The sequence below is a fragment of the Mesorhizobium sp. 1M-11 genome, from assembly GCF_001303895.1.
In the GTDB taxonomy this organism is placed as follows: domain Bacteria; phylum Pseudomonadota; class Alphaproteobacteria; order Rhizobiales; family Rhizobiaceae; genus Mesorhizobium.
The window spans coordinates 1-115,343 of the sequence record NZ_LJSD01000058.1 but is presented as its reverse complement, the minus strand read 5'-3'; the positions used below and the strand labels follow the sequence as shown (position 1 = coordinate 115,343).

The 115,343-nt window shown below is 61.8% G+C and carries 99 protein-coding genes and 1 tRNA gene (1 of these 100 running past the window's edge); 48 read left to right on the top strand and 52 right to left on the bottom strand.

Features of this window, described 5'->3' with window-relative positions:
• Together AO692_RS26220 and AO692_RS26215 are read left to right on the top strand one after the other, a co-directional pair.
• On the top strand, positions 1 to 400 hold the 3' portion of the coding sequence (locus AO692_RS26220; RefSeq protein WP_054313011.1) for a 3-oxoacyl-ACP reductase family protein. 347 nt of this gene lie to the left of the window's left edge; 400 of the gene's 747 nt are visible here — the last part of the coding sequence; its start codon lies off the left edge, out of view; it ends in the stop codon at positions 398 to 400.
• 221 nt (positions 401 to 621) lie between these two features.
• A complete protein-coding gene (locus AO692_RS26215; protein WP_054313010.1) occupies positions 622 to 2,517 on the top strand; it encodes a murein L,D-transpeptidase in 1,896 nt (631 codons plus the stop codon).
• A gap of 29 nt (positions 2,518 to 2,546) precedes the next feature.
• Here the strand turns inward: AO692_RS26215 and AO692_RS26210 are convergent, their stop codons facing one another.
• The 14 genes from AO692_RS26210 to AO692_RS26145 form a co-directional block, all read right to left on the bottom strand.
• Positions 2,547 to 3,239, bottom strand: coding sequence for an MOSC domain-containing protein (locus AO692_RS26210; protein ID WP_054313009.1), 693 nt, complete (start codon positions 3,237 to 3,239; stop codon positions 2,547 to 2,549).
• 179 nt (positions 3,240 to 3,418) lie between these two features.
• Positions 3,419 to 3,493: transfer RNA gene (locus AO692_RS26205), tRNA-Val, on the bottom strand.
• A 112-nt stretch (positions 3,494 to 3,605) separates the two neighbouring features.
• Positions 3,606 to 4,286, bottom strand: a complete 681-nt coding sequence (locus tag AO692_RS26200; RefSeq protein WP_054313008.1) for a phosphoglycolate phosphatase — start codon at positions 4,284 to 4,286, stop codon at positions 3,606 to 3,608.
• A 78-nt stretch (positions 4,287 to 4,364) separates the two neighbouring features.
• Positions 4,365 to 6,173: an ABC transporter ATP-binding protein gene (locus tag AO692_RS26195; protein ID WP_082407564.1), complete on the bottom strand. Its 1,809-nt coding sequence runs from the start codon at positions 6,171 to 6,173 to the stop codon at positions 4,365 to 4,367.
• Positions 6,170 to 7,114: an acetamidase/formamidase family protein gene (locus AO692_RS26190; RefSeq protein ID WP_054313007.1), complete on the bottom strand. Its 945-nt coding sequence runs from the start codon at positions 7,112 to 7,114 to the stop codon at positions 6,170 to 6,172. The genes AO692_RS26195 and AO692_RS26190 overlap by 4 nt, the downstream gene beginning before the upstream one ends.
• Positions 7,104 to 8,747, bottom strand: coding sequence for an ABC transporter substrate-binding protein (locus tag AO692_RS26185; protein ID WP_054313006.1), 1,644 nt, complete (start codon positions 8,745 to 8,747; stop codon positions 7,104 to 7,106). Before AO692_RS26185 ends, AO692_RS26190 begins: the two co-directional genes overlap by 11 nt.
• Positions 8,748 to 8,789: 42 nt before the next feature.
• The gene (locus AO692_RS26180) at positions 8,790 to 9,710 is read right to left on the bottom strand and encodes an ABC transporter permease (protein ID WP_054313005.1); all 921 of its coding nucleotides are present in this window, start codon (positions 9,708 to 9,710) and stop codon (positions 8,790 to 8,792) included.
• Entirely contained in the window at positions 9,707 to 10,573 is an 867-nt protein-coding gene (locus tag AO692_RS26175) for an ABC transporter permease (protein ID WP_200911788.1), read from the bottom strand. Before AO692_RS26175 ends, AO692_RS26180 begins: the two co-directional genes overlap by 4 nt.
• A 19-nt stretch (positions 10,574 to 10,592) precedes the next feature.
• On the bottom strand, positions 10,593 to 11,198 hold the full coding sequence (locus AO692_RS26170; RefSeq protein WP_054313003.1) for an ANTAR domain-containing protein: 606 nt from the start codon (positions 11,196 to 11,198) through the stop codon (positions 10,593 to 10,595).
• Positions 11,195 to 12,328 (bottom strand): transporter substrate-binding protein, encoded by a 1,134-nt coding sequence (locus AO692_RS26165; RefSeq protein WP_054313002.1) that lies wholly within the window; start codon positions 12,326 to 12,328, stop codon positions 11,195 to 11,197. The genes AO692_RS26170 and AO692_RS26165 overlap by 4 nt, the downstream gene beginning before the upstream one ends.
• A 179-nt stretch (positions 12,329 to 12,507) precedes the next feature.
• A complete protein-coding gene (gene gor / locus AO692_RS26160) occupies positions 12,508 to 13,899 on the bottom strand; it encodes a glutathione-disulfide reductase (RefSeq protein WP_054313001.1) in 1,392 nt (463 codons plus the stop codon).
• Between the two features lie 111 nt (positions 13,900 to 14,010).
• Positions 14,011 to 14,628: a DUF2059 domain-containing protein gene (locus AO692_RS26155; protein ID WP_054313000.1), complete on the bottom strand. Its 618-nt coding sequence runs from the start codon at positions 14,626 to 14,628 to the stop codon at positions 14,011 to 14,013.
• 20 nt (positions 14,629 to 14,648) lie between these two features.
• Positions 14,649 to 15,347: a ribose-5-phosphate isomerase RpiA gene (rpiA, locus tag AO692_RS26150; protein WP_054312999.1), complete on the bottom strand. Its 699-nt coding sequence runs from the start codon at positions 15,345 to 15,347 to the stop codon at positions 14,649 to 14,651.
• Between the two features lie 96 nt (positions 15,348 to 15,443).
• Complete coding sequence (locus AO692_RS26145; RefSeq protein ID WP_244483495.1) at positions 15,444 to 16,373, bottom strand: alpha/beta fold hydrolase; 930 nt, start codon at positions 16,371 to 16,373, stop codon at positions 15,444 to 15,446.
• A gap of 14 nt (positions 16,374 to 16,387) precedes the next feature.
• Here AO692_RS26145 and AO692_RS26140 point away from each other — a divergent pair, with 14 nt between their 5' ends.
• Positions 16,388 to 16,573 (top strand): hypothetical protein, encoded by a 186-nt coding sequence (locus AO692_RS26140; protein ID WP_054312998.1) that lies wholly within the window; start codon positions 16,388 to 16,390, stop codon positions 16,571 to 16,573.
• Here AO692_RS26140 and AO692_RS26135 read toward each other — a convergent pair.
• The gene (locus AO692_RS26135) at positions 16,560 to 18,470 is read right to left on the bottom strand and encodes an ABC transporter ATP-binding protein/permease (RefSeq protein WP_054313041.1); all 1,911 of its coding nucleotides are present in this window, start codon (positions 18,468 to 18,470) and stop codon (positions 16,560 to 16,562) included. The genes AO692_RS26140 and AO692_RS26135 overlap by 14 nt on opposite strands.
• 433 nt (positions 18,471 to 18,903) lie before the next feature.
• Between AO692_RS26135 and AO692_RS26130 the strand changes: the two genes are divergently transcribed.
• Positions 18,904 to 20,277: a 3-deoxy-7-phosphoheptulonate synthase class II gene (locus AO692_RS26130; RefSeq protein WP_054313040.1), complete on the top strand. Its 1,374-nt coding sequence runs from the start codon at positions 18,904 to 18,906 to the stop codon at positions 20,275 to 20,277.
• A gap of 57 nt (positions 20,278 to 20,334) precedes the next feature.
• Here AO692_RS26130 and AO692_RS32940 read toward each other — a convergent pair whose 3' ends face one another.
• Entirely contained in the window at positions 20,335 to 20,514 is a 180-nt protein-coding gene (locus tag AO692_RS32940) for a hypothetical protein (RefSeq protein ID WP_152979974.1), read from the bottom strand.
• Here AO692_RS32940 and AO692_RS26120 point away from each other — a divergent pair.
• Positions 20,479 to 21,639, top strand: a complete 1,161-nt coding sequence (locus tag AO692_RS26120; RefSeq protein ID WP_152979973.1) for a LysR substrate-binding domain-containing protein — start codon at positions 20,479 to 20,481, stop codon at positions 21,637 to 21,639. The two genes, AO692_RS32940 and AO692_RS26120, sit on opposite strands and share 36 nt — an antisense overlap.
• Here AO692_RS26120 and AO692_RS26115 read toward each other — a convergent pair.
• The 3 genes from AO692_RS26115 to AO692_RS26105 form a co-directional block, all read right to left on the bottom strand.
• The gene (locus AO692_RS26115; RefSeq protein ID WP_054312995.1) at positions 21,613 to 22,386 is read right to left on the bottom strand and encodes an RES family NAD+ phosphorylase; all 774 of its coding nucleotides are present in this window, start codon (positions 22,384 to 22,386) and stop codon (positions 21,613 to 21,615) included. The genes AO692_RS26120 and AO692_RS26115 overlap by 27 nt on opposite strands.
• The gene (locus tag AO692_RS26110; RefSeq protein WP_054312994.1) at positions 22,346 to 22,726 is read right to left on the bottom strand and encodes an MbcA/ParS/Xre antitoxin family protein; all 381 of its coding nucleotides are present in this window, start codon (positions 22,724 to 22,726) and stop codon (positions 22,346 to 22,348) included. Before AO692_RS26110 ends, AO692_RS26115 begins: the two co-directional genes overlap by 41 nt.
• 142 nt (positions 22,727 to 22,868) lie before the next feature.
• The gene (locus AO692_RS26105; RefSeq protein WP_054312993.1) at positions 22,869 to 23,939 is read right to left on the bottom strand and encodes a GGDEF domain-containing protein; all 1,071 of its coding nucleotides are present in this window, start codon (positions 23,937 to 23,939) and stop codon (positions 22,869 to 22,871) included.
• Between the two features lie 366 nt (positions 23,940 to 24,305).
• Here AO692_RS26105 and AO692_RS26100 point away from each other — a divergent pair, with 366 nt between their 5' ends.
• On the top strand, positions 24,306 to 24,665 hold the full coding sequence (locus tag AO692_RS26100) for a diacylglycerol kinase (RefSeq protein WP_054312992.1): 360 nt from the start codon (positions 24,306 to 24,308) through the stop codon (positions 24,663 to 24,665).
• Here the strand turns inward: AO692_RS26100 and AO692_RS26095 are convergent.
• Positions 24,647 to 25,267: a DedA family protein gene (locus tag AO692_RS26095; protein ID WP_054312991.1), complete on the bottom strand. Its 621-nt coding sequence runs from the start codon at positions 25,265 to 25,267 to the stop codon at positions 24,647 to 24,649. The genes AO692_RS26100 and AO692_RS26095 overlap by 19 nt on opposite strands.
• Positions 25,264 to 25,842, bottom strand: coding sequence for a DUF1003 domain-containing protein (locus AO692_RS26090; protein ID WP_054312990.1), 579 nt, complete (start codon positions 25,840 to 25,842; stop codon positions 25,264 to 25,266). Before AO692_RS26090 ends, AO692_RS26095 begins: the two co-directional genes overlap by 4 nt.
• Positions 25,843 to 25,941: 99 nt before the next feature.
• Here AO692_RS26090 and AO692_RS26085 point away from each other — a divergent pair, with 99 nt between their 5' ends.
• The 5 genes from AO692_RS26085 (at position 25,942) to gltX (ending at position 32,541) form a co-directional block, all read left to right on the top strand.
• Positions 25,942 to 26,655: a DNA-3-methyladenine glycosylase I gene (locus AO692_RS26085; protein WP_054312989.1), complete on the top strand. Its 714-nt coding sequence runs from the start codon at positions 25,942 to 25,944 to the stop codon at positions 26,653 to 26,655.
• 107 nt (positions 26,656 to 26,762) lie between these two features.
• Entirely contained in the window at positions 26,763 to 28,442 is a 1,680-nt protein-coding gene (locus AO692_RS26080) for an NAD+ synthase (RefSeq protein ID WP_054312988.1), read from the top strand.
• A 2-nt stretch (positions 28,443 to 28,444) separates the two neighbouring features.
• Complete coding sequence (locus tag AO692_RS26075) at positions 28,445 to 28,852, top strand: GNAT family N-acetyltransferase (RefSeq protein ID WP_054312987.1); 408 nt, start codon at positions 28,445 to 28,447, stop codon at positions 28,850 to 28,852.
• 367 nt (positions 28,853 to 29,219) lie between these two features.
• Positions 29,220 to 31,022, top strand: a complete 1,803-nt coding sequence (locus AO692_RS26070) for an ABC transporter ATP-binding protein (RefSeq protein ID WP_082407563.1) — start codon at positions 29,220 to 29,222, stop codon at positions 31,020 to 31,022.
• A 145-nt stretch (positions 31,023 to 31,167) separates the two neighbouring features.
• Positions 31,168 to 32,541, top strand: coding sequence for a glutamate--tRNA ligase (gene gltX, locus AO692_RS26065; protein ID WP_054313039.1), 1,374 nt, complete (start codon positions 31,168 to 31,170; stop codon positions 32,539 to 32,541).
• On the opposite strand, the gene AO692_RS33775 is transcribed toward gltX, so the two are convergent.
• A complete protein-coding gene (locus AO692_RS33775; protein ID WP_280138672.1) occupies positions 32,459 to 33,028 on the bottom strand; it encodes a DUF2865 domain-containing protein in 570 nt (189 codons plus the stop codon). The two genes, gltX and AO692_RS33775, sit on opposite strands and share 83 nt — an antisense overlap.
• A gap of 81 nt (positions 33,029 to 33,109) precedes the next feature.
• Here AO692_RS33775 and AO692_RS33770 point away from each other — a divergent pair, with 81 nt between their 5' ends.
• Positions 33,110 to 33,478: a hypothetical protein gene (locus AO692_RS33770; protein ID WP_244483498.1), complete on the top strand. Its 369-nt coding sequence runs from the start codon at positions 33,110 to 33,112 to the stop codon at positions 33,476 to 33,478.
• 160 nt (positions 33,479 to 33,638) lie between these two features.
• Here AO692_RS33770 and AO692_RS26055 read toward each other — a convergent pair whose 3' ends face one another.
• Complete coding sequence (locus AO692_RS26055; protein ID WP_054312984.1) at positions 33,639 to 35,969, bottom strand: NADP-dependent malic enzyme; 2,331 nt, start codon at positions 35,967 to 35,969, stop codon at positions 33,639 to 33,641.
• A gap of 158 nt (positions 35,970 to 36,127) precedes the next feature.
• Positions 36,128 to 36,907 (bottom strand): SDR family oxidoreductase, encoded by a 780-nt coding sequence (locus tag AO692_RS26050; protein WP_054312983.1) that lies wholly within the window; start codon positions 36,905 to 36,907, stop codon positions 36,128 to 36,130.
• A 205-nt stretch (positions 36,908 to 37,112) separates the two neighbouring features.
• Between AO692_RS26050 and AO692_RS26045 the strand changes: the two genes are divergently transcribed.
• Both AO692_RS26045 and AO692_RS26040 read left to right on the top strand, forming a co-directional pair.
• Positions 37,113 to 37,949, top strand: coding sequence for a UDP-2,3-diacylglucosamine diphosphatase (locus AO692_RS26045; RefSeq protein ID WP_152979972.1), 837 nt, complete (start codon positions 37,113 to 37,115; stop codon positions 37,947 to 37,949).
• A gap of 144 nt (positions 37,950 to 38,093) precedes the next feature.
• The gene (locus tag AO692_RS26040; protein WP_054312982.1) at positions 38,094 to 39,308 is read left to right on the top strand and encodes an MFS transporter; all 1,215 of its coding nucleotides are present in this window, start codon (positions 38,094 to 38,096) and stop codon (positions 39,306 to 39,308) included.
• Here the strand turns inward: AO692_RS26040 and dgcA are convergent.
• Complete coding sequence (dgcA, locus tag AO692_RS26035; protein ID WP_054312981.1) at positions 39,279 to 40,259, bottom strand: N-acetyl-D-Glu racemase DgcA; 981 nt, start codon at positions 40,257 to 40,259, stop codon at positions 39,279 to 39,281. The genes AO692_RS26040 and dgcA overlap by 30 nt on opposite strands.
• A 78-nt stretch (positions 40,260 to 40,337) precedes the next feature.
• Between dgcA and AO692_RS26030 the strand changes: the two genes are divergently transcribed.
• The 4 genes from AO692_RS26030 (at position 40,338) to AO692_RS26015 (ending at position 44,400) form a co-directional block, all read left to right on the top strand.
• Positions 40,338 to 41,522, top strand: coding sequence for an ABC transporter permease (locus tag AO692_RS26030; protein ID WP_054312980.1), 1,185 nt, complete (start codon positions 40,338 to 40,340; stop codon positions 41,520 to 41,522).
• A gap of 1 nt (position 41,523) precedes the next feature.
• Entirely contained in the window at positions 41,524 to 42,342 is an 819-nt protein-coding gene (locus AO692_RS26025; protein WP_054312979.1) for an ABC transporter ATP-binding protein, read from the top strand.
• Positions 42,343 to 42,350: 8 nt separating this feature from the next.
• Positions 42,351 to 43,724 carry an MlaD family protein gene (locus AO692_RS26020; RefSeq protein ID WP_054312978.1) on the top strand — a complete coding sequence of 458 codons (1,374 nt, stop codon included), beginning with the start codon at positions 42,351 to 42,353 and terminating at the stop codon, positions 43,722 to 43,724.
• 73 nt (positions 43,725 to 43,797) lie between these two features.
• Positions 43,798 to 44,400: an ABC-type transport auxiliary lipoprotein family protein gene (locus tag AO692_RS26015; protein WP_082407562.1), complete on the top strand. Its 603-nt coding sequence runs from the start codon at positions 43,798 to 43,800 to the stop codon at positions 44,398 to 44,400.
• A 13-nt stretch (positions 44,401 to 44,413) separates the two neighbouring features.
• Here AO692_RS26015 and AO692_RS26010 read toward each other — a convergent pair whose 3' ends face one another.
• Positions 44,414 to 44,803, bottom strand: coding sequence for a DUF4440 domain-containing protein (locus AO692_RS26010; RefSeq protein ID WP_054312976.1), 390 nt, complete (start codon positions 44,801 to 44,803; stop codon positions 44,414 to 44,416).
• Positions 44,804 to 44,878: 75 nt separating this feature from the next.
• The gene (locus AO692_RS26005) at positions 44,879 to 52,282 is read right to left on the bottom strand and encodes a hypothetical protein (RefSeq protein ID WP_054312975.1); all 7,404 of its coding nucleotides are present in this window, start codon (positions 52,280 to 52,282) and stop codon (positions 44,879 to 44,881) included.
• Between the two features lie 280 nt (positions 52,283 to 52,562).
• On the opposite strand from AO692_RS26005, the gene AO692_RS26000 reads away from it, so the two are divergent.
• Together AO692_RS26000 and AO692_RS25995 are read left to right on the top strand one after the other, a co-directional pair.
• Positions 52,563 to 52,928: an Hpt domain-containing protein gene (locus AO692_RS26000; RefSeq protein WP_054313037.1), complete on the top strand. Its 366-nt coding sequence runs from the start codon at positions 52,563 to 52,565 to the stop codon at positions 52,926 to 52,928.
• A gap of 143 nt (positions 52,929 to 53,071) precedes the next feature.
• The gene (locus AO692_RS25995) at positions 53,072 to 53,392 is read left to right on the top strand and encodes a 2Fe-2S iron-sulfur cluster-binding protein (RefSeq protein ID WP_054312974.1); all 321 of its coding nucleotides are present in this window, start codon (positions 53,072 to 53,074) and stop codon (positions 53,390 to 53,392) included.
• Positions 53,393 to 53,432: 40 nt separating this feature from the next.
• Here the strand turns inward: AO692_RS25995 and AO692_RS25990 are convergent, their stop codons facing one another.
• The gene (locus AO692_RS25990; RefSeq protein WP_054313036.1) at positions 53,433 to 54,911 is read right to left on the bottom strand and encodes an MDR family MFS transporter; all 1,479 of its coding nucleotides are present in this window, start codon (positions 54,909 to 54,911) and stop codon (positions 53,433 to 53,435) included.
• Between the two features lie 282 nt (positions 54,912 to 55,193).
• Positions 55,194 to 55,808 (bottom strand): DUF922 domain-containing protein, encoded by a 615-nt coding sequence (locus AO692_RS25985; RefSeq protein WP_054312973.1) that lies wholly within the window; start codon positions 55,806 to 55,808, stop codon positions 55,194 to 55,196.
• Positions 55,809 to 55,892: 84 nt separating this feature from the next.
• Between AO692_RS25985 and folP the strand changes: the two genes are divergently transcribed.
• Genes folP through folK form a run of 3 tightly spaced genes read left to right on the top strand, consistent with a single transcriptional unit; the run spans position 55,893 to position 57,599 of the window.
• Positions 55,893 to 56,744: a dihydropteroate synthase gene (gene folP, locus AO692_RS25980; RefSeq protein WP_054312972.1), complete on the top strand. Its 852-nt coding sequence runs from the start codon at positions 55,893 to 55,895 to the stop codon at positions 56,742 to 56,744.
• Positions 56,744 to 57,103, top strand: coding sequence for a dihydroneopterin aldolase (gene folB / locus AO692_RS25975; protein ID WP_054312971.1), 360 nt, complete (start codon positions 56,744 to 56,746; stop codon positions 57,101 to 57,103). The genes folP and folB overlap by 1 nt, the downstream gene beginning before the upstream one ends.
• On the top strand, positions 57,087 to 57,599 hold the full coding sequence (gene folK / locus AO692_RS25970; protein WP_054312970.1) for a 2-amino-4-hydroxy-6-hydroxymethyldihydropteridine diphosphokinase: 513 nt from the start codon (positions 57,087 to 57,089) through the stop codon (positions 57,597 to 57,599). Before folB ends, folK begins: the two co-directional genes overlap by 17 nt.
• Before the next feature lie 129 nt (positions 57,600 to 57,728).
• Here the strand turns inward: folK and AO692_RS25965 are convergent, their stop codons facing one another.
• Both AO692_RS25965 and AO692_RS25960 read right to left on the bottom strand, forming a co-directional pair.
• Complete coding sequence (locus AO692_RS25965; RefSeq protein ID WP_054312969.1) at positions 57,729 to 58,268, bottom strand: DUF924 family protein; 540 nt, start codon at positions 58,266 to 58,268, stop codon at positions 57,729 to 57,731.
• A gap of 54 nt (positions 58,269 to 58,322) precedes the next feature.
• Positions 58,323 to 60,167 (bottom strand): monovalent cation:proton antiporter-2 (CPA2) family protein, encoded by a 1,845-nt coding sequence (locus AO692_RS25960; protein ID WP_054312968.1) that lies wholly within the window; start codon positions 60,165 to 60,167, stop codon positions 58,323 to 58,325.
• A gap of 357 nt (positions 60,168 to 60,524) precedes the next feature.
• Here AO692_RS25960 and AO692_RS25955 point away from each other — a divergent pair, with 357 nt between their 5' ends.
• Complete coding sequence (locus tag AO692_RS25955; RefSeq protein WP_054312967.1) at positions 60,525 to 60,794, top strand: hypothetical protein; 270 nt, start codon at positions 60,525 to 60,527, stop codon at positions 60,792 to 60,794.
• Positions 60,795 to 60,867: 73 nt separating this feature from the next.
• Here the strand turns inward: AO692_RS25955 and AO692_RS25950 are convergent, their stop codons facing one another.
• The 4 genes from AO692_RS25950 to AO692_RS25935 all read right to left on the bottom strand — a co-directional run bounded on the left by AO692_RS25950 (position 60,868) and on the right by AO692_RS25935 (position 64,669).
• Positions 60,868 to 61,425, bottom strand: a complete 558-nt coding sequence (locus AO692_RS25950) for a hypothetical protein (RefSeq protein WP_054312966.1) — start codon at positions 61,423 to 61,425, stop codon at positions 60,868 to 60,870.
• A 101-nt stretch (positions 61,426 to 61,526) separates the two neighbouring features.
• Complete coding sequence (locus AO692_RS25945) at positions 61,527 to 62,597, bottom strand: TIGR01620 family protein (RefSeq protein WP_054312965.1); 1,071 nt, start codon at positions 62,595 to 62,597, stop codon at positions 61,527 to 61,529.
• Positions 62,594 to 64,069, bottom strand: a complete 1,476-nt coding sequence (locus AO692_RS25940; protein WP_054312964.1) for a YcjX family protein — start codon at positions 64,067 to 64,069, stop codon at positions 62,594 to 62,596. Before AO692_RS25940 ends, AO692_RS25945 begins: the two co-directional genes overlap by 4 nt.
• A gap of 96 nt (positions 64,070 to 64,165) precedes the next feature.
• Positions 64,166 to 64,669: a histidine phosphatase family protein gene (locus AO692_RS25935; protein ID WP_054312963.1), complete on the bottom strand. Its 504-nt coding sequence runs from the start codon at positions 64,667 to 64,669 to the stop codon at positions 64,166 to 64,168.
• Positions 64,670 to 64,919: 250 nt separating this feature from the next.
• Between AO692_RS25935 and dksA the strand changes: the two genes are divergently transcribed.
• A complete protein-coding gene (gene dksA, locus AO692_RS25930) occupies positions 64,920 to 65,336 on the top strand; it encodes an RNA polymerase-binding protein DksA (RefSeq protein ID WP_054312962.1) in 417 nt (138 codons plus the stop codon).
• 82 nt (positions 65,337 to 65,418) lie between these two features.
• Here the strand turns inward: dksA and AO692_RS25925 are convergent, their stop codons facing one another.
• Positions 65,419 to 66,144: a flagellar biosynthetic protein FliO gene (locus AO692_RS25925; protein WP_054312961.1), complete on the bottom strand. Its 726-nt coding sequence runs from the start codon at positions 66,142 to 66,144 to the stop codon at positions 65,419 to 65,421.
• Between the two features lie 238 nt (positions 66,145 to 66,382).
• On the opposite strand from AO692_RS25925, the gene AO692_RS25920 reads away from it, so the two are divergent.
• On the top strand, positions 66,383 to 69,010 hold the full coding sequence (locus AO692_RS25920; protein WP_054312960.1) for an ATP-binding protein: 2,628 nt from the start codon (positions 66,383 to 66,385) through the stop codon (positions 69,008 to 69,010).
• A 145-nt stretch (positions 69,011 to 69,155) separates the two neighbouring features.
• Here AO692_RS25920 and AO692_RS25915 read toward each other — a convergent pair whose 3' ends face one another.
• Positions 69,156 to 69,461, bottom strand: coding sequence for a ribbon-helix-helix domain-containing protein (locus AO692_RS25915; protein ID WP_054312959.1), 306 nt, complete (start codon positions 69,459 to 69,461; stop codon positions 69,156 to 69,158).
• Between the two features lie 234 nt (positions 69,462 to 69,695).
• On the opposite strand from AO692_RS25915, the gene AO692_RS25910 reads away from it, so the two are divergent.
• From AO692_RS25910 to AO692_RS25900, 3 genes are all read left to right on the top strand, one after another.
• Positions 69,696 to 70,091 carry a VOC family protein gene (locus tag AO692_RS25910; RefSeq protein ID WP_054312958.1) on the top strand — a complete coding sequence of 132 codons (396 nt, stop codon included), beginning with the start codon at positions 69,696 to 69,698 and terminating at the stop codon, positions 70,089 to 70,091.
• Positions 70,092 to 70,174: 83 nt separating this feature from the next.
• A complete protein-coding gene (locus AO692_RS25905) occupies positions 70,175 to 70,705 on the top strand; it encodes a twin-arginine translocation signal domain-containing protein (RefSeq protein WP_054312957.1) in 531 nt (176 codons plus the stop codon).
• 41 nt (positions 70,706 to 70,746) lie between these two features.
• Positions 70,747 to 72,318, top strand: a complete 1,572-nt coding sequence (locus AO692_RS25900; RefSeq protein ID WP_054312956.1) for a GMC family oxidoreductase — start codon at positions 70,747 to 70,749, stop codon at positions 72,316 to 72,318.
• A gap of 83 nt (positions 72,319 to 72,401) precedes the next feature.
• Here AO692_RS25900 and AO692_RS25895 read toward each other — a convergent pair whose 3' ends face one another.
• On the bottom strand, positions 72,402 to 72,797 hold the full coding sequence (locus AO692_RS25895; RefSeq protein ID WP_054312955.1) for a hypothetical protein: 396 nt from the start codon (positions 72,795 to 72,797) through the stop codon (positions 72,402 to 72,404).
• 317 nt (positions 72,798 to 73,114) lie between these two features.
• On the opposite strand from AO692_RS25895, the gene AO692_RS33420 reads away from it, so the two are divergent.
• The 3 genes from AO692_RS33420 to AO692_RS25885 all read left to right on the top strand — a co-directional run bounded on the left by AO692_RS33420 (position 73,115) and on the right by AO692_RS25885 (position 75,407).
• Complete coding sequence (locus tag AO692_RS33420) at positions 73,115 to 73,291, top strand: hypothetical protein (RefSeq protein WP_162839673.1); 177 nt, start codon at positions 73,115 to 73,117, stop codon at positions 73,289 to 73,291.
• A gap of 101 nt (positions 73,292 to 73,392) precedes the next feature.
• Positions 73,393 to 74,403: a hypothetical protein gene (locus AO692_RS25890; protein WP_152979971.1), complete on the top strand. Its 1,011-nt coding sequence runs from the start codon at positions 73,393 to 73,395 to the stop codon at positions 74,401 to 74,403.
• Between the two features lie 5 nt (positions 74,404 to 74,408).
• Complete coding sequence (locus AO692_RS25885) at positions 74,409 to 75,407, top strand: hypothetical protein (protein WP_152979970.1); 999 nt, start codon at positions 74,409 to 74,411, stop codon at positions 75,405 to 75,407.
• A 60-nt stretch (positions 75,408 to 75,467) separates the two neighbouring features.
• On the opposite strand, the gene AO692_RS25880 is transcribed toward AO692_RS25885, so the two are convergent.
• Both AO692_RS25880 and AO692_RS33320 read right to left on the bottom strand, forming a co-directional pair.
• Positions 75,468 to 77,000, bottom strand: a complete 1,533-nt coding sequence (locus AO692_RS25880; RefSeq protein ID WP_054312952.1) for an acyl-CoA carboxylase subunit beta — start codon at positions 76,998 to 77,000, stop codon at positions 75,468 to 75,470.
• Positions 77,001 to 77,013: 13 nt separating this feature from the next.
• Positions 77,014 to 77,304: a hypothetical protein gene (locus AO692_RS33320; protein ID WP_054312951.1), complete on the bottom strand. Its 291-nt coding sequence runs from the start codon at positions 77,302 to 77,304 to the stop codon at positions 77,014 to 77,016.
• Between the two features lie 246 nt (positions 77,305 to 77,550).
• Here AO692_RS33320 and AO692_RS25870 point away from each other — a divergent pair, with 246 nt between their 5' ends.
• Positions 77,551 to 79,092, top strand: a complete 1,542-nt coding sequence (locus AO692_RS25870; protein ID WP_054312950.1) for a DEAD/DEAH box helicase — start codon at positions 77,551 to 77,553, stop codon at positions 79,090 to 79,092.
• 122 nt (positions 79,093 to 79,214) lie between these two features.
• Positions 79,215 to 79,637 carry a GNAT family N-acetyltransferase gene (locus AO692_RS25865; RefSeq protein WP_244483494.1) on the top strand — a complete coding sequence of 141 codons (423 nt, stop codon included), beginning with the start codon at positions 79,215 to 79,217 and terminating at the stop codon, positions 79,635 to 79,637.
• A 3-nt stretch (positions 79,638 to 79,640) separates the two neighbouring features.
• Here the strand turns inward: AO692_RS25865 and hutC are convergent, their stop codons facing one another.
• Positions 79,641 to 80,366 carry a histidine utilization repressor gene (hutC, locus tag AO692_RS25860; RefSeq protein ID WP_054312948.1) on the bottom strand — a complete coding sequence of 242 codons (726 nt, stop codon included), beginning with the start codon at positions 80,364 to 80,366 and terminating at the stop codon, positions 79,641 to 79,643.
• Between the two features lie 38 nt (positions 80,367 to 80,404).
• Positions 80,405 to 81,760 carry a formimidoylglutamate deiminase gene (locus AO692_RS25855; protein WP_054312947.1) on the bottom strand — a complete coding sequence of 452 codons (1,356 nt, stop codon included), beginning with the start codon at positions 81,758 to 81,760 and terminating at the stop codon, positions 80,405 to 80,407.
• Between the two features lie 101 nt (positions 81,761 to 81,861).
• On the opposite strand from AO692_RS25855, the gene hutI reads away from it, so the two are divergent.
• The 11 genes from hutI (at position 81,862) to AO692_RS25800 (ending at position 102,712) form a co-directional block, all read left to right on the top strand.
• The gene (gene hutI, locus AO692_RS25850) at positions 81,862 to 83,094 is read left to right on the top strand and encodes an imidazolonepropionase (RefSeq protein ID WP_054312946.1); all 1,233 of its coding nucleotides are present in this window, start codon (positions 81,862 to 81,864) and stop codon (positions 83,092 to 83,094) included.
• Entirely contained in the window at positions 83,091 to 84,635 is a 1,545-nt protein-coding gene (hutH, locus tag AO692_RS25845; protein ID WP_054312945.1) for a histidine ammonia-lyase, read from the top strand. The genes hutI and hutH overlap by 4 nt, the downstream gene beginning before the upstream one ends.
• Positions 84,632 to 85,450: an N-formylglutamate deformylase gene (gene hutG / locus AO692_RS25840; RefSeq protein ID WP_054312944.1), complete on the top strand. Its 819-nt coding sequence runs from the start codon at positions 84,632 to 84,634 to the stop codon at positions 85,448 to 85,450. Before hutH ends, hutG begins: the two co-directional genes overlap by 4 nt.
• Positions 85,451 to 85,469: 19 nt before the next feature.
• Entirely contained in the window at positions 85,470 to 87,146 is a 1,677-nt protein-coding gene (gene hutU, locus AO692_RS25835) for a urocanate hydratase (RefSeq protein ID WP_054312943.1), read from the top strand.
• Between the two features lie 4 nt (positions 87,147 to 87,150).
• The gene (locus AO692_RS25830; protein ID WP_054312942.1) at positions 87,151 to 87,726 is read left to right on the top strand and encodes a HutD family protein; all 576 of its coding nucleotides are present in this window, start codon (positions 87,151 to 87,153) and stop codon (positions 87,724 to 87,726) included.
• A gap of 280 nt (positions 87,727 to 88,006) precedes the next feature.
• The gene (locus AO692_RS25825; protein WP_054312941.1) at positions 88,007 to 96,571 is read left to right on the top strand and encodes a glucoamylase family protein; all 8,565 of its coding nucleotides are present in this window, start codon (positions 88,007 to 88,009) and stop codon (positions 96,569 to 96,571) included.
• Between the two features lie 277 nt (positions 96,572 to 96,848).
• Positions 96,849 to 98,624, top strand: a complete 1,776-nt coding sequence (locus AO692_RS25820) for a glucan ABC transporter ATP-binding protein/ permease (RefSeq protein WP_054312940.1) — start codon at positions 96,849 to 96,851, stop codon at positions 98,622 to 98,624.
• Positions 98,625 to 98,839: 215 nt separating this feature from the next.
• Positions 98,840 to 99,595 carry a heme ABC transporter permease gene (locus tag AO692_RS25815; RefSeq protein WP_054312939.1) on the top strand — a complete coding sequence of 252 codons (756 nt, stop codon included), beginning with the start codon at positions 98,840 to 98,842 and terminating at the stop codon, positions 99,593 to 99,595.
• Positions 99,596 to 99,729: 134 nt separating this feature from the next.
• Positions 99,730 to 100,416: a D-lyxose/D-mannose family sugar isomerase gene (locus AO692_RS25810; protein ID WP_054312938.1), complete on the top strand. Its 687-nt coding sequence runs from the start codon at positions 99,730 to 99,732 to the stop codon at positions 100,414 to 100,416.
• Positions 100,417 to 100,709: 293 nt separating this feature from the next.
• Complete coding sequence (locus AO692_RS25805) at positions 100,710 to 101,708, top strand: YeiH family protein (RefSeq protein ID WP_244483496.1); 999 nt, start codon at positions 100,710 to 100,712, stop codon at positions 101,706 to 101,708.
• A gap of 107 nt (positions 101,709 to 101,815) precedes the next feature.
• The gene (locus tag AO692_RS25800) at positions 101,816 to 102,712 is read left to right on the top strand and encodes a LysR family transcriptional regulator (RefSeq protein WP_054312936.1); all 897 of its coding nucleotides are present in this window, start codon (positions 101,816 to 101,818) and stop codon (positions 102,710 to 102,712) included.
• 17 nt (positions 102,713 to 102,729) lie between these two features.
• Here AO692_RS25800 and AO692_RS25795 read toward each other — a convergent pair whose 3' ends face one another.
• The 3 genes from AO692_RS25795 to AO692_RS25785 all read right to left on the bottom strand — a co-directional run bounded on the left by AO692_RS25795 (position 102,730) and on the right by AO692_RS25785 (position 107,426).
• Entirely contained in the window at positions 102,730 to 104,151 is a 1,422-nt protein-coding gene (locus tag AO692_RS25795; protein WP_054312935.1) for a coniferyl aldehyde dehydrogenase, read from the bottom strand.
• Positions 104,152 to 104,329: 178 nt separating this feature from the next.
• Positions 104,330 to 105,919: a GMC family oxidoreductase N-terminal domain-containing protein gene (locus tag AO692_RS25790; RefSeq protein ID WP_054312934.1), complete on the bottom strand. Its 1,590-nt coding sequence runs from the start codon at positions 105,917 to 105,919 to the stop codon at positions 104,330 to 104,332.
• A 4-nt stretch (positions 105,920 to 105,923) separates the two neighbouring features.
• Complete coding sequence (locus tag AO692_RS25785; RefSeq protein WP_054312933.1) at positions 105,924 to 107,426, bottom strand: aldehyde dehydrogenase family protein; 1,503 nt, start codon at positions 107,424 to 107,426, stop codon at positions 105,924 to 105,926.
• Positions 107,427 to 107,622: 196 nt separating this feature from the next.
• Between AO692_RS25785 and AO692_RS25780 the strand changes: the two genes are divergently transcribed.
• Genes AO692_RS25780 through AO692_RS25770 form a run of 3 tightly spaced genes read left to right on the top strand, consistent with a single transcriptional unit; the run spans position 107,623 to position 109,625 of the window.
• Positions 107,623 to 108,411, top strand: coding sequence for an SDR family oxidoreductase (locus AO692_RS25780; RefSeq protein ID WP_054312932.1), 789 nt, complete (start codon positions 107,623 to 107,625; stop codon positions 108,409 to 108,411).
• A gap of 18 nt (positions 108,412 to 108,429) precedes the next feature.
• On the top strand, positions 108,430 to 109,224 hold the full coding sequence (locus AO692_RS25775; protein ID WP_054312931.1) for a MoaF C-terminal domain-containing protein: 795 nt from the start codon (positions 108,430 to 108,432) through the stop codon (positions 109,222 to 109,224).
• Between the two features lie 14 nt (positions 109,225 to 109,238).
• On the top strand, positions 109,239 to 109,625 hold the full coding sequence (locus tag AO692_RS25770) for a nuclear transport factor 2 family protein (RefSeq protein WP_054312930.1): 387 nt from the start codon (positions 109,239 to 109,241) through the stop codon (positions 109,623 to 109,625).
• Positions 109,626 to 109,712: 87 nt separating this feature from the next.
• Here AO692_RS25770 and AO692_RS25765 read toward each other — a convergent pair whose 3' ends face one another.
• The 7 genes from AO692_RS25765 to AO692_RS25735 all read right to left on the bottom strand — a co-directional run.
• Complete coding sequence (locus tag AO692_RS25765) at positions 109,713 to 110,513, bottom strand: DNA adenine methylase (RefSeq protein WP_054312929.1); 801 nt, start codon at positions 110,511 to 110,513, stop codon at positions 109,713 to 109,715.
• A gap of 139 nt (positions 110,514 to 110,652) precedes the next feature.
• Complete coding sequence (locus AO692_RS25760) at positions 110,653 to 111,219, bottom strand: DUF4376 domain-containing protein (protein ID WP_054312928.1); 567 nt, start codon at positions 111,217 to 111,219, stop codon at positions 110,653 to 110,655.
• A complete protein-coding gene (locus tag AO692_RS25755; protein ID WP_054312927.1) occupies positions 111,212 to 112,573 on the bottom strand; it encodes a DUF2793 domain-containing protein in 1,362 nt (453 codons plus the stop codon). Before AO692_RS25755 ends, AO692_RS25760 begins: the two co-directional genes overlap by 8 nt.
• Before the next feature lie 9 nt (positions 112,574 to 112,582).
• Positions 112,583 to 112,888 carry a hypothetical protein gene (locus AO692_RS25750; RefSeq protein ID WP_054312926.1) on the bottom strand — a complete coding sequence of 102 codons (306 nt, stop codon included), beginning with the start codon at positions 112,886 to 112,888 and terminating at the stop codon, positions 112,583 to 112,585.
• Positions 112,885 to 114,042 carry a hypothetical protein gene (locus AO692_RS25745; RefSeq protein WP_054312925.1) on the bottom strand — a complete coding sequence of 386 codons (1,158 nt, stop codon included), beginning with the start codon at positions 114,040 to 114,042 and terminating at the stop codon, positions 112,885 to 112,887. Before AO692_RS25745 ends, AO692_RS25750 begins: the two co-directional genes overlap by 4 nt.
• On the bottom strand, positions 114,039 to 114,806 hold the full coding sequence (locus AO692_RS25740) for a putative phage tail protein (protein WP_082407561.1): 768 nt from the start codon (positions 114,804 to 114,806) through the stop codon (positions 114,039 to 114,041). Before AO692_RS25740 ends, AO692_RS25745 begins: the two co-directional genes overlap by 4 nt.
• Positions 114,803 to 115,343: baseplate J/gp47 family protein (locus tag AO692_RS25735; protein WP_200911785.1), on the bottom strand; the 541-nt coding region annotated here is incomplete at its 5' end. The genes AO692_RS25740 and AO692_RS25735, both read right to left, overlap by 4 nt.

The following is a 115,343-nucleotide window of genomic DNA, read 5'->3' as shown; positions in this document are numbered from 1 at the left end:
CAACCTGCGTGCACCCTTCGTGGCGTCGAAGGCTGCCGCTGCCCTGATGGGCGAGGGCGGTTCGATCATCTCGATCTCCAGCAACCTGGCTGACCGGATTACCGACCCGGGACTAGCAGCTTATTCCGCCAGCAAAGCCGGTTTGGTGGGTCTTACCAAGGCGTTGGCGCGCGACCTCGGCCCTCGTGGCATTACCGCCAATGTCGTCAATCCGGGCTCTACCGACACCGACATGAACCCGGCGGACGGTCCGCATGCCGAACATCAGCGCCAGAAGATGGCGACACCGCGCTTCGGCGATGTGGCGGAAATCGCGGGTCTCGTTGCCTGGCTCGCCGGCCCTGAAAGCCGATTTGTCACCGGTTCTGCGTTCACGATCGACGGCGGCGCCAACACCTGACGCAACCGCTTTCCATCGATTTTCGTTATTGTGGCGGTGCGGAACGTTTCCGTGCCGCCACACTGTCTTTGTGGAAGTGATCGGCTGATCTCGACTTGTTTAACGAAGGCTTAAACAAATGCGCGTGAAACGCTATCATCCTGTCACAGAACCGCTATGCGAATGATCACGACATTCGCGGCGGTATTCGGAGCCCGAGGGCGGGTCGGAGAGGGTGGTCCATGAAGTCGTTCGCGAAGAGATCCGCGTTGCTGCCGTTTGCTGCCTTGGCTGCGACGTTGCTGGGATCTCCGCAGGCAAATGCCGAGGGCCTGTTTGATATGCTCTTCGGCGGTGGCGTGCGCCACCAGTCGCCGTCGATGCGCGACGGCGACTATAGCGCTCCCAACAGGCGTCCTGCGCAGAGACGCAGCGAGTTCCCGCCCCCGCCCAAGACCCGCAAGGCCGTGGCCATAGCCAAGATCACCGGGCCGACCTACAACACTTACAAGGCCGATCCACTGGTGAAGGTCGATTTCTCGCCGTTGTCGGCAGTGCCGCAGAATGCAGCCTTCGAACCAGCGCAGGCAGCCGATGCCTTCCACGAGGCGCTGGCCGGATTGGCCGACTATGACTTGCGTGCCGAGGCGGCGAACGCGAAGGCCCTGACCGCCTACTACGCCGCCAATCCCGATTTCATCTGGGTGACCGACGGCGAGCCGAACGAACGGGCCAGGCAGGCGATGCGCGTGCTGGGCGATGCCGCAACCTATGGGTTGGCGCCGGAGGATTATCTCGTCGATGTGCCGGCATTCAGTTCCGTCGACACGGCGACACGCGCGAAGGAGATGATTCGGTTCGAGATGGCGCTCTCGGCGCGCGTGTTGCGTTATGTCGACGACGCGCAGGACGGCCGCATCGATCCGAACCGCATCTCCGGCTATTACGATTTTCCGGCCAAACCGCTCGATCGTGAAGGCGTGCTCAAGACGCTCGAACGCACGCAGGAGGTGGGCACCTATCTGGAATCGCGTCATCCACAGAACGCCGAATACCAGGCACTCCGCGTCGAGCTCGAGGCGCTCAAGGCGAGCGAGGAAAACGAGGTCGTCGTCGATTCCAAGCTCAAGCTGAAGCCGGGCGAAACCAGCCCGGAACTGCCCAAATTGTTGTCGCTGATCGCGCATGACCTCGATGACGACATGGGCGGCGATTACGGTGAGGTGCTGGCCATGCTCGTTACCAGCGAGGTCTATGTTCCCGAACTGGTGCCGGTCATCAAGGCGGCGCAGAAGAAGGCCGGGGAGAAAGACGACGGCGTCATCGGCCCACGCACGGTCGCAGCGCTTGCCGGCACTTCGAAAGCCGACCGCATAGCCAAGGTGCAATATGCACTTGAGGAACTGCGCTGGCATCCGTCCGAGCTTGGAGATCCGCGTGTCTTCATCAACCAGCCATCCTTCAGCGCGAGCTACATCGAAGGTGGCGAAGAGAAGCTGAGGACGCGCACCGTTATCGGCAAGGTCGCCAATCAGACCAGTTTCTTCTACGACGAGATCGAACAGGTAGACTACAATCCCTATTGGGGCGTGCCGCAGTCGATCCTGGTCAATGAGATGCTGCCGCGGCTGCGCCGCGATCCTGGTTATCTCGACCGTGCCGGTTACGAAGTGACGGATTCGCGCGGCAAGCGCATCCCGTCTTCCGCGGTCAACTGGGGCGCCTATGGCGCAAAAATCCCCTACAATGTGCGCCAGCAGCCAAGCGAGGCCAATTCATTGGGCGAGCTGAAGATCCTGTTCCCCAACAAGCATGCCATCTACATGCACGACACGCCGCAGAAGGCGTTCTTCCAGCGCGACAATCGAGCGTTGAGCCATGGCTGCGTGCGCTTGCAGGATCCACGCGGCATGGCTGCCGCCGTGCTTGGCACGTCGGTCGACTATGTCGCCGGCAAGTTGGCCAAGGGGCATTCGTCCGAGAAGGTGAGCCGCAAGATCCCGGTCTACGTCGCCTATTTCACCGCCTGGCCCGACATGTCCGGTAAGGTCGAGTACTACGACGACGTCTATGGCCGCGATGACCGCCTGCAGCAGGCATTGGAAGCGGTTGCAGCGGTGCGTGGTCCCATGGGCTAGTCGGTCAAACCGGCAATCTGGACCGGCGTTCATTCCGTCGGCGTTTCGATGCGGCGCGACCAGTCCTCGGTCTGACCGGATGCCAGGCGGGCGGCAGCCAGCCGTTTCCAGCTGTCCGTCAAGCCGGGCAGGGCAGCCAGTTCGACAAGCGCCGGCCGGTTCATGCGGTCGTGGTAGAGAAGATGGGAGACACGGGCGATCGACCAGTCCGAATGCGGTCGTTCAATCAACATGCCTTGATCGCCCGCAGTGATCGCGCCGGCCTCCAGCACTCTGAAATACCAGCCGCTGCGTCCGGTATCCTGCACGCGGCGCGCCATGTCCGGCAGGTCGAAACGCAGGTTGAGCTTCCAGCAGGGCTGCCTGCCTTGGCTGACTTCGAGCAAGGCCTCGCCCAACCGCCAGCGGTCGCCGAGGCAGAAATCGGCCTCCGTGACGTCGTCGATGACCAGATTCTCTCCAAACGCACCCGCCTGGAAATGGTCCGCGCGATGCGGCAATTCCGCGGCCCATCGGGGCAGATGTGAGCGGGCGTAGGCGTGGAGCGCCTTGTTCGGTCCGCCATGCAGCGTGCGGTCACCTTGTTCGTCACCGTCAAGGCCGAGCGGTCCCGCATGGATTGATCCTCGAACAAGCTGTTTGTCGATCGCGCTGAACTTTCCGGCAGGACCGTACGGAACTGCTTTCCCAACACGTATCTCGGCCACTTTGAAGGTGTTCACAGCGAGATTCCGATCGATGTTCTGCTACCTGATGTAGTTTGCGGATTGGAGGCATGTCTCCTCAAGCCGCCACCCCGCGCAAAGAGATAGCCCATGCTGATGTGTGACCGACGCACGACATCAATGCGTACGGCATGAGAAAGATGTGATGGGAGGTGGCAGATCCAGGTAAAGCGGAATGGTGGGCGATGTAGGGATTGAACCTACGACCCCACCCGTGTGAAGGGTGTGCTCTCCCGCTGAGCTAATCGCCCGCTCCATGCCCGAAGGCCAAGCGCGCCGCGATATAAGGTGGGTGATGGTCGGAAGTCAACCGTCCCATCCGCGCTTCCAGGCCACGAAAGCGCGGATACGGCAAAAGATTTTTCAGCGCGCCGCCACGATCAGTTTTTCGACGAGGGCAGGGGTCAATTCGTCGAAGTGCGAGATGACGACGGATGGCTCGAATTCGCTGACATGGCGGTCGGTGTAGCCGAAATCGACAGCCACCACTGGGATGCCAGCTGCCTTGGCGGTATCGATATCGGTCTGCGAATCGCCGACCATGACAGCGCGTTCCGGGTCACCGCCGGCCAAGGCGATGGTTTCGAGCAGATGGCGCGGATCCGGCTTGCGGAAGGCGAAAGTGTCCTGGCCGGCGATCGCGGCGAAGTGGTCGTTCAACCCGAGCGCTTCGATCAAAGCCTTTGAGTTCGCTTCGTATTTGTTTGTACAGACTGCGAGAACATAGCCTGCTTCCTCCAGCCGGCCGATCGCGTCTACGACACCTGGATAGGGCAGGGACTTGCCGGGAATATTCTGGGTGTAGTGGGTCATGAACAGCCCGAGCAGGCGGTCGAGCTCTTCCACCGCCAATGCCCTGCGCTGCGCCGCATAGGCGCGTTCGATCATGACGCGACCTCCCTGGCCGACAAAGCGTTTGAAGCCGATATAGTCCACGCTCTCCAGCGCGCCATCGACCAGGCTGTGGTTCAGGCTGTCGAGCAGGTCGGGAGCGGTGTCGACAAGCGTTCCGTCGAGGTCGAAAACGATGATGGGGCGCTTCATGATCCAGTCCGTAGTTGCAGTCGCAGCAGGCGATAGCCGTTCGCTCGCCTCGATACAAGCAGTGTGACCGGCTGCAGCCTAGTGGGCTGCGACCAAATGGCCGTCGCCGACATCCTGCAGCAGCAGTTTCGCGGGTGGGTCGCCGACCCGACGAACCGGACTTGCGATCTCGCTGTCCAGTCGGGCGAACCGTGTCCGCCGACGAGCGGGATCGGGCACCGGAACCGCTTCGATCAGCCGTTTCGTGTAGGGATGGCGCGGATTGGCGAAAACCTGCTCGCTCCTGCCCATCTCCACGATCTGGCCGAGATACATCACCGCCACCTTGTCGGAAATGTTCTCGACCACAGCCATGTCGTGCGAAATGAAAAGATAGGCGACGCCGAACTCGCTTTGCAGTTCCTTGAGGAGTTTCAGCACGCGCGCCTGAACCGAAACATCGAGTGCCGAAACGCTTTCATCGGCGATGATCAGTTTAGGCCGCAGCGCCAATGCGCGCGCGATGCAGATGCGCTGGCGCTGGCCGCCCGAGAACTCATGCGGATAACGCTCCATCTGGTCGACGGTGAGGCCGACACGCTCGAACAGTGCCGCAACGCGGTCCGTCCGTTCTTTTGGAGTGCCGATCCCATGGATCAGCAAAGGCTCCGCGACCAGATCGCCGACAGGCATGCGCGGATCGAGCGAGGCGTACGGGTCCTGGAAGATCATTTGGATGTCCCGGCGCACCGCCTTGCGCTCGTCTCGACCCAATCCTGCAAGATTACGCCCGCCTATGGCAATGTCGCCGCTATAGGGCAGGAGCCCGGCAAGTGCCTTTGCGGTTGTGGATTTGCCGCAGCCGGATTCGCCCACCAGCGACAGGGTTTCATTCGGCGCGATCGAGAAGCTGACGCCTTCCACGGCGTGAACGCGGCGCGTGACGCGGCCGAAGAAACCGCCATGCAGGTCGAAACGCACATGGAGTTCGCGGACTTCGGCAACAGCGGCAGGTTTTGCCGGTTCCGCCGACTTGCCCGATGCCACGGCGCGCCCTGAGCCCATCCTGGGTACGGCGCCAAGCAGTTCGCGCGTGTAGTCGACCTGCGGCCGCTCGAAGATGTCGGTGATGGTGCCTTGCTCGATCATGCGGCCATTGCGCATGATGATCACCCGATCCGCCATTTCAGCGACGACGCCCATGTCGTGGGTGATCAGGATCACCGCGGTGCCTTGCTCGCGCTGAAGATCGCGCAGCAATTCCAGAACCTCGCCCTGCACCGTGACATCGAGTGCCGTGGTCGGCTCGTCGGCGATCAGCACGTCTGGCTTCAAGGCCAGCGCCATGGCGATCATGACGCGCTGGCGCATGCCGCCGGAAAGCTCGTGTGGGAACTGTTTCAGCCGGCTCTCGGCTTCGGGAATGCGGACTGCCTTCAGCGCTTCGATGGCGCGGGCACGTGCATCGCCTCCGCTTAAGTTGGTATGGACCTCGATTGCTTCGATCAACTGGCGCCCGATCGACAGAACCGGGTTCAGCGAGGTCATCGGTTCCTGGAAGATCATCGCGACGCGGTTGCCGCGAACCGCCTGCATGCGCTTTTCGCTGAGTGCCGTGAGGTCGAGATCGCCGAGCCGGATCGAGCCGGCCGAAACGCGTGCTTGCGGTTGCGGCAACAGCCCCATGATCGCCAGCGAGGTCATTGATTTGCCGGAACCGGACTCGCCTGCGATGCACAGCGTTTCGCCGCGAGCCAGCGTAAAGGAGAGATCGGAGACCACCGCCCGTTCGCCCTCTTCCCCGCGTACGGAAACAGTAAGGCCAGAGACGGTTAGCACCGGCCTCCTCTCTGGATCTTCAGGCGCGGCAGTTGCCGCGCCTGCCTTTATACCCGCGGCTGCGATCATTCGAACACGCAACGCGGGAAATAGAACGACACCACCCAGTTCGGCATGTCGACAATCTCGCTGATCCTAAGGTCGCCACAGACCGAAACCAGCATATAGGCATCGACCGGATCCATCTGGTAGTGGGCCGCGAGCAGGTCGACCATTTGGGCAACCGCTTCCTTGGCGCCCGTCATCAGGTCGGGCCCGATGCCGGTCGTGACCTCGTAACCCTTGGCGTCGAGGTGGCGCGTCACCGGACCCGGCGTGGTGAAGCGCGGCATCTTCAGCCGGGCATCCTTGACCAGATCAAGGGTGAGCACGACATCCATCGGGCTTTCGATCGCGGTGCCACAGACTTCACCGTCGCCCTGGGCGGCATGCGTGTCGCCCACCGAGAACAGCGCGCCGGCCACTTCTACCGGAAGATAGAGCGTGGTGCCCGCGGCAAGGTCGCGGATGTCGAGATTGCCGCCGACGCGACGCGGCGGCACCACGGAATGCAGGCCCTTTTGCGCCGGCGCATTGCCGATGGTGCCGGCGAAGGGCTTGAGCGGCACACGACCATTCTTGCCGAACAGCGCCGGTTCCAGCGAATTGACGTCATACTTCCAAACTGCCAGAGCCGGCTCCTTGAAGTCGTCGGCAAGCAAGCCAAAACCCGGAATGTTCGCCGTCCAGCCGAAGCCGGACGGTTTGAACTGCTCGATGGTGATTTTCAGCGCGTCGCCAGGTTCCGCCCCTTCGACATGGATCGGCCCGGTTACAGGGTTGATCTTGCCGAAGTCGAGCCGGGCGATGTCCGCGACCGTGCTGTCGGGCTGCAACTGGCCGCCGGAGGAATCCAGGCAGTTGAACTCGATGGTGGAGCCGGGTTCCACCCGTTCGGCCGGGACGAAGGAATTGTCCCAGCCGAAATGATGATGACGCCCGTGGATCGTATAGTTGCAGTTATTGCACATCGTTCACATACACATAGTCGTAGTTGATCGGGATATGGACCGGGTCGACGTAGAGCTTGTCGTCGCCCGCCATGCGTGGCGAGCGCATGGTGAAACGCTGTTCGTTGAACACCGGCGCCCACGGCGCGTCTTCCATGACCTTGGCGTAAATCTCGCCCCACAGCTTGTAGCGTTCGTCGGCCTTGGCTGGGTCGACGATGGAGTCGGCCTTGGCCGCCTTGTCATCAAGATCCTTGTTGCAGTACCAGGCCCAGTTCCAACCACCCTGAACGGCGCCGCCACAGCCCAGGATTGGGCCGTAGAAGTTGGATGGATCGGGGAAGTCGGCGATCCATGCCATGCCGCCCGACCAGATCATCGGAGCGCCGGCCTTGTCGCCGCCGGCCGCGATCACATTCGCCTGCGCCAGAGACTGGATCGACGCCTTGATGCCGATGGCTGCGAGATCCTGCTGGATCGCCTGGGCGATGCGCGGATTGGGATCGGTGTTCATGACGAAAAGTTGTGTCTCGAAGCCATCCGCATGACCGGCCTCGCCAAGCAGCGCCTTGGCCTTCTCGACATCGTATTTGTAGCCGGCGAAGTTCTTGTCGTAGCCAGGCATCGACGGCGGAAGCGGCTGGTTGGCCGGTACCGCACGGTTGTTGATGATCTTGACGATGCGTTCCTTGTTGATGGCCATGTTGACGGCCTGGCGCACCTTCACATTGTCGAACGGTGCCATGGTGGTGTTCATGGTGGCGTAGCCGGTCTGCAACTGGCCGCCTTCGACCACACGCGCCTTTTGCGCGGGATCGGCCATCACTTCCTGGAACTTGGCTGGCGGGATGCCGTCGCCCGGCACGTCGACTTCGCCCTTCTGCAGGCGCAGCAGCGCCACGATTGGCTCCTGGCCGATCTCGAAGGTGATCTTGTCGAGATAGGGCAGGCCCTTGTGCCAGTAGTCGGCATTGCGCTCGAACACGAGGCGCTGGCCGAGCGTCCATTCGCCAAGCTTGTAGGCACCGGTGCCGACCGGATGCTTGCCGAAGTCGGCGCCGTATTTCTCGACCTCTTCCTTCGGCACGACATGGCTGAAATTGATCGCCATCACGTGCAGGAAGGTGGCGTCCGGCCGCGACAGTTCGATCTTGACGGTCGCGGGGTCGACCACAGTGACGCCGGCCAGGCTTTCGGCCTTGCCGCCTGCTACGTCCTCGTAACCCTTGATCGAGGCGAAGAAACCGGCGCCGGGGCTCTGCGTCTTCGGATTGGTGACGCGGTCGAGCGAATATTTGACGTCGTCGGCCGTCATCTCGCGGCCATTATGGAATTTCACGCCTTTGCGCAGCTTGAAGGTGAAGGTCGTACCATCCGGCGAGATCTCGTAGCTTTCGGCAAGTTCAGGCCGCAGATTGGTTGTGCCGGGTTCATAGTCCATCAGGCCGTCGAACAAGCTCTTGATCATCGACCAGTTCTGCCAGTCATAGCCGATCGCCGGGTCGAGTGTTGCGACATCGTCCTTGTAGGTGATGGTGATGGCGCCGCCCTGCTTGGCGTTCGGGTCGAGCTTCTCATCGGCGGATGCGGGCGCGAGGCCAAGCACCAGCGCCAGCGCCGAGGCGGCTACGGTTGAGGCCAGATATTTCTTCATGTTCTGTTCCCTTCTTGTCTTGTTTGTCGTTGGTTGCTGTTGTCAGCGCAGCTTGATGCGCGGATCGATGAACGGGGCGACGATGTCGGCAAGCAGGTTGCCCAGCACGATGGCGCAGGCTGAAACCAGCGTCACACCCATGATGATTGGAATGTCGACACGCTGGATCGCCTGCCAGGCGAGTTGGCCGATGCCCGGCCAGCCGAAGACGCTTTCCACGACCACGATGCCGCTCATGAACAGGCCGATGTCGATGCCGATCATGGCGACGACCGGCAGGATGGCGTTGGGCAGCGCGTGGCGGAAAAGGATGGCGTGGCGCGCGAGCCCTTTGGCGCGAGCGGTGCGGATATAGTCCTGACGCAGCACGTCGATCATCGACGAGCGCATCATGCGCGAGTACCAGCCGGCCCCGAGGATGCCGAGCGTCAGCGAGGGCAGCACCGCGTGCTGCCAGGTGCCGTAACCGCCGATCGGGAACCAGCCGAGCTGGACGGCAAAGACGTAGAGCAGCAGCAGGCCGACCACGAATTGCGGCGCCGAGACACCGATGAAGGAACCGACCATCAATGTCTGGTCGGTGGCACTGCCGCGTTTCGCGGCTGCGATCAGACCCATAGTCAGGCCGATCGCCAGTTCGCACAGGATCGCACCCACCATCAGAATGAGGCTTGCCGGCAGGCGCGAGACAATCAGTTCGGTGACTTCGGAGCGCTGGATGTAGGAGCGGCCGAGATCGCCCGAGAGCAGATTGGTGAGATAGCGCCAGTACTGCACGACAAACGGTTGGTCGAGACCGAGTTGCTGGCGAATGCTTTCCACTGTCTGCGGCGTGGCGCTGCGGCCGGCGATCTGGCGCACCGGATCGGCCGGCAGCAGATAAAGCAGGGCGAAGGTGATGATCGAGACGCCGAGAAGAATGAGTGCGGCCTGGATCAGGCGGCGGGTAAGATAAGCGATCATGCCCGTCCCCTCTGCGTCGGATCGAGAATGTCGCGCAGCGCATCACCAACCAGGTTGAAGGCGAGCGCCAGGGCAAGGATGGCCGCACCCGGGAAGAAGACCAGCCAGGGGGCAGCCTGGAAGTAGGTCTGGTTCTCAAAGATGATGTTGCCCCAGGACGCGGTGGGCGGCTGTACGCCGATGCCGAGGTAGGACAGCGTTGCTTCCAGCAGCACCGTGGTCGAAATGCCGAGCGTACCCCACACGATGATGGTGGGCAGAAGGTGCGGCAGGATGTGGCGGAACAGGATGCGCGGTGTGCTGGCGCCGATGGTGCGCTCGGCATCGATGAATTCGCGCTCGGCCAGGGAACTGGTTTCCGTGAACACGACGCGAGCAGTCTGTACCCAGTTCACCAGGGCAATGACCATGGCGACGATCCACAGGCTCGGCTGGAAGACGGCGGCGAGGCAGATGGCGAGCAGCAGTGCCGGAAAGGCCATCATCAGGTCGGTGAACCGCATCAGCGTGCCGCCGATCCAGCCACGGAAGTAGCCGGCGGTGACCCCGACCAGCGTTCCTATGAACAGGGCAGCCCCATTGGCGACGATGCCGATGATGAGCGAGGTTCGTGCGCCGTACAGGATGCGGGTCAGAAGATCCCTTCCAAGCAGATCGGTACCCAGCCAGAACGCGGCATTGGGCGGCAGCGGTGCGCCTTCGAGCGTCAACCCGTCAAACAGCTGTTCGTTGGGATCGTAGGCCGTCAGCCATGGCGCGAAGATCGCGCCGAGAACAGTGACGGCGATGATGATAAGTCCGATGACGGCGAGGGGCCGTTTCAGCAGCCGACCGAGCACACCCACCCGACGTTTCGCCGGCATGGGTGCCGTGATCGGCGCGTCAGGCGCGATAGGGGTGGTCAATGCCGCCCTCCTGTTCGGTCATGGCGACAACCCGGCGCGCAGCGTCTTCGAGGTTCACCTGCCAACTCATGGCGAGCGAACGCAGTTGCGCATAAGCGCGCTCGTCGTCGATGCCCTGGCTGGACAAGGCTGCTACGGCGCGCACAATGGTCTGGCGCTCGGCCACGCGCGCCTGCAGCGTGGCAATCTCGTCGGCCAGCTGCCGACGCGCGGCAAAACTCTGACGGGCGATCAACAGCGCCGAATAGACACCGGAATTGCCGACCGGTTTCAAAAGCTGGGCATCGGCATTGTGCGACAGTGCCCATTCGATGCGCCCCGGTGCTTCGGAGCCGATCAGCGCGATGATCGGCATCGGCGCTTCGCCTGGTACCCAGGGAAACTGCTCGTCGAAGCCGAGGTCGACATCGAAGAAGACGAAATCCGCACCGAGCGCCTCCGACGGCAGTTCCGGCCAGCAATCGGTGGCGGAAAGCCCGATAGCGGAAAGCTGGCGTAGGATGGCGTTGAGGTTGGCATGCGGCCGATGCAGCACGAAAGCTTTCGCACCACCAAGAATGGGAATGCGGGCGGCGCGCTTCATGACACCACCTTCAGCTTGCGACGGCCGAATACCTTGGCGCGGTCATAACGCGACAGGTAAGGGTCTGGCTCGACTGTCTTGGCAATGCTGACTTTTTCGAAGCCGCCATTGGCGATACGGCCAATTTCGACGGGCAGCGTCGCATGCTGCGTTTGTGGATCGATGCTGATCGCGCCGAATGGCGTGTTGAAGCTGTTCTGTGCAAAGGCGGCGGACAGATCGCTCGGGCTGGCGTCGCCGTTTGAAGCGAGGGTCGATGCCAGAACCTTCACGCAAGCATAGGCAGAGGCCTGGAAGGAGGAGGGCCGCGAACCGTCATGTTCGGGTTGGCCAACCAGCCAGACTTCCTTGACGGAAGCGTCATGGAAATAGGGGCCGGCGGAAAGATGACCGTCGCCGGCGGCACCAATAGCCGGCAGCTCGCATTCGGTCAGGTTGCAGGAGACGATCGGACAGCGCTGAGGCGTGAAATGATCGTCCTGCCGCGACATTTCCGCATAGGCCTGGAAGAAGGCATAGGAGGAGGGGCCGATGAGATTGTTGAGGATGAAGTCCGGTCGCGTTGCACGAATTTCTTCGATCAGCCGCGATACGTCTGTTTCTCCGAGCGGCAGGTAGCGTTCGCCAAGCACCCGTCCGCCGGCATCGGCAATCAGATCGCGGGCCACGCGATTGGTTTCCCAGCCCCAGATGTAATTGGAGCCGGTCAGGAAGCCGTTGGCGCCGTAAAGAGGTATGATGTGTCCGAGCAGCGGCACGAGATGCTGATTGGGGCATGCATGCATGTAGACGACATGCTCATTGGCCTCGAAGCCTTCGTAAGGGCACGCATACCAGAGCGTGCCGCCCGCTTTTTCGAGAACCGGAATGATTTCCTTGCGGCTCCAGGAAGTCACGCCGCCGATGATGTGGCGGGCGCTTGAATTGCGCAGAATGTCTTCCGTGAGCGTCGCATAGCGGTCTGCGTTGCCTTGCGGGTCGCGTTCGATAGGAACGAACTCTATGGGGGAAAAAGGGTCGGCGTTGATCGCGGCGACGGCCTGCATGGCGCCGCGATGACAGGCTTCCGAGACGAGCTGGTAATTCCCGGAACGGGAATACAGAATGCCGATCTCGACGCGGCGTTTCACCAGCGATACCCCCCAAAAACGAAAAATGCCCCGCAGCCATCGCCGTCGGGCGAGGCATACGAGGCACGCTTGCCGTCCGGCTAACAAGGCCGGTATTTTGTCCTTAAACTATCCCGTGCTTCTCTACAGTCAAGAGTGGGCGGACTGATTTCCGCCGGCAACGAACGGGTAGCGAGGCGCTAATCGACCCGTTCGCCGTTTTTGACGCGGTAGGTGGGTTTGTACATGGTGACGAGCTCTTCGGCTGCAGTCGGGTGCACAGCCATGGTGCGGTCGAAATCGTCCTTGGTCAGGCGCGCCTTGATCGGAATGCCGAGAAGTTGCGCCATCTCGCCGGCATCGGGGCCGAGGATATGCGCGCCGAGCACCTTGCGGCTCAGTGCATCCACCACCAGCTTCATCAGCATCTTTTCGTCTCGCCCGGCCAGCGTGTGGCGCATCGGCCGGAAGACGGCGCGGTAGACTTCCAGTTCGTCGAAACGCTTGGCGGCGTCGTCTTCGGAAAGGCCTACGGTGCCGATCTCCGGCTGCGAGAACACCGCGGTGGCGATGGTGTCGTGATCCGGTGAGATCGGATTGTTCTTGAAGGCCGTCTCGACAAAACACATCGCTTCGTGAATGGCGACAGGGGTAAGTTGGACGCGATTGGTGACGTCCCCCACCGCCCAGATGTTGTCGACATTGGTGCGGGAATACTGGTCGACGATGACCGCGCCAATCGGCGACAGCTCAACGCCAGCAACCTCGAGGCCCAGCTTTTCGGTATTCGGTTGCCGACCGATGGCGAGCATCATCTGATCGACGGTGAGCACGTCACCTCCCGTCACCCGCACGTCGAGCCGACCATCGGGGCGGCGCTTCACCTCTTCGGAAACAGTGCGGCAGAGGATGCGGATGCCCTTCTTTTCCATGGTTTCGTGCAAGGTGCGGCGCAGATCCATGTCGAAGCGGCTGAGGATTTCCGTGCCGCGGTAGATCAGGGTCGTTTCCACCCCAAGCCCATGGAAAATGTTGGCGAATTCGACTGCTATGTAACCGCCGCCTTCGATGGCGATCGCCTTCGGCAGTTCGGCCAGGTGAAACGCCTCGTTGGAGGTGATGCAGTGCTCATGGCCAGGCAGTGCCGGATGTGCGGCCGGGCGCCCGCCGGTGGCGATCAGGATCTGGTCGGCAGTGATGGTGCGGTTTTCTGCCTCGAGCCTGATGGTGTGGCGGTCGATGAGGGTGGCGCGGGTCTGGAAGGTTTCACCGCCGGCGCCCTGGACGCCTTTGGCGTAAAGTCCTTCCAGCCTTGCGATCTCACGGTCCTTGTTGGCGATCAATGTCTGCCAGTCGAAACTCGCCTGCGGCACGGTCCAGCCGTAACCGGCGGCATCCTCGAAATGCTCCGGAAACTGGGAGGCATAGACGAAGAGTTTCTTCGGCACGCAGCCACGGATCACACAGGTGCCGCCGAAACGGTATTCCTCGGCGACGCCGACCTTCTTGCCAAGCGCCGCCGACACCCGTGCCGCTCGCACGCCGCCCGAGCCGCCGCCGATAACGAAAAGGTCGTAGTCGTAAGCGCTCATGGCGAAATCCTGGTTCCTTGTGCGACGCAGGTCACAGGTAGGCGTCGAATCGCCAAAAGAAAAGCCCGGTCGTGGCCGGGCTTTTGATCCAGTCGCACTGACAGGCCGCGATCAGTTGGCGCTGCCATCCGCCGGTGCGGCACCTTCGGCCGGAGCTACTCCACCGGCTGGCGCGGCACCCTCTGCCGGAGCGGTTCCGTCGGTCGGGGTCGGGGTGGGAGCCTTGGCGCCTGCCGCAGCCTGCAGCGCTTCGCCAACCTGCTGGGCGAGGTCGCGGGCGACGCCGTTCTGCCAGATTTCAGCAGCTTTCACGAGCTCGCGCGTCACGATCGGGCCGCTGTCGAGCAACTTCTTGCCGGTCTCGGACTGATAGAAGGTAGCGATGTTGTTGAGGTCCTGCTCGGAGAACACCTTGGCATAGGCTGTCGCCGCTTCCTTCTCCAGATCGGCGCGGCGCGAGGCCAGCGCGAGGGCTTTGGCATTGATCGTCTGACTGATCAGTTCCTGCAGGTCGGGGTTCTTCTGGATCAACTGTGCCTCGAGGGCGGCAGCCGCCTGCGGAAGGATGCTGTCGAACGGGTCGGTCGCACGAATGGCGCCTACGGCGGCGCGTGCCGCCTTGAGGTGCGATTCGGAGATTTCCTGGGCGAAGGAAGGAGCTGCAAAGGCAACGACAGCAGCGGTCGCCAGCATCATGGAAAGACGACGAACCCGGTTATTCAACATCATGATCGGAAAGACTCCCTTGTTTATCGGGGTGCGTGGACAGTTTCGATGCCATTGGCACCTGCAACGACCGCCGCGGACGCCAGCCCGATGAAAAGACCGTGCTCTACCACGCCAGGAATGGCATGCAGGGCATTCGATAGCGCTCTTGTATTCGGAATGCGGCCAAAAGATGCATCGAGGATGAAATGACCGCCGTCTGTAACAAATGGCTGGCCCGCCGTCATCCTCAATGTGATCGGCCCTGAAAGGCCGAGTTCGCGTGCCGCCGCGGCAACCGCGATCTCCGTGGCGCGCAGGCCGAAGCGGTTGACCTCGATGGGCAGCGGAAAGCGGCCGAGCGTATCGACAAGCTTCGAACGGTCGGCGATCACGATCATACGCTGTGAGGCTGCGGCTACGATCTTTTCACGCAGCAAGGCGCCACCGCCGCCTTTGATGAGGGTGAGTTCAGGATCGATTTCATCGGCGCCATCGACGGTGAGGTCGAGTTCGGGCATCTCCTCGAGCGTCGCCAGCGGTACGCCGAGTTCGGTACATAGCGCGGCCGTCCGTTCGGAGGTCGGCACGCCGATGACGGAAAGGCCCGTCGCGACCTTTTCGGCCAGCAGACGGACGAATTCCTCCGCCGTCGAGCCGGTGCCGATGCCCAGCCGCATGCCATCCGTGACATGGGCAAGGGCTGCCCTCGCGGATTCGATCTTCAACTGCCTGGCATCCATGGTCGGAATTCGTTGCTCCGCGCCTTCGTTGCCGGGCTCCTAGCATTTTTGTCTGCACGGTCAAAGGGTATGAGGGCAGGCGGTGCGCTTCTAGGCCTATTGTGTCGGTGGACTGCCTGCGGTGAATTCCGTGCCATCGAGCAACCAGGCCAGAAATGGCGGCCACAGCGTCTCGGCGAAGCGCGACCGGAAGAAACCGAGATGGCCGATGGGACTGCCTGCGTCCTTCGGCGAAATCCAGCGCCTTAAGATTGGCGCATGGTCGTAGTGCTTCATCAGCGAAACCACGGCACGTTCCGTTCCCCATGGATCGTCTGTCATGCGCAGAGACAGGATGGGCGTGTGCACCTTGGTAAAACGTGCGGTTTCCTCGAGATCGGGATCGTCGAAGAAATAGTCCGGCATCGAACACCACCGTGCCCAGTCGCGGAAAACCGTCGCAGGGATCGGTTCACCGAGACGCATCCATTTCGGCATGTCGCGAAACAGGAGGGAAAGCGGCACGCCAAGCAGGAACATGCGCGGCCCCGCCCATCTGTCGTCAAGGCCTCGGTGATAGCCCGACATGACCGCAACCATCCCATAGCGGGCGAATCGGTCGGAAATGCCGCTCAAACCCAGTGCCTGGCCGCCATAGGATTGCCCAACGCCGACCATGGGATGCCCGGGGGCAATCGCGTCGAGCGTCTTGGCTGCCGCCGGCATGTCGTGCAGTGCCCAATCGGCCATGCCGATGCGCTTCGACCAGCTCCTGGGGCGGATGGAGTCGCCTGTGCCGCGATAGTCATAGATGAGAACGCCGCGCGCATCGGCCTTTACAGCCGCCGTGGCAAAGGCGGCATAGAAGCCGCGTGGTACTGCGGTGGCAGATGAGATCAGGATGAGTGGCTTCTGCCCGTCGCCTTCGAACAACGTGCCGGCGAGAGGAAAGCCGTCGTCAGCCTCAAAGCGGATATCGCGTTTGCGCACTTCCAGAGCGTTCTGGTGCGCGTCGGCTTGGGCGGATTGCGCGAGGGAAGGTGTCATCGATCCTGCCTCCCATGATCGAAGCCAACGCTACCATTGACGTGAACGTCAAAGTCAAGATGATGACGAACGATGAATTCACTGCCCTCGGGCACCCCTACTGGTTTGAGGACCAGCAGAGCAGCCACCAGCTTGCCAGCGGAAGAAGTCAAGCCAAAGCGATTGAAATGACTTGCAGTCGAGCTGTTATTTCTGCCTGAGCCGCATGCGGGTAATGCGGGCCCAGCCATCCTCCAGCATAGGCGTCCTGGCGATTGGCCGAGCAGGTGGATTGGCAAGGATCGTGGTGATTTCCCGTGGCAGGGTCGGGACGAGCGGCTTCTTGGTGGCGACACCATCGGCGATGCTAAGCACGCTGTTGTAGAATTCCTCGCCGGTCGCCGAGCGCGGCGGGATCGCCTCGTGCATCACGCTGATGACGATAACGTCCGGGCAATTGTCCTTGATCGCCTGGTGGAAGGCGACCTTGCCGTCCGGGTCCAGTGCAGCTGTCGCTTCGTCCAGGAACAGCAGGCCCGGCTGCTGCAAAAGGATACGGGCAACGATCAACTTCTGCTTCTGGCCGCCAGAAAGGATCTGGTCCCAGCTGTGATTGTCGCGCGTGCCTTCGGACAGATATTCGATGAATTCGCCCAGCCCGGCACGGTGCAGGGCGGCGGCGGCCTTGGTGTCGGAATGGTCGTCCGGAGAATCAGGCAGGCAGACCAGTTCCTTCAGCGAGACCGGCGGCAGCTTCACCTCCTGCGCCGCATAGAAGGTTTTCACACCTTCCGGGAAGACGACTGTGCCGCGTCCGTAAGGCCACAGGCCGTTGATCGCTTTGATAAGCGAGGTTTTGCCGCTGCCGGATTCGCCTTTGAGGAAGGTCCATTCGCCGCGCCGGAAGCGCAGCCTTTCCGTCGTCACGAAGGGGGCGGCATCGACGCCTCTCTGCATCAGTTCGAGATGCTGGATGGTCAGGCCAAACACCGGGTTCTGGTGCGTGTAGCGGAAGTCAGAGTGACCGCTCTGGCGGTAGAAATCGGCTGGCTGCTGTACGTTTTCGATGGCTTCGGCCAGTTCGATGACGCGGCGGCTGTTGGCCCTGAGCGCTGCGATCGCCGGCATCACATGGATAAACCATGAACACTGGCTGATCAGCGAATTGACCAGTTCGGCGCCGGTTATATAGCCCTTGAGGTCGACCTTGTTGTGAATGAACGGGATGAGGCCCGGTCCATAGGCAACGATGCGGGCGCCGATGAAATTGTAGACCAGCTCAAAAGACGAATAGCCGGCGTTTACGCGATTCAGGCGTCCCCATGTCTGATCGATATCTTGATAGAGGCGGCCATGCATGGCCTTTTGCACCTCCTCGCCTCGCGCGGCGGCGACGTGGAAGGAGCGGCGCAACAGCGTCGTCAATTCGCCGCGATAGCTGCCTTCGGCCTGCTGCATCCTGACAGACAGCCGCTCAAGCATGCCGCCTAGCTTCATGGCGATCCATGTATTGAACGGGACATAGACCGCAACCGCAGCCAGCGCGAGTACGGCGCTGCCATAATCGCCCAGGAATTCCAGGCCTGCGACTTCAGTAGAGTCCGCGATCAGCTTCTGGCCGACAAAGAACAGCGAAGTAGCCACCGCCAGCACGCCCATGGCGAGCCCGATGGCACCGCCGGTCATGTCCTTGACCGATTCCTGTACACGCTGGTCGATGTTGTCGGGCCCGCTGCCTTCGGCTCCGTTCTGGGCATGGAAATGCGTGTGGTTGGCATCGAGCAGGGCATCATTGAAGCGGCCGTTCAGCCAGCCACGCCATTTGCGATGCAGCGTCGCCGAAACCAGCGTGCGGGTGCCGGTGATGCCAACGTCCTTGATGACAACGAGCAGAACCAGCCAGCCCGCATTGCTCAGCAGCGAGGTGAGGGGCGTGGTGTTGGCCGCATCGTGGAAGAAGGCGATGGAGTTGACCAGTTCGCCTGATGCTATCGCAAACCATACGCCTGTTTTGCTGGAGAGCGCCGTCAACAGAGCGATGATGGCGGCTAGCGCCCATGCTTCTTGCCACCGGTCCGAGAACCAGTAGGCCCGCATAAGGCCCCAGAAACCGCGCATCGATGAAACCGGCGTCTGGGTTGACGGTGCTGCCGGATCGTGGCGCCGCCGTCTCAGCATTGAATGTTTCGGTCGGTCGACCCGAATCACTTCCCGCCCAAACCTCTCTAGTTTTGTTACACAGAGTAACACCAATTGATCATTTTCCGTTAACATTCTCGGCAAATGCCGTGCAAGGGTCTGTGATTGGCTTCACCTGCGTGGCCTATCGGCCACAGTGACGCTCCGGTGAGATCTTATCCAGACAGCTGATTTGAGGCCCCTAGCGCAAATGGCGTAGGCCTCAAGAGGAGCACATAAGCCGTTCGCGTCCCTGCCAAATCCGGGGTAGAATAGGAAACCGGCTTCCTGTATGGAGCCGCATCTCCTTTATGGGGAGCGAAGGGCTTGGGCGATGGTGCCGAAGCGTGAAAAGCGCGTTGGGTGCGACAAAATGACAAAGTGGTCCCCGAATTCCTGGAGAGCGAAGCCGATCCAGCAGGTTCCCGCCTATCCGGATCTTGCCGCGCTGAAGGAGACCGAGGCACGCCTTGCCAGCTTTCCACCGCTGGTTTTCGCCGGGGAGGCCCGCAAGCTGAAGAAGCAGCTTGCGGCCGTGGCCAATGGTGAGGCTTTCCTGCTTCAGGGCGGCGATTGCGCGGAAAGCTTTGCGGAACATGGCGCGGACAACATCCGGGACTTCTTCCGCGTGTTTCTGCAGATGGCGGTCGTGCTCACCTTCGCGGGATCGCAGCCGGTGGTGAAGATCGGCCGCGTTGCCGGTCAGTTCGCCAAGCCGCGCTCATCCGACAATGAGACCAAGGGCGAACTCACCTTGCCCAGCTATCGTGGCGACATCATCAACGGCATCGAATTCGACGAGAAATCACGCGTGCCGGACCCCGCCCGCCAGGAAATGGCCTATCGTCAATCGGCGGCGACGCTCAATCTTCTGCGTGCCTTCGCCCAGGGCGGTTACGCCAGCCTGGAAAACGTGCATCGCTGGATGCTTGGCTTCGTTGCCGATAGCCCGCAGGCCGAGAAATACGAGGCGCTCGCCAACCGCATCACCGAAACCATGGATTTCATGCGGGCGGTTGGCATCACCTCGGAAACCAACTTCGCGCTGCGCGAAACGGATTTCTACACCAGCCACGAAGCGCTGCTGCTGGGTTACGAAGAGGCGCTGACCCGCGTCGACTCCACCTCCGGCGATTGGTATGCCACGTCCGGCCATATGATCTGGATCGGCGACCGCACTCGCCAGCCAGATCACGCGCATATTGAATATTGCCGCGGCATCAAGAACCCGCTTGGCCTGAAATGCGGCCCGTCGCTGACGCCGGACGGCTTGCTGGAACTGATCGACCTGCTCAATCCGGAAAACGAGCCGGGCCGACTCACGCTCATCGCGCGCTTCGGTGCCGATAAGGCTGTCGACCATCTGCCGAAGCTGGTGCGCGCGGTGAAGAATGCCGGCCGCAGCGTGGTGTGGTCGTGTGACCCGATGCACGGAAACACCATCACCGCCGCCGGCTACAAGACACGGCCGTTCGAGCGCATCCTGAAAGAGGTGCAGACCTTCTTCGAAGTACATCAGGCGGAAGGTACGCATGCCGGTGGCATCCATATCGAGATGACGGGCAAGAACGTCACCGAGTGCACCGGTGGCGCCCGCGCCATCATGGCGGAGGATCTGCAGAATCGCTATCACACCCACTGCGATCCGCGCCTCAATGCCGACCAGTCGATCGAACTGGCGTTCCTGGTGTCGGAATTGCTCAAGAAGAGCCATGTCCGCCAGCCGCATACCCAGGCGGCTGAATAAGACCATTGGACGGCATGGAGGGAAAAGGCGTCGAAACCGGCGCCTTTTTTTATGTGATCAACCGACCTGCGTGTCGTTGTTGACGCCCAGGCGTGGCTTCATGGGGCCGGAGCGGGTGTTGCCGTTCTCGCCGACCGGCGTTCCGCCTGTGCCGGGAAACAGGACCTCGAGAGCAGGTGGTTCGCGCAGCCGCAGATAGGTTTGCTCATCGCCTCGCCACAGGCCAATGTCGCGCAACTGCGCGTCATTCATCCAGTTGAAGGAACCGGCGCTGTCGAAGCGGCGCACGCCGGCAATACCGCGGCGAGAAAAGGCCAACCCGGCGATAAGTCTTCCCAACAGCGCTTTCATCTTGGCCTCTGGATTCGGCAAATCGTGCAAAAGCAAAGATGGTGGGTATCGCCTGGTCTGACAAAGCGAATTATCGCAATCTGCCATAAAGAATGCTTATGTATCGGCATGAAGCTGCCGCCTATTGCCGCCATCCGGGCCTTCGAGGCCGCCGCCAGATATCAAAGCTTTACGCGCGCGGCCGAAGAGCTCGGCATGACGCAGGCGGCGGTCAGCTATCAGATAAAGCTGCTGGAGGAGCGCATCGGCGTTCCGCTGTTCGTGCGCGAGCCGAGGCAGGTCACGCTGACAGCTGCCGGCCGCAAACTGTCGCCAAAGGTCACCGAAGCTCTGGATCTGCTTGGATCAGCCTTTGTCGAGGTAGCCAGAAAGCCTGATCTCCACCTGATCATATCGACCCTGCCGACTGTCGCTTCCACCTGGCTCGTGCCTCGCCTGCCGTCTTTTCAGGCTGCCAACCCGGAGATCCGGATCAAGCTGCATACATCGAATGACAGTTTCGATTTTGCCGGGAAAGACATCGACGTGATGATCCGGGGCAGCGATAGCGTGCTGCCCGAGCACGAGGTCTTTTCGCTGTTTCCAATGGAATATGCACCGGTCTGTACAGCCGAATATCGTGAACGGCATGCCATCGTGCATCCCGCCGACCTTTTGAAAGTCCGTCGCTTCGGTGCCCAGAGCTGGTGGGCGCGCTGGCTCCTGGGCGCCGGCGTGGAGAAAGGCGGCGATGACAACCGCATGGATCTGGTGATTGGTGTTCAGACGATCGATGTCGGCCTGACTCTTCAGGGGCAGGGCGTTGCGATGGTGATGCCGATATTCTTCGCCGAGGAACTGAAAAGCGGCCACCTGATACGTCCCTTCGATCATCTCGGACGCGACGACCGCAGCTATAGCCTCGTTTACCCGAAGTCGCGCAGACAGTCGCGAAAGATCGGGCTTTTCCGCGACTGGGTCATCGCCGAAGCGGAAGCGACGCGATCAGCCTTTGCCGCGATCCCATTTTAACGCGACAAGCCGTGGATCGCCGGCAAAGGCGGTGCGATCGAAGCCTATGCGACGCGATGGGAATTCACATAGCGCCTGCATGCCGGAAGCGCTGAGGCGTACGCGCCAGGTCTGCCACTCCGTCGGTTCCGGCTTGCCGAAGATCGTGCAGGTGAGCAGCGCGAGATTCTTGCCCTCCGGGTCCCGTACGGATTGATAGCGGATAGCTTTGAAGCTCACCTCTCGTGCGCTATCCGCCAGGGTTTGACAGGCCGCATAGTCGGTTGGATGCGTCCATGCGACCGCGTCGCGCAGCAGCGGCGGTTTGGTGAGATCCAGCGCCTTGTCGGTGCTGAACGTGGCTGAAAAGGCAGTGTATTCGGCGGCGTCGCGCGGCCAGGGTGTTTCGGGGGATTCCGCGAAGAACAGCAGCCGGTAGAACGACATCTCCGCCACTGCTGTCGCGATGGTCTCTGCGGCGTAGTAGACGCCAAGCGTTCGACCGGCACGGCGGAAACGCGAGCCGTAAGGATAGACCGAACCGTAACGGAACGGCGTGGCGAGCAGATAGTGCAGGTGCCGGCATTCGAAAGGGATATGCGGCTTGGTGTCCTCGATCAGCTCTTCGAGAAGTGTCTGCTCATCCAGTGTGTCGACAAGCTTCAGCGTGGAGACATGGTGCTGCGCCTCGACCATGCGCCAGCATTGTCCGCCGAGGCCGATTGCCTCAGACGAGAGCGCGGCGGGCGTCCAGATAGGCGATGACATCGACAAGTCCGGTAACGGTCAGGATTTTCTCCAGCGGCTTGCCGCCCAGCGCTGTGTTGGCGTTGCGCAACCATGCACGAGCCACTGTCTCGTCGCCACCGGTGATGGCGTCGAGCGACCGGAACAGGCGTATGAACAAGACCGCCAGTTCGAACGGCTTGGAACCCTTGTCGAGCAGGAACTCGCTCTTGCGCATGCGCGAGACGGTAGCCTCCGACACACCGATGACCATCGACAAGACCCGCGCCGTCACGTCCAGTCGTTCGGCGGCCCGCAGTGTCGCCTTGGTGATAACTGCGCTCTGTTCGGTGCGAGGAACTGCTGCAATCCGGGTCGACATGATTCTTCCTTTCTGCTGCAAATATAAGGAAGAGAAATTCATAATGAAAGGTTGTTCATTTAATTTAAGAACAAAGCAAGAACAAACAAGCCGACGGCAATGCCATGGTTGTTCAACATCGCCCGCGTGATAGTTGGCGGGCTCAGTCTTTCTTGTAGATCAGCCAGTTCTTACTGGCACGACCGCCCATAACCGAATGGCGGGTGACGCGGTTGCGACCCTCCACCTTGGAGCGGTAGAGGGCGCGATCGGCCTTGGAATAGAGATCCTCCGGTCCGATTGCCTCCGAAGCCATGCAGATGCCCATTGAAATCGTTACCGTGCCGTAGCTGGTACCGCTCTGGCTGCTGACGAAAGGGGTCTGCTCGATCAGGATGCGGATACGCTCGGCGATATCGAAGGTGGCTTCCTCGCTGGCTCCTTCGAGGATGAGGGCGAATTCCTCGCCGCCGGTGCGAGCGACAAACATGCCGCTGGAAACGCTGGTCTGGAAGATGTCGGCGATGTCCTTGAGGATCTTGTCGCCTACCGGATGGCCGTAACGGTCGTTGATCTCCTTGAAACGATCGATATCGGCCAAGATCAGTGCGCTGAACAGGATGCCCTTGTTGCTGTTGTAGATGCGGGCGATCTCGGCGTCGAAAGCGCGGCGGTTCCAAACCTGGGTCAGGGGATCGGTGTCGGCAAGCAGCTTATATTCCTCGAGCTTCGACTTGACGCTTTCGAGCTCGGCAGTCTTGTCGCCCAACGTGCTCGCCACCTGCTTGCCGTGGTCGATGGTCGAAGTGGTCGCCGTGGAGACCGCGCCAACGATCTTTTCCAAGAGTTCTTTGGAAATCGCGCTGCGATTGGCAAGTCCGTCGGATGTCTCGTCGAGGATCTTGCCGTATTTTTCGATATGGCTGCGTTCGTTGCGCAGCAGCGAGGCGATATCTTCCAGTTCGCGCGCGAGCACGTCGCGCACGTGATCGACGATGCCGTGTCTGTGGTTTTGCGCGAAGAATTTACGCCCGATGCGGTCGAGATCATCCTGCGTTGGCCGCTTGCTGAGGTCGAGCACGGCAAGGCTGAGCTCCGGATTTGTTCCGGCCAGCGCCTCGTAAAAAATCTCGTAGTTGCGCGGCATCGCGATGACGCCGAGTTGCCGCATCGTGGCCACGACAGTGGTCGCAATATCGGAACTCCGCTCAGGCGTGACGGCTGCCGGCTGCATTTGGACCCAATTCCCCCACCAGAACCGACACGAGAACAAAAATCTCTAAGCTGTCGGTTGCAGAACCATTTCGAAGCCGAATCCACACGAAAGACGTTCCGCCAACGACTTTCGCTTGCAAGACCTTAGATGTACTAGCGCTAAAGTTTTCTTAACCTGCCGGTTATTCCGGCGCATTTTTCTACTTGAGGCTGTACTGGCTGCGCAAGTGCAGGGCGCGATATTTTTGTCGGCTTTCAACTTGAATGCGGAAGAATGGAATCGGCAATCTTGGTTGCGGATGACCGAAGGATATCGGATAAGCGCGCCATTCCATCGAAAAGGCGAAATCGAACGAAGCCGATCGTCGGAAAAGGACAGGACTCCATGAAGCGGCTGATCGACGCCTTCCACAACTCCGTTCGCGCGTTCCGCCGGCTCGCGCAAAGCGAAGCCGCCTTCCAGCAGGAATTGATGCTGCTTGTGCTGGCCATTCCGCTTGGCTGGTTCGTCGCGACGAGCTGGAGTGGCTACGCGCTGCTGATTGGCGTGGTTCTTGTGCTCATCATGGTCGAAGTCTTGAACACGGGTATCGAGGCGACCTGTGATGCCATCAGCCGTGAGTTCAACATCGACATCCAGCTCGCCAAGGATTGCGGCTCGCTCGCCGTGCTGATCTCCATCGTCCTTGCCGCTGGGGTGTGGCTGTTCGCTATCGTTGAACGCGTCTACGGCACGTCGATCTGATTTGCGCCGGCGGTTCGGCTTTCTCTTGCCTTTTCTCGGTGAAGCAGGGTCCGGCCAACGGCGACCGCGATCGTCATCACGATGACGCCGATTGCAAACGCGACCAGCAAACGTTCGTGATGAAGCAGGGCACGCCCGACGATCTGTTCCGCGCCGAGGCCGAACAGATAGCCCAAGCTGCAGAAGACTGTCGCCCACACGGCAGCAGAAATAGCATTCAGAACGAGAAACCGGGCAGCCGCAATGCCGGAGAGGCCGGCGACGATACCGCCCAGAATACGCATGCCGTAGATGTAGCGGTTTGACAGCACGTAGATGTTCGGGTGGTCGGTAACGAGCTGGTAGGCGGGATCGAAGCCGGGCTTGCGGCTGACGCTTTGCACGAATCCGGCTTGCGCGAAGCTTCGTCCAAGCACGAAGAAGGCGCTATCGCCGAGAAACGCGCCGGCAAAGACGGCCAGCAGCGTCTGCCAGGTGGCGAAGACGTGCTGGTGGGCAAAGAAGCCACCGAGCATCGCAACGGTTTCGCCCTCTACCAGACAGCCGAGGAAGACGGCCAGCAGCCCATAGTGTTCAATGAAACGATGGAGCGTTTCCGTCATTTGCGGGAACGGCTGCTGGCCGGTTTCTGGATCAGCTTGTTTTCGATCAGCTGCATCTTTTCAGCAAGGCTGGCAATGTCATCGCGCATCGCCACGATCTGGCTGTGCCGCAGCTCGTCCAGCTTCTCGTGCAACGCCATGATCTCGATTTCGGCTTTGAGATTGACTTCATAGTCGTGCGCGGCAGCGGCGCGATCGCGTTCGGCCTGCCGGTTCTGTGACATCATGATCACGGGCGCCTGGATCGCAGCCAGCATCGACAGCACCAGATTGAGGAATATGTAGGGGTAGGGATCGAACGCCCCACCGACCAAAAGAACGCTGTTGAGCAGCGCCCAGGCGACCAGGAACACCAGGAAGGAGATGATGAAGCTCCACGAGCCGCCGATTCTGGCCACCGCATCGGCAATGCGCGCGCCGGCCGTGGTGCTCTGCTGCTCGGTATCCCCGGCATAGAAAGACACCGTCTTGCGATCGATCGCACTCTGCAGCACGCGACGTTCGCTGTCGGTCAGCGCATCGGCATTGCGTGACAGCCAGCGGCCGGCCAGTTCCGCCATGGTCCTGCGTTGCATGGGCTCCTCCCTTGCCGGTGCTTGCGCGTCCCGGCGAACTATAGAAGATAGCGCGAACATTTCACCGCGGCCCGCGCCGCAGCTCGGGGAGGGCGAGGCATGCTCGATTTTCAGCAGATTCGCACCCGCGCCGCAAAGCGCAAGGGTGGTGATGCAGTCCTCGCATCGCTGCTGGGTGCTGTGCCCGACAATGCGACACTTGCGAAGGTGCCTGACGATCGTGTGCTGTCGACCATGGCAGAGCGCGTTTTTGCCGCCGGTTTCGTCTGGAGCGTCATCGAGCAGAAATGGCCTGGATTCGAGGAAGCCTTTCTCGGTTTCGAGCCCAGGCGGCTGCTTTTCCAGCCCGACGATTTCTGGCACGACCTTGCCGCCGACAGACGCATCGTGCGCAACCCGCAGAAGATCCGCTCTGTGCGCGACAACGCGGCTTTCGTCGAGCGGGTGTCGAAGGAACATGGCTCCTTCGGCAAGTTCCTGGCGGCATGGCCGGCGGACGATCAGATCGGGCTGACCGCCTATCTCGCCAAGCATGGCAGCAGGCTCGGCGGCAACACCGGCCAATATCTGTTGCGCTGGCTGGAATGGGACACCTTCATCATTTCGAAGGACATGTCAGCGGCATTGCGGGACGCCGGGCTGGATATTGCCGAAAGCCCGACCTCGAAGCGTGACCTCGACAAGGTCCAGGCGCAGATCAACATCTGGGCGAAGGAGACTGGCCTGCCGCGCAAGCACATCTCCCGTATTCTTTCGATGTCGATCGGCGAAAATCACGCGCCGGAAACCATTCGTGAATACACCGGTGAATGATATCGAAGCCAAGAGCACGGGGGTATTATGCTCATATTGAGCATTGGCATAAGCAGTCTCCGGTCTTGTCCGTTGCAGGCGCAAGGTTGCCACGCTAAACCCTTGTCATGACCAAGACCGCTCCCGACACGCTTCGCATTGCCATCGCCCAGTTGAACCCGACTGTCGGCGACATCGCCGGCAATCTCGCCAAGGCGCGCGAGGCGAGGGCCGATGCTGCCCGTCAGGGCGCCGACCTCGTCTTATTCACGGAACTCTTCATCTCCGGATATCCTCCGGAGGATCTGGTGCTGAAGCCGGCCTTTCTGGAAGCCTGCGAACGCGCGGCCAACGAATTGGTCAGGGATACGACGGACGGCGGTCCGGCTGTCATCATCGGCACGCCGCTGAAGCGCAAGAGCGGCACCCACAACTCCATCCTCTTCGCGGATGGCGGCAAGGTCCTGGGCGAACGCTACAAGATCGATTTGCCGAATTATGGGGAGTTTGACGAGAAGCGTGTCTTCCAGGCTGGGCCTGAGATCGCCGGACCGGTGAATTTCAGGGGCGTCAGGGTCGGCGTTCCGATCTGCGAGGACATCTGGGGCGAACTCGGCGTATGCGAAACACTGGCCGAAAGTGGCGCCGAAATCCTGTTGGTGCCCAACGGCTCACCCTATTACCGGGCCAAGATGGATGTACGCCACCAGGTGGTGATCAAGCAGGTCATCGAAACCGGACTGCCGATGATCTACGCCAATCAACTCGGCGGGCAGGACGAACTGGTGTTCGACGGTGCCTCTTTTGCCATCAATGCCGACAAGTCGCTGGCTTTCCAGATGAGCCAGTTTGAAGAGACGCTCGCCGTCACCGAGTGGAAGCGCAATGCCGACGGCTGGCTGTGCACCGAAGGGCCGATGTCGAAAATCCCCGAGCGGGAGGAGGCTGACTACCGCGCCTGCATGTTGGGCCTGCGCGACTATGTCAACAAGAACGGCTTCAAGAACGTCGTTCTTGGCCTTTCCGGCGGTATCGATTCCGCGATCTGCGCGGCACTTGCCGTTGATGCGTTGGGCGAGGAACGGCTGCGCGCGGTCATGATGCCTTACCGCTACACTTCCAAGGATTCCCTCAAGGATGCAGAAGACTGCGCCCGCGCTCTTGGCTGTCGCTACGACATCGTGCCGATCTTCGAACCGGTCGATGGCTTTTCGCATGCGCTGACGCAACTCTTCGAGGGCACCAAGGAAGGTATCACCGAAGAGAACCTGCAGAGCCGCGCTCGCGGCACGATCCTGATGGCAATCTCCAACAAGTTTGGCTCTATGGTCGTCACCACCGGCAACAAGTCGGAAATGTCGGTCGGCTACGCCACGCTCTATGGCGATATGAATGGTGGCTTCAATCCGATCAAGGATCTCTACAAGATGCAGGTCTACGCGCTCTCGCGCTGGCGCAACGCGCATGTGCCTCCGAGTGCGCTAGGACCTTCGGGTGAGGTCATCCCGAGGAACATCATCGACAAGGCACCCTCTGCGGAATTGCGTCCAAACCAGACCGACCAGGATTCGCTCCCGCCTTATCCGGTTCTCGACGACATTCTGGAGTGTCTCGTCGAAAACGAGATGGGCGTCGACGACATCGCCAAGCGTGGCCATGATCGCGCTATCGTCGAGCGCATCGAACATCTTCTCTACATCGCCGAATACAAGCGCCGGCAGGCCGCGCCAGGCGTGAAGATCACCAAGAAGAATTTCGGCCGCGATCGCCGGTACCCCATTACCAATCGCTTTCGTGATCGGGCCTGAACGTGGCCGACGTCGAGATTTCCTTCGACCCTGGTCGCATCGATTTCGTCGCGACATCCGAGGTCATCAAGGCGAGTTACTGGGGTGCGCAACGCAGCGATGACATCCACCGCCGGGCCTTTGGCAATTCGCTCTGTGTCGCGGCTTTCATGGATGGCGAGCAGGTGGGATTTGCCCGCGTGGTCACCGACTATGCCTGTTTTGCTTATCTGTGCGATGTCATCGTCTGGCCGGATCGTCGCGGCGCCGGTATTGGCAAGAAACTGATCCGCGCGCTGCTCGATCATCCAGATCTCGCCACGGTGGGAGGCTGGAGCCTGCGCACCGCCGATGCGCATTCGCTCTACGCCGGTTTCGGCTTTGAGGTTTCCGAAGACGGCAAGGCGATGCTCCTCAGACGCGGCAGATGAACACTGTCGCCCGCGCCCCGAGTGTTGCAGCATAGCCTCACCGGTTATGCCAAGGCACTTTTGTGACAGAGGCGGGGTTGGCGCGGCAAAATGCCTCTCCTATAAGGTCTGCATCCGCGATTCCCTGACCGGGAGGATACGAATGATGGCATTTGAAAACTCTATACGAGGTAACGAAGCTTAGGTCTTCGATGCTGTTCCCGCTGGAACATGTCATCGCAGAATAGGCCTCGGAATACCTCGACCACCGCCTGTACAGGCCGGTCAGATCCATTTTCGCATCCGCATCCAGGGCGGCTTTAGCTCTCCACCGCGGTGTTTTCTTTACGCTTTTTCGGGATCAGGCACGATTGTGCCTGCAAACATCATGACTCGTTTGAAGATCGATTTGCGCGCTGGCGCATTCGGCAGCGTTCTTGGCTTCACTCTGATCCACTGGCGGCGCCAGCCACTCAGGGTGCTGTTCATCATGTTGATGATTTTGCTTTCGACGCTGGCCGACGTTCTGACGCCGCTCTATTCCGGCCGTCTCGTCGATGCCGTTGCTTCGGGTGCTGCATCGAGTGATGAGGCGTGGAACGCCGCCATTGCCGCATTCGTGGCACTGGTTGGATTGGCATTGTCGTCGGTCCTTTTCCGTAACTTTGGCTTCTACGCCATCGTGGAACTGACGCTGAAGATGATGTCGGATATCTGTGCCGATGCATTCCATCGCGTCCAGCGCTTCTCGACCGACTGGCATGCCAATTCTTTTGCCGGCTCGACCGTGCGCAAGGTCACGCGCGGCATGTGGGCGCTCGACCTTTTGAACGACACGATCCTTATCGCGCTGTTCCCGTCAGTGGTCATGCTGGTGGGCTCAACCGTGCTGCTCGGCTGGTATTGGCCGATGATGGGCCTCGTCGTGGCGATCGGCTCGTTCGTTTTCATTGCCGTCACGGCGATCCTGTCGCTCGCCTATGTTGCGCCGGCTGCGAGGCTTGCCAACTCCTGGGACACGCGGCTTGGCGGTGCTCTTGCGGATGCCGTGAGCTGCAATGCCGTGGTGAAGGGTTTCGGCGCGGAGGCGCGGGAAGAGCAGCGACTGAGCGAGGTCGTCACCAAATGGCATCACCGCACGGGTCGCACCTGGAACCGCGGCACGGTCAACGGCACCACGCAGGGCGTGATGCTGCTGATCTTGCGCACAGCGGTTATCGGTGTCGTGCTGTTGTTGTGGTTGCGCGGCCAAGCCTCGGCAGGTGATGTCGCATTCGTACTGACGTCCTTTTTTGTGCTGCAGGGCTATCTGCGTGATATCGGCATGCACATCCGCAATCTCCAGCGCTCGATCAACGACATGGAGGAGCTGGTCGATTTTCAGGCGCAACCGCTCGGCATCGAGGATGTGCCGGGAGCCGAACTGTCCCACATCACCGATGGCGGTATCGTGTTCGATCACGTCACCTTCCACTATGGCAACCATCGCGAACCGCTCTACCGTGACTTCTCGGTGGCGATCGAGCCGGGTGAACGGGTTGGCCTCGTCGGTCACTCGGGATCGGGCAAGACGACCTTCGTCAAGTTGATCCAGAGGCTTTACGATATCAGCGGCGGGCGCATCCTCATCGATGGCCAGGATATCTCGCAGGTCACGCAATCGTCGCTGCGCCAGCAGATCGCCATCGTTCAGCAGGAGCCGATCCTGTTTCACCGTTCGCTTGCCGAGAACATCGCCTATGCGAGGCCGGACGCCACCCAGGCCGAGGTCGAGGAAGCTGCGCGCCTTGCCAGTGCGCACGACTTCATCACCAGGCTGCCCAAGGGCTATGGCACGCTGGTAGGCGAGCGTGGCGTCAAGCTTTCGGGCGGCGAACGCCAGCGCGTGGCGATCGCTCGCGCTTTCCTTGCGGATGCGCCGATCCTGATCCTGGACGAGGCGACTTCGAGCCTCGATTCGGAATCGGAGGTGCTGATCCAGCAGGCGATGGAAAGGCTGATGGTCGGCCGCACCACGCTTGTCATCGCTCACCGTCTGTCTACGGTCAGGGCGCTCGACCGCCTGTTGGTCTTCGACCGCGGCAAGATCGTCGAGGAAGGCTCGCACGAAGATCTGATCCGCCTGAGCGGCGGTATCTATCGCCGGCTGTTCGAGCGGCAGGCGCTGGAATTGACCAAGGGTCTCGTCTGAGACCTGCAGGCTTAAGATATGGAACGGATCGCATCGAACGATGCGGTCCGTTATCTTTTATCTGAATTGCGTTGCCCTATTTCCGGCCGATCGAGGTCTTAAGGCGATCCTTGCCAAGGTCCAACGCATCCGCTACGCCCCCTTCATGACAGTTACCGTCCGTTTTGCTCCGTCGCCCACCGGCCGCATTCATATCGGCAACGCGCGCACCGCGCTTTTCAACTGGCTGTTCGCGCAAAAACACAAAGGCCGCTTCATCCAGCGTTTCGACGATACCGATACGCTGCGCTCGAAGCAGGAATATGCCGATTCCATCCTTTATGACCTGCATTGGCTGGGTATCTTCCCGGACGCCACAGACTATCAGTCGCGCCGCGTGCATATCTATGATGCGGCCGTCGAGCGCCTGAAGCAGGCTGGGGTGCTCTATCCCTGCTATGAAACGCCCGAGGAACTGGATCTGCGGCGCAAGATCCGTCGCACGCGTGGCTTGCCGCCCGTCTATGGACGGGAAGCCCTGACATTGACCGCCAAGCAGCTCGCTGACCTCGAGGCTGATGGCCGTCGTCCGCACTGGCGTTTCCTGCTGCCCAACTTCAAGAGTGATCCACAGGAGCCGGAGCGCACCGATATTCATTGGAACGACCTTGTGCGCGGCGAAGAGACCGTCGATCTGGCTTCCGTGTCGGACCCGGTTCTGGTGCGCGAGGATGGCACATACCTCTACACGCTGCCTTCGGTGGTCGATGATGTCGAGATGGGCATCAGCCATGTCATCCGCGGCGACGACCACGTCACCAACACCGGCGTGCAGATTGCCCTGTTCAAGGCGCTCGGCGCTGATGTCCCGATCTTTGGGCACCACAATCTTCTGACCACCACGACAGGTGAGGGGCTTTCCAAGCGAACCGGCTCGCTGTCGATCGAAGGGCTGCGGTCGGATGGCATCGAGCCGATGGCGGTCGCCTCACTCGCGGTCCTGATCGGCACGTCGGAAAACGTCCAGCCGATGACGAACATGAGTGAACTTGCCGCGCATTTCGACCCCGCGACGACATCCAAATCCGCGTCCAAATTTGATCCGGAAGAGCTGGTGGTGCTCAATCGTGGCCTGATGCATACGCTTTCCTTCGCCGATGCGCGCGATCGCCTCGCCGTGCTTGGCGTGTCCGGCGACAAGGCTGAACAGTTCTGGAACGTCGTGCGCGGCAATCTGGATCGTTTGAGCGATGCGGTCTCCTGGTGGCGCATCGTTCATGACGGGCCGCTCGACAAACCTGAATTCGAGCCGGAAGAGCGCCAGTTTCTGCGCGATGCGTTTGATCTTCTGCCGGAAGAGCCCTGGACGGCAACGGTGTGGAAGGAATGGACGAACAAGGTGAAAGAAGCCTCTGGCCGCAAGGGCAAGGCTTTGTTTCTGCCATTGAGGCTTGCGCTTACCGGGCTTGCTTCTGGGCCGGAGCTTGCAGATCTATTGCCGCTTCTGGGTCGGGAAGGAACGTTGGCCCGACGACCCTGACTTTGCGTTGTTCCGGCGGCAAGGCCGAGGCCGGCGAGGCATCGGGTTTCTTCAACAGCTGGCGGATGGCCGCGATGTCGAGATGTCCCGATGCATTGGCCTGCGTCTCGGGGTCTTCGGCCGGGTCAGGCTTGTCTGTCGGGGTCGGCAGGAAAGGAGCGCCGGAACCGGCACTGGCTTCAGGCTGGGCTGCCGGCGGGTTGCCGGCGATGATCCTGAAGTTCTGTGCGGCATTGCAGCCGCAGCCTTGCGGCAACGGCTGGTCGGGGCGTTTGTACAGAAAAGCTGCCGGAAGGTCCGAATAGGGACGTCCGGTGCTCGATGAGGTCATGGTTGCGGGATCTCCGGCCACGCCACGTGAATAGAAGACCTGCATTTCTGTTCCGGGGCAGCCTGCCTCGCAGCGGCTCTGGTCGCGCTGAAAGTCGCTGACAGTGGCACGATTTGACATCGGGAAGAAATAACCATCACAGGTGCGCACGCACATCGTGCGGAATTCACCGGACGGCGAAGGGACGAAGGTTGCACCAAGTGCCGCATCTTCCGACGCGGCTCCCATTTCGCTGCCTTGCCCTCCGCTCGCCGCCTGAACGCGCGTTTCGGTGGTCGGCTTGCCATCGCACTCGTTGGTTTCAAGCGCCGCCAGCACGCGACCGCGATCGCGTCGCGGGTAACCTTTTCCAATTTGCGCGCGTTTGCGCTGAAGCTTGTCGAGATTGGTGTTCATCCTGTCGATGGCGGCATTGAGCGCCGCACACTGGCTGATGCTGCCGCCGAACAACGAAAAACCACAGCCAGCGTCGCGCGCCTGAGCGCGCGCCTTGGCCAATTCGTTATTTTGACGAGCAATGGCACCCTCATAGCGGCGCTGTTGGCCAGCACCGCCGCCTTTCTGCAACGAAGCAAGTTCCGCTCGCAACTGACGGCAGATGCGTGAGGCGGCCTCTGTTTGTTTCGTGGAACAAAAGACCAGCGCGATGACGCAAAGCAGCGTCCACGCAAGCGCCTGCCTTCGATCTGCCCCGGTCATCGCCCCATTGCCTGCCTGTATCGGGCAATGAAGATAGGTCGGGCCGGTTAAGCTTCTCTTGAACTCGTCAACCGCGCGGCGCGTGGAGCGCCGCCTGCGCCTTGTGCGAGGCTTCGACGACGGCCAGTGCGGTCATGTTGACGACGCCGCGCGAAGTCACCGATGGGGTCAGGATATGGGCCGGCTTGTCGGTGCCGAGCAGAATCGGGCCGACATGCAGGGCGTCCAGCATGGTCCGAAGCGCTGTCAGCGTGATGTTGGCGGCATCAAGGCTCGGGAACACCAACAGATTGGCTTCGCCTTTCAGGCGCGAATGCGGATACACGCGCTGGCGCAGATGCTCGGACAAAGCCGAGTCCGCATGCATTTCGCCGTCACACTCCAGTTCCGGCGCTACGCGTGCCAGAATTTCGGCGGCCTTGCGCATCTTCAACGCGCTCGGTGCATCGCGCGAGCCGAAATCCGACAGCGAGAGCAGGGCAGCCTTCGGCTCGATGCCAAAGCGGCGAATCTCCTCGGCAGCCAGGATCGTCATTTCGGCGATCTCTTCAGCGCTTGGATCGATCGAGACATAGGTATCGGTGAGGAACAGGACGCCGCGCTGCGAGATCAGCATGGAGAGCGTCGAAAGGTCATGATCGCTGATGCCGGGGCGGGCCCCTATGATCAGCGTGACGTTGCGCAGATGACGTGCGAACCGGCCTTCGAGGCCGCAGATGAGTGCGTCCGCGTCGCCGCGCTTCAGGGCAAGGGCTGCAATCACTGTGTTGTCGGTGCGCACCATGGTACGGGCTGCCTCCGGCGTGATGCCACGGCGGCCGCCGAGTTCGATCAGAAGATCGACATAATGGCGATAGCGCGGGTCTTCTTCCGGATTGATCAAACCAAAGTCGACGCCCGGTTTGATACGCAGGCCATAGCGTTTGAGACGAACCTCGATGACATGCGGACGACCAATCAGGATCGGTTCCGCGATACCTTCCTCGAGCACGACCTGCGCGGCCCGTAGCACGCGCTCGTCCTCACCATCGGCATAGATGACGCGCTTGGCACTCGAACCGCGGGCGGTGGAGAACACCGGCTTCATCACAAGGCCGGAGCGGAAGACGAAGCGGTTCAGCTTATCGAGATACACGGCCATGTCGGAGATCGGACGCGTTGCCACGCCGGTGTCGCAGGCCGCCTTGGCCACCGCCGGCGCGATGCGCAGGATGAGGCGCGGGTCGAAAGGCGAAGGGATCAGGAAATCCGGTCCGAAGATCGGCGTTTCGCCGGAATAGGCGCGCGCTGCAACATCCGAAGGCTCCTCGCGGGCAAGCGCTGCAATCGCGCGCACTGCCGCCATTTTCATCTCTTCGTTGATGGCGCTGGCGCCGCAATCCAGCGCGCCCCGGAAGATGTAGGGGAAGCAGATGACGTTGTTGACCTGGTTGGGGAAGTCCGAACGGCCAGTGCAGATCATGGCGTCGGGGCGGGCAGCGCGGGCAACTTCCGGCATGATCTCCGGCGTCGGGTTGGCCAGCGCCAGGATCAACGGCTTCTCGGCCATTCCCTTGAGCAATTCGGGTTTCAAAACGCCGGCGGCGGATAGACCAAGGAAGACGTCGGCGCCCGCGATGACATCGGCCAGAGTGCGTGCTTCGGTGTCCTTGACGTAAGGATCCTTCCAGCGGTCCATTTCCTCGACGCGGCCTTTGTAGGCAACGCCGAAGCGGTCGGTGACCCAGACGTTCTCGATGCTGGCACCAAGTGAAACGAGCAGGTTGAGGCAGGCGAGCGCCGCTGCCCCCGCACCGGAGGTGACGATCTTGACGTCTTCGATCTTTTTGCCGGCGAGCTCCAGGCCGTTGAGGACGGCGGCGGCAACGATGATGGCCGTGCCATGCTGGTCGTCATGGAAAACCGGGATGCCCATGCGAGCCTTCAGCCGTTCCTCGACCTCGAAACACTCCGGCGCCTTGATGTCCTCCAGATTGATGCCGCCGAAAGTCGGCTCGAGTGCCGCCACCGTTTCGACCATGCGGTCGATCTCCGGCGCGTCGATCTCGATATCGAAGACGTCGATGCCGGCAAATTTCTTGAACAGGACCGCCTTGCCTTCCATCACCGGCTTGGAGGCGAGCGGACCGATATTGCCGAGACCGAGAACGGCCGAACCGTTTGAGATCACTGCGACAAGATTGGCGCGCGCCGTGTAGTCGGCGGCTGTCGCGGGATCATCCTTGATGGCCAGGCAGGGAGCCGCGACGCCTGGTGAATAGGCGAGCGCCAGGTCGCGCTGGTTGCCGAGCGGCTTGGTGGCCTGGATTTCCAGCTTTCCGGGAATGGGATGCTTGTGGAAAAAGAGCGCGGCCTCGTCGAGATCCGAACGTGCCGTTTTGCCCTTGTCGCCTGCCATGCTTTCCCGCCTCCTGTTGCGTCACTCCTTGTAGCATGCGGCGACGGTTTTTCGAGACGGGATATTGCTCATTTAAGTATTTCTAGAATTGGTAGAAAATCATTCAGGATCAAAGCATTGAGGAGAGAAGTTGCGGGCAGGCCCGCAACCGCCCCAGATCAAAAGGCGCTGACGTAAAGGCCGCCGTCGACCGGAATGTTCTGCCCGGTCAGGTAGCCCGCATGCACCGAGCACAGGAAAGCGCAGATCTGGCCGAATTCCTCCGGCGTGCCGAGACGCTTGGCGGGAATATCGGCGGCAAGACGTGCCTTGCGCTCCCTGGCCGCTTCCGCTGTCTCGACTGAACCCGGCTCGTGCGGGCCACGCAGGCGGTCGGTGTCCAGCTTGCCGGGCAGCATGTTGTTGATGGTGACGTTACGATCGATGACGGTGCGAGCGACACCGGCGAGGAAAGAGGTCAGCCCGGCCCGCGCGCCCGAGGACAGATCGAGGCCGGGGATCGGCACATAGACGGAGAGCGAGGTGATGTTGACGATGCGGCCAAAGCCGCGTGCCGCCATGCCGTCAATGACGGCCTTCACCAGTTCGATGGGCGTAACCATGTTGTTGGTGACGCCCGCGAGGATCTTCTCGCGGTCAAGTTCGCGGAAATCGCGATAGGGTGGTCCACCATTGTTGTTGACGAGAATATCCGGGTCGGGACAGGCGACGATCAGCGCCTTCTGCACCTCGGGTTTCGACACGTCGCCGACCACTTCGACAACGCGCACGCCGAACCGTTCGCGGATTTCCGCTGCGGTTTTAGCCAGAAGCACGGGATCGCGCCCATTGACCACCAGGTCGCATCCGGCGTCGGCCAGCGCGATCGCGCAGCCGCGCCCCAGTCCCTTGCTCGATGCGCAAACGATCGCCTTCTTGCCGCGAATCCCAAGATCCATGTCGAAACCTCCGATTTGGTACCCAAGGCTAGAGCGTTTCCGTTTCCACGGAAACGCTCTAGTTCTTTGTTTTTACGCAATTCCGGACGGAAAACCGCTACGCACTTTTCCTGGAATTGCTCTAGCGAAAGGACTGGCCTAATCGCAACCGTCATACGGTTGTTGCATGAATCGATGCATAGCCAGCGCGAAAGGTGAGATCGCGATGTCCGGCGCCAAACCACGCATATTCCGCTCCATCTTCATCTCGGATGTGCATCTGGGATCGAAGGCGGCCAAGGCAGAGTTTCTGATCGATTTCCTGCGCCATCACGATGCCGATACGATCTTCCTTGTCGGCGACATCGTGGATGGGTGGCGGCTGCGGCGCAGCTGGCATTGGCCGCAGGCTCATAACGATGTTGTGCAGAAACTGCTGCGCAAGGCCCGCAAGGGCTCTTCGATCACTTACATCGCCGGCAATCACGACGAATTCGCCCGCCAATTCCAGGGGGTGCATTTTGGCGGCATCGTGGTGGCAGACCGTGCCGTCCACGAGACAGCCGACGGCCGGCGCATGCTCGTCATCCATGGCGATCAGTTCGACACGGTCGTGCACAATGCACGCTGGCTCGCCTATTTCGGCGACTATGCTTATGACGCGGCCATGCTGATCAACCGGGGCGTCAGTCGATTCCGCAAAGTCTTCGGCATGCCCTACTGGTCGTTCTCGTCCTGGGCCAAGGTCAAGGTGAAGAAAGCGGTGAACTTCATCGGTTCCTTCCAGGAAGTGCTCACCGAGGAAGCCCGCCGGTCCGAGGTCGATGGGGTTATCTGCGGTCACATCCACCACGCGGCCATCGAAACCGTCGATGACGTTCAATACATCAACACCGGTGACTGGGTGGAAAGCTGCACGGCCGTGGTGGAACACTTCGACGGTCGTTTTGAAATCCTGCATTGGGCGCACGTCATGCCGGAAGCGATGCAAGCAGAACCGGTACTGGTGCCGGTGACTTTTGACGCCTTGCCGAAGAAGGTCAGGGCGGCAGAAGCCGCTTGAGCGGCTGGCGATCTCGACAATTCGCATACCCAGGCAATATTTGACATAAATCGATTAGGCCAACCAGTTTCTGGCAACTGGTAGGCATGGTAGAGCAGGCGGCTGGCCGGTCATTTTGCCGGCAGCACTTGCCGATTGCCCTTCATGTCATTGCCTCCGCTTTCGCCTGAACAGCAGATCAAGCCGCGCAACTATGAACTGCGCATGGCACTGCTCTTCTTCACCGTTCTGGTGCCGAGCGGTATCTATCTGCCTTATTTCCCTCTCTGGCTGGAAGCGCATGGTTTCAGCCCGGAGAAGATTGCCGTCGTTCTCTCGGCACCGATGTTCCTGCGCGTGGCGACGACCCCGCTGTTCACGTCCCTGGCCGACAAGGCAAACGACCGGATCAACGTCTACCTGACACTTGCTGTCGCCTCCGTGATTGTTTCGGTGGGCTATTTCCTGCCGCCGAGCTACGCGACGGTGCTCGCCGTCTCGCTGGTGCTGGCTGTGGTCTGGACACCGCATTCGCCGATTGCCGATTCACTGGCATTGTCGGGCGTACGCCGTTTCGGTGCCAATTATCCGCGTATGCGCATCTGGGGATCGATCTCCTATTTCTGCGCCAATCTGGTCGGAGGCTTCATCCTGACCTCGACCGGAGCAGGCGCGGTACCGATCATGCTGTTCGTGTCGTTCCTGGCCATCGTCGCGGTTGGGTTGATGGCGCCACGCCTGGGAAGGCCGAGGCGTGCGTCGCCTCTCTCCGCAACCGACCTGCAGCAGGCGGTGCCCAGCCTGCGCAACCCGTATTTCCTTTATTTCGCCACCGGCGCCGGCGTCCTGGTCGGCAGTCACGGCTTTCTCTACGGATTCTCATCCATCTATTGGAAGTCACTGGGAATCGGCGATTCCGTCGTTGGCTTCCTGTGGGCATTCGGCGTGGTGTGCGAAGTCTGCATGTTCATGGCCTTCAACCGGCTGTTCAGCCGTGTCCCGGTGGTGCGCGTGATGGGATTGGCGGCCATCGGCGCGGTCGTGCGCTGGATTGCGTTTCCGTTGATCTGGCCGCTCGGCCTGGGCGTACCAGGCTTCTTCGGTCTCCAGGCACTGCACGCCATTTCCACGGCACTCGTGTTGATCGGTCTGCAGAAGATGATCGGCGAGACAGTAGCCGAGGACCGTACGGGGGCGGCGCAAGGCATTGCCTTCTTCGCCAACGGCTTCTCCATGGCCGCCGTCACGCTGGCTTCCGGCCCACTCTACCAGAAATTCGGGGGCGATGGCTTCTACGCCATGGTGCCGGTGGCATTGCTGGGCCTGGCACTCATCCTGCTTGCGGCGCGTTCAGCCCCACAACACGCCGCTGGGCGGTGAAACCAGCGAACCTTCGTAGACAAGGCCCGGGTCGCGATCGCGCGCCAGCAGCAATGGTCCATCGAGATCGACGTAGTCGGCGCCTTGCGCCAGAAGCACCGCCGGCGCCATCGCAAGTGAAGTGCCGACCATGCAGCCGACCATGATGCCGAGGCCGCGCGCATGGGCATGGTCGCGCAGTTTGAGGGCTTCGGTCAGGCCGCCCGCTTTGTCCAGCTTGATGTTGACGGCATCATAGAGGCCGATCAGCGCATCGACGTCCTTTGCCGCATGCACGCTTTCATCGGCGCAGATGGGGATTGGACGAGCAATGTGCCTCAACTTGTCGTCGCGGCCGGCGGGCAGGGGCTGTTCGATCAGCGCAACTCCAAGTGCCGCGGCAGCAGCGATGTTTTCCGCGACATTGTCGTCGGTCCAGCCTTCATTGGCGTCCAGGATCAACCGGCTCTCAGGTGCTGCCTCGCGCACGGCGCGGATGCGCGCGGCATCGTTCTCGCTGCCGAGTTTGACCTTGAGCAGTGGCCGCGTCGCGTTGGCGCGAGCTTGTGCAGCCATGGCCTCGGGCTCGGCAAGCGAGAGAGTATAAGCGGTTTCGAGCGGTTCAGGCGCGATGCCCAGCAGCATGGCTGCCGAAGTGCCCGTCATCTTGGCTTCAAGGTCCCATAGGGCGCAGTCGATGGCATTGCGCGCCGCGCCGGCGGGCATCGCTGTTTGCAGTCTTATGCGGTCCAGGCCGGCTTCAAGCGTCGCGCGCATCGTCTCGATCGCTGCCAGAACGCCCTCGATCGTCTCGCCATAGCGCTTGTAGGGCACACATTCGCCACGTCCGGTATAGCTGCCCTCGCTGATCGTGCAGGTGATGACTTCAGCCTCGGTCTTGGAGCCGCGTGCGATGGTGAAAACTCCGGCGATCGGAAAACGCTCGGCTTCGACCGAAATGACACGCGCCATATTTTTCTGCTCCGGCAATGCTGGGGTGACGCCGGCGACAAATCGACAGACCAGCGCCGTCAGGCTAAACAGGATCCCATGTTGACGATCCGCAAACGCGACGCAAGCGACAAGGCCGCCGCAGCGGCCGTCGAGCCGCGCGTTGTCGTCAGCGACCGCGACGGAACACTCGCCTGCGCCTTTCACGGCAATTGGACGACGAGACGTGTGGCGCAGGTCGATGCTGAAATGCGCAAACTTGAAAAGCGTAATGACTTCAAGGTCCTGTCGCTCGATTTTTCCGAGATCGGACGGATCGACACAGCCGGTGCCTGGCTGATCGAGCGCCTGATCAACGCCCATGAGACACGCGGGGCCGAGATACAGCAGATCGGGCAGAGCGAGACGGTAACGACCCTGATCGCCGCCGTCTGCGACGCGGTGAAACGAAGCGAGTCGGTGCAACCGATTCCTCAGCCGAACATCATTCTGCGGGCGCTGGAACTCATCGGGCGGCGGGTCTATGAGGCGGGGGACGATTTCCTGGCCGGCATGAACATCCTTGGTGCCACCATCCGCGGCGCTCAGATGAAGCTCGGACGCGGTCACGCGGTCAATCCGGCGGCCATCTTCAATCAGCTCGACCGCATGGGCGTTGGCGCCGTACCGGTGGTTCTCTTGATGTCGACCATCGTCGGCGCGATTGTGGCGCAGCAGGGCGCCTATCAACTGCGCTATTTCGGTGCCGATATCTTTGTGGTCGATCTGGTCGGGGTGCTGGTGCTGCGCGAACTCGGCGTGCTGATGACAGCCATCATGATCGCCGGTCGCTCGGGCAGTGCGATCACCGCCGAAATCGGCTCGATGAAAATGCGCGAAGAGGTCGATGCGCTGAAGGTCATCGGCCTCAACCCGATCGGTGTCCTGGTTTTCCCGCGTCTGGTTGCTCTCGTCATCGGCTTGCCTTGCCTCACCGTTCTCGCCAATTTCGCGGCCCTCGGCGGCGGTGTTTTCGCGGCCTGGCTCTATTCCGACATTCCACCTGCGGCCTTTATCGACCGGCTCAAAGTCGCGATCGATCTCAGCACGATCTTTGCCGGTCTGATCAAGGCGCCATTCATGGCCATCATCATTGGCACCATCGCTTCCGTGGAGGGCTTGAAGGTCGGCGGAAGCGCCGAATCGCTGGGCTTGCACGTCACCCAGTCGGTGGTGAAATCCATCTTTGTCGTCATCATCCTCGACGGGCTTTTCGCCCTGTTCTACGCGGCGATCAATTTCTGACATGACCCTCGTCGACGAAAACGCCGATCATACGGACAACGATCATGATGGCATCGTGCTGTCGGCAGACGATATCAAGGTGGCGTTCGGGGAAACGGTTATCCTCGACGGGCTGTCCTTGAATATCCGACGTGGCGAGATCCTGGGTTTCGTCGGCGCCTCCGGCGCTGGCAAATCAGTGCTCCTGCGTACGGTGCTCGGCCTGGTGAAGAAGCAGGCCGGTGTGATCAAACTGTTTGGCGTCGACGTCGACAAAGCCAGCGACGCCGAGCGACTGCGCATCGACATGCGGCTGGGCGTCTTGTTCCAGCAGGGAGCGCTGTTTTCGGCACTCACAGTGCTGGAGAACGTGCAGGTGCCGATGCGCGAATATCTCGATTTGCCGAAAAAGTTGATGGACGAACTCGCCATGCTCAAGATCGAGCTGGTGGGGCTGCCGCCGGATGCCGCACGCAAATATCCATCCGAACTTTCGGGCGGCATGATCAAGCGTGCTGCGCTGGCGCGGGCACTGGCGCTTGATCCTGATATCGTTTTCCTCGATGAGCCCACTTCCGGCCTAGACCCGATCAGTGCTGCCGAATTCGACGAGCTGGTGGTCAAGCTGCGCGATACGATGGACCTGACCGTCTACATGGTGACGCACGATCTCGATTCGCTTTTCACCGCTTGCGACCGTATCGCCGTGCTCGGCAAGAAGCGTGTGCTGGTTCAAGGCACCGTCGAAGACATGTTGAAGAGCGAAGAACCCTGGGTGAAGTCCTATTTCCGCGGAAAACGGGCGCGGCAGCTTGATCTTGCAACGCGCGCGCAGCCATAAGTGAAGCAATGGAAACCAGAGCCAACTACGTCATTGTCGGCATTTTCACGCTGGTGGCGATCCTGGCGGCCTTCGGTTTCGTCTATTGGACCGCAAACATAGGCGACCGTGGCGAGACGACGAGCCTGCAGGTGCGTATTCCAGGCTCTGCCTCGGGCCTTGGACGCGGCAGCTTCGTGCTGTTCAACGGTGTCAAGGTTGGTGATGTGCGCCGGGTCTATATCGACGTGGACGATCCGACCATTGCCGTGGCCGATACAGTGATCGACCGGATGACGCCGATCACCCGCTCGACGCAGGCGGACATCGGCCTTGCCGGCCTGACCGGGCAAGCGAACATCGAGTTGACCGGCGCCAATCCGAAAGAGCCGAAGATCCTCGACGAAGCGGAGAAGGATGGGCGCGTGGCGGTGATCGTCGCCAAGCCCTCTGCCGTGACCAATCTTTTGCAGACTGCACAGGACATCGCCACCCGCACCGACAAGGTCCTGGGTGAATTCGAGGGCTTCGCCAAGGATGTACGCGGGCCACTCACGCAGACTGCACAGAACGCGGCAAAATTTTCCGATGCCCTGGCTAAGAATTCCGATGGTATCGACAAGTTCCTGTCGAGTGTCAGCGCGCTTTCGACGGAATTGCAGGGGGTTTCGGGCAAGCTTGATGGTGCATTGAAGGCTGCGGAAGGGCTTCTCAATTCCGTCGATCGCGACAAGGTCAGGAACATCGTCGCCAACGTCGACGAATTCACCCGCAATCTGAGCAAGACGAGCGACCAGTTCGATTCGACCATCGCCGAGGTCAAGCAGGCGGTGGGGTCGATCAACGATTTCGCAGCAAAGACACAGGTGACGCTCGACAAGGTCAACGGCGTGCTTGACGGCGTCGATCCGGCCGATGTGCGTACCGCGCTTGCCAACATCAAGGATGCCAGCGTCAACGCTGGCAAGGCTTCGGCCGATATCGCCAAGGTGACCGAAAAGGTCGCCGCGCGCTCGGACGACATTCAGCAGACCATCGAGGATGCGCAACAGCTTGCGGAGCGCCTGAACAACGCCTCCGTGCGCATCGACGGCATTCTGGCCAAGGTGGACGGCATGCTCGGTTCCGGTGACACCAAGGGTCTGGTCGCGCAGGCAAGCGAAACGCTGAAGTCGTTCAAGCAGGTGGCCGACACGCTGAACAAGCACGTCGGTGTCATCTCCGACAATCTGCAGCGCTTCTCCGGCCAGGGGCTGCAGAATGTGGAGGCTCTGGTGGGGGACACCAGACGTTCGGTCAACCGCATCGAAGAGGCGGTTTCCGATTTCCAGCGCAACCCGCAGCGTATCCTGTCGGGTGGCGATGGCGAGGTTCGCCAATATGACGGAAGGGCACGACGTTGACGGCGCGGTGCAGTTCCATCGATAAATACCGTCCGGAAGGGGACCTGCCGGCTGTGTTCAGTGGGGACGTCGCGTGAAGTCGATCCGAGTGCATGCGGGCGCGTTGTTGCTGCTCGCGACTATCCTTGCGGGATGTGCGGCGCTGCCGGGTGGTGGTCCTGCGCCGCTCGATACATTTGAGCTGTCGACGCCGAGCGTGCAGACCGGTGGCCAAAGCAAACGACAGATCCTCGTCACTCAGCCGGTGGCGCTGAAGGCGCTGGACAGCCAGAACATCGTCATAAAGACCGGCCAGCGCTCGATCCAGTATCTGAAGGGCGCGCAATGGGCCGACCGGCTGCCGGTCATCGTGCAGGCAAGGCTCGCCGAAGCGCTTCAGCGCTCCGGCCGTTTTGCGGGGGTCGGCAGACCGGGCGAAGGATTGGCGATCGACTACCGGATCATCACCGAGATCCGTGCCTTCGAGGTGCGCGCCGAACAAGGCGAGCAGGCGCATGTCGAACTCTACGTGCGCATCCTCAACGATCGCAACGGCGAAGTACGCGCCTCGCGCAGCTTCCGGACCAGTGCACCGGTTTCCGGTGGCGGTGGCAATTCGGCTTATGTGACCGCACTTGATCGCGCCTTCGGTCAGGCGGTGAGCGAGATCGTGAGCTGGTCGGATTCGACGATCTGAATTTTCTTCAGTTTCACCTGTTGGGAACGATCGTTCCCTGATGGAAACTCATTTGCCAGCGGCCATCGATCTGCTGCCAGATCGAACTGCGCAGCGCGTGCCTTTCTATCCCGAGCTCGGATGAACGGCTGACGGTGCGGTAGGTCAACAAGACTGCATCCGCGGAAAGAACCCGCATCCTGAAATCATCCGATTCGATTGCCGCATCGGAATTGGCTACCGGTTCCTTGGCCAAGGCGTCGAGTATGGTCGGCTTGTCATAGATGGAGCCGGAACTGCCAAACTCGACAAAGTCGTCCGCGAGCCATTCACCAACAGCGTTGCGCGAACGCCGGATGTCCGGACGGTGCAGGCTTTGTTCGAGGGAGCGGAAAAACGCGATGTCAGGTTGGCGATCGGGCATTGCATCCTCCAACAATCAAATACAACAAAAAAAGGCGGGAATGGCTCCCGCCTTTTTAGCTTATTCGACGTGATCTCAGCGCAGGCGACCGCTGGCATGAGCCAGCATGGTGTAGACCTTGCCGGTGTCCGAGGTGAGGTAGGTCTGCGAGATCATATTGTCACGATCGTTGCGCGAGACATCCTTGAGCAGCTTCTCGAAATCATCGCAGTAGCGGTCGACGGCGGCCCGGAACTCGGCTTCCGACTGATACTTGCGACGGATGTCGTCGAAGGTCTGCTGGCCCTTCAGCGTGTAGAGGCGACGAGTGAACACGTCGCGTTCACCGCGCCGGTAGCGGTTCCACAGTTCGATCGAGGCATCGTGGTCGATGGCCCGGGCGATGTCGACGGAGAGCGAGTTGAGCGACTCCACGACATGCAGCGGTGAACGTTGCACCGGCGTTGCCCGGGGCTGGGCCGGCGTCGGTCGAGCACCGTCATCTTCCGAAGCGCCGGTCAGCAGGTCACGCACCCAGCCGCCTTGCGGCGTACGGGCGCCAGCGTCACCGCGTGGCCGCAACGCCGTCTCGCCAGCGTCCAGTGAGCCGCGCAGACCGGTTGTTGGAGTGGCTGGCGCTTCAGGAGCACGACGCTGCGGTTCCGCCGGGCGCCGCAACGGCGGCTCCGATGGACGTGGAGCAGGCGTTGGGGCAGGGCGCAAGTTACGCGGCTCCGAAACGTCAACGGTGCGGCCAGACTTGGCGACAATGTCCGATAGTTCCTTGAGCGCGTTGATCTGCTCGGAAACCGCGCGGCGGATCGCCGTGGTCGATTCCTTCGCTTCTTCCGGCATCTCGATGACGCCCTTGCGCAATTCGGCGCGAGTCAGATCCAGCTCGCTCTTGATCGAACCGGCGGTGCGCCGCATCTCCTCGGTGGCGTCCGAGAAACGCTTGGTAGCGGAATCGACCACCTCCGAAATGGCGACACGGATCTTGTCGGCCGATTCCAGTGTCCTGCCTTCGGCGCTTTGCAGCGTCTGACCGACCAGCGTCTCGAAGGAACGCATGACCTTTTCCAGATCTTCCGACTTCTTGACCAGGCCAACCGCAAGGTCATCGAGCGAGGACTGACGTGCCAATGTGTGCTCCAGATTGCTCTGTGCGGAGCCGAGCAGGTCCGAGGCACTGGCAAGCAGGCGGCTATGTTCGTCGAAGCGAGTGGCGATGGAAGCCACTTCGCGCAACGTCGCCGAAGACAGTTCGGTCAGTCTGGTCGTGTTGGAATCGACCAGGCGAGCCGAGCTGGCGAAGGTTTGCGAAGCCTTCTCCGTGGTCGCCGCGAAGCTCTGGGTCGAACCGGTAAGGCGGGTCTCGACCTCACCGAGATTTTCCGAAGCCTTGGCGATCAGCGTGTTGAGCTGGTCGGCCGAATTGGTCATGCGACCGATGAGATCGGCAACATTGTCGGCCAGAGACGAACGGGCGCCGTCGACTGCCGCGAGCGTTTCAGCCGTGCGGCTGGCCAGCGCGTCCGCAAGGGCGGCGTTTTCGCGCCGCAGCGTCGAGGTGGCGCGTTCGGTCGCCTCCTCCATGCTCTTCTGCATCTCGATGCCGCCTTCCGAGAACTTGTCGACCAGCGGGCGTGCCGTCTCGTCGAGGATCTTGGACAGTTCGGCGGAACGGGCTGCCAGCATCGAGTTGAGCTCGCGTGTGTTGGCACCGATGGTCTTGGCCGCTTCATTCGTGCTCTGACCGATATGCTGGCCAACGGCGGCGAAGGTTTCGGCGATGACATTGGCGCGCGAGGCGAGCTGGCCTTCGGCCTGCGTGATCTGCTGCTCGAGCTTCTGACCCATCGCATCGGCCGATGCCGCAAAGCGGTTCTCGACACTGGCGATCTGGTCTTCGACACGCGTTGCAGTGGCAGCGGCACTGGAGGCCAGACGCTGGTCGGCGCTGGTCAAGGCGCGCTCGATCTCGACGGCATGGCCGGCAAGCTCCTCGCCGGTCATGCGGGCGCGGTCGGCGACGCGGCGCTCGGTATCCTCGAAGGCTCCGACGATCTGATCGGCATGGCTGCCGATCGCCGAAGCGCTGTCGGAAATGCGGGATACCATGCGGTTGTCGGCTTCGTCGAAGACGCGGCTGATCTCGGCGGCACGTGCCGACAGCGCGTCCGAGCCTTCCGCAATGCGGACTGCCAGCTGCTGTTCGACCGTTTCGAAGACACGACCGAGATCGGTTGCACGGGCGGCAAGCGCATCAGCGGATTCGCCGATGCGGATGCCCATGCGCTGATCGGCATCCTCGAAGTTGCGCAGGATATCGCCGGCGCGGGCAGCCAGGGTCTGTGCCGTCTCCACGGCACGGGCCACCAGTTTCTGGTCCGCGCTCTCGAACGTCTGGGCGATGTCTTCGGCACGTGCGAGCAGGGCGGCCGAGGTCTGTTCGGCGCGCTCGGCGATCTTGCGGTCGGCATCGGTGAAGGCAATGCCGGCCTGCTCGTGCAGCGTGTTGGTGACCTCCAGAACCTTTTCGCGCAGCTGGCCGGCAACATAGAGCGCGCTCTTTTCCAGCGCACCGCGAATGTTGTCGACGCCGGCATTGAGCGCGCGCTCCATCGTGCTGGAACGCTCCTCGATGACGCCGGTCTGGCGAGCGAAAGCTTGCTCGACCTTGTCGATATCGGCTGCGATGGCGTCCGAAATGCTTGTGGAAGAGGTCGCGATCTGGTCGATGTGTCCAGCCAGGGCGCGGTCGATATCGCGGCGGGCATCGACCAGCTTGGCGAGGTCTTCCTCGAGTGCCTGGGTGAGGGCCGAGCGATCCGCCGAGAGCCGGTCGTTGTGGCCCGAAATCAGGCCCTGAACGTGCTCCAGGCTGCCTTCCAGCGCTTGCGCGAAGTCGGCGCGGTTGTCGGCCAGGCGCTGGGCGTGGCCGCCGAGCGCGCCGTCGATGGCGGCGAGGTCGGTTTCCAGCGCGCGGGTCAAGAGGTCGCGACCTTCGGCCAGCTTGCCGACATGGTCGGCGATGACGGCATCGATGCCACCGCGGCTCTCGTTGAGCTTGGCGAGGTCGGCATCCAAAGCACGCCGCAGGATATCACGGCCCTCGGCCAGCTTCTCCACCTGGCCGGCGACAAGGCCGTCGATGGACGAGCGGCTCTCGGCGAGCTTGGCGAGGTCGTCTTCCAGCGCCGAGGTGAGCATCGAGCGATCAGCAGCGAGCCGCTGGCTGTGGCCGGCGACGATGTCGTTGACGCGCCGCAATTCATCGTCGAGCGCCTGCTGGAAATCGGTGCGGGCATCGACAAGCTTCTGCGACTGGCCTGCCATGACGCCGCCGATTGACGACAGATCGGCTTCCAGGGCGCGCTTGAGGATATCGCGGCCTTCGGCCAGCTTCTCGACCTGAGCAGCGACAAGGCCATCGATCGCGGCACGGCTTTCGGCGAGCTTGGCGAGATCGTCTTCCAGAGACCTGGCAAGCAAGGCGCGGTCGCTGGCCAGTCGTTCGCCGTGGCCGGCCACTAGGTTATTGACCCGGCTCAGGTCGGCATCCAATGCTTCCGAGAACTGGGCGCGGTTGTCGACCAGCTTCTGCGATTGATCGGCAATCGTCGCGCTGATGGTATTGAGGTCGGATTCCAGGGCGCGCTTGAGGATATCGCGGCCTTCGGCCAGCTTCTCGACCTGACCGGAAACCAGTCCGTCGATGGATTCGCGGCTTTCGGCCAGCTTGGCAAGATCCTCTTCCAGAGCGCGGGTGAGCATGTTGCGGCCTTCCGCCAGCCGGCCGACATGGCCCGCGATGGCTTCGTCGATGCCGCCGCGGCTTTCGCCGATCTTGGCGAGATCGGCTTCGAGCGCACGCTTCAGGATATCGCGGCCCTCTGCCAGCTTCTCCACCTGGCCGGCGACCAATCCGTCGATGGACGAGCGGCTGTCGGCCAGCTTGGCGAGATCATCCTCCAGTGCCCTGGAGAGTAGGGAGCGGTCTGCCGCCAGCCTGTCGCTGTGGCCGGCCACGAGATTGCTGACGCTCGAGAGGTTCTCTTCGAGTGCCTTGGAGAGCAGGGAGCGATCGGCGGCGAGCCGCTCGCTGTGACCGGCGACAAGATGATTGACGTTCGCAAGATCGGCATCCAGCGCCTGCGAGAACTCAGCGCGGTTATCGGTCAGTTTCTGCGACTGATCGGCAATCGTGGCCGTGATCGCGTTGAGATCGGCCTCCAGGGCGCGCTTGAGGATGTCGCGGCCTTCGGCGAGTTTCTCGACTTGACCGGCGACCAATCCGTCGATGGACGAGCGGCTGTCGGCAAGTTTGGTGAGATCGTCTTCCAGGGCCCTGGCAAGCAGGGAGCGGTCCGCGGCGAGCCGCTCGCTGTGGCCGGCGACAAGATGATTGACGCTCGCAAGGTCGGCATCCAGCGCCTGCGAGAACTGGGCGCGGTTATCAGTCAGTTTCTGCGACTGATCGGCAATCGTGGCCGTGATCGTGTTGAGATCGGCCTCCAGGGCGCGTTTCAGGATGTCGCGACCCTCGGCGAGTTTCTCGACTTGACCGGCGACCAATCCGTCGATGGACGAGCGGCTGTCGGCAAGTTTGGCGAGATCGTCTTCCAGGGCCCTGGCAAGCAGGGAGCGATCGGCGGCGAGCCGCTCGCTGTGGCCGGCGATCAATTGATTGACGTTGCTGAGATCGGTGTCCAGCGCCGAAGAGAACAGGGCACGGTTGTCGGCGAGCTTCTGCGACTGATCGCCGATCGCTGCCGTGATGGCATTGAGATCAGCCTCCAGGGCGCGCTTGAGGATGTCGCGGCCTTCGGCCAGCTTCTCGACCTGACCGGTGACCAGACCGTCGATGGACGAGCGGCTGTCGGCAAGCTTGGCGAGATCGTCTTCCAGAGCTTTGGCAAGCTGCGAGCGGTCGGTTGCAAGCTGTTCGGCATGCCCGCGCACGAGTTCATTGACGCTCGCCAGATCCTGTTCCAGCAGGCGGGCGAATTGCGCACGGTCGTCGGTCAGCTTCTGCGACTGGTCGGAAATGACGGAGCTGATCGTGCCGAGGTCGGCCTCGAGGGCGCGTTTGAGGATATCGCGGCCCTCGGCCAGCTTCTCGACCTGGCCGGCGACCAGCCCATCGATTGAAGCGCGGCTTTCGGCAAGCTTGGCAAGGTCCGATTCCAGAGTCTGCGAAAGCAGGCTGCGCTCATTGGCAAGTTGGCCAGAGTGGTCGGTGACCAGCCGGCGGATGCTGGACAGATCTGCGTCGAGCGCGCGACCGAGTTGGTCGCGATCGTCGGCGAGCTGCACGGAATGGCTTTCCATCAGCGCCTTGATGCTGTCGACGTCGGCCTCCAACGCACGTGCCAGAACGGCGCGGCCTTCGGCGATCTTGGCAACCTGGCCGGCGACCAAATTGTCAATGTCTGCGCGGCTTTCGGTCAGTTTGTTGAGATCAGCATCGAGAGCGCGGGCGAGGATACCACGACCCTCGGCCAGCTTGCCGACATGGCCGGAAACCATTTCATCGATGATGGTGCGGGCATGCACCAGCTTGTCGGCGTCTTCATTGAGAGCATGGGTCAGGCGCGAACGGCCTTCCTCCAGGCGCTCCAGATGGCTGCCGAGCGAGGCATCGATGGCCGCGCGCGACTCGTTGACCTTGCGCAGATCCTCTTCCAGAGCGCGGCTGATAAGGTTGCGTCCCTCGGACAGCAGGTGCACTTGCGAGGTGACGGCCTCGTCGATAGCGGCACGGCCTTCGGAGAACTTCTCCAGATCCGCCTGCATGGCGGAGGCCATGCGCTCGCGGCTCTCTTCCAGCTTGCGGCTGTGGTTCTCGACCGCTTCCTCGATGCCGGCGCGGGCGTCGGCGAGACGAGCGATATCGGCATCGAAAGTGCGCGACACTGCGTGGTGCGCGGCCTCCATGCGGCCGGCAAAGTCGGTTGCGCGAGCCTCCAGCATCGTCGAGGTCGAGGTAACGATATCGGCCATGTCGGCGCCGATCTGCGCCTTGCCCTGATCGATGATGGCGGACAGCGTATCCTTGCCGTCGGTGAAGGCGTTGGCGATATCGCGCGCGCGATCAACCAGCGTTTCGTTGATCTGGCGTGCACGTGCTTCCAGAGCGGCGTTGAGCTTCTGAGTGCCCGTGTCGAGCGCTTCTGCTCGGGTCTGGAATTCGCTGATCAGCGCCTGGCCGCGCTCGGCCAGCGTACGCTCGATGCCGGAGAGGCTGGATTCGAATTCGGAACTCAGCGTACGAGCGGCACCACCCAGCAGCGAGACCATGCCTTGCGTCCGGTCGTCGAGCAGTTCCGTCAGCGAACGGGTCAACCCGTCGGTGCTGTCGGTGAGCTTGGCGATGCGCGTGTCCAGCAGGCTGGCGAAGGCTTCGCCGGATGTGGAGAGGCGATCGGTGATCGTGTCGAGGCGGCTTTCGACGGAATCGAAAATCGACATCGAGCTTTCATTGATGCGGTCGATCAGCTGATCGCCCGACGAGCTGATGGTCATCGACAGCTTGCTCGAAGCGCCGAGGATATTCTCGCGGATGACGTCGCTGGCCGAGTTGATCTCATCGCGCAGGGTCTCATGCGCGCCCGAGATCGAAGCCCGCACACGCTCGGCATGGCCGATGACGGCCTCGCGTTCGCTGCCCAACCCGTCGACCAGGTTGCGGATGCGGCTCTCGTTTTCCGTATAGGAGCGTTCGAGCTGGCTGACTTCGCTGTGCACCAGGCTTTCCAGTTCGACGGCACGCGCGAGCGTGCGTTCGATACCTTCGCCCATGGCCGCGACCTCGCGGCGTACGGCCTGGCCGATCATCATCACGCGGTCTTGTGCGATGTTCTCCGGCTCGGCGAGACGGAAGGCTACTTCCGTCATCGATTGGGCGGCCAATCGCATGTCCTGCGCGCGGCGGACCATCGCGGCGAAAGCCCAGAACAGGACGATCGGAACAATCGCCGCAACGGCGATGCCGATCAACTCCGGTCGCTGCAGCAGCTGCGCGAGAGAGCGAATGTTCCAGATGTCGGGACCGAACAGGAGGTTGGCGAGTGCCGCGGCACCGGCGATCCAGGCGATCGAGACGAAAGCCACCACCCAATAGATGGTATTAGAGGCGCGACGATTGAGACCGTGCAGCAAGGAGCGATAGTCCTTCTGGCGATCGTCATTGGCGGGAGAAAATCCAGCTGGCTGGGCTGCGCCGTTGCGCGGCTCGGCGGGCCGCAGTTCGGCAGGCTTGGCTTCAGTCGTTGCGGCCTTGGCGGGCTGGGCGGCCTCTGCCGGTGCTGCCTTTTCGGCGCGGCCGGCGCGCGCGAGTTCGTCTGCAGCCTGTGATATCTGGGCTTCCAGATCTTCCATGGAGGCAGCGATGTCGAGGTCTCCCGACTGTTCGGAGAGGTCGAAATCAAGAGCCTGTTCGAGCTCCTTCGCGACCTCGGAATCGAGATTCTTCGTCGTGCTGGTTTTCTTCGCCATGCCTTCGCTACCCTGTACTAGCTGCTGCGAGAGCGGTCGTTATTGTCTTTTTTCGTCCCGCGCCGAGGCCTGATTTTGGTCCCTCGTATCGTAATGACACAGGGGGGTAAAGAAAACATGCATTCGGCGGCATACGTAAAACTTTAAATATAAGGTTAACGGAAGCGTGAGCCGGGCTCGCGTTGCCAAACATTTTTCACAACTCCTTGTTAACCCGCCATCCATCGGAATTCGTTAGCTTGTGCGGCCTCAGGCTGCTGCGACAATGGAGTTGAGTGTTATGCGTAGCGTAAACGTGGCGTTCTCGATGCCCGGTGGAGAAGCATCGGGCCGGGCCGGAAACAGGCCTGTGGATATGGAACATCTGTCTCGACAAACCATGGGCGATCGAGATCTCGAGCGTGAGGTGCTGGCACTGTTTGTGCAGCAGGCGCTCTCGGTGGATGAGAGGCTGCCGTCTGCGGACAAAAGTCAGCGTCTCCTTTTGGCACACGCACTGAAGGGCTCTGCGCGCGGGGTCGGTGCCTTGGCCATAGCCGATTGGGCGGCCGCATTCGAGCGCCAGCCGGAAGACGATCGCCTTGTGAAGAAACTCGGCCCGTTGGTCGAGGATGTTCGCGATTTCATCGCCGCGATCAGCCGATAGGGCGGTCTGCCGGCTGGATGGACGATCACTGTCTTCTGGCCGAAGCCCGGTTTTCCCAAAAGCGTCACTTTGAGGCGGTTTCGCGCGACAGTTGACTTGCGCCGCCGAGTGATTATCTCGGCTGTGACTTCTCAGGTGACCAAATGACAAAACTGACCTACATCACCCATGACGGGACGCATTTTGACGTCGATGCCGAAAATGGCTCGACGGTCATGGAGAACGCCATCCGTAACGCGGTCCCGGGTATCGAGGCCGAATGCGGCGGTGCCTGCGCATGCGCAACCTGCCACGTCTATGTCGATGAGGCCTGGACAGGCGTGGTCGGCGAGCCCGAGGCGATGGAGGAGGACATGCTCGACTTCGCCTATGAGGTGCAGCCGAATTCGCGCCTGTCCTGCCAGATCAAGGTTCGCGACGAACTGGACGGGCTGGTGGTGCGCATCCCCGCGCGCCAGGGCTGATGCCTCAGCTTAAAGCTGTAATGCTCTGTTTCTAAACGGCTTATTCCGCAATCATCGGCGCTTCGGCTTCGCGGCGGCCGCGTAGCGGCTTCTCCGGCATCATCGCGAGGGCGGCAAGCGTGGCGACAAGCAGCGCCGCGCTGACGAAGAAGATCGCGGCAAACGGAATTACCGACGACAGCTGCGCCTGCGTCTGGATGCCTTCGCCCATCAATGGCAGGCCATAGGCGACGCCGACCGCACCCAGCAGCGCGACACCAAGCGCGCCGCCCAGAGACCGCATGAAGGTGAGGACGCCCGTCGCCACGCCGAGATAATTATGCTCGACCGCATTTTGCACGGATATCGTAGCCACCGGGAAGGTGGTGCCTGCGCCATAGCCGACGCACGTGGTCAGCACGATCACCGAGATCAGCGAGGTGCTGCCGGCAATGATTGCGAGCGCTGCCAGGGTAACGATGCCGAAACAGACGCCAACCAGTGCGAGTCGCTTGTAGTGGACAAAGCGCGGGATCAGGCGTCCTGAGGTGGTGGCGCCAGCAACGGTACCGAGCAGAATGCCGAGCATCGCGATGCCGGATTCCGAAGCGGTCAGGCCGAGATGGGCCTGCAGATAGACCGGCAGGTACACAGACAGTCCGACATTGGCGGCCTGCAGAAGGAACAGTGACAGCGTACCGGCAAGGACGATCGAATTACCGAGCACGTCCAGCGAGATCAGCGGCTCGATTGCCTTGACCAGTCGGAGTGCGAAGGTGGCCCAGACGATTGCCGAGGCGGCAAACAAGCCGAGGATTTGCGGAGAATCCCAAGGGTAGGTACCGCCTCCCCAATTCAATGCCAGAAGCAGCAGCGAGGTGGCGATGACAAGCAGCGCAGCCCCCAGCCAGTCGATGCTGTGGCGATGGGCGGCGACCGGGAGCTTTTTCAGCGGCTTGTTGATGATGGCCATTGCCAGCAGCCCAAGCGGCAGGTTGATCCAGAAGATCAGCGACCAGTGCAGATGTTCTGCAAAAGTGCCGCCGAGCAGGGGGCCGGCAATGCTGGCGACAGCCCAGGTTCCCGAAATCCAGGCTGCGTAGCGGGCACGTTCTTTTGGCGGCACCAGATCGCCGATCACCGTTTGCGCCAGGGCGAACAGGCCGCCACCACCCAGCCCCTGGATGGCGCGACCGATGATCAGCACCAGCATGTTGGGCGCAAGCGCCGCCACCAAGGAGCCGGTGAGGAAGATGAGGATCGCCGCATAAAGCGTCGGCCGCCGGCCATGCACGTCGGAAATCTTGCCGTAGAGCGGGGCCATGGCGGTGGCGGTGAGCAGATAGCCGGTGACGATCCAGGGGAGGTACTGCGCATGGCCGAGCGCCGCCGCGATGGTCGGCATGGCCGGTGCCACGATGGTCTGGTCAAGTGCTGCCAGCAGCATCGACAGAAGCACGCCGCCGATGATGGCGTTCTTTTCGCGCTCCGAAAGTGTGCCGCCTTCAACCGCTGCAGGCTTGGAAACGGTCTGGTCCATGGTCATTCACCTGTCTGCCGTGCACGCCTGCGGATCCGATGGCTTCGCGTAGGGTGTGGCGGCTTTGATCGTCGTTCTTGTCGAGAATTGTGTATTGGCCGAACTTATGTCGCTTCGGCTGTGCTCATTTCGACAGACGGCTGAAATTTCCTGCTCGCGGCCGCACTGAATGCGCTCCGTCAGCAACCTCGTTCCTTATATAGCCCGAGAGTCTCAAGGACCAACGGCTTGCTTCCATTGATCCTGTTTCGCAAAATCCAATAAAATCCCGGAGATTGCTGCTCAGCCTGGCAGACGGCCGGCCTCGACCTGCTGGATGCGATAGCGCATCAGCCTGATGATACGACTTTCGAAATTAACCATTTCGACGCGGTCGAATTCAACCTGGGCCTGGTCGTGCTGATTGAGGATTTTTGCCGTTACTTCTTTGGCTTTCGCCGCAGCGATCTTGCAGTTGTCCTCGTCACCAATGCCTTTCAGCGCGCTTTCGAGGCGGCGCCCGTAGTCCTTGGCGATTTCGACATGCCGGTCCTCATGCCGCTTGATGTCGGCTGCCAGCGTGTTCCAGAACAGTCGTACATCCGGACCGACCTTGCCGCGCGGTTTCCATCTGGGCAGGATGACATGGGTCTTCACCGTCACCACGGCCGAAACGATGCGGCACGACTCCGGCTCTTCAGCGTAACCGATGCGGCTGGTGAAAGCCATGCGAGTGGCCCCTGGATGGCGCATGCCGGTGGATTTCACCGACGGTCCACGTTTCGACAGTTCGGATTGGATCTGCTCCAGCGAGCGCCCGCCGATGGAAAAATAGCTGTAGGTTTTCACCAGATTCGCCGCATCGGCCGTCGAAACGGCGAAAAGGAGAAGCAGCGCGGTGAGCAGAGTTCGATTCATTTTATTGCCTCTTGCCCCACCTTGCGTTACGGCCCTTGCCGGCGCAACGAAATACGTATCGCCAGCACAGCTTGGCGGGCAAAGATGAACAGACGATGGCAATTGGCGCACGGACGCCATCTCGACCTTGGCGAGAGGTCTGTCGTCATGGGCATCCTCAACGTGACGCCTGACTCATTCTCAGATGGCGGCCTGTTCGACGCGCTGGAGCTGGCGGTCGAACAGGCGTCCCGTATGGTGCATGAGGGGGCCGCCATCGTCGACGTTGGCGGGGAGTCGACCCGGCCAGGCGCTGCGCCCGTCACGGCGCTGGAAGAGCAGCGGCGCGTGCTGCCGGTCATCGAGCAATTGGCAAAGCGCGGCGAGGCCTTGATCTCCGTCGACACCTACCGCGCCGAGACCGCGCGTCTGGCACTTGAATATGGCGCCCATATTGTCAATGATGTCCATGGGTTGCAGCGTGAACCTGAAATCGCGGATGAGGTTTCGCGGGCCGGGGCCGGCGTGATCATCATGCATACCGGTCGTGGCCGCGAAAAACTGCAGGATGTCATTGCTGATCAGCGCATCTTCCTGGAGAAGTCGCTGGAGATCGCGCGAAAGGCCGGTGTCAGCGACGAGCGGATCGTGCTCGACCCCGGCTTTGGCTTCAACAAGGAGACGGCTGAGGAAAACCTCGATCTGATGGCGCGCTTCGAGGAATTGTCCGACCTTGGTTTTCCGCTCATCGTCGGGACATCCCGAAAGCGCTTTGTCGGCACCGTCACGGGCAAGGATGCCGCAGATCGAGCGGCCGGCACCGCGGCCACCAGTGTCATTCTGCGGCTCAAGGGCGCCGATCTTTTTCGCGTCCATGATGTCGCAATCAACGTGGATGCGTTGGCCGTTGCGGATGCTATGTTGGCCCGCAACAACACCCGGCAGGAACCTCGCTAATGTACGTCATCCGTATGAAGAACTGCGCCTTCTTTGCCAGGCACGGCGTGCATGATGAGGAAGAGCGGCTCGGCCAGCGCTTCTATGTCGATGCGGTATTGACCGTCGACCCTGTCAAGGAACTGGATGAAGATGCCATTGACGGTACCGTCGACTACGGCATTGCCTTCACCGTCATCGAAAAGATCATCACGGGCGAACGGCGTTTTCTCATCGAGGCGCTGGCGCTCGATGTCGCCAAGGCGCTGACCCAGCGTTTCCCGCAGATCAAGACGGCTGAAATCACCGTCCGCAAGCCCAATGCGCCGGTGCCCGGCGTGCTCGATTACGTTGAGGTCACCGTTGTCTGGCCGCAATAACACCGTTTTTCTCAGCCTCGGCGGCAATCTCGGCGATCCGGCCCAGTCCATCGCCTCGGCCTTGCGCATGTTGAACGAAGATGCCGGGACACGCGTGCTCACGGTTTCCTCGCTTTACCGGACGCCGCCTTGGGGCAAGACAGACCAGCCGGATTTCCTGAATATCGCCGCGGAGCTGACGACCGACCTCACGCCGCATGTGCTCCTGGAACTGTGTCTGGAAACCGAGCGAAAGCTGAAGCGCGTGCGCGAGGAGCGCTGGGGTCCGCGCCTGATCGATATCGACATCCTCGTCTTCGGCAACCGCGCCATTCACGAAACCGAATTGGCGGTCCCGCATCCACGTATGCTGGAGCGCGCCTTCGTCATGGTACCGTTGGCCGAAATCGCGCCGCAGCTCGTTCTGGCCGGCAAGACTGTTTCAGAGCGGCTTGCGGCCATGAACATTACGGGCATCGAACAGCTGCCGTCCGGCCGCGATTGGTGGCAGGCCTAGAGCGTTTCCGTTTTTTACGGAAACGTGGAAACGCTCTGCCCCTTTGTTTTTAGGCAATTCCGGACGGAAAACCGCTACGCACTTTTCCTGGAGTTGCTCCAACCCCGGCGAGCACCGAGTTCCTTCAATTCAACCGGAAAACCCGCCGTCGTCGAGAAATGCCTTTTCCTGCGCGGTGGTTTCGCGGCCGAGTGGCGGATTGCGATGTGGAAAGCGGCCGAAGCGCTCGATGATGTCGCGGTGTTCGATGGCATATTTGAGATAATCCGGCGCATTGGCTTCCGTCAGCTCGACGCTGCGCTGCTGGTCATCCAGGTTCTCGGAATGCTCGAAGGGCAGGTAAAAGAACACTCGTACATCAACGTCGACCGCCATGTCGTGCCCTGCTGTCACGGCTTTGGCCGCGAAATGGCGGGCGAGCGGATCGGTAGCAAACATGTGCGCGGTGCCGCGGAAGCAGTTGCGCGGGAATTGATCGAGCAGGATCATCAGCGCCAGCGCACTTTCAGCGTGGTCAACCCAGCCGTCTAGTTCCCGCTGAGCCGCAGCATAATGCAAGTCGAGGAAACGGTTGCGGAGCTCGCTGTCGAAGGTCTCGTTTTTCACGAACCACGCATCCGCGCCAGCTTTACGCCAGAAGGCCGTGATGCCAAGCGCGCGTTCGTCCATCGTTGCTATCTATTTCCTCTGTTATCTCAGTAAATTGTCTAGAAAAGTTTGAGTCTAAGACGAAGCAGCGGGACTCGCGTTTTTGAGGACCTCTGCCGTCTCCTCGCTGAGCGGCTGGGCCGGGCGGCGCGGCTGCGTCACAGGCGCTGGGGCTGGCGTCGCCAGGTTGCCCTTCAGGAAGTTGCGTCCATCGCGGATATCCCCGGTGAGCTGCAGGTCGAAGCGCGCCGCGTCGCGCCGACGCACGTCCTCGATGACCTCCGCGACTTCGTCCGGATCTTCGCCCAACGCTTCAAGCGTCGAACCGCCAAAGACCAGTGCCGATTCGAAGGTCTCGCGCAGCTGAAAGTCGACACCGGCTTTGACCAGTTGCAGCGAAGTACCGCGGTCGAAGGCCCGGGCGAAAATCGTCACCAATGGGAACTCGGCCTTGACCAGTTCAGCGACGCGCACGGCGGTTTCCGGCTTGTCGACACAGATCAGCACCGCACGGGCGCGTCCGGCACCTGCTGCGTGCAGGATATCAAGCCTGGTGCCGTCGCCGTAATAGACCTTGAAGCCGAAATTCGCGGCGGCCTGGATCATCTCGACATCGTTGTCGATGATCGAGACGTCGACGCCGCGCAGGATGAGCGGCTGGCTGGCGATCTGGCCGAACCGGCCGAAGCCGATGATGAGCACCGAGCCTGACAGGCCTTCAGCAACATCGACACCGTCAAGCGAGGGCTCGTCGCGCGGTGGGTACAGATAGCGAAGCGCTATGATCACCAACGGCGTCAGCACCATTGAGATGATGATGATGGCGGTAAGGATCGCGTTCGCCGGGCCGTCGATGATGCCTGCCTGGCTGGCAGAAGAATAGAGTACGAAAGCGAATTCCCCGCCCTGCGCCATCACAGCGGCACGTTCGACCGCCTCGCGGTGCGACGCCTTCAGCAATCGCGCCACTGCGTAGATGCCGAGCGCCTTGGCAACCATGTAGGCGACGACATAGATCGCAACCAGTTGCCAGTTCTCAGCCACGACGGCGAGATTGAGCGACATGCCAACGGCCAGGAAGAACAGGCCGAGCAACACGCCGCGAAACGGTTCGATATCGGCCTCGAGCTGATGGCGGAAGGTCGATTCAGACAACAGCACGCCGGCCAGGAAAGCGCCCATGGCCATGGAAAGGCCGCTCATCTGCATGACAAGCGCCGATCCCAGCACGACCAGCAAGGCCGCGGCTGTCATCACCTCGCGAGCACGCGCATCGGCCAGGACGCGAAACAACGGATTGAGCAGATAGCGGCCAGCGACCACCAGGCCGACGATCGCGGCGACGCCGATGCCGATCTCGGCGAAACGTTGTTGCAAGGTGGTGTCCGCGCCGCCCGGGGCCAGAAAGGCCACCAGCGCCAGCAGTGGCACGATGGCCAGGTCTTCGAGCAGCAGGATCGAGACCATGCGCTGCCCCTTCGGGGTGGCGATTTCGCCTTGTTCCTCGAGCAATTGCATCACGATGGCGGTGGAGGTCAGAACGAAGCCCGCGCCGGCGACAAAAGCCTGGGCGACCGGGAACCCACCCGCAAGTCCGCACGCCGTCAGCAGCAGCGCACACAATCCGACCTGCAGCGCGCCCAGCCCGAATATGTCACGACGCAGACCCCACAACCGCGACGGTTGCATTTCGAGGCCGATAATGAACAGGAACATCACCACGCCAAGCTCCGCCACATGCAAGATCGCAGCGGGGTCGGAAAAGATGCGCAGGCCGAACGGGCCGATGGCCAATCCTGCTGCCAGGTAGCCAAGGATCGAGCCGAGGCCGACGCGCTTGAAGATGGGTACGGCGATGACCCCGGCGCCGAGAAGCGCGACCACGTTCACCAATTCGCTGCTTGAAGCCTCGACCGCCATCGCTGTTCCTGTTTTTTGCTGTGCCGTTGGAGGGAGGAGTCCCGTGGTCAGGATAGAGCATGATCCCGAAAAGTTGCAGACTTTTCGGACAAGGATCATGCGACAAACAAGAGCTGGAGCGGAACGCCATCTCTGCTGATCGCATTCCGCGCTGGCGACTTCGTCGCGCCGCGAACAGCCCCGAATCAGCGTCCTTCAGTCCGCGCCGATGGGCGGGTCGCGGCCGGTAAATCCAATATTTCCAAGGGCTGTACGTTGGTGAGTTGCAGCAGGCCTCAGTGGCGCGCTATGGACGACGAGGGCTGGGGCTATAAACGCAGGGCGGACGGGATCGTCGCCACTATGGAGAGGACTACCATGAAGAAGATTGTGCTGGCTGTTGTCGGCGTGGCGGCGCTCGGTCTTTCAGCCTGCTCGAAGGCGCCCGAATGCACCGCCGAGGTCATCGGCAAAAAGACCCAGGAATTGACGACCGCAGTCCAGGAATCTGTGACCAAGAACCCGGCCAAGGCTTCGGAATGGGCGGCCAAGGTCCAGGAAATCGCCACCAAATATTCGGGTTCGAACAACCAGGCCGACGCTTGCAAGGCCTATGACGAAATCATCGCCGAAGTGAAGAAGGGCTGATTGCTCATTCTTGCACCTTGTGCACGGTGAAAACGAAAACGGCGGCCATGGCCGCCGTTTTTTTTGGGGGGCGTCAGTTGCGGGCGATTGCGCCCACGGCCACTCCATCGACGCGCTTCAGGTTCATGCCGATCACCGGAACCATCTGTTGGTCGACCTTCACCGATACGGTGACGATCATCGAATTGTCGTTGGGCACGCGGGCCTGCATGACGCCGCGGAGCTGATTGCGGTTGATGGCGAAGACCACCTTGCGATTATCGACGACATTGCCGGAAATGATGTCGAGCCCCGAGCCCGATGAACCGCCCATGAAGGAGCCCTTATAGCCTTCGCGCCCCTTGCGCTCGACCGTGGCGCCCATCTTCTGAGAGAAGACGCCGACGCGGCAATCGCCATCCAGCGACATGCCAATCTTGCTGCCCTCGGGTGTGGAACCTTTGAAATTGCAGGTAAACTTGGTTCCCTTGTATTTGCCGGCAACGATTTCACCCGGTCCGACCCACTGTCCCTCGACCGATTGGAAGAACTGCTTGTCGCGGTCGGCACTGGATGCCGAGGTGGCCCCGGCAATCGAGGCAACAGCCGCGAGCGTGAAGGGCATGGCGGCAGACAAGAGCATGCTTTTCATGGATGACACCCGGCAACGAGGACGCTGTGTTGAAACCAGGCCAACCATGAAGAAGATTGGTTAATGCTTCGTCACCTGCTCGCGCCTGAAGGGCGGAAAACCTAGGAATTGGCGCCGCTACCGCGGTCCTTTCCACCGGCGAAGGAGGTCAGCGCGGTAAGGAAATCGCTCATGCCGGGCCGTTTGACGGCGGTGAAAGGCAAGGGGCGGGCGGTTTCCATGGCGGCAATACCGATTCGTGCCGTCATCATGCCGTTGACCACACCTTCACCCAGTTTTGCCGACAGCCGGGCAGCCAGGCCGTGACCGACGATCTGCTGGACAAAGCTGTCGCCGACGGCGATCGAGCCGGTAACGGCGAGATGCGCAAGCACGCTGCGGGCAAGCCGGAAAAAGCCCAGCGTGCCTGGACGGCCCCCATAAAGCTCCGAAAGGCGTCGGATCAGCCGTCCGGCCTCGAACACGACATAGGCGACATCGACCAACGCGCGTGGGCTGACTGCGGTTACCAGCGACACGCGCTTGGCCGCGTCCAGAATCATCGTCTTCGCCTGAGCGTCGAGAGGGCCGAGGATTTCGGTTTCAGCCAGTCGGACGAGATCGCCGCCGTCAATGATCTCGCCGCGCAGTTCGGCCAGTGCGCGGCGGCCGGCTGCAGTCTGAGGTCGGGCCGCGACGAAGGCGGACAGTTCGTCGACCACCGCGCGTGCCGCGTTGGGATCGTCGCGGGCAATGGCATCCAGAGCGCGGCTTTGCAGCTTTTCCACCTTGGCAAGTCGCGCAATCGCAAGGAATTCGCGGGCCAGGATGACCAACAACGCCAGCAGAGCAACCATCGCCACGCCGGCGGCCAACCAGCCCAGCCAGTCGGCACGCGTGAATAGGTCACGGATCAGCCGGTCCGTCCATAGGCCTATGGCAAGCGATACCAGGATGCCGATGGCGCCAAAGAAAAGATTGGCAAGAAGCGAACGTTTGCGCGGTGCCGGCGCAGGGGGCGGTTCGGCGGCGACCAGGTCCGGCTCGTCGAAAACGTCGACTGCATCAGGCACGACGACGGCTTCGGCTTTCATCGCACGCGGTTTGCGCGTTGCTTCCATCGACTTCCCGATGGGCTTCGGCGCGGCTTCCGGCTCGATGCGGAACGCCGCCGGCTTGCGGGACGTGGTCATGCGAGGCGGTCTCCGATCAGGAACTGCAGGGCACGGTCAAGACGGATGTGGGGCAGCGACAATGTCACGCCCTCGGCGGTGCGCTCGAGTTTCGGTGGCCGGAAGCGCACGAAGCGGATGGCGGGATCAGGCTCGCCGGCCTGGTCCGTGGCGAGTTCCTCGAAAACGGCGTCAACACTTCTTGGTAAGTCACCGGGAAATATAGCTGTTTCGGTGTGTCCATTGAAAGTCTCGTCACCGATCCGTTCGCCTTCCAACGGTGTGCCGATGATTACCGGCAAGGTCTCGCCACCTTGCTTGACCGTACCTTCACGGGTGGCGCGAACAGCTGCCATCGCAACGACATCGACGGCAGCGCCGGTGAAACTTGCCTTGGCTATGGCGCGATCGGCGAGACGCCGCACGATCGCCTGCAGGCGATCATGGCTTTCATGGTGCAGATGGTCAGCCTTGGTCGCCGCGATCAGGATGCGATCGATGCGACGGGCGAACCAGTCGGTCAAAAAGTTGCCGCGCCCCGGACGGAAGCAGGCGAGAATCTCCGTAACGGCGCGTTCGAGATCGGCCATCGCGGCAGGCCCGGCGTTCAGCGCCTGCATGGCATCGATCAGCACGATCTGGCGGTCGAGACGGGCGATATGCTCGCGGAAAAACGGCTTTACCACATGCGTCTTGTAGGCCTCGTAACGACGCTCCATCATGGCATGAAGCGAACCGGGTCTCGCCCGCTTTCCTGCGATTCCGGGCAGTGGCGCAAAGGTCAGTGCCGGAGAGCCTTCGAGGTCGCCGGGCATCAGGAAACGACCGGGCGGCAAGGTGGAAAGCGCGCGCTCATCGAGTTTGCACGCCTTGAGATAGGCCGAAAAGCTTTCAGCCAGCCGCCGCGCCGTCAGTTCGTCGGCATCCGCGTCAGGCACTGCGGTCGCCGAAAGCGCGCGCCATTCACGGGCGAGGTCGGCGCGAACCGGCAGCGCAGCCAGTTCGAACGCTTCGTTGGAGAAATCGGCGAAGGATTTGCCGAGCAGCGGCAGGTCCAGCAGCCATTCGCCTGGATAGTCGACGATGTCGACCGAAAGTTTCCCAGCCGAAAACATCCGGTTCCAGCCGGAGGCCGATTCGAATTCGATGGTCAGTCTCAGTTCCGAAATGGCGCGTGTGGAGTCTGGCCATATGCGCTGATCGACCAGCGCAGCGATATGGTCCTCGTACTGGAAGCGAGGGACCGCGTCGTCCGGCTGTTCTTCCAGGAAGGCGCGCGCGATACGCCCGGACTTTTGCGCGTCGAATAGCGGCAGGCGTCCACCATGCACTAGGTTGTGGACAAGGGCCGAGATGAAAACCGTCTTGCCTGCGCGGGAAAGTCCGGTGACACCGAGCCTGATCGAAGGCTGTAACAGACCCGCAGCACGGCCGGTCACGGTGTCCAGCGCGATGCGGGCCTCATCGGAAATGGTGGTCAGCGATGAAGCCAATCGGTGTCTCTCGCGCTCCGCTCGTCCTGTCACCCGCGCTATGCGGGAACCCCGATATAGGCTGCGGCGGACGGCTTTTGAATGGCTGTCGCGTCGTCAGACCGTAACGGGCGTCAGAAACGCTTCCAGATAACCCTTGCCCGGCGCTGCGTTCGTCAAGCTGCCATCGAAACGGACAACCGCAAGCCCTGAGGTCGGGAAGCCGTGTTCCAGTGTTGCGCGCGCGCCTTCGTCACCGTCGCTGGATACAGCCATGGCAAGGTCTTCCATCATCGGATTGTGACCGATGACCAGGAGAGAACCGTAGCCGCCGTGGTCCCGTATGATCTCCAGGTAGCCGGCGGCGTCCTCGCTGTAGAGTTTGTCGAAATAGAGCACGCGGCCGGTATCGGTGTGGCTGGCGATGCCGCCGAGGGTCTCGCGGGCTCTGAGTGCGCCGGAACATAGCGTCAGGTCCGGGACATAGCCATGAGCGCGCATGGCGGTTCCTATCATCTCGGCATCGGTAACGCCGGAAGGGTCGAGCGCCCGGTCGAAATCGCGTGTACCGGGCGCTGCCCATCCAGCCTTGGCGTGCCTGAGAAGATAAAGTTTCGCCACGCAGATCCCTTTCCAACCGGCGCCGTCCGCCGATCCTACGGTTAAGAATTAGCCAGCCGGAAGCCTCGACGCAACGGCTGGCCTGTTGGCAGATATGCCAAGAACGGTACGACCTGAGGTTGACCGCCAACATGGCGGTGTGGGGCAGGGCTTGTATTAACAAATGCGTGACGGCACGACGGATTGCGCTTGTTAAGCAATTGCGTCGCGAATATATAGGCGCCAAATTTGGGGCAGTCGGGTGAGTCGAATGAGCGAAATAGTAGCTTCCGATTACGTACCCTCCGAAGACGAGCCGTTCATGAATGAACGGCAAAAATCATACTTTCGGCATAAGTTGATTACCTGGAAGAATGATATTCTGCGCGAGGCGCGCGAAACTCTCGAAATCCTTCAGCAAGAAAACGCCAACCACCCGGACCTCGCCGACCGAGCATCGTCGGAAACGGACCGGGCGATCGAACTGAGGGCCCGTGACCGTCAGCGCAAGCTGATCTCCAAGATCGACTCCGCTTTGCAGCGTATCGATGAAGGCACTTACGGCTACTGCGAGGAAACAGGTGAGCCTATCTCACTGAAGCGCCTCGATGCCCGCCCGATCGCTACGTTGTCGATCGAAGCGCAAGAACGCCACGAGCGCCGCGAAAAGGTCTACCGCGACGATTGATGCCTATTTGCGTACTATTTTGTCTTCGGAGATTTGGCCGGCTTAGCCGGCCATTTTCTTTGGCGGCGGGCGACTGCGCCGATCACCGCTTATGGCTGGAAAGCTCGCCGAGCAGTTTCGCCATCTCGTCGTCCAGCGATGGCTGCGCCTTCGCATTCGTTTTCACCGGCGGCACGTCGTCCTCTTCCAGCGAAACTTCGAGTTCGTGCATCAGCGCGTCGTCGAGCGGATCTTCCACCGGCTCCGGCGGGGCGCGAAATGGCGGTTCGGCACGGACGGGCTCCTGGCGTGCCGCGGCTTGCGCGGCGGGCTGCTGAACCTTCGGCGGCGAAGACAATGGCAAGGTTGGTTCGCGATGTGGTGTGGGTGTGCTGGACGCGACCTGCTGGCGCGGCGGTTCAGGGCGGCGCGCTGGCGCAGGTGCCGGTTGCGGCTGGCGCTGCTCACCAGACGCCCGCGCTGCTGCCTGCTGTGGCGGGGCATCACCGGTCAAAACCGGGCGGCGCGACGGCACCATGCGGATGTCGCGCTCGACCACGACGTCCGTCGGTCCGCCGATAAGGATCAGATGTTCGATGTCGTCGCGGCGCACAAGGACAAGGCGGCGGTGGCTGTCGACGGCGGTGGCGTCCATGACGGCCAGGCGCGTCTTCCGGTTCTTTCCGCCGGCGACGTAGGTGCCGAAGGTCAGACCGCGTATCAGCCTGACGATGACCAGCAGGATGACGAGCAGGACCAGGGCCGCGAAGGTCCACAGAATGGCAGGCGCGTAGTTCGGCCCTGCCATGCTTTCCAGCCAACTCAGCATAGATGTCCCCAAAAATGATCCGGCCCCCAGCGTCGGCGACACTAAAGGCGGTGTTCGGTTGTCGCAAGGCGCGTTTCGCGCTTTGTGAACAGGGTGCAGCGGAACGTCTTCGGGTTAGCGCCGTGATGGCGTCGTTTTTGGCGTACATTTGCCAGCAGGGTCTTTTCCGGGCAGGGAGAATATGATTCAACCGGGCGAGTCGGGGCGCCGGTGGCTGGAATTGGTGAGCAGGGGGCATATGGCCAAGGAAACGGGCGGCGAGTTTTATCCCATGCCGATCGTCGACCAGGGTACACGGCCGGGCGCAGTCACGCGGCTTATCATCTTCATGGTGGTTCTGGCTGTAGCTGCCGTCGTCTTCGGCATTTTCCGCGAACGTTTCGGCGATCCGTTTTTGCTTGGCATGCTGGGCGTGCTGGCGATGATTGGCGTCGGTTTCCTGTTCGCGACGGCGATCGGTTTCGTGCAGATCGCGCCGCGCTCGACCAGCGACGAGCTCTCGAAGGCCTTCGTCGATTCCATGTCGCAGGGACTTTTGGTGACCGATGCCAAGGATCGCGTCATCTACGCCAACCGTGCCTATGCCGACATGACAGGCGCGACCTCCGCCGCCGACATCAAGACCGTGGAAGGGCTGCTTTCCGATATTCCCGAAGCAACCAGCACCATTTACCGGCTTTCCGCCGGCTTGCGCGACGGACAGGCTGGTGACGGTGAATTTCGCCTGGCGCAATCGGTCCGCCCGGGTGCCGAACCCGGCGCCCGCTGGTATCGCACGCGGGCGCGCACGTTCTCGGTACCGGGCCTGCGCCAGCCCCTGTCGGCGTGGCAGCTCGCCGATATTTCGGTCGAACGCGCCGAGCAGGAGCGTTTCTTTCTCGATCTCCAGCAGGCGATCGACCATCTCGATCACGCGCCAGCGGGATTCTTCGCCGCCGACCAGGATGGCCGCGTTACCTATATCAATGCCACCTTGGCCGAATGGCTGGGCATCGATCTGGCATCCTTCACCCCGGGCGTGATTGCGCTTTCGGATATCGTCGCCGGCGATGGGATGGCGCTGATCCGCTCGGTGCGCGCCGATCCCGGCACCACGCGCAACGCCGTGATCGATCTCGACCTCACCACCATGGCCGGCAAGGCGCTGCCGGTGCGCTTCATGCATCGCGTTTCGGCGAGCCGCGAGGGGCTGAACGGTCCCAGCCGTACCATCGTGCTCAACCGTACTCAGGGTGAGGATGCTTCCGCCCAATTGCGGGCTTCTGAAATCCGCTTCACCCGTTTCTTCAATTCGACGCCGATGGCAATCGCCGGCGTCGATCATGACGGCCGCATCCTGCGCACCAATGCGCCGTTCCTGTCGCTGTTCTCGCCCGCGGTCGATCGCGATGCGCTCGACCGCAAGGTGCGACTCGACACGGTCATCCATGAACGTGACAGGCCGGCCTTTGCCGCCGCGCTTGAAAAGGCACATCAGCGTCAGGCTGAGATCGCGCCGATCGACACGGTCCTGCCCGACAACGAGGAGCGCCATGTCCGCTTCTACGTCAACGCCGTGGCTGATGGCACCGACGGCGACGGCGCCGAAGAGGCGGCCATCGTCTATGCCGTGGAGACCACCGAGCAGAAGGCGCTGGAAGGCCAGATGGCGCAGAGCCAGAAGATGCAGGCCGTGGGCCAGCTCGCCGGTGGCATCGCGCATGACTTCAACAACGTGCTGACTGCCATCATCATGGCATCCGACCTGCTGCTGGCGAACCACCGTCCGTCGGACCCGTCTTTCCCGGACATCATGAACATCAAGCAGAATGCCAACCGGGCGGCATCGCTGGTGCGTCAGCTTCTGGCCTTCTCGCGCAAGCAGACATTGCGGCCGGAGGTGCTCAACCTCACCGATGTGCTGGCCGACCTGCGCATGCTGCTTGCCCGTCTCGTCGGCAACAACATCAAGCTCAAGGTTGATCACGGCCGCGATCTCTGGCCGGTCAAGGTCGATATCGGCCAGTTCGAGCAGGTGGTGGTCAACCTTGCCGTCAACGCCCGCGATGCCATGCCTTCGGGTGGTGATCTCGCCGTGCGCACCAAGAACATCACGGCCAACGAATGCGCCGCCTTTTCGTATCGCGAACTGCCTGCCGCCGATTATGTCGTCGTCGAGGTCGAGGACAGCGGCTCGGGCATTGCACCGGATGTGCTGAAGAAGATTTTCGAACCCTTCTTCACCACCAAGGAAGTGGGCAAAGGCACGGGTCTCGGTTTGTCGATGGTCTACGGCATCATCAAGCAGACCGGTGGTTTCATCTTCTGCGATTCCGAAGTCGGCAAGGGCACGACCTTCCGGATTTTCTTGCCGCGCCATGTCGCCGAGGCTGCAAAGCAACCGGTCGAGGGCAAGCCGGGCGATACCAAGGTCGCGGCAGACGGCTCTGTTGCGGCCGAACCCGCCAAGAATGGCGACGCAGCCAAGGCCGGCGATGCCAAGGACCTCTCCGGCTCGGCCATCGTGCTGCTGGTCGAAGACGAGGACGCCGTGCGCATGGGCGGTGTGCGTGCGCTCAAGTCGCGCGGCTATACCGTGCACGAGGCGACATCGGGCGTCGAGGCACTGGAGGTGTTCGAGGAACTCGAAGGCAAGGTGGACATCGTCGTCTCGGATGTCGTCATGCCCGAAATGGACGGACCGACGCTGCTCGGCGAATTGCGAAAGCGCCAGCCGAGCATCAAGTTCGTTTTCGTGTCGGGTTATGCCGAGGACGCCTTCGCCAAGAACCTGCCGGCTGACGCCCAGTTCGGCTTCTTGCCGAAGCCGTTCTCACTGAAACAACTCGCCACCGTGGTGAAGGACGTTCTCGAGGGTAAGTCTTAGAGCAATTCCAGGAAAAGCGTGTAACGGTTTTCCGTCCGGAATTGCGTAAAAACAAAGAATTAGAGCGTTCCCGCGTTTCCGCGAAAGACGGAAACGCTCTAGGGCCGCCGCCCGGCCGGATGGAACAGGCGGCTTTTCCGAAACCTCAGGCCGCCTGGCGGCGCAGCGCTTCGAGATCTTCCGCGCAAGGGCGGTGGCCGCGCAGATAAAGCGCACAGGTCGTGCGCAGCATCGAGGCGAAGTTCGGGATTTCACCATTGATCTCAATGGCTTCGTCGTAGAGTTTCGAGATGAATTTCGGCGTCGTCAAGCCTTGGCTATCGGCAATCTCGTCCAGCAATTCCCAAAAGGTGGCCTCGAGTTGAATGCTGGTCGAATGACCGGCGATGCGGATCGACCGATTGATCTGGCGATACCCTTCCGGGTCCTGCCCGGCAAACACCCTGCACATCGAAAACCTCCCGTCTGTTCTTGTTACCCATTGAAGCGCGTCGCGCTGCAGGGCTTTCGAACCATCTTCCGCCGAAAACACCAAGCCGGCAATCGGACTTTAGGCCGCGACGCAACACCAGAATCGTCAAAACCATAGGCGAGAGCATGGATTTGCGCGTGGTAACGGGCTGCCACCAAACTCTTTTCGCCGGGCGCATAATTCTTGCCAGTCACGACGCGAACGGAGCTTTTCTTGGCCAAGGCAATCCACACCATGATCCGGGTTCTCGACGAGGCCCGCTCTGTCAAATTCTACAAGGAGGCCTTTGGTCTAGACGTTGCTGAACGGCTGGATTTCGAGACGTTCACGCTCGTTTATCTCGCCAACCCGGAAAGCGATTTCGAAGTGGAACTGACCGTCAACAAGGGCAGGGTGGAACCCTATGCGCTTGGCGACGGCTATGGTCATTTCGCCGTGTCTGTTGCCGATCTCGATGCCGAACACGATCGTTTCGGCGCGCTCAGTCTCAATCCGAAGAAGATCGTCGAATTCAATCGAGACGGCACGCTTTTGGCCCGCTTCTTCTTCGTCGAGGACCCCGACGGTTACAAGATCGAGGTCCTGCAGCGCCACGGCCGCTTCAAATAGGAGGAAAAGCCGTCGCATCCAGGGAGGGGTGCGACGCCAGCCACAGCGCCGGGAGGCGCACATAGCAAGCACGGGAGGAAAAAATGGTCACGATCTATGAGGGCAAGCCTGGCTTGTCACGCCGCGAGCTTCTGAAGCGCGGCGGTATCGGCGCGCTGCTGGTTGTTGCCGGCAACGCCGTCATCAGCCCCGAGAACGCCTGGGGCCTGGAAACTGCGACGCTGAAGCCCGAAACCATGGCGACACTCATCCAGATGGCGCGCGATATCTATCCGCACGATCAACTGGCCGACAGGTTCTATGCGATCGCCGTGAAGGGCCATGACGAGCAGGCCGGCAAGGATAGCAAGCACAAGGAGCTGATCGAGGCCGGTATCGCCGATCTCGACAAGCGTGCAGGCACGAGTGGCTACCGCGGCCTCGGATGGGAGGAAGAGCGGGTCGCTGTGCTCAGGGCCATCGAGACGACGCCGTTCTTCCAGGCGGTGCGCGGTGGGCTTGTCGTCAGCCTCTATAACCAGAAAGAGATCTGGCCGGTGTTTGGCTACGAGGGCGAGTCCTACTCGAAGGGCGGCTACATCAGCCGTGGCTTCGATGACATTGAGTGGCTCTAAGCCACGCCGTACGACACCAGCACGAAACATGGGAGGAAACCATGGCAGCACCATTTGACCTGAAGAATGATGACGTGGTCGTCATCATCGGCTCGGGTGCCGGCGGCGGCACGCTCGGCAACGAGCTCGCACAGAAGGGTATCGACGTCGTCATCCTGGAGGCCGGCGGCCGCTATGAATATGACGACTTCATCAACGATGAATGGGACAGCTTCGCTCAACTCGCCTGGAAGGATATGCGCACAACTTCAGGCGATTGGCGCGTGGCGAAGGACTTTCCCAATTTGCCGGCCTGGATCGTCAAGGCAGTTGGCGGCACCACCACGCATTGGGCTGGTGCTTCGCTGCGGCTCCAGGAACACGAATTCAAGACGCTCACCACTTACGGTAAAATCGAAGGCGCCAATCTGCTCGATTGGCCCGTCACCTTGGCCGAGCTCGAGCCATATTACGCCAAGGCCGAGGACAAGATGGGGGTGACGCGCACGAACGACATTCCAGGTCTACCCGGCAACAACAATTTCAGGGTGTTGAAAGCCGGTGCCGACAAGCTTGGCTACAAGGAATGTCACACCGGCCGCATGGCCATCAATTCGCAGCCGCGCGATGACCGCAATTCCTGCCAGCAGACCGGATTCTGTTTCCAGGGCTGCAAATGGGGCGCCAAGTGGTCGACGCTGTACACCGAAATCCCCAAGGGGGAGGCGACGGGCCATCTGGAGGTACGGCCGAATGCCATGGTCATCAAGATCAACCATGATGCGTCGGGCAAGGCAACCGGCGTCGTCTATGCCGACAAGGACGGCAAGCTGCAGGAACAGAAGGCGCGCATCGTTGCTGTTGCCGGCAATTCGATCGAAAGCCCGCGTCTGCTGCTCAATTCGGAATCGTCAAAGTTCCCGCATGGACTCGCCAATTCCTCGGGGCAGGTGGGCCGCAACTACATGCGGCACACCACCGGCTCAGTCTACGCCATCTTCGACAAGCCGGTGCATATGTATCGCGGTACCACCATGGCCGGCATCGTGCGCGACGAGGCGCGCAACGATCCATCGCGTGGCTTCGTCGGCGGCTACGAACTGGAGACGCTGGCGCTCGGGCTGCCGTTCATGGCCGCTTTCCTCGACCCGGGTGGTTGGGGGCGTTCCTTCACCACGGCACTCGACCACTATGATCACATGGCGGGTCTTTGGATCGTCGGCGAGGATATGCCGCGTGCCGAAAACCGGGTGACGCTGCATGCTTCCGAGAAGGATGCCCACGGCATGGCGGTCGCTAACGTCCATTTCGACGATCATCCTAATGACACCGCAATGCGCGATCATGCCTACAAGCAAGGCAGGGCGATCTATGATGCAGTGGGCGCGACTCGGGTCTTCCCGACGCCGCCTTATCCTTCCACACACAATCTCGGCACCAATCGCATGAGCGAGAAACCGGAGGATGGGGTCGTCAACAAGCATGGCCAGACACACGACATCAAGAACCTGTTCGTGTCCGACGGCAGCCAGTTCACCACCGGCGGTGCCGAGAATCCGACGCTGACCATCGTCACGCTTGCGATCCGGCAGGCCGACTACATCGCCAAACAGATGGCCGCAAAGACGATCTGAAAACTCCCGAGCTCGCGCGGGGCACTCTGAGTGTTCCGCGCTCTTTTTCGAGAATATCGGAAGGATAGCGGACTCTCCGGCCTTCAAGGCTTGCGGATCGTGCAGGTTGCCGCACTGAAAGCACCGTCCGGCTGACGCATGACGATGTCGAAGGACGCATCGGCCGGCTCGTCGGCTGTCACCTGGGTCACCGATATGCCATTGCCGCCGGCGGTGAAGCCGCCGAGGGGGCCGAGCCAGCTGATCTCGCCATTTTTGTCCATCTCGTAATTATACCCCTGCATCACCGGCCCATAGCTTGGACCGCTGTAGACGCGTCCCTTGATGGTGATGTCGCCGAGGCTGAGGAAAGCGCCGAGCAGATAGACCTCGCAATGATAGCTGCCGTCGGGAAGCGTGCCGTCGGCTATGGCGGCGTGCGCCCCGCCGGTCAAAAGCCCCGCAGCCAAGAGCGAAAGTACATAGAGGTAACGCGTCATCGACCAATCCGAATGCGGCTAGCGCATGCTTGCACCATTTTTTCGACAATGCCGCAACATCGCCGAATGTTGGCTCTTGCGCAAAGTCCACCGTTCAAATCATATATTGATGACTGCTAATATTGCTACGCTTTGGCCGAGCCATGGTATCCTTCGGTCGGCCTTGGTGAGTCGGCCATATTTTCCGCGTCAAACTTGATTTGGGGGCAGATCGAGGAAGACCTCGTCGGCGCGGGCAAGTTCCGCGCAAGCGATCCACTATAGTCTTTCTTCCGAGATCTGGGCGTTACTGGGCGCATCGGGCAAGGGACGGGCCGGTGGAGACGTTTTTCGAAGACTACCAGAAACGGCGCCTCGTGGAGCGCGTCGATATCCTGACTGCGATCAACATCCTGAAATCGCAGGGTTATGACGAGGACGAGATCATTACCGAGATCACCCGCGTCTTCTATGTCGATCTGGATGAATACAACGATCTGGTAAGAGCAGCCTGAGGTTGCTCTATGTTGCGTACGCCGTTTGGCGTACGCCGGATGATCTGCCGATCGCCGCATGGGATCATGCTACCGTAGTCCATCCAGCGGGGGCTCGCGGCGTGAAACATCTCATTCTCGTTCACGGCAGGGATATCAAGCCAGCCGGCTCGGCACTGGCCAATCTGGCCAAGCGCGCCATCGTCAGGGGATTGCAGCGGACGGGACGAGTCGACATAGCGGACAGCATCGAAAGCGGTGCTGTCAAATTCACAAGTGCTTACTACGGTGACATCACCAACCGTATCGAGGCTTCCTACGATGCCAAAACCGCCGCCCTGCTGACCGCGCAGAACGAGCCGATCTACGATTTCAAACCATGCTTTCCCGCCGGCGCGCTGGACGCTGCCTTTGCCTTGACCGACGCGCTGCGTACCTTCAACAAGGCAACCTATCGGCATGTGCTCGACATTGCCGAGGACTGGCGTTTTCTCGACGAGGCGATACACGCAGCCTCCATGTTCGGCGAACTGCTCACTTTCGGCCTCGTCAACTCGCTGGTCGAAGTATCGATCAAATGGGATCTCGCCGTCTATCTTACATCGCAGCGTGTCGGCTCTGATATCCGCGCGCGGCTGCAGGATGTGCTGAAGCAAGCCCTGGCAGAGGGTGATGACGTCTGTCTCGTCACCCACAGCATGGGCTGCATGGTCGCCTATGACGTGTTCTGGAAATACTCGTTCCGGTCCGAATACGAAGACAGACGCGAGGACGGCGCGAACCCCGTCAAGCTGTGGCTCACATTAGGCTGTCCGCTCGGCGAAATCGGCATTCGGCGCAACCTGCTCGACGCCGTTGCGCTGGAGGAGGAGAAATATCCGCGCAACCAGTTCCTCGACTGGATCAATGTCCATGCCGAGGATGATTTCATCGCGCATGCGCAAAGCATGCGCACGGCCTTTTCAAGCATGCGCAGCAAACATTACTGCCGTTCGATTACCGACAAGAAGATCTACAACTGCTGGCACTATCGAGACGCTTCAGGCGGTCAGCTTGTCTCCAATCCGCACGATCTCTACGGATACCTGATGAACCAGGACACGGCCAAAATCATTGCCGGCTGGGCGGGATGAATTTGATGATCTCGAAGAAAACGCAAAGCCCGCCGATCAAGCTTGCCGAACTGCGCAAACGCTGCAAGGAAGCGTCGCTGAGTGAGCAAGAACTCACCGACTATTTCCTGGCCGACGAAGAACACAGCAAGCCCTTCGCGCCGGCCTTGAAATTCAACGAAGCGCTCGTGGATGTCGGCCGCGCCAGGCCAAGCCCTGAGGCAATCTCCAGACTCTACGCCGAGGCAACACGAGCGCAAGCGCCACTCCCGAAGAAGCCACGCCAGCTCACGCAGACGCTTCGCAAGGCGGCACGCACCAAGCTGCTCGCCGAAGGCGATTCCTGGTTCAATCTGCCCGACTATATCTATCCCAAGACTGCGATCGATTTTCTTGGCAGCGACTATGACTTCAATGTCAGCAACATAGCCCTCTGGGGCGACGAACTGGAGGCCATGGTCAGGGCGAAGCAGTACCGCCAGCCGCTGCGTTCCGGTTTGTTCGGCCATTTCCTGTTCTCAGGCGGAGGCAACGATGTTCTGGGCTCCATTCCGACCTATGTGAAGCCGCGCAAGGCGGGTGATACCGATCCCGCGCACGCCGCCGACTACATCAAGGCTACTTTTTCGCAGAAGATCAGCCAGATGATGGGCTTTTACCGCACGCTGGCCAACGATGCGCGCGACGCCACCGGCGGCCGTGTTGTGCTTTATGTACACGGCTATGCCAACGCCATCCCGAAGAAAGGTGGGCACTATCTGGGTGATCCTCTGGATGCGCTCGGCTTCGATCCTGTCGACCATGCGCCGCTGTGCCGGGCGATCGTTGCTCGCATGGTGGAGCTGTTCAACATCGCCTTGCAGTCCTTCGCGCAGGGTACGGCGCATGTCGTCTACAACGATATGAGGCCTGTCATGACCGTGCGCGACTGGCATCGCGACGAAATCCATCCGAACGAATCCGGTGCTAAAAAGATCGCAAAGGTCTTTTCCGAAGCGGTGCGAGCCAACACGCCAATCGTTTGACGATCCGACTTGCTCCTGCCTGCCGTGATATGGCGGCCATTAAGCGTCGCCGTTCCACCCTCACAGCGGAATGTTGTCGTGTTTCTTCCAGGGGTTCTGCAGGTCCTTGTTGCGCAGCATCCTGAGAGCCCGCGCCACGCGCCGCCTTGTCGAATGTGGCATGATCACCTCGTCGACATAACCGCGTTCGGCCGCCACGAAGGGTGACAGGAAACGGTCTTCGTAGCGCTTCGTATGGGCGGCGATCTTCTCGGCATCGCCGATATCCTTGCGATAGATGATCTCGACCGCACCCTTGGCGCCCATCACCGCGATCTGCGCTGTCGGCCAGGCATAATTCATGTCGCCACGCAGGTGCTTTGACGCCATGACATCATACGCGCCACCGAAGGCCTTGCGGGTGATCACCGTCACCTTCGGTACAGTCGCCTCGGCATAGGCGAACAAAAGCTTGGCGCCATGCTTGATCAGTCCGCCATATTCCTGTGCTGTGCCGGGCAGGAAACCGGGCACGTCGACGAAGGTGACGAGCGGGATGTTGAAACAGTCGCAGAAGCGCACGAAGCGTGCCGCCTTGCGGCTCGCATCGCTGTCCAGCACGCCGGCCAACACCATCGGCTGGTTTGCGACGAAGCCCACTGTGCGACCCTCGACGCGGCCGAGGCCGGTGACGATGTTTTTGGCGAAGGACGACTGTATCTCGAAGAAGTCGCCTTCGTCCGCCGTCTTCAGGATCAGTTCCTTGATGTCGTATGGCTTGTTGGCATTGTCAGGGATCAGCCGGTCGAGCGACATGTCGTGCTCGGTCACCGACTGGTAGCATTCGACTTCCGGGATCTCGGCGGTGTTGGAGGCCGGCAGGAGATCGACCAGCCGCCGCATCTGCAGCAACGCCTCGACATCGTTGTCGTAGGCGCCGTCTGCGATCGAGGATTTGGTCGTGTGCACGGAAGCGCCACCGAGCTGTTCGGCCGTGACCGTCTCGTTGGTCACCGTCTTCACGACATCCGGACCCGTGACGAACATATAGGAGGTGTCGCGGACCATGAAGATGAAGTCGGTCATGGCAGGCGAATAGACGTCGCCGCCGGCGCAAGGGCCCATGATCAGCGATATCTGGGGGATGACGCCGGAAGCCAGCACGTTGCGCTGGAAGATTTCGGCATAACCGCCCAGTGCCGCCACGCCTTCCTGGATGCGGGCGCCGCCGGCATCATAGAGCCCGATGATCGGTGCGCGGTTGCGCAGCGCCATGTCCTGCACCTTCATCACCTTCTCGGCATGCGCTTCCGAAAGCGAGCCGCCGAACACGGTGAAGTCCTTGGCGAACAGATAGACGGGACGGCCGTTGACCGTGCCCCAGCCGGTGACGACGCCGTCGCCGGCGATCTTCGACTTTTCCATGCCGAAGTCGGTCGAGCGATGTTCGACATACATGTCGAATTCCTCGAATGACCCTTCGTCGAGAAAGATTTCGATGCGCTCGCGCGCGGTCAACTTCCCCTTGGCGTGCTGAGCGTCGATGCGGACCTGACCGCCGCCCGAACGGGCGATGTCGCGCCGGCGTTCGAGTTCCTTCAGCACTTCCTTCATTGGGCGACCTCCCTCAGATGCTTAGAGCGCCGCGCATCCGTTCGGACGCAAAGGGCGCTCCAGCCCTTAGAAACTGCGCATCGTGCTTTCCGAAGATCGATTCCGATTTTCGGGCCGATGCGCTGGTCCGCTTTTGGTATCGGCGCGGGGCGGGGAGCGCAAGCAGGGCTTTGGTTTCATGATGCAAACCCGCCTTTCGCTCCTTCGATCGCGAACCATCGGCAACTGGCATCAGCAGGTCGGGTAATGCCGCGATGCTGCATTGCAGCATGATGCTCTTGCATTTCTCTGCGAACTCCTCCATATGCGGCCCATAGGCGCTCGGGCCGGGTCTTTTCCGGCTTTCTCCCTGATTGAGACTGGTTGCGTCTGTTCCCCTTGCTTCGGGCAAGGCGGTGTAAGTCCCGCGGCAAGAGGCCGGCGGGCACGACAGCGCAGCCGAGCGGGCTTTTTTGCCCGCCCGCCTTGTCGTCCCATTCCTGTTTTTGACGGCGGGTTGCGCCCCGCCGCCATCGCTGTTTGCGGCAACGCCGCATGAAAGAAGATTATTTTGACTACTGAAATCAATGCGGAGCTGAACGGCTTCGCCAAACTCGGAATTTCCGGCCAACTCCTGAAAGCCACCAACACGGCAGGCTTCACGGAGCCGAAGCCTATCCAGGAGCAGGCCATTCCCGCACAGCTGGCCGGCCGCGACATCCTGGGCATTGCCCAGACCGGTTCCGGCAAGACGGCCGCTTTCGCGCTGCCTATCCTGTCCAAGATCATCGCCCTCGGCACCAAACGCCGACCGAAGACAGCACGCGCCCTGATCCTGGCGCCGACCCGCGAACTGGCTGTCCAGATCGAGGAGACGATCAAGGTCCTCGCCAAGGGCGCGCATATCTCCACGGCGCTGGTTCTGGGCGGCGTTTCGCGCTTCAGCCAGGTCAAGAAGATCGGTCCTGGCGTGGATTTCCTGATCGCGACGCCCGGCCGCCTGATGGATCTTGTGCGCGAGAAGGACGTCATCCTGTCGGAGACCACCTGGCTGGTGCTCGACGAAGCCGACCGCATGCTCGACATGGGCTTCATCAACGACGTCAAGCGTATCGCCAAGGCCACGCATCCTGCCAGGCAGACTGCGCTGTTCTCGGCCACCATGCCGGCTGAGATCGAACAGCTGACGCAGAGCCTGCTGCGCGAGCCGGTGCGCGTGGAAGTCGCGCCGCAAGGCACTACTGCCGCCGAGATCGTTCAGAGCGTCGTGCTCGCCCGCACCAAGCAGAAGCGCAAGGTTCTGTCCGACATGCTGGCCGACGACGCCATGAGCTCGGTCATCGTGTTCGCGCGCACCAAGCACGGCGCCGACCGCGTTACCAAGGATCTTGAGCGCGACGGTTTCGAAGCCGCCGTCATCCATGGCAACAAGAGCCAGAATGCCCGCCAGAAGGCGTTGAACGGTTTCCGCGACGGCTCGGTGCGCATTCTGGTCGCTACCGACATCGCTGCACGCGGCATCGACGTGCCAGGCATCAGCCATGTCGTCAACTTCGACCTGCCGGACGAAGCCGAAAGCTATGTCCACCGCATTGGTCGCACCGGCCGCAACGGCCGCGACGGCATTGCCATCACGCTGGTCGATCCGTCCGAGAACGGCAAGCTGCGCCAGGTCGAACGCATCATCCGCATGAAGCTGCCGGTGCTCGCCGACCATCTCGGCCAGCCTGATCCGGCCCGTGAACCGCGTCCGCAGGGTGAGCGTAATTTTGCCCCGGCAAACGATGGCGCGCGTGAAGACCGCGGACAGCGCCGTGACGGCAGGGCGCGCAATGACGGCTTCGGCAAGAAGCGTTTTGGCGGCAAGCCGCAGGGCGGACGTCCGTTCTCCGGCAAGTCGGATGGTGAACCCAACGCTCAGGGCGAACGCAGCCAGGGTGGGGACCGTCCGTTCAAAGGCAAGCCCAGCGGCGAGCGGCATTTCCATGGCAAGCCCAAGGGCGGCGACCGCCCGTTTGGTGACAAGCCGCATGGCGAGCGCAAGCCCGAGGGCGGCAAGCCATTCCGCAACAAGCGCCGCTTCAACCGTAAGCCTGCGGCGCGCGCTGCGTGACCAACAGAAATGGGGCCGTCCGGCTGGGACCGGCCCCATTCTCTTATTGTCCCGGCCCCACTCCATTGCCAGGCACCGTCTAATCCATGACCGTTTCCCTGTGCCGGCTGGGTTTGCAAGACATGGCTCGTGTCGCTGTCGTTTTGCGGCAGGCGTTTGACGAACGGCTGCCGTGGCTGGCGGGAATCCACACGCCACAAGAGGACCGGCGTTTCTTCGAAAATCATGTCTATGCCAACTGCGAGATCTGGGGCGCCGTCGACGGTGAAATCGTCGGCTTCATCGCTTTCCGGGAAGGATGGGTGGATCAGCTCTATGTGCTGCCGGGCCATCAGAAGCGAGGCGTCGGTGCGGCACTGCTCGGTGTGGCGAAGGCGGCCTGGCCGACATTGCAGCTTTGGACGTTCCAGAAAAACATGGCCGCGCGCCACTTCTATGAGAAGCATGGCTTCACGGCCATCCAGGAGACAGACGGTCGCGACAATGAAGAACGCGAGCCCGACATCCTCTATCTGTGGCAGCAGCAGGTCAGGTTGGAGAGCTGACGCTCAACCCTGCGACGGCGCAAAACGCGCGACCAGCTCGTGGCTTTCTGCAGCATAGACGAAGCGCACCTGCGTGACCGGGCGTTCAGCATTCCAGGTTCGTCGCTCCACGACAAGGCAAGGCGAACCGACCCCGATATCGAGCGCCGAGGCAACATCCTCATCGGCCGCCATGGCGCGGATGCGGTGCTCGGCCGCATTCCAGGGCACATGCCCGACCAACCAGGGATTCGGGCTGATCTCCAGGAATTCCTCCTCCTCGGCCTCCGGAACGGCGCTCAGGTTGATGAGCCGCTTTTCCTGGCAGAATGGCCGTTTTCCGGCGAAGTGCCTGCATTCCACCGCCAGCACCGATCCCGTCGCATCAAGGCCGAGTAGTTCACGGTCCTCTGCGCTGGAGCGACGTTTGTGGCGCGAGACGCGCTCGAAGTGATAGGGCAGGCCGGTCGCCTCCACCTCGGTACGAATATCGTGGATCTCAAGGATCGCAGCCTGCGAATGCGGCCGGCGCACGAAACTGCCGGAACGCCGGCGCCGCTCGATCAGGCCCGCCTTGGCAAGTTGCGACAGCGCCTTGTTCACCGTCATGCGCGAGCAATTGTACTCGGCGGTCAATTCGTGCTCGAAGGGAATGCGGTGGCCGGGTGCCCAGACGCCGGACAGGATCTTCTCGCTGATGTCGGACAGGATGCGCTGATGCAGGGATCCCGGTTCCGCTGTCATGGTCATCAGCCTGTCGTTCCCCGCTCTTCGAATCCCCGCGGCATTTAGTCAGCCGACAACCGCATCATCACATTCCGGAAGCGTTCGGCAATGGCCTCGCGTGCGAAATGCCGACCGTTCTCGACCAGCTTCCGACCATGCACCCATGCACAGTCGATGCGCGTGGCACCTGCGAAGATCCAGGTGTCGAGGATCGCATTGCCGGATTTGCCGGCCAACGAAGGATGGTTGGCATCGAGCGAAACGAAATCGGCCGGTGCGCCGGTTTCAAGACCAGTTGTTGCAGCGCCGAGAGCCACGTTTCCGCCGATCAGGGCCTGTGCGAACAGATTTTCGCCGTTGGATTGGCCGGGCGCTGCCAGCACATTGCGGGCACGGTGGAAAATGCGCTGGGAATATTCGAGCTGGCGCAATTCGTCTCCAACCCCGATCAGCACGTTCGAATCGGAACCGACCCCATAGCGGCCACCGTGACTTGAGAACAAAGGCGCAGAAAAGGTGCCATCCCCTAGATTCGCCTCGGTGATCGGGCACAGACCGGCAATCGCGCCGGACTTTGCCATGGTGGTTGTCTCGTCATCCGTCATGTGGGTGGCGTGGATCAGGCACCAGCGACTGTCGACGGCCTGGTTTTCGAGCAGCCATTCGACGGGGCGCTTGCCCGACCACGCAACGCAATCCTCAACTTCCTTGACCTGTTCGGAGATATGGATGTGGATCGGCGCTCGTGGTTCCATCTTGGCGACAACCGACAACTCTTCCGGTGTGGCCGCGCGCAAGCTGTGCGGCGCGACGCCGACGACTGCACGATCAAGTCCCCTTACTGCTTCCTTCGATTTTTCGAGAAGCTTGGAAAAGCTGCTCAGATCATTGATAAAACGGCGCTGTCCCTCGTTCGGGGCACTGCCGCCGAAACCCGAATGCGCATAGAAGACCGGCAGCAGCGTGAGCCCGATGCCGGTTGCCTTGGCCGCTGCCGCGATGCGCTCGGCCATTTCGGCGATGTTGGCGTAAGGGCTGCCGTCGCGATCGTGATGCAGATAATGGAACTCGCCGACCCGCGAAAAGCCTGCCTCCACCATCTCGACATAGAGCTGGGCGGCGACCGCCTCGACATCGTCAGGCGTCATCGACAGCGCGAAGCGATACATCACCTCGCGCCAGCTCCAGAATGAATCGGCACCCGGACCGCGCGTTTCGGCAAGGCCAGCCATGCCGCGCTGGAAGGCGTGGCTGTGCAGGTTCGGCATCCCGGGAACAACGATGGCGTGCCGCTCGTCGCCGGCTTGAATCACGGCGTCGGCTTCGATGGTAATCAAAGCGCCCTCGGAAACCACGAGGCGCACATTCTTGCGCCAGCCGCCGCTCAGAAAAGCCTGTTCCGCAAAGATCGCCGTCACGCCTTCGTCCTCCGCTTGCCGTAACCTGCGCGACAATAATGCTTGCGTCGCGCCCTAATATGTATATACATAATTTCGACGGAGTGAAGTGGAAAAAGACTATGGCTGAGGAGGAGAATGGCCGGGTAGGGGCAAGCCGTGTCTGGCGCAATGCGCGCCTGGCGACGCTGTCCGAGAATGCCGCCGGTCTTGGTGAAGTCGAGCATGGCGCCATCATGGCGGGCGGTGGTCGTATCGTCTATGCCGGCTCCGAGAAGGACATGCCGGCGGTTCCGGCCGGGGCCGAGATCATCGACTGTGAAGGGCGCTGGATCACACCCGGCCTGATCGACTGCCACACACATCTCATCCATGCTGGCAATCGTGCCAACGAGTTCGAGATGCGGTTGGCCGGTGCTACCTATGAAGAGGTGGCCCGCGCCGGCGGTGGTATCGTCTCCTCGGTCAAAGCGCTGCGCGCAGCGAGCGAGGATGAGCTTGTTGCCCAGACGCTGCCGCGTCTCGATGCCCTGATGGCTGAAGGCGTCACCACGGTCGAGGTGAAATCCGGCTATGGGCTCGATCTCGACAATGAGAAAAAGTCCTTGAAGGCGGCCCGCCGCCTTGGCGTCGAGCGCCCGGTGACCGTTCGCACGACATTCCTCGGCGCTCATGCCTTGCCTCCTGAAGCCAATGGCGACAAGGACGCCTATATCGACCTTGTGGCGAAGGCGATGCTACCAGCGATCGCCGCTGAAGGGCTGGCCGATGCCGTTGACGGTTTCTGCGAAGGCATTGCTTTCTCGCCAGAGCAGATCGCCCGCGTCTTCGATGCGGCGAAGGCCGCCGGCCTGCCGGTGAAACTCCACGCCGACCAGCTCTCCAATCTGAATGGTGCCGCGTTGGCAGCAGGCTATGGCGCGTTGTCGACCGATCATCTCGAATATACCGATGAAGCCGGTGCCGTAGCGATGGCCAAGGCGGGGACCGTCGCCGGTATCCTGCCCGGCGCCTACTATTTCATCCGTGAGACCAGAAAGCCGCCGATCGCGCTGTTTCGCCAGCATGGCGTGAAGATGGCGGTGGCCACCGACAACAATCCCGGCACATCGCCGCTGACTTCGTTGCTGTTGACCATGAACATGGCCGCGACGCTGTTCGCCATGACCGTGCAGGAGTGCATAGCCGGCACGACACGCGAAGCAGCGCGCGCGCTCGGCCTGCTTGGCGAGACCGGGACGCTGGAAACCGGGAAATGGGCCGACCTTGCCATCTGGGACATCGAGCGGCCGGCAGAACTCGTTTATCGCATGGGCTTCAATCCGCTCCATGCCCGTATCTGGAGGGGACAATGACAGAACTCGTATTGAAGCCTGGCAACGCCACGCTGGCCGACTGGCGCGCCATCTATCGCGGCGCCATCCCGACGCTCGATCCCGCCTGCAAGGCGGCAATCGAAGCCAGCGCCAAGGCGGTTGAGCGCATCGTCGCCAAGGGTGAGCCGGTCTACGGCATCAACACCGGTTTCGGCAAGCTCGCCAGCGTGCGCATTCCTGCAGCCGATCTCGAAACGCTCCAGCGCAACATCGTGCTTTCGCACGCCGCCGGTGTCGGCGAGCCGATGCCGGTTGCGGTGGCACGCCTGATGATGGCGCTCAAGATGGCAAGCCTGGCACAGGGGGCTTCGGGCGTCCGGCAGCAAACCATCGATCTTCTGCAGAAGATGCTGGCAAACGACGTCATTCCGGTCGTGCCTGCCCAGGGTTCGGTCGGTGCGTCCGGCGATCTTGCCCCGCTTTCGCATATGACGGCGGTTATGATCGGCGTCGGCGAATGCTTCACCCCGCACGGCCGGGTGCCGGCCAGGGTCGCTTTTGCGTCGCACGGGCTGGAGCCGGTGACGCTGGGCGCCAAGGAAGGTCTGGCGCTGCTCAACGGCACACAATTCTCGACCGCCTATGCATTGGCCGGCCTGTTCGAAGCCGAAGTGCTTTATCAGTCGGCGTTGGTCGCCGGTGCCTTGTCGACCGACGCCGCCAAGGGCTCCGATGCACCGTTCGATCCGCGCATCCATCTTCTGCGCAAACATCGCGGCCAGATCGAAACGGCCGATGCGCTGCGCAACCTGATGGTCGGCAGCGCTATCCGTGAATCCCATCGTGTCGGCGACGAACGCGTTCAGGACCCTTACTGCCTGCGCTGCCAGCCGCAGGTGATGGGTGCGGCGCTGGACGTGCTGCGCAAGGCAGCCGACACGCTCGAGACCGAAGCCAACGGCGTCACCGACAATCCGTTGATCTTCGCCGAGGACGATACAGCACTGTCGGGTGGCAACTTCCATGCAGAACCGGTGGCATTCGCCGCCGACATGATCGCGCTCGCAGTCTGCGAGATCGGCTCGCTGTCGGAACGACGCATCGCCATGTTGGTCGATCCCGCACTGTCGGGCATGCCAGCCTTCCTCACGCCAAAGCCGGGGCTCAATTCGGGCTTTATGATCCCGCAGGTGACGGCAGCAGCGCTTGTTTCGGAAAACAAGCAGAAGGCCTATCCCGCATCAGTCGATTCCATTCCGACTTCTGCCAACCAGGAAGACCATGTCTCGATGGCCGCCCATGGTGCGCGTCGGCTTATCGGCATGATCGAGAACGCCACCGCCGTCATCGGCATCGAACTGCTCGCGGCGGCGCAGGGTTGCGACTTCCATCAGCCGCTTGCGTCCAGCCAGCCACTCGAGGCTGTGCGCAAGGTGCTGCGGGCGCAGGTGCCGTACCTCGATGACGACCGTCATTTCCATCCCGACATGGAAAAGGCGATTGCCCTGGTGCGTGAAGGCGCGCTCGCGAAGGCTGCTGGAGCAGTCACGCTTCCGGCCGTCAGTGGAGCCGCCGCGTGACCCAATCTTCATGGCTCGACGTCCAGCGCGGCGAGGCGCCGCTACTGGTCAGTATCCCGCACACCGGTATCGACCTGGCCGGGCTCGACGATCGTTTCGTTTCGCCCTGGCTGGCCCGTCGCGACGCCGATTGGTGGATCGAGAAGCTCTATGATTTCGCAACCGATCTCGGTGCGACCGTGGTGCGCACAGGCATCTCGCGTTCCGTCATCGACGTGAACCGTGATCCGTCGGGTGTTTCGTTGTATCCGGGACAAGCGACGACCGAGCTTTGCCCGACGACGACTTTTGATGGCGAGCCGCTGTACAAGGCAGGTCAGGAGCCCGACGCCGATGCTGTCGCCGATCGCCGGAAAAGCTATTTCGAGCCGTATCACGCCGCGCTCGACGCCGAGATATCGAGGCTGCGCGGCCTGCACGGCAAGATCGTGCTCTATGACTGCCATTCGATCCGCTCGGTCATTCCCCGGCTGTTCGAAGGCAAGCTGCCGCTGTTCAACCTCGGTACCAATTCCGGCAAGAGCACGGATCCTGTCCTTGAAAGGCAAATCGCGGACATCATGGCCGCGACAGGAAGACCTTGGGTGCTCAATGGCCGCTTCAAGGGCGGCTGGATCACCCGTCATCACGGTCGGCCGGAAGATGGCGTCCACGCCTTGCAGATGGAGCTTTCGTGCCGAGGCTACATGCTGGAGCCGGAGGGCAAGGTCGATCAGGCGAATTGGCCGAGCCGCTACGATCCCGACTTTGCCGCGCCGATGCGCAAGACGCTGACCGAAATCCTGACGACCGCACTCAACTGGGCGAAGGCCTGATTTTCGAGGGAACATTCGCATGACCCAACACACCCGTATCGACAATTCCCGCACCATCCGCGCCGCCACCGGCACCGAGCTGACCGCCAAGAGCTGGCTCACCGAAGCGCCACTGCGCATGCTGATGAACAATCTCGACCCGATCGTCGCCGAAAAGCCGGGTGAGCTGGTGGTCTATGGTGGCATCGGCCGTGCCGCGCGCGACTGGCAGAGCTTCGACCGTATCGTCGGTGCGCTGCGCAATCTGGAAGCCGACGAAACGTTGCTGGTGCAGTCGGGCAAGCCGGTCGGCGTCTTCAAGACGCACAAGGATGCGCCGCGCGTCCTGCTCGCCAACTCCAACCTTGTGCCGCATTGGGCAACCTGGGATCATTTCAACGCCCTCGATAAAAAGGGCCTCATGATGTACGGCCAGATGACGGCCGGCTCCTGGATCTATATCGGCTCGCAGGGCATCGTTCAGGGTACCTACGAGACCTTTGTCGAGTTGGGCCGGCAGCATTACAATGGCGATCTCTCCGGCAGATGGATCCTGACCGCTGGCCTGGGCGGCATGGGTGGTGCTCAACCCCTGGCCGCGACGATGGCGGGAGCATCCTGCCTTGCTGTCGAATGCCAGGCTTCGCGCATCGAAATGCGCCTGAAGACCGGCTATGTCGACGTGCAGGCCAAGGATCTCGACGATGCGCTGGCCATTCTTGACAAGGCCGGCAAGGAAAAGAAGGCAATATCGGTTGCGTTGCTTGGCAATGCTGCCGACATCTTCCCGGAACTGGTTCGCCGTGGCGTGAAGCCGGACGCGGTCACCGACCAGACTTCTGCCCACGACCCGGTCAACGGTTACCTGCCGCAGGGCTGGACGGTTGCAGAATGGGAAGAGAAGCGCGAGCGCGATCCCAAGACCGTCGCCAAGGAAGCGAAGAAGTCGATGGCAGTTCACGTCAAGGCGATGCTCGACTTCCACAAGATGGGCATCCCGACCGTCGACTACGGCAACAACATTCGCCAGATGGCACTGGAAGAGGGTGTCGAGAACGCCTTCGATTTCCCCGGCTTCGTCCCGGCCTATATCCGCCCGCTGTTCTGCCGCGGCATCGGTCCGTTCCGTTGGGCGGCACTTTCGGGCGACCCGGAAGACATCTACAAGACCGATGCCAAAGTGAAGGAGTTGCTGCCTGACAACAAGCACCTGCACAATTGGCTCGACATGGCGCAGAAGCGCATCAAGTTCCAGGGATTGCCGGCACGCATCTGCTGGGTCGGCCTCGGCGATCGCCACCGCCTCGGCCTGGCGTTCAACGAAATGGTTGCCAGGGGAGAACTGAAGGCGCCCGTCGTCATCGGTCGCGACCATCTCGATTCCGGTTCGGTCGCTTCGCCAAACCGCGAAACGGAAGCGATGAAGGATGGGTCGGACGCTGTGTCCGACTGGCCGCTGCTCAACGCGCTGCTCAACACGGCCTCGGGTGCGACCTGGGTGTCGCTGCACCATGGCGGCGGCGTCGGCATGGGCTTCTCGCAGCATTCCGGAATGGTCATCGTCTGCGACGGTACCGAGGATGCAGCGCGCCGTCTCGAGCGTGTGTTGTGGAACGACCCGGCAACTGGCGTCATGCGTCATGCCGACGCCGGCTACGACATCGCCATCGACTGCGCAAAGGAGCATCAGCTCAACCTGCCGGGCATTCTCGGCTAAGCCGATGCGCATCCTTCGCGCCAGCGACTATCGCTCCATGCCGTGGAAGAACGGTGGCGGGACGACGACCGAGATCGTTGTCTCGCCGGCGGGCGCTGGGCTGGATGACTTCGACTGGCGCATCTCGATGGCGCGGGTCGAGGCTGGAGGGCCATTTTCCGTCTTCGCTGGCATCGACCGCACGCTTTCGATCCTTGAAGGCGAAGGCATGCGGCTCTCTATCGCTGGTTATGATTCTGTAGACCTGACACGGGCCAGTGAGCCCTTGTTCTTTCCCGCGGACGCCGAGACCGAGGCAACTTTGGCGGCGGGGCCCATCACCGATCTCAATGTGATGACCCGCCGTGCCCGCGCGCGCCATACCGTGCGCCGCGTATCGCTCTCCGAGCCACTTGATTTCATCGCCGAAGCGACCGCTACGCTTGTGTTCTGCCATGAGGGCGGCATTCAGATCGGCGAATCGCCGACAGTTGCGCTTAATGCTCGTGATACGTTGTGGCTCGACGAGGCGGGACAGACGTTCCGGCTCCGGCCGCAGCCGCACGCGGTCGTTTTCCTGATCGCCATCCAAAACGATTAAAGGTTGTTTCCAAGCGTTATCGAACCTGACCCGAAATATCGGGCCGGGCGGTTGCGCCATCACGAAATTGCCGGAATCCTTGCCATTCGCTCCTTTCCGTTGTGAGCATGAGTGCAAGTATCACAGTTGTCGGCAACGCCACGGCCGCTAATCTTGACGGGAAGACAGAACAAGCTCGTCCGACCCGCTTTGCTATGCAATCAATCACCTGTAAATCGATATTAAACACCGGGGACGAGGCGGTTGCGCCGCGACCGGTCCCCACCGCATGGATTGCTTGATGAATATTCAAACCAGCCCCGCCGAGATCCGGACCGCCACTGCGCGGTTCCCTGAGACAGCGGAAGAGCCTATCCGGTCACAGTTTCTGCCTGAAGACAGGTTGCGGGCGCTGGGTGAAAGCCTCGCCAGAGGCGACATCTCCGATCTTGCCGGGCTGCAGCCTTTCGATTTCCAGAAGCGCATCCGCGAAAGTGCCAAGAAGATCCTTGAGGTCTACAAGCTGACCAATGTCGCCCAGGCCCGGGGCGAGACGGTGACGCCAGCCGCTCAATGGCTGCTCGACAATAATTATCTGGTCGAAGAAACGATCTACCAGATCAAGCGCGATCTGCCGCGCCGTTTTTACAGACAACTGCCCACGCTGAAACTCTCCGACGGCACCAGCGTGCCGCGCGCTCTGGCATTGGCCTGGGCTTACGTCGCGCATTCGGACAGCTCCGTCTCGGCTCAGATGTTCAAGGCGATCGTCGAGGGTTTCCAGTCGGTCGAACCCATGAAGATCGGCGAAATCTGGGCGCTGCCGTCGCTGCTGCGCTTCGTGCTTATCGAGAACCTTCGCCGGCTTGCCGTTCGGGTCAACCGGTCGAGGGATATGCGCCTCATCGCCAACGACGTGGCCGACCGGGTCCTGGCGGCCGGCGACAGTGCCGATCGGCAGGCAATCCTGGACAAATATCAGGCCCAGGCTGCCGACACCTCATTTGCCACGCAGCTCCTCTATCGCTTGCGCGACGGTTCGCAAAATGCGGGCAGGGCGCTCGAGTGGCTGGAAACCGAGCTGGAGAAGTCCGGCACTGACGCCGAAAAGATCACCATTGCCGAGCATCAGACTTTGTCGAGCGGCAACGTGACCACCGGCAACATCATTCGCGGTTTACGCCTCATCAACGACGTCGACTGGACGATCTGGTTCGAGGGCGTCAGCCGCATCGATGCGCTGCTGCGCGAACGCACCAATTTCAGCGAGCTCGATTTTCCATCCAGGGATCAGTATCGCACCGAGATCGAGGATCTGGCCAAACGTTCGAAGCAGTCCGAATACCATGTCGCCGAGCAAGCGACCGATATGGCGGATGCGGCGAGACAGGCGACGGGCGAAGCGACGGATGCTGCCGATGCCACCGATATCGGCTTCTTCCTTGTCGGTTCACGCCGTCCCGAACTCGAAAAAGCGATCGGTTATTCGCCAAGCCTGGCGCGCCGTCTTCTGCGTGGTTTCCGCAGGACCGGTTGGCTTGGCATCGTGTTGCCCGTCTTTCTGCTCACCGCGCTTCTGCTTTGGTTGTCCGGCAATGCGCTGGCCGCACTGGGGCTGCCGCTCTGGGGCATAACGTTGATGCTGGTGCTGTTCGCGGTGCCTGCGAGCGAAGGCGCTCTGGCCTTTTTCAACACCGTCATCCTGTTGTTCCTGAAACCCACGCGCCTTGTCGGCTATGAGTACAAGGACGGAATCCCGGCTGAGGCACGGACCCTTGTCGTTGTGCCGTCGCTGATTGGCTCGCGCGACGATGTCGAGGAAAATGTCCGCAACATCGAAGTGCACCATCTCGCCAATATGTCGGGTGAGCTTCATTTCGCGTTGCTCTCGGATTGGCCGGACAGCAAATCGGAAATCAGCGCCAACGATACGGAAATCCTGGAATTTGCCCGCGATCAGATCGCGGAACTCAACCAGCGTTACCCGAACGAAGGCGCACCTCGCTTCTACCTCCTGCACCGCCGCCGTCTCTACAATCCGGCGCAGGGGCGCTGGATGGGCTGGGAGCGCAAGCGCGGCAAGCTGCATGAACTGAACCTGCTGCTGCGCGGCGACAAGGACACCACCTTCCTGCCGTTGGAAACGCCGCTGCCCGACAACGTCGTGCATGTCATGACGCTTGACGCGGACACCCGCACGACGCGCGATGCCGTATCGAAGCTGATCGGCAAGATGTGCCACCCGATGAACAAGCCGCATTACGATGCGGAGAAGCGCCGGGTTACCGCCGGCTACGCGATCATGCAGCCGCGCATCACGCCTTCGCTCACCACCGGCGATGAGGCGTCATTCTTCCAGCGCGTATTCTCTGCCAATCGCGGCCTCGATCCTTACGTCTTTGCCGTCTCTGATCTCTATCAGGACGTGTTCGGCGACGGTTCCTTCACGGGCAAGGGCCTTTACCATATCGACGCCTTCGAAGCCTCGCTCAAGGGGCGCATAGAAGACAACACCGTCCTCAGCCACGATTTGCTCGAGGGTGCCCTGGCGCGTTCGGCACTCGTCACCGACGTCGAACTGGTCGAGGATTATCCGACGCGATACTGGGTTGACGCTTCGCGCAACCATCGCTGGGCTCGCGGCGATTGGCAGCTCCTGAGCTTCATCTTCGATCCGCGCTCGGGCGTCCCGGCACTGTCCCGCTGGAAGATGATCGACAATCTGCGTCGCTCAATTACCCCGATCTTCTGGGTGATGGCTGCGATAGCCGGTTGGACCTTGCTGCCCTTCACCCAAGCCGCCCAATGGCAAGGCCTGCTTATCCTGACGTTGTTCATGGCGCCCACCTTCGACATCGTCAACGCGATCATCCCGAAGAACAGCGATGCCACTCCGCGCGGTCATTTCTCGGCACTTGTGCACGACATAGCCTTCGGCACGGCGATGGTGGCGCTGAAGATCGTGCTGATGGCGCATCAGGCCTGGATGATGGGCGATGCCATTATTCGCACGCTCTATCGTCTGTTCGTCAGCCGCAAGGACCTGCTCGAGTGGCGTACCGCTTCGCAGGCGCATCAGGGCAGCGGCAACGACATCGGCTCCTATTATTCCATGATGTACGGCGCCGTGATCATCGGCGCCGTCGGCCTCGCCATTCCGGTTCTCGACGATTCAACCGGAGCCTTCGTCGCTTTCGCCTTTGCGGTGTTCTGGATCGGATCGCCGGCATTCGCCTGGCTGGTCAGCCGCTCCGCGGAAACGGAGGATCGCCTGCACCTGCTGCCGCAGGATGTGCACGCGCTGCGTATCGCAGCACGCCGCACCTGGCATTACTTCGAGAACTTTGTCACGGCCGAACAAAACCATCTGCCGCCCGACAATTTCCAGGAGAACCCGAAGCCGATCATTGCGACACGCACGTCGCCGACCAACATCGGCGTCTACCTGCTGTCGGTCGTTTCGGCGCGAGACTTCGGCTGGATCAGTCTTTCGGAGGCCATCGCACGTATCGACGCCACCATGTCGACCGTCGAGCGCATGGAGCGCAGTCGGGGGCATCTCTACAACTGGTATGAGACGACGACGCTCAACCCGCTGCGTCCAACCTACATCTCCGCAGTCGACAGCGGCAATCTGGCCGGCCATCTGGTGACGGTCGCTGCGACCTGCACCGAATGGGCGGAGGCTCCTTCCGTGCACCTGCATGGCGATGTCGAAGGCGTGCTGGACACCGTCGCGATCCTGAACGAGAGCCTGGACGAACTGCCGGACGACCGGCGTCAGCTCAGGCCATTGCGCCAACGTCTGGCCGACCGGCTGGACGGCATGCGGCGTGCGGTGCGTACCATAAAGGCGCAGCCTGAAATGGCTTCGGCCCGCACCGTCAACCTGACCGTCCTCGCCGGCGAGATCCGCAAGCTCGCGGCCGCCATACATGCCGAAGCAAAGTCGACGGCCAGCGACATCATCGTCGATTGGGCCGCGCGGTTGGAAGCCACCTGCGAGGCCCATGTGCAGGATGCTCAGGCCGATGAAAAGACGGTCCAGGCCATGCGCGCCAAATTGCTCGAATTGCATGAGCGCACCCGGCGCTACGCCTTCGAGATGGAATTCGGCTTCCTGCTGCGTCAGGACCGCAAGCTGCTGTCGATCGGCTACCGTGTCGAGGAGCGTCAACTTGATGAGGCCTGCTACGATCTGCTCGCCTCCGAATGCCGGCTGACCAGCCTGTTCGCCATCGCCAAGGGCGACCTGCCGACCGAGCATTGGTTCCGCCTGGGTCGGCCGATCGTCGAGATCGGATTCCGGGGAGCCTTGATGTCCTGGTCCGGCTCGATGTTCGAATATCTGATGCCGCCGCTGGTGATGAAGGAGCCCCAGGGCTCAATCCTCAACCAAACCAGCCAGCTCATCATCAAGAGGCAGATCCAGTACGGTCGCTCGAAGAGTGTGCCGTGGGGGATTTCCGAAGCCGCCTACAATGCCCGCGACCGCGAGATGAACTATCAGTACACCAACTTTGGTGTGCCCGGTCTCGGCCTCAAGCGTGGTCTCGGCCAGAATACGGTGATTGCGCCGTATGCCACCATCCTCAGCGCGCAATTCTTGCCGCGTGAGGCCGTTGCCAATCTGAAACGCCTGAAGGAGATCGGTGCGCTCGGTCGACACGGTTACTACGACGCGGTCGATTTCACACCGCAACGCGTGCCGGAAGGCGCGACCTGTGCCGTGGTGCAGAACTACTTCGCTCACCATTCGGGCATGTCGATCGCGGCCATCGCCGATGCTGTTTTCGAAGGACGCCTGCGCGACCGCTTCCACAGCGATCCGGTGATCGAATCCGCCGAATTGCTGCTTCAGGAGAAGGCGCCACGCGAGATTCCGGCCGACACGGTGCGCACCGATGCCGAAGAGCAGGCCGTTGCCGACGAGACCGAGGCGCAGACCCCCGATATGCGTGTGGTGCTCGACCCTGCATGGGCACTGCGCGCAACCAATTTGATGTCGAACGGCCGCTATTCCGTGATGGTGACGGCGACCGGTTCGGGCTATTCGCGCTGGGGCGATTTCGCCGTAACGCGCTGGCAGCCGGATCCGGTCGAGGACCGGCTCGGCTCCTATATCTTCCTGCGCGATGCCGACACCGGCGACTGGTGGTCGGCGACTGTCGAACCGAAGCGCGCGCCTGGTGAAACCGCGCAGGCACAGTTCTCGGATGACAAGGCGACCTTCATCAAGACCGTGCACTCGCTGCGCTCAGAGGTGGAATGCATCGTCATCTCGGAAGGCAATGGCGAGGGCAGGCGGGTCACGCTCTACAATGACGGCGCGACGGATCGGCATATCGAAGTGACATCGTTCGCCGAACTGGTGCTCGGCCAGGAGGCCGCGGACTATGCCCATCCCGCTTTCTCAAAGATGTTTGTCGAGACGGAGATCGCGCCGAACAACAATGCGATCTTTGCCACGCGTCGCAAGAGGGACGAGGGCGATCCCGATATCACTGCGGCGCATTTCGTCACCGATCCGTCGGGACTTGCCCGTGACGGCGAAGCCGAGACCGATCGTCGTGCCTTCATCGGCCGCGGCCGAACCATCGCCGATGCCGCCGCGTTCGATCCCGATGCTCGACTGGAAGGACACGCCGGGTTCACACTTGATCCCATTGCCGCGCTGCGACGGCGCGTGCGGGTGCCGGCGAACAAGAAGATATCGCTTACCTTCTGGACCGTCACTGGCGCCAATCGTACGGAACTGGAAGAGGCGATTGCGCGGCTTGACCACGCTGAGAGTTTCGCGCGTCAGTCGATGTTGGCCTGGACCCGCTCGCAGGTGCAGACCCGCCACATGGGCTTGAGCCTGACGGATGCCTCCAACGTACAGAAACTGGCGCGGTATCTGATCTACCCGGATCCGTTCCTGCGTCTGCAGCCCGACGCGGTCGCTTCGGGCCTCGGTCGTCAGTCCAGTCTCTGGCCGACCAGCATTTCGGGTGACTTCCCGATCTTCGCGGTCCGTATCGGCGACGTTGCCGACCTCGAGATCGTCGCCGAAGCGCTTCGATTCCAGGAATACATGCGTGCGCGCGGCATGACGGCGGATCTCGTCATCGTCAACGAGCAGGCATCGTCCTATGTGCAGGATCTGCAGCAGGCGATCGACGCCTTGTGCGAAAACAGTCGGCTGCGCGGCAATGAATTCGGTTCGCGCCAGCACATCTTCGCGGTGCGCCGCGATCTGATGGATGAAACCACCTACAAGACACTGCTCGCTGTGGCGCGGGTGGTATTGCACACCCGCAACGGTACGATCTTCGATCAGATCGAACGCGCCGAGACCGCGGCGATCCAGGCCCGCGACGCCTTGCACCCAGGTGGGGCCGCGGTGTCGCGTGACACCACGGCGCCTGCGCCACGCAAGCCGGCGAAGAAGGGCGAAGGCGGAATCCCTGCCGACGGCACCGGGCTCGACTACTGGAACGGCTATGGTGGATTCGACAGTGACGGCCGCCACTACGTAGTCCGCCTGACGGGCAGCCGTTCGACGCCGCAACCATGGATCAACGTGGTCTCCAATGAGGTATTCGGTTTCCATACGTCAGCCGAGGGAGCCGGCTTCACCTGGAGCCGCAACAGCCGCGACTATCAGCTGACGCCATGGTCGAATGACCCGGTCACGAACCGTCCGGGCGAGGGCATCTACATCCACGATCTCGGCAGCGGTGAGGCCTATTCACCGACGGCTGCGGTGCTGCGCGATCCAGCTATGGTCTACGAAGCCTGGCATGGACAGGGCTTCTCCACCTTCCGCTCCAGACGTGGTGCGGTGTCGATGGATCTGACTCATGTCGTCGATCCAGTCGACCCGGTCCGTATTTCGCGTCTGCGCATCCAGAACGCAGGATTGGCACCTGTCAGATTGCGTGTCTACGCCTATGCCGAATGGGTGCTTGGCAGCCATCGCTCGAAAACTGCTGCCACCATCCTCTCACAGCGCGACGAGGCCACCGGCGCTCTGTTGGCGCAGAACCCGTACGGGCTCGACTTCAGCGACCGCGTGGCGTTCCTGGCCAGTGATCGCGAGCCACAGTCGTTCACGGCTGACCGGCAGGAATTTCTCGGCCGCGACGGCAACACCGCAACGCCGCAGTCCGTCCTTGCGGGCTCGGCCTTGTCCGGCCGTGTCGAGGCGGGCGACGATCCATGTGCTGCGCTGGCGCGTGATGTCGAGATTCCAGCCGGTGGCGACGTCACCTTGCTTTGGCTGATGGGGGATGCAGGTTCCGCCAAGGAGGCGAGTGCCTTGGTCAAGACGCATCGTGCCAAGGATTTCGACGAAAGGTTGGCCGAGAACGAACGCAACTGGCGTGGTTTCCTCGATACCATCCAGGTCGAGACGCCTGACAAGGCGCTGAATGCCATGGTCAATCATTGGCTGCCTTATCAGGCGCTGGCCTGCCGTATCCGTGCGCGCTCGGCATTCTATCAGGCCAGCGGCGCTTTCGGCTTCCGGGATCAATTGCAGGATACGCTGGCCTTGCTGGCCCACGACCCTGCATTGGCGCGCGAGCAGATCCTCAACGCAGCCCAGCGGCAATTCCCGGAGGGTGACGTGCAGCACTGGTGGCTGCCACGTAGCGGCGCCGGCGTGCGCACCATGATCTCGGACGATGTCGTCTGGCTGGCCCATGCGGTATCGCGCTACGTTCTGGTGACCGGGGACAAGGCAATCCTGAAGGAAGCGCTGCCTTTCATCGAGGGCAAGCCGCTGGCCGAGGGCGAGCACGATTCCTTCTTCGAACCTCAAATCTCGAAGACAAATGTGCCACTTTACGAGCACTGCGCGCGGGCGTTGGATCTTGCCATTCAGAGAACCGGCGCCGATGGCCTGCCTTTGATCCTCGGCGGTGATTGGAACGATGGCATGAACCGCGTCGGCATCGGCGGCAAGGGCGAAAGCGTCTGGCTGGGCTGGTTCCTGCTGAAGACGCTCACGGATTTTGCGCCGGTGGCCAAGACACAAAGCGACACCAAGCGCGCCAAGGCCTGGGAAGCACATGCGGCCAGCCTCAAAAGGGCGCTGGAGAATGCCGCCTGGGACGGCGAGTGGTATCGCCGTGGCAGTTTCGATGACGGCTCGCCACTCGGCTCGCGCAGATCCGATGAATGCAAGATCGACTCGATCGCGCAATCGTGGAGCGTACTGTCGGGCGATGGCGACCCCGCCCGTTCACAGACCGCCATGGATCAGGCCGTCAAGCATCTTGTCGATGACGAGCTCAAGATCGTGAAGTTGTTCACGCCGCCTTTCTCCAGGACGGAGAAGGATCCCGGTTACATCAAGAGCTATCCGCCGGGCGTGCGGGAGAATGGCGGCCAATATACCCATGCCGCAACCTGGTTTGTGATTGCGCTGGCCGAGATGGGCCGGACCGATGAAGCCTATCGTTGTTTCTCGATGCTGAACCCGGTCAACCATGCTTTGGACAACGCGGCAGCTGAACACTACCGGGTCGAGCCTTACGTGGTGGCCGCCGACATCTATGCCGGTGAAGGGAAGGGCGGCCGTGGCGGCTGGACCTGGTACACCGGCTCGGCTGGATGGCTCTACCGCGCCGCCGTGGAGGGTATCCTCGGCATTGAGCGACGCGGCAACCGCATTGAAATCACGCCCAAGCTGCCCAGGGATTGGGACGGTTATTCGGCAAAGCTCAAGATCGCCGGCACTGAACATTCGGTCCGTGTCGTGCGTGCCAAGGCCACCAAGACCATCTCGCTGGAAGTCGACGGAGCCAAGGTGAAAGGCAACGCTTTCGACCTCAAGGAGGGCGGTTCCAGCGAGATTATCGTCAAGATTCCAGCCTGATAAGGGCAGAAATGGTTCCGGAGGCCCATCGGCGGGTCTCCGGTTGCACAAAAATGCGGCAGCAATGGGTATCTGCCGTAATTTTGCCGCAGGGTTGGGATTTCACCTTTTATCTCAAACCGTTACGCGATCACGGCAGATTTCTGCCCGTTGTCATGTTTTGTTCGTCGGAACGGAGCAGAAGGCATAGGCGGGCATTGTTTTGCCACCCATCTAGGGCTAGGTGTTCACCGCAATAATGCGGCGCACTATGGATCGTTACGCGGGAGTAATTGAGTTGTCCCTGCTGCAAATCTACTGGAGAGCGCTCGGCTATCTTACCGCCGATAAGAAGCGTCTCATCCTGATCTGCATGGCGAACGTCATGCTTGCGATGGTCGCGGTTTACGAACCGATGCTGTTGGGTAAGGTCATCGGCGCAATCGCCGAACGCACCAATCCGTTCACCGAGCTGGTCATGTGGGCAGGCCTCGGCGCCTTCAACATCATCGCTGTCGTTCTTGTTGCTCGCGGCGCTGACCGCTTCGCTCACAAGCGTCGCTCGGAAGTGCTGTGCGAGTCCTTCGAACGCGTCGTCACCATGCCGCTCGCCTGGCACCAGCAGCGCGGTACATCCAACTCGCTGCAGACATTGCTGCGCGCGGTCGAGTCGCTGTTCACGCTGTGGCTTGAATTCATGCGCCAGCATCTGTCGACCGTTGTCGCGCTGGCGTTCCTCGTGCCGACGGCGCTGAGCCTCGATGCCCGTATGTCTGCCGTTCTCCTGGTGCTTGGCGTGTTCTACTTCGCCATCGGTCGTCTTGTCATGCGCAAGACCAAGCAGGGCCAGGCCAACGTCGAGCGTCACTATCACACCGTTTTCGCCCACGTGACGGATTCTGTCAGCAACGTTGCCGTTCTGCAGAGCTACAACCGCATCGGCCATGAGGCTGAGACGCTGAAGCGATACGTCAAGGATCTGCTCAACGCCCAGAACCCGGTTCTGGATTGGTGGGCCCTGGCCAGCGCCATGAACCGCCTGTCTTCGACTGTTTCGATGATGGTTGTGCTGATGATCGGTTCCTATCTGGTCATGCACGGTGAATTGCGCATCAGCGACGTCGTTGCCTTCACCGGCTTTGCCACGCTGCTGATTGGTCGTCTCGACCTGGTGTCGAACTTTGTGACGCAGATTTCGGAAGCACGGGCCAAGCTTGAGGAATTCTACAAGCTCGAGGAAGACTCTGCCGAAGCTGCCGAGCCGGAAGATCTGCGTGATCTCGGCAAGGTCACCGGCCACATCCAGTTCGAGAACGTCAGCTTCAACTTCGCCAACTCCACACAGGGCGTCGAGGACGTTTCCTTTGAGGTGAAGGCTGGGCAGACGGTTGCGATCGTTGGTCCGACGGGTGCGGGCAAGACCACGCTCATCAATCTCCTGCAGCGTGTCCACACGCCGAGCGAAGGCCGTATCCTCATCGACGGCATCGACACCCGCACGGTGACTCGTAAGTCGCTGCGCCACTCGATTGCCACCGTGTTCCAGGATGCCGGTCTGCTCAATCGGTCGATCGAGGACAACATCCGCGTCGGCCGTGACGAGGCGACCAATGAGGAAGTCCATGCCGCGGCCGAGGCTGCCGTGGCGCAGGATTTCATCCTGGCCAAGAGCGATGGCTACGATACTGTCGTCGGCGAACGCGGCGGCCAGCTGTCGGGTGGCGAGCGCCAGCGCATCGCTATTGCCCGCGCCGTGCTGAAGGACGCGCCGATCCTCGTCCTCGATGAGGCGACGAGCGCGCTCGACGTCGAAACCGAGGGCCGTGTCAAGGAAGCGCTCGACGACCTGCGTCGCGACCGCACCACCTTTGTCATCGCCCATCGCCTGACCACGGTTCGCGACGCCGACCTCGTCATCTTCATGGACAAGGGTAGCGTCGTCGAGATGGGCGGCTTCCAGGAGTTGTCGATGCGCAATGGCCGCTTCGCTGCGCTGTTGCGCGCCGGGGGGCTGCTCGCCGAAGAGGATGTCCGCCGGCTCAGCATCGTGTCGGTGACCGGCGAGGCCGCCTGATCGTCGGATCATCCGGCCTCGGCCACGGGTGACAGAAATTGACACCGCGTACTCCCTGAGCAATTTCGGCAAAAGCGCGCAGCGGTTTTGCCGAAATTGCGCAACCACAAAGAGTTGGAGCGTTTCCACGGGTCCGTGAAAAACGCTCCGAGGTGCGCGGTGTTGTCCTTTCGGCATGGCTTCAAACGTCGACCGAAAGGTTCTAAGAACACCTCATGAGCGAAATGAGCACACGCCCCTCGAGTTGGGCAGACCTGGCTAACCCGACCCGTTTCATGGCTCTGGCCGATAGGCTGGTGCCTTGGCTGACTGGCATCGCGATGGTCGTGCTCGCGGCCGGTCTCTATATGAGCTTCACCGCGCCTGAGGATTTCCAGCAGGGCATCACCGTACGCATCATGTACATCCATGTGCCCTTCGCCTGGCTTTCCATGATGTGCTACACGGTGATGGCCCTTTCGGCGTTGGGCACGCTGGTATGGCGCCACCCACTGGCCGACGTCTCGCTGAAGGCCGCAGCGCCCATCGGCGCGGTGTTCACCGCATTGGCGCTGATCACGGGCTCGATCTGGGGCAAGCCGATGTGGGGAACCTGGTGGGTGTGGGACGCTCGCCTGACCTCGGTCTTTGTTCTGTTCCTGATGTATCTCGGCATTATCGCGCTGACCCGTGCATTGGACGATGCCGCGCGTGCAGCCTGGGCCGCCGCCATCATCACGCTGGTCGGCTTCATCAACATTCCCATCATCAAGTTTTCGGTCGAATGGTGGAACACGCTGCACCAGCCGGCGTCGGTATTCCGGCTGGACGGACCGACGATCGATCCCAGTCTTTTGTGGCCGCTTCTGGTAATGGCCATCGGTTTCACGGTTCTGTTTTTTGCATTGCATCTGATTGCGATGCGCACCGAAATCCATCGCCGCCGTGTCATAGCGATGCGCCGCATGGCGGCGCGTCGCGCCGACGCCTGACGCCGCCCTCGCTGCACATCGACAGCCGGCGGGCGTTGCGCTATGCGAAATTCCCAAGCAGGTTCCGCAAAAGTGTCCCGCGGTTTTGCGACGAGAACCTGCCAAAGGGTAACTGCTTTCACAGGATCGTCCTCATGAAACGTTCGACCGTCAACGCCATCATTCGCGAGGGCGATGCCTTCATCCGTTCATTCGGCTACGTCATGCCGCCTTTCGCCTATTGGACACCGGAGGACATGAAGGCGCGTCGCGACACCTCCGCGGGCGTGTTCGACTCCCGGCTTGGCTGGGACATCACCGACTATGGCCAGGGCAAGTTCGACGAACTCGGCCTTTTCCTGTTCACGGTGCGCAATGGCCGTTTCGAGGACATGAAGAAGGGCGCGGGCATGCTTTATGCTGAGAAGATCATGATCACGCGCAAGGACCAGCTTTCGCCGATGCACCGGCACGTGATCAAGGCGGAAGACATCATCAACCGCGGTGGCGGCAAGCTGGTGCTGGAACTGTTCATGCCCGATGCGGATGGCGGCATCGATCCCACGGCGGAAGTCTCCGTTCCGGTCGACGGCACCATTCGCAAGTTGCCGGCAGGCGGCCTGCTCAAGCTTGATCCGGGCGAAAGCGTCACGCTGCTGCCGGGTGTCTGGCACGCCTTCTGGGCAGAGGGCAAGGACGTGTTGATCGGCGAAGTCTCGACCGTCAACGACGATCTCACCGACAACATCTTCCGCGAGCCGATCGGTCGCTTCTCCGACATCGAAGAGGATGAGGCACCGCTCCACCTCCTGGTATCCGACTACGAACGCTGGGTCGGCTGATCCCTCGCTAGAGCATTCCCGTTTTCACGGAAACGCTCTAATTCTTTGTTTCTACGCAATTCCGGACGGAAAACCGTTAGACACTTTTCCTGGAATTGCTCTAGCGTGGCGAACGCGCGGGTGACATCCAACGCGTCCTGCCGCCTGCAGTGATCGTTCGTTTGAATCGAATGATTTGACACGGACAATGCGTTGGATTGATGAGAAGGAGAATGGCATTCCAATTCTGCTTGGAATTGGAGAATGCAGTGTCTGCCGTATCGTTTGATCGCCCGGTTGCCCCGCCCGTCAAGATTGGCGAGCCGGCCGCCGTCAACAAAACCACAATCTGGCCCGGCATCGTGCTGGCGGCGATTGTGGCTGCGTCGGCTTTTTCGATCCGCGAATTACCAGGGCTCGGCATTTTCAGCCCGATGATCCTTGCCGTCATCGTCGGCATCGTCTTCGCCAACTTGGTCGGCTTGCCGTCCAACACGCGCGCCGGTATCGCCTTTTGCCAGCGCACCCTGTTGCGCCTCGCGATCGTGCTGCTCGGCTTCCAGCTGACGGTGACGCAACTTGCAGCGATCGGTGCAGCCGGTGTCGGCGTTGTCGCGCTGTCGCTGCTGGCCACGTTCTGTTTCACCCTCGGCCTTGGCCGGCTTCTCGGTGTTGACCGCAAGCTCACGGAATTGATCGCCGCTGGAACCTCGATTTGTGGCGCCTCGGCCATTGTTGCGACCAATGCCGTGACCAACGCAGGCGACGAGGATGTTGCCTATGCCGTCGCCTCAGTCACGCTGTTCGGCACCATCGCGATGCTCGGATACCCGCTGCTGGCCGTCGCGACGGGGCTCGATCAGCATGGCTTTGGCCTGTGGGCAGGTGCCTCCATCCATGAGATCGCGCAAGTCATCGGCGCCGGCTTCCAGGTTGGCCCGCAAGCCGGCGAAATCAGCACCATCGCCAAGCTGGCACGGGTGGCGCTGCTGGCGCCCATGGTGATAGCGCTTGGCGTCATGGCTGCGCGGGGCAGGGCCTCTGAAAAGGCCGCAAAGCCACCCATGCCTTGGTTTGTTTTCGCCTTTGTCGCCGTTGTCGCGTTGAACAGCGCAGTCGAAGTGCCGGCCGAAGCCAAGTCCCTCATCGTTTTCGCAACCACCTTCATGTTGTCGGTCGGCCTGGCAGCAATGGGCCTGCAGACGCATATCGGCAAGATACGCTCGCGGGGGCTTCGCCCATTGCTGCTTGCGCTTTCGGCGTTTGTCTTTATCGCTTGCTTCAGCCTGCTTCTGGTCAAACTGGTGGGCTAGTGCATCGGCCCGAAAATCGGGTTCGATTTTCGGCAAGCACGATGCGCAGATTTAGAGTTTTGGAGTGCCCCGCGTCCAATGGATGCGCGGCGCTCTGAGGAGCCCGCATGACGCTGGAGCAATTGCGCATTTTTGTTGCTGTCGCCGAACGCGAGCACGTCACCAACGCTGCGCGTGATCTCAATCTGACGCAATCGGCGACGAGCGCGGCGGTGGCCGCGCTCGAGGCTCGCTACGCGACGAAGCTGTTCGATCGTGTCGGCCGACGCATTGCGCTCACCGATGCTGGGCGGCTCTTCCTGGCTGAGGCGAAAGCGGTGCTGGCACGCGCGACGGCTGCCGAACTGGTGCTTGCGGATCTTGCCGGATTGAAGGTCGGCTCGCTGGGCCTCGCTGCCAGCCAGACGGTCGGCAATTACTGGCTGCCGCCTTTCATCCATGCTTTTCGTTCGCAACATGCCGGCATTGCCGTTTCGCTCACCATGGGCAACACCGAGACGGTGGCAGCGCAGGTGCGGGAAGGTGAGGCCAATCTTGGCTTTGTAGAGGGTGAGGTCGATGAGCCGACCCTTTCCGTCAGCACGGTGGCAGAAGACGAGATGGTGCTGCTGGCGCCGCCCGATCATCCCTGGGGGAAGCTCGGCAAAGACGCCAAACCCTTGCTTGCAACGGCAAGCTGGATCCTGCGCGAAAGCGGTTCCGGAACGCGCTCGACCCTTGCTGCCATGCTGCGCCAGGAAGGTATCTCGGAAACCGATATCGACATTGGCCTGGTGTTGCCCACCAATGAGGCAGTGCGGACAGCCGTTGCGGCTGGAGCTGGAGTGACGGTGATGTCTCGCCTCGTTGCGGCCAATGCGCTCGCCGCCGGCAATTTGATCGCGGTCGACTATCCGGTGCCGCGCCGCAAATTTTTCATGCTGCGCCACAAAGAGCGCTATGCCACCGCCGCCGAGACCGAGTTCATGCGGGTGATCGGCCAAGACAACCGAACCAATAACTGACGTTGCCGCGCTTATGTTCAGGTCACCAGCCTGAGCATTTTCAGCACACGCTCGAACATTGCGCCGTAAGGAGGATGCAGAAGCGCTCCGCCGTTGAAACGCGATTGCAGGAAGACCGGCTTTTCCTTGCTGAAGGTACGGAATCCCCATTCGCCATGATAGGCACCGGTGCCGCTGGCGCCGACACCACCGAAGGGCTGACGTTCCTGTGCTATATGCAGCAGGCAATCGTTGATCGTGACACCGCCGGCCACGGTCTCGTGCAACACGCGTTCGCGTGCCGCGGAATCGGTTCCGAACCAATAGAGGGCAAGCGGTCTATCGCGTTGGTTCACATAGCCGATCGCATCATCCAGCGAAGCGTATTCGAGGATCGGCAACACCGGACCGAAGATTTCCTCCTGCATCAAGCGGCTGTTTTCCGGTGCATTCTGCACCAAGGTCGGAGCGAACTTGCGGCCCTCAGCAGGAAGCGTCTCGTTGGTCGGGTTGACCTCGGTCACAATCGCGCCGCCCGCAACCGCTTCCTCGACCAGACTTTTCAGCCGCTGGTAGTGACGGTCGGAGACGATCGAGCTGTAGTCGGTGTTGGCTTTCAAGGTCGGGTAGAGCGTCCTGACGGTCTCGGCGAACCTCTTCGTCAAAGCTGAAGCCTGGCCTTGCGGCACCATGATATAGTCCGGAGCGATGCAGGTCTGCCCGGCATTGAGCAGCTTGCCGAAGACAATGCTGCGCACGGCTGCATCCATGTCACAGGATGGATCGAGGATCGCTGGTGACTTGCCGCCCAATTCCAGCGTCACCGGCGTCAGGTTGGCAGCGGCTGCAAGCGCCACCTGACGGCCAACAGAAGTCGAACCGGTGAAGATCAGGTGATCGAAGGGTAACGACACGAACGCCTTGCCGGTCTCGGCGTCACCTGTAATGACATCGACTTCTTCCGGGGCGAAATGTTCGGCAACGAGATCGGCGAGCAAGGCCGAAAAGCTCGGGGTCAGTTCCGAAGGCTTCATCAACACCCGGTTGCCGGCCGCGAGCGCCGCCGTCGCCGGGGCAACGGCGAGCTGGAACGGATAGTTCCACGGCGAGACGACGCCAACCACGCCAAGAGGCTGCGGCACGAGGCGGTTCTTCCCCGGCAGGAACGGCAGGCTGGTGGCAACGCTGCGGGCACGCATCCAGGAACCGACATGCGAGAGCGCGTGGTTGATGCCAGCACGCACCACGAACAGTTCGGCAAAACGCGTTTCATGTGCCGAACGGCTGCCGAAATCGGCGTCGATGGCCTCGCAAATCGCTTGCTCGTGATTTTCGGTCAGCGCCTGCAGGCGTTTCAGGCGATCCTTGCGGACGGCAAGGGAAGGAAACGGTTCCGCTGCGAAGGCGCGTCGTTGCATGTCGAAGCGCTCGCGCAGCAAATCGGGTTTGACATGCAGCATGGTCAGCTCCACCCCTGCTTGATCGTTTCGCCATAAGGCATTGAAAACGCAAAAAGCACGCTCGCGCACTAGAATGCACTGTACGCATACGGGAATGGAACGCCCGATTTGGACGAGCGTCAACAGCTTTTGACGGCGTCATAGCTGCCGATACGGAAGGTTGGCGCTCGTCCAATCGTCAGGCCGTCGCGAGGATGAAGTCGGCACACCGGTCCGCGATCATGATCGTCGGCGCATTGGTATTGCCGCTGACCAGGCGTGGCATGATCGAAGCATCGCAAATGCGCAAGCGCGGTACCCCTCGCACGCGAAGCTGCGTGTCGACAACCGCCGCCTCATCCGTGCCCATCCGGCAAGTGCCGACCGGGTGGTAGACGGTCTTGGCTGTCTGCATGATGTGGTCGACGATCTTGTCCTCCGACAGATCCGTCGCTCCGCCAGGCCTCAGCTCCTCCCGGATCACCGCCTGCAGCGCCGGCTGGCGCAGGATGTTGCGCGCCACTTTCACGCCTTCAACGAGCAGCTTCAAGTCATCCGGGTTCGACAGGAAGCCGGTGGTGAAACGGATCGGATCGTTCAGGTCACGCGAGCGCAACTCCACCTTGCCGCGCGACTTGGGGCGCAGCACGCAGGGGTTCAGTTCCATGCCGTGTTCAGCCACCGAGCCATGCACGGCGTTCTCGATCATCACCGGCAGCACGTGGAATTGGATATCCGGCCGACCGTCGCCGTCGGTGTCGAAGAAGCCACCGCTCTCCACGACGTTCGAGGTAAGCAGGCCGGTGCCGAAGAGCATATATTGCAGCCCATGACGAAGCGCCTTCAGCCCTTTGTCCTGGCCGAGCAGCGAAATTGGCTCACGCGTTGCGGCGTAGACCGGCGTCGCGACATGATCCTGCAGATCCTTGCCGACGCCCGGCATATCGCGGACGACCGGAATCCCCAATTCCGCCAGGTGCGCTGCAGGACCCAACCCCGACAGCATCATGATTTTTGGCGTCGCCAGCGCGCCGGCGGCCAGGATCACTTCTTCCTTCGCGGAAGCCTGCACGATGCGGCCGTTGGCGATTGTATAGGAAAGTCCGCTCGCCGCGCCATTCTCCAGCGTCAGCGCACTGACCTGGGCATCGGTGACGACAGTGAGGTTCGGATCGCTGGCGAGCGGTTTCAGGAACACCGTTGCCGCCGATTGGCGGACACCATCAAGCGTGGTCAGCTGATAGAAGCCGACGCCTTCCTGGCGTTCGCCGTTGAAGTCGTCATTGTAGCGGTAACCGGCCTGTTGCGCGGCTTTTACATAAGCAAGTGAAAGCGGGTGCCTGTGGCGTGCATCCGATACAGGCAAGGGGCCGCGAGTGCCGTGATAGGTGCCATCCAGCCGCTCGTTGCGCTCCAGCCGCTTGAAAACCGGCAGCACATCGTCCCAGCCCCAGCCAAGGCAACCGAGGTCGCGCCAGGTATCATAATCCTCGTGCTGGCCACGGATGTAGAGCATCGCGTTGATCGACGAGCCACCGCCCAGAGTACGTCCTTGCGGGATCGGCAGCTGCCGCCCACCGACATTAGTCTCCGGTTCGGACTCGTAGATGAAGCTGCGGTTGGTGCCGATGACCTTGGCAAAGGTCGCCGGCATATGGATGAATTTGTCGTTGTCGCGCGGCCCTGCTTCCAGCAGCAGGACGCGCTTGCCGGCCGTCACCAGCCGGTTGGCAATGGTGCAGCCAGCCGATCCCGCGCCGGCGACGATGTAGTCGAAGATTTCCGTCATCGGCTCAGGCGTACCGCATGATGACGGTCTTGGTTTCCAGATAGCTGTCCAGCGCTGCCTTCCCATGTTCGCGGCCGATACCGGACTGTTTGAAACCGCCAAACGGGGCGGCGGGGTCCAGCGTGTTGTGCGAATTCACCCACACCGTGCCGGCCTTGAGGCCGTGTGCCGCCTTCATCGCCTTGCCGAGATCGCGCGTCCAGACCGATGCGGAAAGGCCGTAGCGGGTGTCGTTGGCAAGCCGGATCGCCTCGTCGAGATCTGCGACGGGCATCGCGGCGACGACCGGTCCGAAGACCTCTTCGCGCACGATTTCGGCGTCGAGCTTAACATTGTGCAGGATGGTCGGTGCGATGTAGTGGCCCTTGGTCGGCACAGCGCGATGACCGCTGACGCGTTCACCGCCGGCCGCCAGTGCGCGATCGAGATAACCGAGCACGCTCTGCTTGTGCTTGGCTGAGACAACGGGGTTGATCTGCGCGCCTTCGTCCCGCCCTGCGCCCAGCGTCATGCCATCGGCGATTTCAGCCAGCCTTGCCAGCGTGCGGTCATAGATCGACTTTTCGATCAGGATGCGTGCCGCCGATGTGCAGACCTGACCCTGGTTGAAGAACATGCCGAGGCCTGCGAGCAGGGGCTCGATGCCGTGTTCCATGTCCGACAGCAGGATCATCGGCGACTTCGAACCCAGCTCCAGCGTGAAGCGGGCGACACGATCCACCGCGGCATGGCCCACGCGCTTGCCGACTTCGGTCGAGCCCGTAAAGGTCAGTTTGTCGATGCCGGGATGTTTGATCAGCGCTTCGCCGGTCACCGAGCCTGAGCCGGTGACGACATTGACCACGCCGGCTGGGAAGCCGACCGCCTCGATCAGTTCGGCGAGCCTGAGCAGGCCGAGCGGTGTCTCCTGTGGCGGCTTGATGACAACGGTACAGCCGGCGGCGAGTGCTGGCGCGATCTTCCACACGCCGATCATCAGCGGGAAATTCCACGGCACGATGGCACCGACCACGCCGACCGGCTCCATGACCGTCATGGCATGATGCTTGGCGCCGGGTGGCACCGGAATGGAGACGTTGATCGTCGTGCCTTCGATCTTGGTCGCCCAGCCGGCATAGTAGCGCAGCCAGTTTACCGAACCGCCGGCCGACAGCATCTTGGCGACGCCGAGCGACTTGCCGTTCTCGATGCTTTCGATTTCGGCGAGCAGATCCATATCCGCTTCGACGGCATCGGCGAGTCTCAACATCAGCCGCTCGCGCTCGACCGGTGGCATCGAACCCCAGGGACCTTCCAGTGCCGCACGCGCTGCCTTTACGGCCTGGTCGACGATTTCGGGACCGCTTTCGGGCACGCGAGCAACAATTTCACCTGTCGCCGAGTCATCGACCGGCAATGCCCCGCCTTGGTCGATATCGACAAAGCGCCCCCCGATGAAAGGGCGATGCGTACGGGCAAGAAACGCCGATGCCGCGGCGCTGATCGGGGGAGCAACTCTCTCGTTCATCAAATCCTCCTGCCGGCCATTTGACCGTGCGGTCAGGGGTAAGAAGGCTGCTCGCGCGCTTCAAGGCAAAGACCGGCCAAGTGCACGTTCAGTCAAAACAAAGTTCCCGCTCGGACAAGACGTTGCGCCCGGCAGCGTCGCACTATCGGTGCACGTAAACGGGCCGGAGCAGGCGGTCCGCCAACACGGGGCGACGATGAGATTTTCCGGAAAGACAGCATTCATAACCGGCGGAGGCACCGGCATCGGCGCTGCCGTCGCCAGACGCATGGCCAGGGAAGGTGCCAATATCGTTCTGATGGGGCGCCGCCGCGAACCGCTCGAGGCCGTGGCGAACGACACCAACGCACTGATCGTTCAGGGTGATGCCGCCGATGCCGATGCAGTGCGTGCCGCTCTGAAGGAAGTGCACGCCAGGTTCGGCCTCGTCGATATCCTGATCGCGAATGCTGGCGGCCACGGTGTCGGCCCCACCATTTCGATGAGCGACGAGACCTGGGCGCTGGCGACGCGGACCAATCTCGACACCACTTTCGTCTGTGCCCGCGAGATCCTGCCCGACCTGATCTCAAAGCGCGGCAACATCGTGGTCGTTGCCTCGATCGCCGGACTTTTTGCCGGTCCGGCGGCTGCGGGCTATGTGACCATGAAACATGCCTGTGTCGGGCTCGGTAAATCGCTGGCGCGCGACTACGGCCGCCGCGGTGTGCGCACCAACACCATCTGCCCGGGCTGGGTGGCGACCGCGATGGCCGACGAGCAGATGCAGGTCATCGTCGGGAAGCACGGTCTGGCAACCGTCGACGAGGCCTACAGGCTGGTCACCAAGGATGTGCCGCTCGGCCGTCCCGCCACGCCGGAAGAAGTTTCCAACGTCATCTGCTTTGTCGCCTCCGAAGAGGCCGCGATGATGAATGGTTCGATCCTGACCGTCGATGGTGGTGCCACCGTGGTCGACCTGCCGACCCTAGCCTTTGTTGATTGAGCGTTCGAGGACCTTGCGATGAATGACGTGAACAGACCGGCCGACTGGAAGCATTTCGATGACTTCGCCGCCGGGATTGCCACCAACCGGCTGCCGACGACCAAGGCCCTGGCTGGCCAGACCTTCAAGATCACGCTGAACGGCGGACGCCAGATTGATCTGGCTTTCACGTCGGCGGATACCGTCGCGTGGGGCGAGGGCAAGGATGCCGGCGTCGATTGGTATGAGGCGCTGGAAGTCGCCGCCGACACCGTCTTCATCAATATGACGTTCGCCGCACGTCCGACCGAAGATGAAGCCTTGATCGTCAACACTCGCACACGGCGTGTCCTTTCGGTGCGCGAACGGGTGAGGGAAGCCGGTGAAGCGCCGGGTGAGCCGCGTGTCGCGCAGACATGGCTGGCGGGCGTGCTCGGCGATCCTTCAGTTGCGCCAGGCGGTATCGAACCTGCTCCGTCGCGCGACCTCGTCGGGCTCACCGCGCACTACGAATACAGTCCCAACCACGTCTACGAGCATATCTACCTGTCGTCGCAGCGTTATGCCTGGCAGAACCTTGTCGGCGTGCAGCGTGGCCATGGCGATGTCGACCTTGCCACGACCTGGAAGTTTGCTGACGGCCAGTATGTCTTCGGTTTCCGCGAATTCATCATCCCGGTGGCATCTCTGTTCTTCTACAATTGGGATGACATGCGCTCGACGGGCAAGTTCCTCGGCGTGATCTCGACCGGCGCCATCGAAAACAAGCCAGCTGGCGCATTCATCACCAAGAAATCGACAACCGACTACGGAAAGGGACCGGCGCCGGTTTGAGCGCGGGCAAAACCATGAGCAAGAACTACGAAGCGATCAAGGCGCATTACGCCGGCTCCGACAACAAGGACCTGGCGGCGATGATGGCGCCGATCACCGACCGCACGGCCTGGACCGAGATGGCCGGCTTTCCCTATGCCGGCACCTATGTCGGCACTGTCGCCATCATTGAAGGCGTGTTCAAGCGCATCGGCGACGAGTGGGAGGGCTATACCTTTACGTTGGAAAGGCTGGTCGACGGCGGGTCGACCATCCTCGGTATCGGCACCTACACCGGTACCTACAAACGCACCGGCAAGCCGATGAAAGCGCGTTGTAGCCGGTCGCGCGGTTTTGAGTTTTTGACGCGCGGTTTTAGAGCACTCGGCCAAGCTTCAAAGCCTCTTTTAGGGTCACTCTAACGCCGCTTGAACCGAGCGAGCGCGAGCCAGATGACCAGGCCGCAAAACACGACTAGCGGCAGGTATCCCAACATCAACGACGCCGCCTCACCCATGAATGATCAGCTCCTTTGCCGGCCGGGGCGGACCGGAGACGGTGTAGAGCAGATCTACCGGCTGCATGTCGAAGCCTGCGAACGTCTCCCGGATCTCCGGCACGTCGTTGATGGACAGGATAAACCGACCTTTCATCCGGTGCAGGCGCTCGGCCATGACGGCGAACTGCGCCCGGTCGAACAGCTCGCGGCCGTAGTCACCCTCCGAACCGTAGTACGGCGGATCGAGGTAGAACAGCGTCTCCGGCCGGTCGTAGCGGTCGATGAAGGCCAGCCAGTCGAGGTTCTCGACGACGACGCCGGCGAGGCGTTCATGGATATCTGCGAGTAGCGGCTCCAGCCTGGTCAGATTGAAACCGGCTGCGCTCGCCGGATCGACACCGAAGTTCTGGCCGGCGACCTTGCCGCCGAAGGCCGTCCGCTGGAGGTAGAGGAAGCGGCCGGCCCGCTCCAGATCGGTCAGGGTCGTTGGATCGCTCTTCTTCAGCCGCTCGAACTCGCGCCGGCCGGTGAGCTGGAACCGCAGCGTGTCGAGGAACTGCGGATAGTGGCGCTGCAGGATCCGGAAGAGGTTCGCCACATCGCCGTTGCGGTCGTTGATGACCTCGGCCGGCGGCCGCTGCCGGCGCCGGAAGAACACACCGCCCATGCCGACGAAAGCCTCTGCATAGGTCCGGTGCGGCGTCGCCTCGATGGCGACGACCAGTTGCGCCGCCAGGCGGCGCTTGCCGCCGATGTATCCCGCCGGCGGGCGGATCGGATCTACGGCTGTGAATGACGGTTGAAGGGGCATTTAAAGGCCTTGGAGGATCAGTCACGGTCTGCCTGCCCGAAAGGGCCGCAGGCGCGACAGTTATCCGTTGGGGCTGTCTGGCGGGACAGGACGCCAATCTAGGCCCGCCATCCGGAGCTTGCTCCGGGCGTCTGCGCTCCTACGGCCAGTCGGCCGCGTCGATCTCCGCTGTCGTGGTGATCGTGCCGGCCTCGATCTCGGCGGCCATGGCCGCCTCCGCCGCAAAGCACGCCTGCACATGCGCGCCGACGGCCGTGGCGATCGCCGCCAGCGTGGCGGCGTCCATGCTCACCCAGCCCGACGCCGCCTTGTAGCTGATCGTCTCTGTCGGGTTGGCCTGCGAATAGGCATAGGCGCCGGTGATCATGGCCTGGCTCTCGCGGCTGGTGTCGATCGTCGCGCCGCCGACCGTGATGCCGCCTGTTTCCACCTGCCAGCGCTTGTCCGCCGCATAGGCCGTGAGCTGCACCTTGAGCGGGATGGGCCACAGCGTCAGGCCGTAGGGCGCCAGGACGGCCGCCAGAGCGGCTTCAGTCTGCTCGCCGGCATCGTCGGCCGGCCAGCGCGTCGCATGGCCGTCGCCGTCCACCCAGGCCGCATAGTCGCCGTCCGTCTCGGCGTCGGCAACGAGCGCCTGCCGGGCAGAGCCGTAGAGCCGGCCGTCATCGGCCAGCCAGTACCAGTCTCGCGGATCGTAGCTACGCATATTGGCCTCCCGTCTCGGTCAGCCCGGCCGAATTGCCGGGGATGAAGTTCGCACCGCCGCCATTGGTGTTGATGACGCCGTTCAACGCGGCGTGATAGCGCCGGCCAATACCGCCGCCTGGATGGAAGGTGAGAGCGGCAATCTCGACCACGCCTCCGGAGCGCGCAACGACAGTCGCGTCCGAAAAGGTCGGATTGTTGGGCGTGATCAGCATTTCCGCTGCCGTCGAGGCGGCGATCGTGCCGCCCGTCGCGGCATACAGAGCCGCGTAGGCGTCACCGCCGATGGTCGCCGAGAACCCCGACTGCAGAATGACGCTGCCACCGTCCGTCGAGAAGATATGCGACCAGGTCGACTGCGATACCGCACAATTGAAGATGACGCCGTCGATGGTGGCTACGCCGGAATTTCCGACCTGCAAATTGTGCTGGATCGCCCCGTTGCCGTACGTCAGCGTCAGGCCGGACAAGGTGACGGCCGCCGACGATATGGTCATGCCACGAGCGCCGGTCAGCACATAGTCGGCGCGGTTGTCCTTGTCGCCGACAATCTCAAGGCTGCCCGCAACGCTGCGGATGATGCACGTATCGTAGGTCCCGGGAGTGCCAAGCTTCAGGATCGCCTTGCGGCCGGCGAAGGCATAGCGGTTCTGGATGCGATCGATTGCCGCCGCAATGGTCTTGAAAGCATGGCCGGCGTCGTTGGCGCTGCCGTCGTTGATGTCGTCGCCGTCAGGCCGGATGTAGAGCGTGATCTCGTCCTCATCCGGCCGCAGGATGTAGCTCACAAGGTCCTGGGCGCGCACCGCACCGGTGCCCGTGGCATCCTTCACCTCCTGCGTCGTGGCCGTCTTGACCAGCCCGGCGCGCACATCGGTCGCCAGATACTCGACATAGATGCCGCCGATGCGCACAAACAGCCGGCCGTCCGGCAGGCCGACGCCATGGCCGTCTTTCGTAGCAACGAGCGCCCACGAACCGCCGACCCAGATGGCCAGCTTCTGCGCCTGGCCGGCCCAGTCGCCGCCCGCTGCGTCGGGAACGATATAAGCGTCCCCGATGGCCGCACCGCCGGGCGGATCGGTCGTGGTGACCGACAGCACCGGCATCCATGCGAGCCTGCCGGCGAAGCCCGGAAGGACCATCAGGTTCAGGGCCTGCCAGAGCTGCGTCATGTCGGCCGCCGAAGGGACGATGCCGGCCGCCTCGATGACCTTGAGGATTTCCTCCTGGATGTTGTTGAGGAAGGTGTCCGTCACCTCCGTGCCGGCGACGCCGGCGAGCTTGTTCTGGCTGCGGAAGCCGCGACGCCCGCCGCCGATGTCGACATAGTCCTGACCGTTTACGCGATCCATCCTGTCCTCCTAGAACCAGACGCGAGCCGGCGTGGCGGGCGCGTCGATGATGATATTGGCCGTCACCTGGGCGGCGATCTCGGCCGTGCAGCGCAGGTTGGCGTGAAAGCGATCGTCGAGCGTCGGTTGTGTGATGACCGCGTGGTCTTCGCCATAGACGCCTGGCGCCGTCACGACGGCGCCGACCAGGTCGAGCGCGTAGCTTTCGGTCGAACGGTTCCAGACGCCATCGCCGGCGGGTGCGATCGCCCGCGCCCATGGCAGGGCCGCGATCATGTCGGCCTCGGTGTCGGCGCGCAGATAAAGGGTGATCATGATGCGAAGACCGCCTTCATTTCGTCAGTGGTGGCACGACGCGGCAGCAACAGCACGCGCTTCATCCAGCAGGCCGAATTGGTGACCCACGAGCCTCGGCCGAGCAGAAGCCGGGCAAAGTCGAAGCTGCCGGCCGCTGTGGAGATCGTGTCGCTGACCGGCTCCAGGCCGTTCACCGTCGACCAGATCGTGTCGCCGTCCCATGTGAACGCTGCCCGGACAGGCGCGGTCAGATCGAGGCCGGCGCCCAGCCGCCTCAACGACTTCTCCGTGCCCTCCGGCGTCGCCGTGTAGAAATACTCGCCCTCGCCATCGACGGAGAAGCGGAACGCGCCGTTTTCGTTGATCGACCCGCCATCCAGGTTCGCCATCATCAGAACAGACGAACCGGGCGCCGCCAGCGCCTCGAAAGCGATGAAGCCCTTGTCGAGCGACATTCCCGCAACCGACAGGCTGGCCACGTCAGCGGCGCGGGTCGCGGCGCCGTCCGTCGTCTTCACACAGCTGGTCGGATAGGAGCCGAGCTCGATCTGGAGATCGCCCGTATAGGCGGTGCTGCCGCTGGCTCCGATGACGTTGGAAACGATCTGGCAGACGTTGTGCTCGTCGGCCACCTCGTTGTCGAGCGCCACCCAAAGACGATAGAGGCCGCCGCCGCAGTCGATGACGCCACCGTCGCCCGAGACCTCGCCGGTCGCGCCATCGAAGTAGGTGGATGCCGATCGATACGGGGCCGGGCCACCGAAGTAGCCGATGTCGAGCCGGTGGGTGTCGGCCGTGCCCTTCCGAAAATGCAGCGAGGCGGTACGTGTCAGCCCGTCGCCGGCCGGGACACTCACCGTCTTCGCCACGCCGCCGTTCAGAGCGGTGGATGTGATGAGGGCCAGCGTGTCGGTTCCGTCAGGACCGGCCGCCTGGGCCGGCATGACGGTCCCGTAGGTCGTCGCGGCATCCGTCCAGTCACTCGCGTCGAACAGGTTGGTCGCCGTGTCCTCAAGCAGCGCGCCCCGCACCGCTTTCGTCACCGGGTCATGATCGAAGCGCAGCACGTTCGGCGCCGCGATCTGCAACAGGCCGTCTGCATCGAAACAGGCGGCGCCGCTCGGCCGGACGAGCGACAGGTAGTCGACCGCGTCACCGACGATCAGGGTCATGATGGCCTCATTGCGAAAGAGCCGTCCGTCAGGTCGATGGCGAAGCCGATATCCTCGGCGAGCAACCTTTCAGCGCCGACGGTCGTTCGGCCGGCATAGCTGCCGTCGGTGAAGTCGAAGGCGAAACCGTCCTCGTCGCCGAGCAGGGTGAAGGCGCCGGGGATTTCGTCCTCGAGGCTCTCGCGATAGGAGAAGACCAGCTGCGTATGCGCGGGCTTCAGGCGCCGCAGCTCGCACTCGATATCCGAGAGCGTCAGACCGCCGAGCGGATCGCCGGCGACGTTCTGGCCGGCCCGGAACCACCATTCGTCGATCAGCGTCAGGGCCACCACCCAAGTGAACTGCTCCCCCTCGGCGATCAACGGCGTGCCGGCGACGAGCACGCCGGCCTGGCTCGGCCAGTATTCCTCGATCCGGATCTCGACACCCAGCCGCGCAGCCAGGTCGATGAAGTAAGGGATGCTCTGGCCGCCGCGCGCGGTCCAGCGCTGATGCGCCTGGCGCTGGCGCTGCTCGAGCGTACGTTCCCCGAGATCGCGGCCGCACGGGTCCGGTCCCAGCACCCGCTCGAAATCCGGCAGCAGGCGCACGGACTGGCGCGGGTCGACCTCGTCCATGAGGATTTCGGCATCGGCTTCCGCCTCGCCGAGGCGGCCGGCGATGCCTTCCAGCAGCGCGTCGAGGACGCCGCGGCGCTGGGCAAGCACCCAGCCGGGAGGCAGCTTGGCCACGAGGCTGGCCAGGATGGAGGGGGCCGTCCTCATAACGGCGCCAGGAAGGTGATGGCGCCAACGACCGGATACTGCTTCGTGTCGAGCGTGTAGCGGGCCGCCGGCACTGTCAGGTCATGCGCGTATTCGCCCGAAGCTGCGGAGATCGCCTCGGAGATCCGCGAGGGTTCGATGACGGCGCCGATCGGGCTGTCGTTCTGGTCGTCGTCGGCGTCTCCCAGCGTCGCGATGTAGCGTGCGAACGCCTCGGTGACGCCAGCCCGGATGGCAACGCTGTCCGGCCGGAGCCGCACGGAGATGGCGACTTCTTCCGGCTCGGCCGCAACCACCACCACATTGGCGGTCACCGGACGCACGCCCGACGATGAGCCCGGCGCGCCGAGATAGGCGAGCATTTCCGCGACCTCGTCCGCGGTCGGCTCCCGTCCGGTCTCGCCGTCCTTCATGGCCACGATGACGCCGACCGAGCCGCGGCCGATCCAGTCTGTGACCACCTTGACGGCGCGCACGTCGAAGACCGCCCGCAGCCAGGCGGGATAGTCGAAGCCGGCGCCGCCGTGCGGCGGCTGG

Coding starts and splice junctions, on each gene's coding strand:
- AO692_RS26215 (WP_054313010.1), top strand. CDS start 622: ATGAAGTCGTTCGCGAAGAGATCCGCGTTGCTGCCGTTTGCTGCCTTG.
- AO692_RS26200 (WP_054313008.1), bottom strand. CDS start 4,286: ATGAAGCGCCCCATCATCGTTTTCGACCTCGACGGAACGCTTGTCGAC.
- AO692_RS26195 (WP_082407564.1), bottom strand. CDS start 6,173: ATGATCGCAGCCGCGGGTATAAAGGCAGGCGCGGCAACTGCCGCGCCT.
- AO692_RS26190 (WP_054313007.1), bottom strand. CDS start 7,114: ATGTGCAATAACTGCAACTATACGATCCACGGGCGTCATCATCATTTC.
- AO692_RS26185 (WP_054313006.1), bottom strand. CDS start 8,747: ATGAAGAAATATCTGGCCTCAACCGTAGCCGCCTCGGCGCTGGCGCTG.
- AO692_RS26180 (WP_054313005.1), bottom strand. CDS start 9,710: ATGATCGCTTATCTTACCCGCCGCCTGATCCAGGCCGCACTCATTCTT.
- AO692_RS26175 (WP_200911788.1), bottom strand. CDS start 10,573: ATGCCGGCGAAACGTCGGGTGGGTGTGCTCGGTCGGCTGCTGAAACGG.
- AO692_RS26170 (WP_054313003.1), bottom strand. CDS start 11,198: ATGAAGCGCGCCGCCCGCATTCCCATTCTTGGTGGTGCGAAAGCTTTC.
- gor (WP_054313001.1), bottom strand. CDS start 13,899: ATGAGCGCTTACGACTACGACCTTTTCGTTATCGGCGGCGGCTCGGGC.
- AO692_RS26155 (WP_054313000.1), bottom strand. CDS start 14,628: ATGATGTTGAATAACCGGGTTCGTCGTCTTTCCATGATGCTGGCGACC.
- rpiA (WP_054312999.1), bottom strand. CDS start 15,347: ATGGATGCCAGGCAGTTGAAGATCGAATCCGCGAGGGCAGCCCTTGCC.
- AO692_RS26145 (WP_244483495.1), bottom strand. CDS start 16,373: ATGACACCTTCCCTCGCGCAATCCGCCCAAGCCGACGCGCACCAGAAC.
- AO692_RS26140 (WP_054312998.1), top strand. CDS start 16,388: ATGATCGAAGCCAACGCTACCATTGACGTGAACGTCAAAGTCAAGATG.
- AO692_RS26135 (WP_054313041.1), bottom strand. CDS start 18,470: ATGCGCGGTTTCTGGGGCCTTATGCGGGCCTACTGGTTCTCGGACCGG.
- AO692_RS26130 (WP_054313040.1), top strand. CDS start 18,904: ATGACAAAGTGGTCCCCGAATTCCTGGAGAGCGAAGCCGATCCAGCAG.
- AO692_RS26115 (WP_054312995.1), bottom strand. CDS start 22,386: ATGTCATCGCCTATCTGGACGCCCGCCGCGCTCTCGTCTGAGGCAATC.
- AO692_RS26110 (WP_054312994.1), bottom strand. CDS start 22,726: ATGTCGACCCGGATTGCAGCAGTTCCTCGCACCGAACAGAGCGCAGTT.
- AO692_RS26105 (WP_054312993.1), bottom strand. CDS start 23,939: ATGCAGCCGGCAGCCGTCACGCCTGAGCGGAGTTCCGATATTGCGACC.
- AO692_RS26100 (WP_054312992.1), top strand. CDS start 24,306: ATGAAGCGGCTGATCGACGCCTTCCACAACTCCGTTCGCGCGTTCCGC.
- AO692_RS26095 (WP_054312991.1), bottom strand. CDS start 25,267: ATGACGGAAACGCTCCATCGTTTCATTGAACACTATGGGCTGCTGGCC.
- AO692_RS26090 (WP_054312990.1), bottom strand. CDS start 25,842: ATGCAACGCAGGACCATGGCGGAACTGGCCGGCCGCTGGCTGTCACGC.
- AO692_RS26085 (WP_054312989.1), top strand. CDS start 25,942: ATGCTCGATTTTCAGCAGATTCGCACCCGCGCCGCAAAGCGCAAGGGT.
- AO692_RS26080 (WP_054312988.1), top strand. CDS start 26,763: ATGACCAAGACCGCTCCCGACACGCTTCGCATTGCCATCGCCCAGTTG.
- AO692_RS26070 (WP_082407563.1), top strand. CDS start 29,220: ATGACTCGTTTGAAGATCGATTTGCGCGCTGGCGCATTCGGCAGCGTT.
- gltX (WP_054313039.1), top strand. CDS start 31,168: ATGACAGTTACCGTCCGTTTTGCTCCGTCGCCCACCGGCCGCATTCAT.
- AO692_RS33775 (WP_280138672.1), bottom strand. CDS start 33,028: ATGTGCGTGCGCACCTGTGATGGTTATTTCTTCCCGATGTCAAATCGT.
- AO692_RS26055 (WP_054312984.1), bottom strand. CDS start 35,969: ATGGCAGGCGACAAGGGCAAAACGGCACGTTCGGATCTCGACGAGGCC.
- AO692_RS26050 (WP_054312983.1), bottom strand. CDS start 36,907: ATGGATCTTGGGATTCGCGGCAAGAAGGCGATCGTTTGCGCATCGAGC.
- AO692_RS26045 (WP_152979972.1), top strand. CDS start 37,113: ATGTCCGGCGCCAAACCACGCATATTCCGCTCCATCTTCATCTCGGAT.
- AO692_RS26040 (WP_054312982.1), top strand. CDS start 38,094: ATGTCATTGCCTCCGCTTTCGCCTGAACAGCAGATCAAGCCGCGCAAC.
- dgcA (WP_054312981.1), bottom strand. CDS start 40,259: ATGGCGCGTGTCATTTCGGTCGAAGCCGAGCGTTTTCCGATCGCCGGA.
- AO692_RS26030 (WP_054312980.1), top strand. CDS start 40,338: ATGTTGACGATCCGCAAACGCGACGCAAGCGACAAGGCCGCCGCAGCG.
- AO692_RS26025 (WP_054312979.1), top strand. CDS start 41,524: ATGACCCTCGTCGACGAAAACGCCGATCATACGGACAACGATCATGAT.
- AO692_RS26020 (WP_054312978.1), top strand. CDS start 42,351: ATGGAAACCAGAGCCAACTACGTCATTGTCGGCATTTTCACGCTGGTG.
- AO692_RS26010 (WP_054312976.1), bottom strand. CDS start 44,803: ATGCCCGATCGCCAACCTGACATCGCGTTTTTCCGCTCCCTCGAACAA.
- AO692_RS26005 (WP_054312975.1), bottom strand. CDS start 52,282: ATGGCGAAGAAAACCAGCACGACGAAGAATCTCGATTCCGAGGTCGCG.
- AO692_RS26000 (WP_054313037.1), top strand. CDS start 52,563: ATGCGTAGCGTAAACGTGGCGTTCTCGATGCCCGGTGGAGAAGCATCG.
- AO692_RS25995 (WP_054312974.1), top strand. CDS start 53,072: ATGACAAAACTGACCTACATCACCCATGACGGGACGCATTTTGACGTC.
- AO692_RS25990 (WP_054313036.1), bottom strand. CDS start 54,911: ATGGACCAGACCGTTTCCAAGCCTGCAGCGGTTGAAGGCGGCACACTT.
- AO692_RS25985 (WP_054312973.1), bottom strand. CDS start 55,808: ATGAATCGAACTCTGCTCACCGCGCTGCTTCTCCTTTTCGCCGTTTCG.
- folP (WP_054312972.1), top strand. CDS start 55,893: ATGAACAGACGATGGCAATTGGCGCACGGACGCCATCTCGACCTTGGC.
- folB (WP_054312971.1), top strand. CDS start 56,744: ATGTACGTCATCCGTATGAAGAACTGCGCCTTCTTTGCCAGGCACGGC.
- AO692_RS25965 (WP_054312969.1), bottom strand. CDS start 58,268: ATGGACGAACGCGCGCTTGGCATCACGGCCTTCTGGCGTAAAGCTGGC.
- AO692_RS25960 (WP_054312968.1), bottom strand. CDS start 60,167: ATGGCGGTCGAGGCTTCAAGCAGCGAATTGGTGAACGTGGTCGCGCTT.
- AO692_RS25955 (WP_054312967.1), top strand. CDS start 60,525: ATGAAGAAGATTGTGCTGGCTGTTGTCGGCGTGGCGGCGCTCGGTCTT.
- AO692_RS25950 (WP_054312966.1), bottom strand. CDS start 61,425: ATGAAAAGCATGCTCTTGTCTGCCGCCATGCCCTTCACGCTCGCGGCT.
- AO692_RS25945 (WP_054312965.1), bottom strand. CDS start 62,597: ATGACCACGTCCCGCAAGCCGGCGGCGTTCCGCATCGAGCCGGAAGCC.
- dksA (WP_054312962.1), top strand. CDS start 64,920: ATGAGCGAAATAGTAGCTTCCGATTACGTACCCTCCGAAGACGAGCCG.
- AO692_RS25925 (WP_054312961.1), bottom strand. CDS start 66,144: ATGCTGAGTTGGCTGGAAAGCATGGCAGGGCCGAACTACGCGCCTGCC.
- AO692_RS25920 (WP_054312960.1), top strand. CDS start 66,383: ATGGCCAAGGAAACGGGCGGCGAGTTTTATCCCATGCCGATCGTCGAC.
- AO692_RS25915 (WP_054312959.1), bottom strand. CDS start 69,461: ATGTGCAGGGTGTTTGCCGGGCAGGACCCGGAAGGGTATCGCCAGATC.
- AO692_RS25905 (WP_054312957.1), top strand. CDS start 70,175: ATGGTCACGATCTATGAGGGCAAGCCTGGCTTGTCACGCCGCGAGCTT.
- AO692_RS25900 (WP_054312956.1), top strand. CDS start 70,747: ATGGCAGCACCATTTGACCTGAAGAATGATGACGTGGTCGTCATCATC.
- AO692_RS25895 (WP_054312955.1), bottom strand. CDS start 72,797: ATGACGCGTTACCTCTATGTACTTTCGCTCTTGGCTGCGGGGCTTTTG.
- AO692_RS25885 (WP_152979970.1), top strand. CDS start 74,409: ATGATCTCGAAGAAAACGCAAAGCCCGCCGATCAAGCTTGCCGAACTG.
- AO692_RS25880 (WP_054312952.1), bottom strand. CDS start 77,000: ATGAAGGAAGTGCTGAAGGAACTCGAACGCCGGCGCGACATCGCCCGT.
- AO692_RS33320 (WP_054312951.1), bottom strand. CDS start 77,304: ATGGAGGAGTTCGCAGAGAAATGCAAGAGCATCATGCTGCAATGCAGC.
- AO692_RS25865 (WP_244483494.1), top strand. CDS start 79,215: ATGGCTCGTGTCGCTGTCGTTTTGCGGCAGGCGTTTGACGAACGGCTG.
- hutC (WP_054312948.1), bottom strand. CDS start 80,366: ATGACCATGACAGCGGAACCGGGATCCCTGCATCAGCGCATCCTGTCC.
- hutI (WP_054312946.1), top strand. CDS start 81,862: ATGGCTGAGGAGGAGAATGGCCGGGTAGGGGCAAGCCGTGTCTGGCGC.
- hutH (WP_054312945.1), top strand. CDS start 83,091: ATGACAGAACTCGTATTGAAGCCTGGCAACGCCACGCTGGCCGACTGG.
- hutU (WP_054312943.1), top strand. CDS start 85,470: ATGACCCAACACACCCGTATCGACAATTCCCGCACCATCCGCGCCGCC.
- AO692_RS25830 (WP_054312942.1), top strand. CDS start 87,151: ATGCGCATCCTTCGCGCCAGCGACTATCGCTCCATGCCGTGGAAGAAC.
- AO692_RS25825 (WP_054312941.1), top strand. CDS start 88,007: ATGAATATTCAAACCAGCCCCGCCGAGATCCGGACCGCCACTGCGCGG.
- AO692_RS25815 (WP_054312939.1), top strand. CDS start 98,840: ATGAGCGAAATGAGCACACGCCCCTCGAGTTGGGCAGACCTGGCTAAC.
- AO692_RS25810 (WP_054312938.1), top strand. CDS start 99,730: ATGAAACGTTCGACCGTCAACGCCATCATTCGCGAGGGCGATGCCTTC.
- AO692_RS25800 (WP_054312936.1), top strand. CDS start 101,816: ATGACGCTGGAGCAATTGCGCATTTTTGTTGCTGTCGCCGAACGCGAG.
- AO692_RS25795 (WP_054312935.1), bottom strand. CDS start 104,151: ATGCTGCATGTCAAACCCGATTTGCTGCGCGAGCGCTTCGACATGCAA.
- AO692_RS25790 (WP_054312934.1), bottom strand. CDS start 105,919: ATGACGGAAATCTTCGACTACATCGTCGCCGGCGCGGGATCGGCTGGC.
- AO692_RS25785 (WP_054312933.1), bottom strand. CDS start 107,426: ATGAACGAGAGAGTTGCTCCCCCGATCAGCGCCGCGGCATCGGCGTTT.
- AO692_RS25780 (WP_054312932.1), top strand. CDS start 107,623: ATGAGATTTTCCGGAAAGACAGCATTCATAACCGGCGGAGGCACCGGC.
- AO692_RS25775 (WP_054312931.1), top strand. CDS start 108,430: ATGAATGACGTGAACAGACCGGCCGACTGGAAGCATTTCGATGACTTC.
- AO692_RS25770 (WP_054312930.1), top strand. CDS start 109,239: ATGAGCAAGAACTACGAAGCGATCAAGGCGCATTACGCCGGCTCCGAC.
- AO692_RS25765 (WP_054312929.1), bottom strand. CDS start 110,513: ATGCCCCTTCAACCGTCATTCACAGCCGTAGATCCGATCCGCCCGCCG.
- AO692_RS25760 (WP_054312928.1), bottom strand. CDS start 111,219: ATGCGTAGCTACGATCCGCGAGACTGGTACTGGCTGGCCGATGACGGC.
- AO692_RS25755 (WP_054312927.1), bottom strand. CDS start 112,573: ATGGATCGCGTAAACGGTCAGGACTATGTCGACATCGGCGGCGGGCGT.
- AO692_RS25750 (WP_054312926.1), bottom strand. CDS start 112,888: ATGATCACCCTTTATCTGCGCGCCGACACCGAGGCCGACATGATCGCG.
- AO692_RS25745 (WP_054312925.1), bottom strand. CDS start 114,042: ATGACCCTGATCGTCGGTGACGCGGTCGACTACCTGTCGCTCGTCCGG.
- AO692_RS25740 (WP_082407561.1), bottom strand. CDS start 114,806: ATGAGGACGGCCCCCTCCATCCTGGCCAGCCTCGTGGCCAAGCTGCCT.